Annotated in this window: 85 protein-coding genes and 3 pseudogenes; 48 read left to right on the top strand and 40 right to left on the bottom strand. The window is 70.9% G+C overall.

The window, feature by feature from the left end; all coding sequences use genetic code 11:
* Positions 1-115: 115 nt before the first annotated feature.
* Together pip and ACFYZJ_RS10005 are read left to right on the top strand one after the other, a co-directional pair.
* Positions 116-1,078, top strand: coding sequence for a prolyl aminopeptidase (pip, locus tag ACFYZJ_RS10000; RefSeq protein ID WP_388565034.1), 963 nt, complete (start codon positions 116-118; stop codon positions 1,076-1,078).
* Positions 1,079-1,203: 125 nt separating this feature from the next.
* A pseudogene (locus ACFYZJ_RS10005) lies at positions 1,204-1,533 on the top strand (NUDIX domain-containing protein); the annotation flags it as partial.
* A gap of 38 nt (positions 1,534-1,571) precedes the next feature.
* Here the strand turns inward: ACFYZJ_RS10005 and ACFYZJ_RS10010 are convergent.
* The 3 genes from ACFYZJ_RS10010 to ACFYZJ_RS10020 all read right to left on the bottom strand — a co-directional run bounded on the left by ACFYZJ_RS10010 (position 1,572) and on the right by ACFYZJ_RS10020 (position 4,224).
* Complete coding sequence (locus ACFYZJ_RS10010; RefSeq protein ID WP_388565037.1) at positions 1,572-2,366, bottom strand: polysaccharide deacetylase family protein; 795 nt, start codon at positions 2,364-2,366, stop codon at positions 1,572-1,574.
* A gap of 276 nt (positions 2,367-2,642) precedes the next feature.
* Positions 2,643-3,476: a DUF1206 domain-containing protein gene (locus tag ACFYZJ_RS10015; RefSeq protein ID WP_388565039.1), complete on the bottom strand. Its 834-nt coding sequence runs from the start codon at positions 3,474-3,476 to the stop codon at positions 2,643-2,645.
* A 418-nt stretch (positions 3,477-3,894) separates the two neighbouring features.
* Positions 3,895-4,224, bottom strand: a complete 330-nt coding sequence (locus tag ACFYZJ_RS10020; RefSeq protein ID WP_388565042.1) for an antibiotic biosynthesis monooxygenase family protein — start codon at positions 4,222-4,224, stop codon at positions 3,895-3,897.
* Between the two features lie 173 nt (positions 4,225-4,397).
* Between ACFYZJ_RS10020 and ACFYZJ_RS10025 the strand changes: the two genes are divergently transcribed.
* Both ACFYZJ_RS10025 and ACFYZJ_RS10030 read left to right on the top strand, forming a co-directional pair.
* Positions 4,398-5,126: a hypothetical protein gene (locus tag ACFYZJ_RS10025; protein WP_388565044.1), complete on the top strand. Its 729-nt coding sequence runs from the start codon at positions 4,398-4,400 to the stop codon at positions 5,124-5,126.
* A gap of 632 nt (positions 5,127-5,758) precedes the next feature.
* Positions 5,759-6,610, top strand: a complete 852-nt coding sequence (locus ACFYZJ_RS10030) for an NmrA/HSCARG family protein (RefSeq protein WP_388565046.1) — start codon at positions 5,759-5,761, stop codon at positions 6,608-6,610.
* Between the two features lie 102 nt (positions 6,611-6,712).
* On the opposite strand, the gene ACFYZJ_RS10035 is transcribed toward ACFYZJ_RS10030, so the two are convergent.
* Positions 6,713-7,552: a helix-turn-helix transcriptional regulator gene (locus ACFYZJ_RS10035; RefSeq protein WP_388565049.1), complete on the bottom strand. Its 840-nt coding sequence runs from the start codon at positions 7,550-7,552 to the stop codon at positions 6,713-6,715.
* A gap of 102 nt (positions 7,553-7,654) precedes the next feature.
* Here ACFYZJ_RS10035 and ACFYZJ_RS10040 point away from each other — a divergent pair, with 102 nt between their 5' ends.
* Positions 7,655-8,362, top strand: coding sequence for an SDR family NAD(P)-dependent oxidoreductase (locus ACFYZJ_RS10040; RefSeq protein ID WP_388565052.1), 708 nt, complete (start codon positions 7,655-7,657; stop codon positions 8,360-8,362).
* Between the two features lie 124 nt (positions 8,363-8,486).
* On the opposite strand, the gene ACFYZJ_RS10045 is transcribed toward ACFYZJ_RS10040, so the two are convergent.
* A complete protein-coding gene (locus tag ACFYZJ_RS10045; RefSeq protein WP_388565054.1) occupies positions 8,487-11,045 on the bottom strand; it encodes a DUF6185 family protein in 2,559 nt (852 codons plus the stop codon).
* A 254-nt stretch (positions 11,046-11,299) separates the two neighbouring features.
* On the opposite strand from ACFYZJ_RS10045, the gene ACFYZJ_RS10050 reads away from it, so the two are divergent.
* The gene (locus ACFYZJ_RS10050; protein ID WP_388565056.1) at positions 11,300-12,568 is read left to right on the top strand and encodes an MFS transporter; all 1,269 of its coding nucleotides are present in this window, start codon (positions 11,300-11,302) and stop codon (positions 12,566-12,568) included.
* A gap of 313 nt (positions 12,569-12,881) precedes the next feature.
* Positions 12,882-13,763 (top strand): LLM class F420-dependent oxidoreductase, encoded by an 882-nt coding sequence (locus ACFYZJ_RS10055; RefSeq protein WP_388565059.1) that lies wholly within the window; start codon positions 12,882-12,884, stop codon positions 13,761-13,763.
* A gap of 277 nt (positions 13,764-14,040) precedes the next feature.
* Here ACFYZJ_RS10055 and ACFYZJ_RS10060 read toward each other — a convergent pair whose 3' ends face one another.
* The 3 genes from ACFYZJ_RS10060 to ACFYZJ_RS10070 all read right to left on the bottom strand — a co-directional run bounded on the left by ACFYZJ_RS10060 (position 14,041) and on the right by ACFYZJ_RS10070 (position 16,632).
* Positions 14,041-15,015 carry a trypsin-like peptidase domain-containing protein gene (locus ACFYZJ_RS10060; RefSeq protein WP_388565062.1) on the bottom strand — a complete coding sequence of 325 codons (975 nt, stop codon included), beginning with the start codon at positions 15,013-15,015 and terminating at the stop codon, positions 14,041-14,043.
* Positions 15,016-15,167: 152 nt separating this feature from the next.
* A complete protein-coding gene (locus ACFYZJ_RS10065) occupies positions 15,168-15,857 on the bottom strand; it encodes a GAF and ANTAR domain-containing protein (RefSeq protein WP_388565065.1) in 690 nt (229 codons plus the stop codon).
* A 412-nt stretch (positions 15,858-16,269) separates the two neighbouring features.
* A complete protein-coding gene (locus ACFYZJ_RS10070; protein ID WP_388565068.1) occupies positions 16,270-16,632 on the bottom strand; it encodes an STAS domain-containing protein in 363 nt (120 codons plus the stop codon).
* Between the two features lie 169 nt (positions 16,633-16,801).
* Between ACFYZJ_RS10070 and ACFYZJ_RS10075 the strand changes: the two genes are divergently transcribed.
* The 9 genes and pseudogenes from ACFYZJ_RS10075 to ACFYZJ_RS10115 all read left to right on the top strand — a co-directional run bounded on the left by ACFYZJ_RS10075 (position 16,802) and on the right by ACFYZJ_RS10115 (position 22,151).
* Positions 16,802-17,281, top strand: coding sequence for an ATP-binding protein (locus tag ACFYZJ_RS10075; RefSeq protein WP_388565070.1), 480 nt, complete (start codon positions 16,802-16,804; stop codon positions 17,279-17,281).
* A gap of 164 nt (positions 17,282-17,445) precedes the next feature.
* A pseudogene (locus ACFYZJ_RS10080) lies at positions 17,446-18,290 on the top strand (MBL fold metallo-hydrolase).
* Between the two features lie 316 nt (positions 18,291-18,606).
* Entirely contained in the window at positions 18,607-18,771 is a 165-nt protein-coding gene (gene rpmG, locus ACFYZJ_RS10085) for a 50S ribosomal protein L33 (protein WP_388565073.1), read from the top strand.
* A 46-nt stretch (positions 18,772-18,817) separates the two neighbouring features.
* Positions 18,818-19,078, top strand: a complete 261-nt coding sequence (locus ACFYZJ_RS10090) for a type B 50S ribosomal protein L31 (RefSeq protein WP_388565076.1) — start codon at positions 18,818-18,820, stop codon at positions 19,076-19,078.
* Positions 19,079-19,121: 43 nt separating this feature from the next.
* Entirely contained in the window at positions 19,122-19,244 is a 123-nt protein-coding gene (gene ykgO / locus ACFYZJ_RS10095; RefSeq protein WP_028801377.1) for a type B 50S ribosomal protein L36, read from the top strand.
* Between the two features lie 225 nt (positions 19,245-19,469).
* Positions 19,470-20,012, top strand: coding sequence for a GNAT family N-acetyltransferase (locus ACFYZJ_RS10100; protein ID WP_388565079.1), 543 nt, complete (start codon positions 19,470-19,472; stop codon positions 20,010-20,012).
* A 442-nt stretch (positions 20,013-20,454) separates the two neighbouring features.
* A complete protein-coding gene (locus ACFYZJ_RS10105; protein WP_388565082.1) occupies positions 20,455-20,865 on the top strand; it encodes a hypothetical protein in 411 nt (136 codons plus the stop codon).
* 183 nt (positions 20,866-21,048) lie between these two features.
* Positions 21,049-21,531: a flavin reductase family protein gene (locus tag ACFYZJ_RS10110; RefSeq protein ID WP_388565085.1), complete on the top strand. Its 483-nt coding sequence runs from the start codon at positions 21,049-21,051 to the stop codon at positions 21,529-21,531.
* Positions 21,532-21,728: 197 nt separating this feature from the next.
* On the top strand, positions 21,729-22,151 hold the full coding sequence (locus tag ACFYZJ_RS10115) for an Hsp20/alpha crystallin family protein (RefSeq protein ID WP_388565088.1): 423 nt from the start codon (positions 21,729-21,731) through the stop codon (positions 22,149-22,151).
* A gap of 110 nt (positions 22,152-22,261) precedes the next feature.
* Here the strand turns inward: ACFYZJ_RS10115 and ACFYZJ_RS10120 are convergent, their stop codons facing one another.
* The gene (locus ACFYZJ_RS10120) at positions 22,262-22,945 is read right to left on the bottom strand and encodes a TetR/AcrR family transcriptional regulator C-terminal domain-containing protein (protein ID WP_388565091.1); all 684 of its coding nucleotides are present in this window, start codon (positions 22,943-22,945) and stop codon (positions 22,262-22,264) included.
* Here ACFYZJ_RS10120 and ACFYZJ_RS10125 point away from each other — a divergent pair.
* A complete protein-coding gene (locus tag ACFYZJ_RS10125; RefSeq protein ID WP_388565094.1) occupies positions 22,902-23,642 on the top strand; it encodes a serine hydrolase domain-containing protein in 741 nt (246 codons plus the stop codon). The genes ACFYZJ_RS10120 and ACFYZJ_RS10125 overlap by 44 nt on opposite strands.
* A gap of 131 nt (positions 23,643-23,773) precedes the next feature.
* Here ACFYZJ_RS10125 and ACFYZJ_RS10130 read toward each other — a convergent pair whose 3' ends face one another.
* Positions 23,774-24,241: a winged helix-turn-helix transcriptional regulator gene (locus ACFYZJ_RS10130; protein WP_388565096.1), complete on the bottom strand. Its 468-nt coding sequence runs from the start codon at positions 24,239-24,241 to the stop codon at positions 23,774-23,776.
* Between the two features lie 90 nt (positions 24,242-24,331).
* Between ACFYZJ_RS10130 and ACFYZJ_RS10135 the strand changes: the two genes are divergently transcribed.
* The 3 genes from ACFYZJ_RS10135 (at position 24,332) to ACFYZJ_RS10145 (ending at position 27,426) form a co-directional block, all read left to right on the top strand.
* On the top strand, positions 24,332-24,826 hold the full coding sequence (locus ACFYZJ_RS10135; protein ID WP_388565098.1) for a PaaI family thioesterase: 495 nt from the start codon (positions 24,332-24,334) through the stop codon (positions 24,824-24,826).
* Positions 24,827-25,017: 191 nt separating this feature from the next.
* Complete coding sequence (locus ACFYZJ_RS10140; protein ID WP_388565101.1) at positions 25,018-26,214, top strand: cytochrome P450; 1,197 nt, start codon at positions 25,018-25,020, stop codon at positions 26,212-26,214.
* A 543-nt stretch (positions 26,215-26,757) separates the two neighbouring features.
* Positions 26,758-27,426 carry a CAP domain-containing protein gene (locus tag ACFYZJ_RS10145; protein WP_388565104.1) on the top strand — a complete coding sequence of 223 codons (669 nt, stop codon included), beginning with the start codon at positions 26,758-26,760 and terminating at the stop codon, positions 27,424-27,426.
* Positions 27,427-27,887: 461 nt separating this feature from the next.
* On the opposite strand, the gene ACFYZJ_RS10150 is transcribed toward ACFYZJ_RS10145, so the two are convergent.
* The 4 genes from ACFYZJ_RS10150 to ACFYZJ_RS10165 form a co-directional block, all read right to left on the bottom strand.
* On the bottom strand, positions 27,888-28,418 hold the full coding sequence (locus tag ACFYZJ_RS10150) for a hypothetical protein (RefSeq protein WP_388565107.1): 531 nt from the start codon (positions 28,416-28,418) through the stop codon (positions 27,888-27,890).
* The gene (locus ACFYZJ_RS10155) at positions 28,415-28,684 is read right to left on the bottom strand and encodes a hypothetical protein (RefSeq protein WP_388565109.1); all 270 of its coding nucleotides are present in this window, start codon (positions 28,682-28,684) and stop codon (positions 28,415-28,417) included. Before ACFYZJ_RS10155 ends, ACFYZJ_RS10150 begins: the two co-directional genes overlap by 4 nt.
* A 405-nt stretch (positions 28,685-29,089) precedes the next feature.
* Complete coding sequence (locus tag ACFYZJ_RS10160) at positions 29,090-29,512, bottom strand: hypothetical protein (RefSeq protein ID WP_388565111.1); 423 nt, start codon at positions 29,510-29,512, stop codon at positions 29,090-29,092.
* Between the two features lie 456 nt (positions 29,513-29,968).
* Positions 29,969-30,613 carry a TetR/AcrR family transcriptional regulator C-terminal ligand-binding domain-containing protein gene (locus ACFYZJ_RS10165; protein WP_388565113.1) on the bottom strand — a complete coding sequence of 215 codons (645 nt, stop codon included), beginning with the start codon at positions 30,611-30,613 and terminating at the stop codon, positions 29,969-29,971.
* Between the two features lie 149 nt (positions 30,614-30,762).
* Between ACFYZJ_RS10165 and ACFYZJ_RS10170 the strand changes: the two genes are divergently transcribed.
* Together ACFYZJ_RS10170 and ACFYZJ_RS10175 are read left to right on the top strand one after the other, a co-directional pair.
* On the top strand, positions 30,763-31,812 hold the full coding sequence (locus ACFYZJ_RS10170; protein WP_388565575.1) for an aldo/keto reductase: 1,050 nt from the start codon (positions 30,763-30,765) through the stop codon (positions 31,810-31,812).
* Positions 31,813-32,021: 209 nt separating this feature from the next.
* Positions 32,022-32,822: an SAM-dependent methyltransferase gene (locus ACFYZJ_RS10175; RefSeq protein WP_388565115.1), complete on the top strand. Its 801-nt coding sequence runs from the start codon at positions 32,022-32,024 to the stop codon at positions 32,820-32,822.
* A gap of 43 nt (positions 32,823-32,865) precedes the next feature.
* Here ACFYZJ_RS10175 and ACFYZJ_RS10180 read toward each other — a convergent pair whose 3' ends face one another.
* Positions 32,866-33,144, bottom strand: coding sequence for a hypothetical protein (locus ACFYZJ_RS10180; protein ID WP_388565117.1), 279 nt, complete (start codon positions 33,142-33,144; stop codon positions 32,866-32,868).
* A 283-nt stretch (positions 33,145-33,427) separates the two neighbouring features.
* Here ACFYZJ_RS10180 and ACFYZJ_RS10185 point away from each other — a divergent pair.
* From ACFYZJ_RS10185 to ACFYZJ_RS10195, 3 genes and pseudogenes are all read left to right on the top strand, one after another.
* A pseudogene (locus tag ACFYZJ_RS10185) lies at positions 33,428-33,630 on the top strand (hypothetical protein); the annotation flags it as partial.
* Between the two features lie 64 nt (positions 33,631-33,694).
* The gene (locus ACFYZJ_RS10190; RefSeq protein ID WP_388565118.1) at positions 33,695-34,633 is read left to right on the top strand and encodes an aminoglycoside phosphotransferase family protein; all 939 of its coding nucleotides are present in this window, start codon (positions 33,695-33,697) and stop codon (positions 34,631-34,633) included.
* Between the two features lie 52 nt (positions 34,634-34,685).
* Positions 34,686-35,237 carry a GNAT family N-acetyltransferase gene (locus ACFYZJ_RS10195; protein WP_388565119.1) on the top strand — a complete coding sequence of 184 codons (552 nt, stop codon included), beginning with the start codon at positions 34,686-34,688 and terminating at the stop codon, positions 35,235-35,237.
* Positions 35,238-35,280: 43 nt separating this feature from the next.
* On the opposite strand, the gene ACFYZJ_RS10200 is transcribed toward ACFYZJ_RS10195, so the two are convergent.
* From ACFYZJ_RS10200 to ACFYZJ_RS10215, 4 genes are all read right to left on the bottom strand, one after another.
* Positions 35,281-37,671, bottom strand: a complete 2,391-nt coding sequence (locus ACFYZJ_RS10200; RefSeq protein WP_388565120.1) for an ATP-binding cassette domain-containing protein — start codon at positions 37,669-37,671, stop codon at positions 35,281-35,283.
* A gap of 682 nt (positions 37,672-38,353) precedes the next feature.
* Positions 38,354-38,932, bottom strand: a complete 579-nt coding sequence (gene folE, locus ACFYZJ_RS10205) for a GTP cyclohydrolase I FolE (protein ID WP_388565578.1) — start codon at positions 38,930-38,932, stop codon at positions 38,354-38,356.
* Positions 38,933-39,007: 75 nt separating this feature from the next.
* On the bottom strand, positions 39,008-39,340 hold the full coding sequence (locus ACFYZJ_RS10210; protein WP_388565121.1) for a hypothetical protein: 333 nt from the start codon (positions 39,338-39,340) through the stop codon (positions 39,008-39,010).
* Positions 39,337-39,465 carry a hypothetical protein gene (locus tag ACFYZJ_RS10215; RefSeq protein ID WP_388565123.1) on the bottom strand — a complete coding sequence of 43 codons (129 nt, stop codon included), beginning with the start codon at positions 39,463-39,465 and terminating at the stop codon, positions 39,337-39,339. The genes ACFYZJ_RS10210 and ACFYZJ_RS10215 overlap by 4 nt, the downstream gene beginning before the upstream one ends.
* Positions 39,466-39,706: 241 nt before the next feature.
* Between ACFYZJ_RS10215 and ACFYZJ_RS10220 the strand changes: the two genes are divergently transcribed.
* Positions 39,707-40,534: a ZIP family metal transporter gene (locus ACFYZJ_RS10220; RefSeq protein WP_388565124.1), complete on the top strand. Its 828-nt coding sequence runs from the start codon at positions 39,707-39,709 to the stop codon at positions 40,532-40,534.
* A 283-nt stretch (positions 40,535-40,817) separates the two neighbouring features.
* Positions 40,818-41,390: a hypothetical protein gene (locus tag ACFYZJ_RS10225; RefSeq protein WP_388565126.1), complete on the top strand. Its 573-nt coding sequence runs from the start codon at positions 40,818-40,820 to the stop codon at positions 41,388-41,390.
* 313 nt (positions 41,391-41,703) lie between these two features.
* On the opposite strand, the gene ACFYZJ_RS10230 is transcribed toward ACFYZJ_RS10225, so the two are convergent.
* Entirely contained in the window at positions 41,704-43,296 is a 1,593-nt protein-coding gene (locus ACFYZJ_RS10230; protein ID WP_388565127.1) for a glycerol-3-phosphate dehydrogenase/oxidase, read from the bottom strand.
* The gene (locus tag ACFYZJ_RS10235) at positions 43,293-43,892 is read right to left on the bottom strand and encodes a TetR/AcrR family transcriptional regulator (protein ID WP_388565129.1); all 600 of its coding nucleotides are present in this window, start codon (positions 43,890-43,892) and stop codon (positions 43,293-43,295) included. Before ACFYZJ_RS10235 ends, ACFYZJ_RS10230 begins: the two co-directional genes overlap by 4 nt.
* Before the next feature lie 110 nt (positions 43,893-44,002).
* Here ACFYZJ_RS10235 and ACFYZJ_RS10240 point away from each other — a divergent pair, with 110 nt between their 5' ends.
* The 7 genes from ACFYZJ_RS10240 to ACFYZJ_RS10270 all read left to right on the top strand — a co-directional run bounded on the left by ACFYZJ_RS10240 (position 44,003) and on the right by ACFYZJ_RS10270 (position 50,939).
* Complete coding sequence (locus ACFYZJ_RS10240) at positions 44,003-45,598, top strand: FAD-binding oxidoreductase (RefSeq protein ID WP_388565131.1); 1,596 nt, start codon at positions 44,003-44,005, stop codon at positions 45,596-45,598.
* Between the two features lie 59 nt (positions 45,599-45,657).
* Positions 45,658-46,536, top strand: coding sequence for a diacylglycerol/lipid kinase family protein (locus ACFYZJ_RS10245; RefSeq protein WP_388565134.1), 879 nt, complete (start codon positions 45,658-45,660; stop codon positions 46,534-46,536).
* A 461-nt stretch (positions 46,537-46,997) separates the two neighbouring features.
* Positions 46,998-47,732: a CBS domain-containing protein gene (locus tag ACFYZJ_RS10250; protein ID WP_388565136.1), complete on the top strand. Its 735-nt coding sequence runs from the start codon at positions 46,998-47,000 to the stop codon at positions 47,730-47,732.
* A 255-nt stretch (positions 47,733-47,987) separates the two neighbouring features.
* Positions 47,988-48,863, top strand: a complete 876-nt coding sequence (locus ACFYZJ_RS10255) for a universal stress protein (RefSeq protein WP_388565139.1) — start codon at positions 47,988-47,990, stop codon at positions 48,861-48,863.
* Between the two features lie 158 nt (positions 48,864-49,021).
* On the top strand, positions 49,022-49,240 hold the full coding sequence (locus tag ACFYZJ_RS10260; protein ID WP_388565142.1) for a hypothetical protein: 219 nt from the start codon (positions 49,022-49,024) through the stop codon (positions 49,238-49,240).
* 175 nt (positions 49,241-49,415) lie between these two features.
* Positions 49,416-50,519, top strand: coding sequence for a hypothetical protein (locus tag ACFYZJ_RS10265; protein WP_388565145.1), 1,104 nt, complete (start codon positions 49,416-49,418; stop codon positions 50,517-50,519).
* Between the two features lie 69 nt (positions 50,520-50,588).
* On the top strand, positions 50,589-50,939 hold the full coding sequence (locus tag ACFYZJ_RS10270; protein WP_388565147.1) for an SHOCT domain-containing protein: 351 nt from the start codon (positions 50,589-50,591) through the stop codon (positions 50,937-50,939).
* 61 nt (positions 50,940-51,000) lie between these two features.
* Here ACFYZJ_RS10270 and ACFYZJ_RS10275 read toward each other — a convergent pair whose 3' ends face one another.
* Entirely contained in the window at positions 51,001-53,253 is a 2,253-nt protein-coding gene (locus tag ACFYZJ_RS10275) for an FUSC family protein (RefSeq protein WP_388565149.1), read from the bottom strand.
* 204 nt (positions 53,254-53,457) lie between these two features.
* Between ACFYZJ_RS10275 and ACFYZJ_RS10280 the strand changes: the two genes are divergently transcribed.
* A complete protein-coding gene (locus ACFYZJ_RS10280; RefSeq protein ID WP_388565152.1) occupies positions 53,458-54,000 on the top strand; it encodes a molybdenum cofactor biosysynthesis protein in 543 nt (180 codons plus the stop codon).
* 134 nt (positions 54,001-54,134) lie between these two features.
* Here the strand turns inward: ACFYZJ_RS10280 and ACFYZJ_RS10285 are convergent, their stop codons facing one another.
* On the bottom strand, positions 54,135-55,751 hold the full coding sequence (locus tag ACFYZJ_RS10285; protein ID WP_388565155.1) for an ADP-ribosyltransferase domain-containing protein: 1,617 nt from the start codon (positions 55,749-55,751) through the stop codon (positions 54,135-54,137).
* A 188-nt stretch (positions 55,752-55,939) separates the two neighbouring features.
* Between ACFYZJ_RS10285 and ACFYZJ_RS10290 the strand changes: the two genes are divergently transcribed.
* Complete coding sequence (locus ACFYZJ_RS10290; RefSeq protein ID WP_388565158.1) at positions 55,940-56,617, top strand: macro domain-containing protein; 678 nt, start codon at positions 55,940-55,942, stop codon at positions 56,615-56,617.
* Between the two features lie 114 nt (positions 56,618-56,731).
* Here the strand turns inward: ACFYZJ_RS10290 and ACFYZJ_RS10295 are convergent, their stop codons facing one another.
* The 16 genes from ACFYZJ_RS10295 to ACFYZJ_RS10370 all read right to left on the bottom strand — a co-directional run bounded on the left by ACFYZJ_RS10295 (position 56,732) and on the right by ACFYZJ_RS10370 (position 77,991).
* Positions 56,732-56,935 (bottom strand): hypothetical protein, encoded by a 204-nt coding sequence (locus ACFYZJ_RS10295; protein WP_388565160.1) that lies wholly within the window; start codon positions 56,933-56,935, stop codon positions 56,732-56,734.
* 227 nt (positions 56,936-57,162) lie between these two features.
* Positions 57,163-58,344 carry a 3-deoxy-7-phosphoheptulonate synthase gene (locus ACFYZJ_RS10300; protein ID WP_388565163.1) on the bottom strand — a complete coding sequence of 394 codons (1,182 nt, stop codon included), beginning with the start codon at positions 58,342-58,344 and terminating at the stop codon, positions 57,163-57,165.
* A gap of 219 nt (positions 58,345-58,563) precedes the next feature.
* Positions 58,564-59,685: an acyl-CoA dehydrogenase gene (locus tag ACFYZJ_RS10305; RefSeq protein ID WP_388565166.1), complete on the bottom strand. Its 1,122-nt coding sequence runs from the start codon at positions 59,683-59,685 to the stop codon at positions 58,564-58,566.
* 77 nt (positions 59,686-59,762) lie between these two features.
* Positions 59,763-60,260, bottom strand: coding sequence for a GNAT family N-acetyltransferase (locus tag ACFYZJ_RS10310; protein ID WP_388565169.1), 498 nt, complete (start codon positions 60,258-60,260; stop codon positions 59,763-59,765).
* 26 nt (positions 60,261-60,286) lie between these two features.
* Positions 60,287-60,772, bottom strand: a complete 486-nt coding sequence (locus ACFYZJ_RS10315) for a flavin reductase family protein (protein ID WP_388565172.1) — start codon at positions 60,770-60,772, stop codon at positions 60,287-60,289.
* 50 nt (positions 60,773-60,822) lie between these two features.
* Positions 60,823-61,794 (bottom strand): acyl carrier protein, encoded by a 972-nt coding sequence (locus ACFYZJ_RS10320; protein ID WP_388565175.1) that lies wholly within the window; start codon positions 61,792-61,794, stop codon positions 60,823-60,825.
* Positions 61,791-63,131 carry a condensation domain-containing protein gene (locus ACFYZJ_RS10325; protein WP_388565178.1) on the bottom strand — a complete coding sequence of 447 codons (1,341 nt, stop codon included), beginning with the start codon at positions 63,129-63,131 and terminating at the stop codon, positions 61,791-61,793. Before ACFYZJ_RS10325 ends, ACFYZJ_RS10320 begins: the two co-directional genes overlap by 4 nt.
* Entirely contained in the window at positions 63,128-64,159 is a 1,032-nt protein-coding gene (locus ACFYZJ_RS10330; RefSeq protein ID WP_388565181.1) for a MupA/Atu3671 family FMN-dependent luciferase-like monooxygenase, read from the bottom strand. Before ACFYZJ_RS10330 ends, ACFYZJ_RS10325 begins: the two co-directional genes overlap by 4 nt.
* Before the next feature lie 3 nt (positions 64,160-64,162).
* Positions 64,163-68,878 carry a beta-ketoacyl synthase N-terminal-like domain-containing protein gene (locus ACFYZJ_RS10335; protein ID WP_388565183.1) on the bottom strand — a complete coding sequence of 1,572 codons (4,716 nt, stop codon included), beginning with the start codon at positions 68,876-68,878 and terminating at the stop codon, positions 64,163-64,165.
* A complete protein-coding gene (locus ACFYZJ_RS10340) occupies positions 68,871-70,838 on the bottom strand; it encodes a non-ribosomal peptide synthetase (protein WP_388565185.1) in 1,968 nt (655 codons plus the stop codon). Before ACFYZJ_RS10340 ends, ACFYZJ_RS10335 begins: the two co-directional genes overlap by 8 nt.
* The gene (locus ACFYZJ_RS10345; protein WP_388565187.1) at positions 70,835-71,896 is read right to left on the bottom strand and encodes an alcohol dehydrogenase catalytic domain-containing protein; all 1,062 of its coding nucleotides are present in this window, start codon (positions 71,894-71,896) and stop codon (positions 70,835-70,837) included. The genes ACFYZJ_RS10340 and ACFYZJ_RS10345 overlap by 4 nt, the downstream gene beginning before the upstream one ends.
* On the bottom strand, positions 71,893-73,134 hold the full coding sequence (locus ACFYZJ_RS10350) for a Coenzyme F420 hydrogenase/dehydrogenase, beta subunit C-terminal domain (RefSeq protein WP_388565189.1): 1,242 nt from the start codon (positions 73,132-73,134) through the stop codon (positions 71,893-71,895). Before ACFYZJ_RS10350 ends, ACFYZJ_RS10345 begins: the two co-directional genes overlap by 4 nt.
* Complete coding sequence (locus ACFYZJ_RS10355) at positions 73,131-74,414, bottom strand: aminotransferase class III-fold pyridoxal phosphate-dependent enzyme (protein ID WP_388565192.1); 1,284 nt, start codon at positions 74,412-74,414, stop codon at positions 73,131-73,133. The genes ACFYZJ_RS10350 and ACFYZJ_RS10355 overlap by 4 nt, the downstream gene beginning before the upstream one ends.
* The gene (locus tag ACFYZJ_RS10360) at positions 74,411-75,829 is read right to left on the bottom strand and encodes a 3-phosphoshikimate 1-carboxyvinyltransferase (protein WP_388565194.1); all 1,419 of its coding nucleotides are present in this window, start codon (positions 75,827-75,829) and stop codon (positions 74,411-74,413) included. The genes ACFYZJ_RS10355 and ACFYZJ_RS10360 overlap by 4 nt, the downstream gene beginning before the upstream one ends.
* Positions 75,830-75,965: 136 nt before the next feature.
* Positions 75,966-76,988, bottom strand: a complete 1,023-nt coding sequence (locus ACFYZJ_RS10365) for a ketoacyl-ACP synthase III family protein (RefSeq protein WP_388565196.1) — start codon at positions 76,986-76,988, stop codon at positions 75,966-75,968.
* Between the two features lie 211 nt (positions 76,989-77,199).
* A complete protein-coding gene (locus ACFYZJ_RS10370; RefSeq protein ID WP_388565200.1) occupies positions 77,200-77,991 on the bottom strand; it encodes a class II aldolase/adducin family protein in 792 nt (263 codons plus the stop codon).
* A gap of 544 nt (positions 77,992-78,535) precedes the next feature.
* Here ACFYZJ_RS10370 and ACFYZJ_RS10375 point away from each other — a divergent pair.
* The 12 genes from ACFYZJ_RS10375 (at position 78,536) to ACFYZJ_RS10430 (ending at position 91,007) form a co-directional block, all read left to right on the top strand.
* Complete coding sequence (locus ACFYZJ_RS10375) at positions 78,536-80,002, top strand: MFS transporter (RefSeq protein ID WP_388565202.1); 1,467 nt, start codon at positions 78,536-78,538, stop codon at positions 80,000-80,002.
* 487 nt (positions 80,003-80,489) lie between these two features.
* A complete protein-coding gene (locus ACFYZJ_RS10380) occupies positions 80,490-81,977 on the top strand; it encodes an AMP-binding protein (RefSeq protein WP_388565204.1) in 1,488 nt (495 codons plus the stop codon).
* Between the two features lie 129 nt (positions 81,978-82,106).
* Complete coding sequence (locus tag ACFYZJ_RS10385; protein ID WP_388565207.1) at positions 82,107-82,358, top strand: acyl carrier protein; 252 nt, start codon at positions 82,107-82,109, stop codon at positions 82,356-82,358.
* A 25-nt stretch (positions 82,359-82,383) separates the two neighbouring features.
* Complete coding sequence (locus ACFYZJ_RS10390; RefSeq protein ID WP_388565209.1) at positions 82,384-82,761, top strand: ectoine synthase; 378 nt, start codon at positions 82,384-82,386, stop codon at positions 82,759-82,761.
* 9 nt (positions 82,762-82,770) lie between these two features.
* Complete coding sequence (locus ACFYZJ_RS10395) at positions 82,771-83,937, top strand: acyl-CoA dehydrogenase family protein (protein WP_388565212.1); 1,167 nt, start codon at positions 82,771-82,773, stop codon at positions 83,935-83,937.
* A gap of 12 nt (positions 83,938-83,949) precedes the next feature.
* Positions 83,950-84,636 carry a transglutaminase family protein gene (locus ACFYZJ_RS10400; protein ID WP_388565215.1) on the top strand — a complete coding sequence of 229 codons (687 nt, stop codon included), beginning with the start codon at positions 83,950-83,952 and terminating at the stop codon, positions 84,634-84,636.
* A gap of 1 nt (position 84,637) precedes the next feature.
* Positions 84,638-86,005: a TrpB-like pyridoxal phosphate-dependent enzyme gene (locus ACFYZJ_RS10405; RefSeq protein ID WP_388565217.1), complete on the top strand. Its 1,368-nt coding sequence runs from the start codon at positions 84,638-84,640 to the stop codon at positions 86,003-86,005.
* The gene (locus ACFYZJ_RS10410; protein WP_388565219.1) at positions 86,002-87,360 is read left to right on the top strand and encodes an ATP-grasp domain-containing protein; all 1,359 of its coding nucleotides are present in this window, start codon (positions 86,002-86,004) and stop codon (positions 87,358-87,360) included. Before ACFYZJ_RS10405 ends, ACFYZJ_RS10410 begins: the two co-directional genes overlap by 4 nt.
* Positions 87,357-87,866 carry a hypothetical protein gene (locus ACFYZJ_RS10415; RefSeq protein ID WP_388565221.1) on the top strand — a complete coding sequence of 170 codons (510 nt, stop codon included), beginning with the start codon at positions 87,357-87,359 and terminating at the stop codon, positions 87,864-87,866. The genes ACFYZJ_RS10410 and ACFYZJ_RS10415 overlap by 4 nt, the downstream gene beginning before the upstream one ends.
* Before the next feature lie 5 nt (positions 87,867-87,871).
* Complete coding sequence (locus ACFYZJ_RS10420; protein WP_388565224.1) at positions 87,872-88,363, top strand: cobalamin-dependent protein; 492 nt, start codon at positions 87,872-87,874, stop codon at positions 88,361-88,363.
* Positions 88,360-89,766, top strand: a complete 1,407-nt coding sequence (locus ACFYZJ_RS10425; RefSeq protein ID WP_388565227.1) for a methylaspartate mutase — start codon at positions 88,360-88,362, stop codon at positions 89,764-89,766. The genes ACFYZJ_RS10420 and ACFYZJ_RS10425 overlap by 4 nt, the downstream gene beginning before the upstream one ends.
* Positions 89,763-91,007 (top strand): ATP-grasp domain-containing protein, encoded by a 1,245-nt coding sequence (locus ACFYZJ_RS10430; RefSeq protein ID WP_388565229.1) that lies wholly within the window; start codon positions 89,763-89,765, stop codon positions 91,005-91,007. The genes ACFYZJ_RS10425 and ACFYZJ_RS10430 overlap by 4 nt, the downstream gene beginning before the upstream one ends.
* Here the strand turns inward: ACFYZJ_RS10430 and ACFYZJ_RS10435 are convergent.
* Positions 90,989-91,623 (bottom strand): aminotransferase class I/II-fold pyridoxal phosphate-dependent enzyme (locus ACFYZJ_RS10435; protein ID WP_388565232.1); only part of this gene is annotated, 635 nt, incomplete at its 5' end. The genes ACFYZJ_RS10430 and ACFYZJ_RS10435 overlap by 19 nt on opposite strands.

Here is a 91,623-nt window from a genome sequence, read left to right on the forward strand (position 1 = left end):
CGAGCCGCACCGCACGCATCGGGGGACCCCACGCAAACCAGGGGGCGCGGACCGCCCGGTCACGGTGTGCGAAAAGGGGCAGCGAGGATGTCGGCGCGGGCCTTACCGTGCTGCGATGGGCCTGTATCCGGAGATCGAACCGTACGACCACGGCATGCTCGACGTCGGCGACGGCAACCGCGTCTACTGGGAAGTCTGCGGAAACCCGCGCGGCAAGCCCGCCGTCATGCTGCACGGCGGCCCCGGTTCGGGGTGCGGGGCGGGACACCGGCGCCACTTCGATCCGGCGGCGTACCGCATCGTGCTGCTCGACCAGCGCGGCTGCGGCCGTTCCACCCCGCACGCGAGCGCGTACGACACCGACATGAGCGTCAACACGACGGCCCACCTCATCGCCGACCTGGAGCGGCTGCGGCGGCACCTCGGGATCGAACGATGGCTGGTGTGGGGCGCGTCGTGGGGCTCGGTGCTCGGGCTCCGCTACGCGCAGACACACCCGCAGGCGGTATCGGAACTGGTCCTGACGGCGGTCGCGACGGGCTCGAACCGGGAAGTGAACCTGCTCACCAGGGGACTCGGGCGCATCTACCCGGACGCTTTCCGGCGATTCCTGGCCGCGCTGCCCGAGGAGGACCGCGAGGGCAACCTCGCGGCGGCCTGCAACCGGCTGATCGAGTCCCCGGACCCGGCGGTACGGTCCCGCGCGGCGCGGGCATGGACCGACTGGGAGACGGCGACGATCCCGGCGCCACCGCGATCGGTCGAGCGCTACGAGGACCCCGTGTTCCGCATGGGCTTCGCCAGGACGGTCACCCACTACTGGGGCAACGACCACTTCCTGGGCGACGGCAACGACGAGGGCGTCATCCTCCGCGACGCGATCCTCCTGAAGGGCATTCCCGGCACGCTGGTGCAGGGCAGCCTCGACTTCGGCAACCTGCTCGGCACGGCATGGCGGCTCCACCACGCATGGCCGGACAGCGAGCTCATCGTCGTGGACGACGTGGGCCACACGACCGGGGCACCGGCCATGGCGGACGCACTGGTGGCGGTGACGGACGCCCATGCACACCGCTGAACGTGCCGCACGCCGCCCCCGGTCGCGGACCTGACCGCTCCCCACCACCCCCTGCCTTCTGACGCCGGCCCGTGCGCCGGGAAGGACCGCACCGTGGACGCCGAACCCACGAACTCGGCAGCCTGGATCGCCTCGTCCGCGAGGTGGGGGAGGAGACCGGCTGCACCGTGCGGGAGGAGGACGTCGTACTGCTCGGCATGCTCCTGGACGACGTCGGGGGTGTGGTGAGGGCGACCGTGGCCGCCCTGGTCACCGCCTGGTCCGGCGAGCCCGCCGATCAGCCCGGGGAGCCGGTCGGCGACTGGCGGTGGTGGCCGCTCGACCGTCTCCCGAACGGCCTGTTCGTCCCGAGCGCCCAGTGCCTCACCGCATGGCGCCCCGAGATGCCGATCGACCATCCACCCGCCCGCTTCCACCCGCTGGGCTCCAACGGCACGCATGCGACGGGCGGTTGACAGGTCGCGCCTCGGACCTCGCGTCCGGTGGGCTGAGTTCAGCGCACGGGGAACCCGAAGGAGTATCCCCGCTGCTTCAGCCACGGGAGGATCTCGCGCAGGGCGGCCACGGTCTGGGAGCGGTCCCCGCCCGCGTCGTGGAAGAGGAGAGTGGGCCCGTTGTGGATCTCGCTCTTGACGGTGGCCACGATGGCGGCGGTCCCGGGACGTTCGAAGTCCTTGGAGTCGACGTTCCAGCCCAGCGGCCGCATTCCGTGGGAGGCGGCGAGGTGGCGGCTGTAGGGCGTGAAGGCGCCCCCCGGGGCCCGGTAGTACTGCGGCGGAACACCCCCCGACGCCTGAGTGATCGTCCGCTCGGCGCCCAGGATCTGCTGCGACTGGTAGGCCTCGGACTTCTTGTCCATGGCGGTGTCGTGGGAGACCGTGTGGTCACACAGCCGGTGCCCGGCCGCCACCACCGCCTTGACCAGATCCGGGTGCGCCTGGGCCTGCGTGCCCACCATGCAGAAGGTGGCCTTCACGCCGTTGTCCTGCAGCACTTTGAGCACCTGCGGCGTCCAGACGGGGTCCGGACCGTCGTCGATGGTGATGTTGACCCCGTGGGTGCCCCGGTCGGAGGCGTGGGCGATGTCCGCGGACACCGGCGTCTTCGCGGAACCCTGGGCCGGGGAGTTCGGCGCGGAGGAGTGCGCCCGGACGTCCGCTCGCGCGCCGGGCTCATCGGCGGGGCCGGCCTGCGCGGTCCACACCGAGGTGGCGGTCGCCACCGCCGTCACCCCGATCGCAGCCGCGAGCACCCGCCCGTGCCAACCCCGTCCGCCACGCCGCATCATGTCCGCCCCGCTCCTCGTCGTCTCTGTGGTCACGTGCACCCATCAGGACGGAAGAAGACCCTTACGGGATCCCTCTGTTACCGATCACGGACAATTCCGCGGGGATTTCACGACAGAGCGGCGGCGGCCCCCGGCGCGGACGGCTGATCGTGGTGACGGCCCGGCAACGAGCCGCCGGCCAAGGCAGAAGGATACGCGCAATGGCGGGAGTTGTCGGGCACCCCCTGCATCACGCCGGTGAACTGCCCTGCCTCCACGACGAGATGAGCGGCGCGCTCAGACCCGGCGCCAGCGCGCCAGCGCGAAGGAGAAGAGGCCGAACAGTACGACCCCGGCCGCGACGAGCACCAGCAGCCACGGACCGAACGGGGTGTCGGCGAACGATCGCAGTGTGTCGTCGAGTCCCTTGGCCCGGTCAGGCCGGTAATCGACCGCGGCGCGGAGCGCGAAGGCCCCCGCCGCGGCGAACACCAGTCCGCGCGCCGCGCCTCCGCCCACGCCGGCGACGTCCACCAGACGCCTCAGGCCCGGGGACATCTCGCCGAGCTTGAGATCGTCGTGGTATTTGCGCCTGACGGCCCGTACCCCGATCCAGACACCCGCCACGACGATCCCGACCGCGACGGCGCCCACGATCCACTGACCGGCGGGCATCCTCAGAGCCCTGGCCGTCACGTCCCTGGACTGCTCGTCGCTGGAGGTGCCCCCGGTGCCGGAACCGGTCGCGAACGACAGCACGGAGCAGGCGACGAAGGCGTAGAACGCGCACCGGACCAGCGCCGTCAGCCGCTTCGCCACCGTGCGGCCGTCCGGCCCGACGGAGCCGAACACCGCCTCGGACAACCGCCACACCGCCATGCCGGCGAGCCCGACGCCCAGCACCCACAGCAGTACGGCACCGAACGGCTCATCGGCGATCTCGGCGAGCGCACCACTGCGGTCCGCCTGTTGCCCGCCGTCGCCGAACGCGATCCGCAGTGCCAGTACACCGACCAGCACGTAGATCACCCCGCGCGCGGCCAGCCCCGCCCGGGCAGCGGCCCCCGTCAGCGAGCCGACCTCGCGCCCGGCCTGCATCCGGCGGGTATGGGCCATGGCACTCGTGTTCATCTCGACCTCCCCGAATCCGGGTGCCCCCACGCGGGGTTGACACACCGGACTCCCGCGCGTGCCGGTGAGGAGCGGCGGCTACGGAGGGGAGGGGAAGCGGGACCCGCGCACCTGGCGTACCCCGGACCAGGAAGGTGGCGGTGATGCGCTCGCTGTACTCGACGATCTCAGGGTGGGGGGGCGGCTTCCCCCAGGTGGGCTATGGCGTACCCGGTCATGGCGTCCTTCCCGGCGGCCTGGCTCGGTACGCCGACGATCGTGGCGTGCGCTCCGTGGCGGGGTCGATGACCTCAGCGGTGAGCGGCCCTGGCCGGCGGCGTGTATCTGCCACCCAGGACCGCTGCCCACCGGCTCCCGGTCAGCCGGCGGTTTCGCGCACGGAGCCGGGGTCCACGACCGCCGGCCCGTGACGACCGGCCTACTCGCTCTTGGGCGCCGCCTGCTGTACGACCTCGAAGGACCACAGCGTGGATCCGCTCGCCGCCGGCCTGGGGCGTTCGCCCCCTGCCGCGTCTCCGCCCTGGTGGGCCGCCTTCATGGGGCCCTCCATCCAGGCCTGGAAGGACTCCTCGTCCCGCCACCGGGTGTAGACCAGGTAGTTGTCGGTGCCGTCGACCGGCCTGAGGAGTTCGAACCACTCGAACCCGTCGGAGCTCTCCACGGTGCGGGCACGCGAGGCGAAGCGCTTCTCCAGCGTCTCCCGCTGCTCGGCGGGGACGGTCAGTACGTTGATCTTGACTACGCTCATGGTCCCATCCTGCCGCAGGGCGGCCCCCGGACGCCGAGCGGCTCGTCCGCTCGTGCGCAACGGGCGCGACCGAACGCGGCGAGTCCACGGCGCGCAGGTCCGCCAAGGACTTCTCCCGGCGCCTGGCGGGATGCCCCCGACCGCTCGTGTCCCGGTGACGTCACACTGGATTCGTGAACGAAGAGTCCAGGGCTCTGCACGAGCGACTTGCCCGGTTGGAAGAACTGCTCACCGAGGCCCGCCAGGTTCCGGCCTGGCGCCGGCCCACCCGTGACGAGTCACGCTGGGCCGTCAGCGGGGCGGTGCTCGCCGCGGTCGCTCTGCAACTCCTGCTCCCCGAGCGGCTGGCCTTTCGGCCGGAATGGCTGCTGCCCTCACTGGAACTGCTGTTGCTGGTCGTGCTGCTGTGCGCCTTCCGGATCCGAGCGGCGCTGGCCGCTTCGGTGCTCCGCGCGGGCGGGCTGACGCTGGCCGCCCTCGTCAGCGTCGCCAACGGCTGGTCGGCGGCGCAGCTGATCAGGGGGCTGGTGCGCGGCACCGAGGGCAGCGACGCCGGAGCACTGCTGATGACGGGGGCGAGCATCTGGTTGACCAACGTCATCGTCTTCGCCCTGTGGTACTGGGAGTGGGACAGGGGCGGACCGACGGCCCGCGCCGGCGGCCACCAAGAGTACCCGGACTTCCTCTTCCCCCAGATGCAGAGCGGGGGGCTGGCGCCGGCGGACTGGGAACCGGCGTTCGCCGACTACCTCTATGTGTCCTTCACCAACGCGACCGCCTTCAGCCCGACGGACACCATGCCCCTGTCCCGCTGGGCCAAGCTGCTGATGGCGTCACAGGCATCGATCTCGTTGCTGACCGTGGCGCTGGTGGTCGCACGGGCGGTGAACATCCTCAGGTGAGCGGCCGGATCGGACCGGGCCATCGCCGAAGGGGCCGAGGACCGCACCACCGACACCGTGCGGCGGGTCACCGGAGGTGAGCCGCGCGGCTTCCGCGCACACGTGGAGCGGACGGCGCGCCGGTCGGCCACCTCTCCGAGCGCGGTCGGCTGACGCGCTCGGGCGCACCCGCGCCCGTCGGCAGGCGGCCGGCCACGATCGCGGGTGAGAGAGGTCGGGGACGGGGCGCGAGAGGCCCCGGGGTGGGCGGTGTCTCGTACGAGGGATGCCGCCGGAAGGGACCCGTCGATGGTTCCGGGCCGGTGGAGAGCCGCCGGCGCCGAGGAAAAGGTAGGGACGAACGGCACGGGCACGTTGCCTGTCCGTGCACGAGGTATGACCTGTCCGCGTCCGCCGGGCCCGGGCACACCCTTCATCGCCGTCCGCGGCACCAGGATGTGCGTGACCGATGCCGACCACGTCACCCAGCACGGCCCGAACCTCCCCGCACCGCCTGTCCCACGCGCCTGTCCCACCGGGCGCTGCCTTCGAGGCACGGCGTGGGCTGAGCGTGTCGTCCGGGGTGGATGGATACCGTGGGGTCGGTCGCCAGTGATCAACTGCCGAGCGTTTCCCCGAGAAGGGAGTTCCCCATGGTCGACGAGCCGATCCTGGTGCTTGCGGCGACCGGTGGCCAGGGCAGGGCGGTGACCGAGGCCCTGCTCGCCCGAGGGGCCGGGGTCCGGGCCCTGGTGCGGGATCCCGCGCGCAGTGCCGCGAGGGAACTGGCCGACCAAGGCGCCGAAATCGTGGTGGGGTCCCTGAGCGATCGCGAGTCACTCGCCGCGGCCATGCGTGGGGTGGCCGCGGTGTTCGCGTTCACGACTCCCTTCGAGGCCGGCCCCGAGGCGGAGGTCGCCCAGGGGCGGGCGATCCTGGCCGCCTCGCACGAGCGGCGCGTGCCGCATCTCGTGTTCAGCTCGGTGGCCGGGGCCGACCAGGACAGCGGGGTGCCGCACTTCGAAAGCAAGGCACGCATCGAGGCCGAGCTGGTGTCGGGCGATGTGCCGTACACGATCCTCGGGCCGACCTACTTCTACGACAACGCGCTGGGCGGAGCCGAGGAGATCCTCGACGGTGTGCTCTACCTGCCGCTGCCCTCCGACCGGCCGTTGCAGCAGCTCGACCGCGCCGACCTCGGCGCCTTCGCGGCCGCGGTGCTCCTGAACCCCGGCCCGTACGCGGGGCACCGCATCGAGCTGGCCAGTGACGCCCCCACGCCCGCCGACATGGCGGCCGCGCTCGGGGCGGCCCTGGGACGCCAGGTCCGCCATGTGCGGGTGCCGCTGGCGGCGGTGGGCAATCCGGACATGCACGCGATGTGGACGTTCCTCAACGGGCCCGGCTACCGGATCGACATCCCCGCACTGCACGACGCCCATCCCGACATCCCCTGGACCGGCTTCACCGACTGGGCGGACCGCACGTTCGCGGACGCCCGCTGAGGGCACGCCTCACGCTCCGGCGCGGTGCTGAAGAGGGCGGGCTGTGCGCACCCACCCGCCGTCTGTGGGGCTTCCCAGCCGCGCTCCTCCTCACCGGGACCGCTATCCGGCGAGTGTCTGCGTGCCCAGCACCGTGAGCAGGGCGAGGCGCTCGGCGTCCTCGGTTCCCGGCTCGGCCGTGTAGACCATGATGCGCAGATCGCTGCCCGCCACGGTGAGCACGTCGCAATCCAGCGTCAGGGCGCCCACGCGCGGATGGTCGATGGTCTTGCGCGCAGCCTCATGACGGCCGACGGCGCCGGTGTCCCACAGCTCGGCGAACCGTCCGCTGTGCGTCCGCAGTTCCCCGATCAGCCGTCGTAGCCGCTCGTCGGCCGGATAGCGGGCGGCGGCCGCGCGCAGGTCCGCCACCAGTGCCGCCTCGAAGGCACGCCGTGACTCCGGGCTGTGCCGGGCCCGGGTGCCCGAGCCGACGAAGTGCCGCCACACGCTGTTGCGCTCGTTGCCCCGCCACCCCGACGGGTCGCCCATCAGGGCCGCGTACGGCGGGTTGGCCATCAGCAGCGTCCAGGTCGCGTCGTAGACCGCGACGGGCGTCCCGGTGAACCGGTCCACCATCCGCTGGACGCTCGGGGTGATGTAGGCGGGGACCGTGTCCGGGCCGGGCGGCGCCAGCCCCGCCAGCCGGAACAGGTGGGCCCGCTCGTCGCCCGACAACCGCAGGGCCCGGGCGAGGGCGTCGACGACCTGCGTCGACGGGTTGGAGGCGCGGCCCTGTTCGAGGCGGGTGACGTAGTCGACGGAGATGCCGGCCAGCATGGCCAGCTCCTCACGCCGCAGCCCCGCCGCGCGCCGCTGCCCGCCCGCGGGCAGCCCCGCGGCCTCGGGCGAGACCCGGTCGCGCCAGCGGCGCACCGCCCTGCCGAACTCCGCCGTCGCCATGTCGACCAGTGTGCCCCCGCGCCGCCCGCTGTGCCTGGTACCGGCAGTCCCAGGAACACGGGACGCCTGGCTGACCGCGCCGCCCGCGCGGAGGCTGGGGACATGACGACAACACTGATCACCGGGGCCAACAAGGGCCTGGGCCACGAAACCGCCCGCCGGCTGCTCGCCGCCGGCCACACCGTCTACGTCGGCAGCCGGGACGCCGAACGCGGACGCCGCGCCGCCGACCGGCTGGGCGCGCGCATGGTCCTCATCGACGTCACCGACGACGCGTCCGTCGCGGCGGCCGTCAAGTCCATCGAGGCCGACGGCGGACTGGACGTGCTCGTCAACAACGCGGGCATCGAGGAACGCGGCGAAGGCAACACCGTCACCGGTGCGGCGGGGACCACCGCGGATGTGATGCGTCGCCTGTTCGAGACCAACGTCTTCGGCCTGGTGCGCGTCACCCATGCGTTCCTGCCGCTGCTGGAGCGGTCCGCCGCACCGGTCGTGGTCAACGTCAGCAGCGGCCTGGCCTCGCTCACCCGCCTCGCCACCCCGGGCACGCCGGCGTACGCCTACCCCGGTGTCGCCTATCCGGCGTCGAAGGCCGCGGTCAACATGATCACCGTGCAGTACGCCAAGGCGTTCCCGAACATGCGGATAAACGCGGTGGAGCCCGGCTACACCGCGACGGACCTGAACGGCCGCACAGGTACGCAGACCGTCGAGGAGGGAGCCGAGATCATCGTCCGTATGGCCCAGGTGGGCCCGGACGGCCCGACAGGAGGCTACGTCGACGCCGCCGGACCACTGCCCTGGTGAGTGCCCGTCACCCTGCCGATGCCCACCGCCGGGCGGGCATGGCGAGGCGGGCCGGGGTCAGGTCCGGTGACGCGGCCGGTGCTGCGCCGTCGCCCCCCGGGCCCCTCGGGCGGTCGCCTGGCGTCTACGCACCGGACCCGCTCACGGGAGGGTTCGCTCCCTGCTCCGGCGGTCCGCCCGCGTCCGTGAAGAACTGCCAGAGAGTGAAAAGGGCGATGAGCTGGGCGAGCAGATAAGCCACCTGCAACGAGAAGTACCGCATGTGGTAGATGGACAGGAGCAGGCCGAGGCGGCTCTGCCAGTAATGCCGTTCACCACGGAAGGTCTCCAGGTCCAGGACAATGCCGGTGACCGTGAGCACGGTGAGCATGGCCACGGCGTACAGGGCCAGGTGGGTCTGGGGTTCCCGGGAGATCAGGTTGCCGATGGCGTCCAGGCCTACGGGAAGGGCGAAAGCGGCTGCGACAGGCAGGCTCCGCATGGGTCCGCGGCGTCCCGGAAGCCGACGCCAGAGCGCACCGAGCAGGAAGCCGGCCACGGCCCATGTCACTTCCCAGTAGAGACAGTCCATGAGTGTGTCGGGCAGGCCGAAGCCGTAGTACAGAGTAGACGTCAAGGCATCCCCTCTGAGCTGCTCGGCCCATACGATCAGCGCGCTCGCGGGCAGCCCGACGAATGCGGCGAGCCGGGCGGCCCGCCGGCCGTTCTCCCACCAAGTGTCGTGCGGTCCCAGAGCGAGCGCCGCATCGACGACCGAGACGTCGAGAGGTAGTTCGTCCGCCGCTCCGGTGGAGTTCCTCCAGCGATGGAGGCTGCGCAGCTCACGTTCACATGTCCGCCTGTCCATCGCCCCGTCGTCCGACTGCCCCTGATCGAGGCGGCGAAGCTTGGCATGTATCTCCCGGTATCTACGGGCTCGGTCGAGCAGTTGCTGCCGCTGCGATGAGATCGTCCTGCTCAAGGGTTCACCGGAACGCCGCAGTGGTCGTTCGAGCACTGCCGTGCCTCTGCACACGGTGAGGACAAGGCCGAAGGAGCCGAGGTTCACGAAGAACCACAGGCTGTTCGCAGCGTCGTTGCCGACATACACCCCAAGACTCAGTCCGACCATGACCGGGAAGAGGATGAGCATCCACAGCTTTTCGACCGGGCCGGGGTTCAGCGGTGAGGCCGCTGGGCTGTGGGCTCTGGCCCGAATGACAGCGAGGATCGCCAGTCCGCTGAACAGCCAGATGTAACCTGACCACCAGTCCCGGCTGTTGACGGCGAACCAGGCCAGTTCGTTGCGCAGCGCCTGTAGATGGTCGATGCCATAGTGGACGTTCGCGCGCTCACTCAGCCATGAGGCGCGTTGCCAGGCCCGCTCGCTGGTGTTCGCCACGCAGAGACCGATCACCGCCACGGTGAGAAGGACCGATGGCGCGGTCCACCGCAGGGACAGCTCGCGTGGCCGGGGCGGCACTTGGGAAGTGGCGGGCGGGACGGGGCGGATCAGTCCGGCGGAACCAGCAAGCCGCCAACCCAAGGCCGCGGATCCCATGAGGAGCAGGGCGAAGACACAGCCCGTGGCGGTGAACAGCCCCAACACGGCCTCGTCGTGAGCGTTTCGGGGTACGAAGGCGTCCGCGGTCAGTCCGAGGGCCTCGGGGCGCAGCGCCACCGTGAGGCCGGGCAGGGTGAGCGCGGCGCCGGCCAGCCACAGAGTGCGTCGCCGCGGGCGGCCCACGAGGAGGAGGATCCAGCCCAGGACGATGTTGTCGACAAGGGCGTAATGCGCCTGCCGGTTGGCCCATTCATCGCCGAAGAGCCGTTGCATCACGGTGTAGAACACGTTGTCGCCCGAGGTGAGCAGCATCACCACCACGGCGATCCATGCCCACAGCTCAGCCATGGTGACCCGGTCGGTCTCCTCCGGCGACAGCGGCCCGGCCGCTCTGGTCCTGCGGGCGGCGTAGAGCAGCATCGCCGCCACGAACCACGTCCACCCACTGATCTCGTCGGGCACGGAAAAGCGCAGGCGATCTCCCTGAGCGGCCCAGGAACGCTGCCAGGAAGGGTCCAGCCGCACCCGCACCGCCGGCATGTTCGCGCCCGGCCTCGGCTCCCACACCAACCCGGACTCGCCCTCGCCCCTCGTCGGACGGGGTTCGGCCGAGACGGCGCTGGAGGAGCCCGGCTCCACGGTGACGGACGACCATCGGACATGCTGCAAGGCCGGGGCCGGATTGAGCCGGATGCTCCAGTAGTCGTTGCCGATGTCGATGTCCCAGGGGCCGACCCAGGTGGTGCCCTGGTGGCCGGCCCAGGCGTAGGTGTCGACCTGGACTCTGGTGCCGTTCCTTTCCGACCTGATCTCCGGGCGATGGGACCGCCACTCGTCCCACCACTGGAACTGCGACTCCGGCCCTCTCATCAGGCAACGCATCGCCCGCCGGTACTGCTCGGAGTCCTCGCCCAGCAGCAGACCTGTGGCGTACCGCCACTCGGTGGGCACATGAACGGTCAGGCTGCTGACGATCTTGGTCTGCGTGCCCTTGTCGTCCTCCAGCCGCACGGAGGCGCTCGCCGCCCCGTGGGCCAGGCTCCGGCTCGCGCAGGCGTCGTCCGAGGCATGTGCCTGCAGGGGCGCGGCAAAGGCACCGAGCAGCACTGCGATGAGCACGGCCACGCAGGTTCGCAACACGCCTCCCCGGGTGCGTAGTTGACCCGACCCCATGATGGACGGAGATCCACTGCCCTGCAGGCGGATCCGACGGTGAGAGCAATCCTCTTGGCCGGACCCACTTCCGGTGCCCTCTCCCCGATCCGGTTCCGTCCCCGACGACAGGCGGCGGCCGTGGCGCCTTTGGTGCAATCGTGGCCGGTGTTTTGCTGCCCCACCGTTGCCCTGCTCCGCCGCCCGTGCCTAGCCTCACCTGCGGACCGCGGGAGGTCGTCATGCTGAAGACCGTCAGAGAGCAGGCAGCGGGGCTCACCAAGGACCAGCGCCATGCCTTCGTCGCCGCCTATCTGGGCTGGGCGATGGATGCGTTCGACTACTTCCTGGTGGTTCTCGTCTACAGCGAAATTGCCAAGGACTTCGACGTCTCCCTCACCGACATGGCCTTCCTCACCACCGTCACCCTGGTGATGCGCCCGGTCGGTGCCCTGCTGTTCGGTATGTGGGCCGACCGCCGCGGTCGCCGCGTCCCGCTCATGACCGATGTCGTCTTCTACTCGGTCGTCGGCTTCGCCTGCGCCTTCGCGCCGAACTACACCGTGCTGCTGGTGCTGCGCCTGCTGTACGGCATCGGAATGGGCGGCGAGTGGGGTCTGGGCGCGGCGCTGGCCATGGAGAAGATCCCGGCGCACCGGCGCGGCTTCTGGTCGGGACTGCTGCAGAGCGGGTACTCCCTGGGCTATCTGCTGGCCGCCGTCGCGTTCTTCGTCATCGAGCCCGCCTTCGGCTGGCGGGGACTGTTCGCCTTCAGCCTGCTGCCCGCACTGGTCGCGCTGTGGGTGCGTACCCGGGTCGAGGAGAGCGAGGTGTGGGCCAGGAGCGTCCGGCTCAACCGCACCCCCGCGTACCAGGTGTTCAAGAACCCGGCGGTGTTGCGGCGCTTCCTGTACCTCGTGGCGCTGATGACCGCCTTCAACTGGATGTCGCACGGCACCCAGGACATCTACCCGACCTTCGTCAAGAAGGGCCTGGGCCTGTCCGCGAACACCTCGATCGCCATCGCCGTGGTGTACAACATCGGCGCCATCCTCGGTGGTGTGCTGCTCGGCGCCTACTCCGAGCGACTGGGCCGCCGCCGTACGATCATGATCGCTGCGGCGGGCGGGCTGCTCGTCGTGCCGTTCTTCGTCCTGTCCACCAGCGTCGGCTGGCTGATGCTCTCCTCCTTCCTGATGCAGGTGTGCGTACAGGGTGCCTGGGGCGTCATCCCGGCGCACCTGACCGAGATGAGCCCGGACGCCATCCGGGGCTTCTACCCGGGCGTCACCTACCAACTCGGCAACCTGATCGCCGCCCTCAACCTGCCGATCCAGGAGTCCCTCGCCGGGCGACACGGCTATCCGGCGGCGATGGCATGGACCATCCTGCCGACCCTGGCCGTGGTCATCCTGCTGAGCGCGGTCGGCAAGGAGGCCAAGGGCATCCGGTTCGGCAGCACGGGCACGCAGGCCCCGGCCGACGCGGCGACCGACGCCGCACAGCCCTGACACCCATCCGCCCTGACACCCATCCGCCCTGACGCCCATCCGCCCTGACACCCATCCGCCCTGACACCCATCCAGCCTGACGCCCATCCGCCCTGACCCCCGTCCAGCCTGACGCCCATCCGCCCTGACCCCCATCCGCTCCGACCTTCACACTCGCGCGCCACCGTCATCGCCGCCGGGCGCGCCCCGAACTCACCTCGGGCGGCCACGCACGACCTGCCGACACACCCGATGGCCTTGACTTGGAGAACACTCGAAGATCTAGTGTCGCGAGGGTCGAGGACGTTACGGGTGACTGTGAACGGAGACGGACATGCACGTGGGCGTGCACATCAACCGGTTCGACCACCCCGAGGGCGGCGGCGCGCTGCGCGACGAGCTGGCCGCCGCAGGCGCCGCGGCGGAGGCGGCCGGCGTGAGCTGGCTGTCGGTCATGGACCACTACTTCCAGATGGAGTTCAACGGCGGAGCCGAGGCGCCGATGCTGGAGGCGTACACCACCCTCGGATACCTGGCCGCCCGGACCTCCACGGTGCAACTCGGCGCACTGGTCACCGGAGTCACGTACCGTCACCCCGGACTCCTCGCCAAGATCGCCACGACCCTCGACGTACTGTCCGGCGGCCGGGCCACGCTGGGGATCGGGGCCGCCTGGTACGACCGCGAGCACCACGGCCTGGGCGTGCCGTACCCGCCGCTGGCGGAACGGTTCGAGCGGCTCGAGGAAACGCTGCGGATCTGCCTGCAGATGTGGGATACGGAGAACAACGGACCGTTCGAGGGCCGATACCACCAGCTGTCCGAGACGCTGTGCGTGCCGCCGCCGGTGAGTTCTCCCCGCCCGGAGATCCTCATCGGCGGCGGGGGTGAGAAGAAGACGCTGCGGCTCGTCGCCCGCTACGCGGATGCCTGCAACCTGTTCGCCACGACGCCGGAAGAGGTCGCGCACAAGCTGGACGTGCTGCGCCGCCACTGCGACGACGTCGGCCGCGACCACGTCACCATCCGCAGGACGGTGACGTACTCGGGAACACCCGCCACCGAGGGCGACGTGGACGCCTTCACCAGGGACATCTCCGGCTACACCAAGCTCGGCATCGACACGGTGATCCTCGCGCCCCGCACGGGCGCCACCTCCCCGTGGATGGAGACCTTCGTGGCTCCCGCCGTGCGACGGCTGGCCGAGTTGGACTGAGGCGTCGGCGAGAAACCCGACACGGCGAGCCTCGACCACCAGGCCGGCGGGCCGTCGGCGGGCGGCACAGGCGGTGCTCGGGCGGAAGGTGCGGGACGGCGTGTGACCTCCCCAGGAACACGCCGCCCCGATCACCCTGCCGCCAGGGCGGCTACCCCTGGCGGTCGTGTTCATTCCTGTTCGCTCCGAAGAAGCGGCTCGTTCCGAAGAAGCGGCTCGTTCCGAAGAAGCGGCGCATCCTCGACGACAGTGGACAGGGGCGGCGACGCGCCCTCGTTCAGTTGTCGCCCGACCTCGCTTCCTGGTAGAGGCTCTGGACGCTCTCGCCGAAGGCGACGCTGTAGGAGGCGTCGGCGGTGTCACCGCCCTGCTCGTAGCCCCCGATGACTCCCATCACCGTGCCCGGGCTGTCGTCGGTGACCCACGGGCTGCCGCTGGTGCCGCCGGTCATGCCGGTGCAGTAGATCTCGTTCTGGGTGCTGCTGACCGAGGATATGTGGTTGGTGCAGGTCACCGGGTCCTGTGCCGTCTCCGGGTAGCCCGTGATGGTGACATGACCGCCCGTGCCGTGGTCGATGCCGAGGGTGTAGCCGCCGACCACCGACTGGATGGTGCGCCCGTCGAGCGGGGCTACCACGGCGAATGCCACATCGTCGTCCGGGCTGGAGTCGTCGGTCCACCGGGCGTCGACGACGATGCGTTGCAGATGCCACACGCCGTAGGGGGCGAGACCGTCGTGGTACGCCGGCACGAAGACGTCCGATGTGGAACCGAGGCAGTGCGCGGCCGTCACGATCAGGTTCTCGCCAGGGCTGTTCACCACGCTCGCCGTGCAGTGATGCGACCCGTTCAGGCCACCGTCGAACAACGCCCCCACCTGCGGGGGAAGCTGGGAAGCCGGAACCGTCCGTGAGACGCCCAGGGGAGCCGCCTGCTGAGACGGGGACGCGGTGGCGTGTGGCGAGGGTCGGGCCGGGGCGACCGACGGGGCCGGTGAGGCGGTCGGTGAGGGGGTCGCCTTCCGATCGGCGGTGGACGGCGGCCGCTGGCCCCCGCCGCCGGAATGCCGCGGTGAGGTCGCGGTCCGCCTGGCGTTCGCGGCGCTCAGGCCGAAGATCTTGCCGGCAGCCGTAGCGCCACCGGTGCACGCCACCAGGCATGCCACGACGCACCCCAGAACGAGCGCCGGTCTCCGATACCGGGCGCCTCCAGTGCGTCGCCTGCCACTGTCTGTCGCCCGCTGCATCGTCATGCGCTCGTCCCGCCTCCCCAGGGCCCTGTCGTCTGCCCTCTGGTACCCCCACCTGCCTCAGATGTGCAGGAGGATCGCGCCTCCCTGTGATGCCCGGATGGGAGACGGATGGGAATCGGATGAAGGTGCTGCGGGAGGGGACGTCCGACAGGTCAGGCAAGAGCGCCCTTCTCACAGATCAGCCGGGCGACCTCGCGCACTTTGATGTTCTTCTCCTGGGAGTAGCGGCGCAGCACATCGAACGCCTGGTCCTCGGTGAGGTGGTGGCTGCCCATGAGGATGCCCATGGCCTCGCCGATCGTGTGCCGCGTGGCGATCGCCTGCTCCAGCTGTGCGTGGGTGCGTGCGCTGGAGAAGGCGACCGCGGCGTGCGAGGCCAGCAGCCATCCGGCGGTCTCCCCGGCCTCGGTGAACGCGCCCGGCCGGCGGGAGTAGAGATCCAGCGCGCCGAGGTCCTCGTCCTCGGTGAACAGCAGGAAGCCCATGATGCTGCCGACCCCCAGCTCGGCCGCCCGCGGCGCGTAGCCGGGCCAGCGTGCATGCTCCTGGGTGAGGTCGGCGATGCGGAACACCCTCTCCCCGTCGCGGATGCGAGCTGCGTCGAAGCAGGGGCCTTCCCCGAGGCTTTCCTGGAGCTGGTCGCTGAGGAGGACCAGGTCCTCGGTGGGCGCCAGCGACTGCACCCGCCTGCCGTACAGCAGCAGGATTCCGGCCGCGTCGCACCCCGGCACCAGCTCGATGGCCGAGGCGGTGATCCGCTCCAGGGTGGCATCGACCGAGTCCTGGGCGAGCAGGTCACGTGCCATGGAGGCCATCTGCTGCGCGAACGTACGCCAGTCCATAGCGCCCTCCATGCTGTCGATGGCTTTCCGGCTCCCAGGCCGGCCGGGCCGCGGATCCGGGTCGCACAGCTCAGCGGCGAGTATCAGGTCCGGCAGCGCCCGCGTCACCCCTCGAGCCCTCCACCCTTCCTCTCGCCACCCTAGGACCTGTCTTCCGGATCAGCTCGGTGTCGCCGGGGTGCCGTATCCCCGTTGAGGCCCGGTGCGTGTCGCACCGTGTGATCCGGGGTGCCGCACCAGCACGCCACATCGCCACCATTCAGCGGGTGCGTCGAGCGCGCACCGGGCTGCGCGACGGTGACCCGGTGGACGACGACGGCATTCCCTGTTCGTGCACGTCGGCTCATGCCGTGGGTCCGCCGGCTCCGGGCCGATGGCCGCCGCAGCGCGACACCGTTCAGGTGGGTGCCTGTCACGCGTCCAGGGCGGCGCGGAGGGTGGGGTGGAAGTCGATGAGGGAGTCCAGACCGACCAGCTGCAGGACGCGCAGGACGGGTTGCTGAACGCCGACCAGCCGCAACCACCCGCGATCGCCGTGGGCCTGCCGGGCGGCGATGAGGACGGTGATGCCGCCGGAGTCCAGGAAGGTCACGCCGCTGAGGTCCGCGACGGTCCGCGGCGCGGTGGTGCCGGAGGGAGGCGTCAGGGCCTGGCGGAGAGCGCCGACGGTGTTGTGGTCGATCTCGCCTTTCACTGTGACCACGGTGACGCCGTCGACCAGAGCGCTGGTGATCGACAGGCGGTTCGGTTCTGCCAGTTCGTCGGTGTCCGTCACACGTCCCTCAACAACGCTCGGTGATCTTCAAGCCACTGCTTCCCAGGAGATGCTGCCCACGATGCTACGGGGGATGCTCCCGACGCCCCGCGACTTGGGTGCCGCAGGTCTGGACGGCGCGGGAGTGGGTATACGCGGGCGTGTGAACGGGGTAGCGAAGGTGATTCGGATGGAACCAGATGTCCTCGGGGAGGAACGGATAGCACCAGAGCGTGAGTATGTGCACGTCACGGCCGCCTTGGAGGGCGACGGCGCGTGCATCGCGGAGGCCCGTCATCTGGCGGCCGACTTCCTCGCCCGGGTGGAGGCCGTCCATGGGGTGCTCGTGCCGGAGCGGACGGTGGACCTGACGCAACTGGTGGTCAGCGAGCTGGTCACCAATGCCCGCAAGTACGCGCCCGGTCCGGTGCTGCTGGAGGTACGGATAGCCGACGGGGCGGTGGAGGTGGAGGTCTGGGACAGCGATCCGGTACTGCCGGTGGCCCGGGCGGCCGATCCCGGCCGGGTGGGGCAGCACGGCTTGGAGATCGTGATGGCCGTCGTGCAGGGGTTCGAGGCACGCCGGGAACCGGTCGGCAAGCGCATCACCGCCCGGATCGCCCTGCTGGACGAGCCGCTCGTCGACCTCACCGGACGCCGCGCCCGGTAAGGCTGATGCCGCCCCGGCCTCCCGGCGGGCCCGGCGGTGACACCGCGCGTTGCGGGACGCCGGGGAGGGGTGCTCGGCACGGACCGGCGACGGGGACAGGGGAGCACGGCAGGCAGCGATACGACGGACGGAACCGTGCCGCGATTCCGTCGGACGGGGCGGCCATGACCAAGGCCACTGATGATTCGGTCGAGATCCATTTCATCGGCAACGCAAGGTCCTGCTCCGCTACGGGGAGCTGACCCTCCTGACGGACCCCAACTTCCTGCACCGTGGCGAGTACGCCTACCTCGGGTACGGGCTGGTGAGCCGCCGCCTCACCGAGCCGGCCCTCGATGCCGCCGCACTGCCGCACCTGGATGCCGTGGTCCTCTCCCACCTCCACGGAGACCACTGGGACCGCAGGGCCCGACGGCACCTGGACCGTTCCCTGCCCGTCGTCACCACCCCGCACGCCGCGCGTCGGCTCAGGACCGTGCACGGGTTCCGCCGGGCGGGAGGACTGCGGACCTGGCAGAGCTGCACGCTCCGGCACGGTGACGACCAGGTGCGCGTCACCGCCCTGCCGGGACGGCACGCCGGCCACCCGGTGCTGCGCCGGCTCCTGCCGCCGGTGATGGGCAGCATGCTGGAGTTCGGTCCGGCGCGCGGCCCTGTCCGACTGCGGCTGTACGTGTCGGGGGACACGCTCCTGTTCGACGGGCTCGACGCCATCGCCCAGCGCTTCCCGGCCGCCGATCTCGCCGTGTTGCATCTCGGCGGCACCCTGCTGCCAGGTGGCTTCCTGGTGACCATGGACGGCGCCCAGGGAGCCGATCTGTCCCGGCGCCTCCAGCCCCGCCTGATCCTGCCCGTCCACTACGGCGACTACACGGTGATGCGCTCGCCGCTCGCGGACTTCCTCGCCGCCATCGCACAGGCGGGGCTGGGCGATCGGCTCGTCCGCTGCCGTCATGGACAGCGGGCGCGGGTGAGCGCCGCGAAGGACGAGGCCCCTGCCGTCTTCTGATCCGGCGTCGCTCAGCGGCCGGGCGGTGGCTGGATGGAGTCCTTCAGGCGCGCCGCCGCGAGTCCCTGCTCCTGGATGCGCTGGAGGAGAGTGCGGAACATCTCCGCCACCTGCCCGCGCGACGCTTGTTTCCTGTCGTCCCTTGAGCCGGGCCGGCGGGTGGAGCGCCGGTGATCGAGGCGCGGTGGGGGCGCCTGAGTGACGGGCCGAAGCAGGCGTGGGCCTGGCGGGAATGCGTGAGCGGCTCCCGTGGTTGGAGAAGGCAGCTGACATGCTCGGGCCAAACGTCCGGGGATGTGGGCGGAAGGAGGGCCTTATGGCACGCACCAGCGCGCGTCCCGTCGTCAGGCTGAAGTCGACGGCCGGGACCGGTGTCACCTACGTGACACGCAAGAACCGTCTCAACGACCCCGACCGGCTCGTCCTGCGCAAGTACGACCCGGTGGCCGGCCGACACGTCGAGTTCCGCGAGGAACGCTGAACCACGCCTCCGCCCCTGGGCGGTGAACCACAAGGAGGTACACACCATGAGGCGCGACATCCACCCCCACTCCCGCCCGGTCGTCTTCCGCGACCGCGCCGCGAACGCCTCGTTCCTCATCCGCTCGACCGCGCACTCGACCCGGACGACCGAGTGGGAGGACGGCCACGTCTACCCGCTGGTCGACGTGGAGATCTCGTCGGCCGGCCACCCGGTCTATACCGGCACCTCGCGCGTCGTGGACACAGCGGGTCGCGTCGAGCGCTTCGAGCGCCGCTACGGCCGCGCGGCGGCGGCCCGCCACTGACCGCCGTCCCCGTCCCGATCCCGAGCAGAAGAGGAGACCCGTCATGAAGGTGCGCAAGTCCCTGCGCTCGCTGAAGTCCAAGCCGGGGGCCCAGGTGGTTCGCCGGCGCGGCGTGACCTTCGTGATCAACAAGAAGGACCCGCGCTTCAAGGCCCGTCAGGGCTGACAGCCCGCAACGCAGAACACGATCGGCCCGGCCCGCACTTCGAGGGCCGGGCCGATTTCTGCCTCGCGTCCTCGCGTCCGGGAGGGCGGGGCGGGGGCCGCCGAACGACCGGCTCGCGACGGGCACCGGAACGGTGCGTAAAGGGAGCAGGCAAGCCCGAGGCTGTGGCAGGATGCGGCGATGATCTCTTCCTCGCCGATACCGCCCGTAGTTCCCGCAGGGAGGATGGCGCAGACGGAACAGCCCGTACTGGGGCTGTCCGGCGGGTGGGAACTGCGCCCCTGGTCCCTCAGCGATGCCGGCGCCTTGTTGATCGCCGACCAGGACCAGGCAATTCGGCAATGGAACCGCCTGTCGGTGAACTCGCTGGACGAAGCGCGTCGGAGGATCGAGCGCATGCACCAGCGGTGGCGAGCCGAGCTCAGTGCGATCTGGGCCGTCGCCCGGCCTGGCGGCGAGGCCCAGGGCCTGATCGGCTGGGGCGACATCGACCTGAAGGGTGGCAGTGCGGAGATCATCTACTGGCTCCTGCCCGCAGTACGCGGTGAGGGTGTCGCCGTGGCGGCGACAGTTCGTGTCAGCCGGTGGGCGCTGAACGAACTCGGCCTGCATCGCCTGCGGTTGTGCCACTCGGTCGCCAACCCGGCGTCCTGCCGAGTGGCGGACAAGGCCGGGTACTCCCTGGAAGGCACCATGCGCAGCGCGTTGCTGCACGCCGACGGATGGCACGACGAGCACCTGCATGCCCTGGTCCAAGGCGACATCTGATCCTGCGACAGGCTGTCAGGCCACCACCGCGGAAGCGGCGTGCACCGGCACGGTCGCAGGGCCGGCCCTGCTCGGACGGTGTCGAATCAGCGGGCCGTGGGTCCCCTGAACGCAGGCTCCCGGTCCGTTACGGACGGGGATGGGCCGAGCGGGGGAGTCGGAGCGGTGGGCCGGTCTGCGGTGTCCGCCGCTGCCCGTCGCTTTTCTGCTGACCAGAGTGCGGTGTCCGCGGTGGCGGATCTGCGACCCCGGTTCCCGCGCAGGTCGATGGCCCTTACAAGTGAGCGTTACGGATATGTCGGTGTTTTGTAACGCGAACGGTGTGGTTGATCCAGTGGCGGTGAGGGGCGCCACAGTGGCGGCCTCGGCATCCAGCCGGGATCTCGGACGCACACCGGCCCGACCGGGGCGGGTGTGCGCGAACGCCGGAAGGGGCAGCTTCATGTCTGTTTCTCGTACCGCTCTTCGGCTGATCGCCGCGTGTGTGGCATCGGGCGCTCTCATCGGAGCGGCCGCCCTGCCCGCCCTCGCCGACGGTGGCGGTCATGTCCGCGCCCAGGGGAGAACTCACGCACACAGTGACGTCCTCAGCACCGTCGCGGAGGACCACGACCGCGGCGGTCAGCGGCACCTGGATCGCAACCACGGCTGGTACCGCGACCGCGAGCACCGCCACAGCCACGACCACGGTCGCTTCGGCGGCCGGCACGGGGAACCGGGGCGGCACCACGGCTGGTACGGCGGCCGTCACCACGACCGTCGCTTCGGCGACTGGCTCCGTGACCGGAGCCGGCACCACGGCTGGTACGGCGAGCGGCAGCGGCACCACGGCCACTACTCCCACCGCGGCTAGGACGTGACGCCGCCTGGGCCCGCCGGCTCGGTGGACGACCCGGTCCCCGGCTGTCGGGGAGGCGGGCCCAGGCGGGGGGACCGCGACCGGGACGACCCGGTGAGTCGAGGGAAAAGAGGGGCACCCGTGCGATGACCTGCGTACGGTGACCTGGCGCCGGGCAGCGGACGGGAGTGAGGGGACATGACGGACGTCGACACGTTCATGAGCCGGCTGAACCCTGAGATGTGCGTCGTCACGGCGGCAGCGGGCCAGGAGCGGTCCGGTTGTCTGGTCGGATTCTCCTCGCAGTGCTCCATCCGGCCCGTGCGGTTCGTGGTGTGGCTGTCCAAGGTCAACCACACCTACGGGGTGGCCCACGGCGCGGAATGCCTCGCCGTCCACCTGCTGACCGGCGACCAGCACAAGCTGGCAGCCTTGTTCGGCGGGGAGACGGGCGACCAGGTCGACAAGTTCTCGCATGTGCGCTGGACGCGGGGGTACGGCGGGGCGGTCGTCCTGGAGGACGCGGCGGCCTGGTTCGTCGGCACCGTCGAGCGACGCGTCGACGGGGGCGATCACGTCGGCTTCGTCCTCGAACCCGTACAGAGCGGCCGACGGATCGACGGCCCCTTGCTGCGGCTCGATGACGCCCTCGACATCAGTCCCGGCCACCCGGTGGACTAGCCAGGGCCTCTCGCCGACCCGCTCCGACTGCCGGCCGACCACTCCAAGGTCGCGGCCTCCAAGGTCGCCGCCCCCGCTGTACCGTCCCGCCGGAGAAAAAGTTGAGCGAGCAGGTGTCAACTTTCCGGCAAGTGCGGTATATCGGAAGTGGAGAAGCAGAAGGAAACAGCAGGAGTACGCACCAAGGAGGGATGCAGATGCTGATGCGGACGGATCCCTTCCGCGAGTTCGACCGGCTCGCCGAACGGCTGTGGGGGACGGCCGCCCGCCCTGCCGGTATGCCGATGGACGCCTGGCGCGAGGGTGACACGTTCTGCGTGGAGCTGGATCTGCCGGGCGTGCCCCCGGAGTCGATCGACCTCGACGTCGAGCGCAACGTCCTGACCGTGAAGGCCGAGCGCAAGCCGGCGTACGGCGAGGACAGTGAAACGGTGATCACCGAGCGGCCTGCGGGGACGTTCAGCCGGCAGCTGTTCCTCGGCGAGACCCTGGACACCGAGCGGATCGACGCCTCCTACGAGGCAGGTGTCCTGAAGCTGCGGATCCCGGTCGCCGACCAGGCCAAGCCCCGGAAGATCGCCGTCAGTGGTGGTGGTGAACGCAAGGAGCTCCGGAGCTGATCCGGGGCGGACTCCCTTCGTCGGTCACAGCGGCAGGGCTCGGGCGACAAGCCCGGGCCCTGCCGTCATCCGCGGGTCCGGTCCGGCGTGTCACGTTTGCTGGGTGAGGGTCATTCGCCCTGGCCCGCGGCCAGGCGGGCCTCGAAGCCGTCGAGGATGGACCGAAGACCGAATTCGAAGCTGTTGTCTGGGGCCGCGGCGTAGTCCGACGTTGCGGGGGTGCCGAGGCGCTCACGCAGTCTCGGGAACCGCATGGCGATGTCGGTGGCCCGTGCCATGGCCTGGGACAGTTGCTGCTCGGGATCCTTGCCGTTCTTGCCCAGCCGCCGGTTCAGCGAGATCTGTGCGGCGGGCCCGAGGGTGCTGCCGAGTACGAAGAGGCAGACCGTGGCGGCTGCCCGGTCCGCGTCCGCGGCGGCGAAGCCCGCCTTCTCGAAGACGGCGAGGCTGTGGTCGTCGAAGCGGGCCTTGCCGGGGCCGTAGAGGAGATGACTGCCGAAGGCCTGCCCGAGCCACGGGTGCCGGGTGAGCATCGCGTGCAGGGCGGTGGCCAGGGTGGCGGCGGCCGTCCGCCAGTCGGTGGTGTCGAGATCGGGCAGCTCGACCTCGTTCCAGATCGCGTCGCCGGCCAGCCGGACCAGATCGTCCTTGGTCTTGATGTGCCAGTAGATGGCCGTGGCGGCGGAGCCGAGCCGATGTCCCAGGCTGCGCATGTTGAGACCGTCCAGACCCTCGGAGTCCAGGAGTTCGATGGCGGCACGGACGATCTGGTCTTCGGTCAGCGTGTCTCGCAAACCCGGCGGGGGGCTCGTCTCCTCGGTGAGTGACCTGTTGCGCTGGGCCCGGTTCCACCTCGGCGGCGGAGACGGCGTACTGCCCACCGAGGCGCTGCACCGCATGCGGCGGCAGACGGTCGCTCTGCGTGGCACCAGCCTCGGTGACGCCTTCGGTGTCGGCTGGTTCCTGCGCGACATCGACGGGGTCCGCACGGTCGGCCACGGCGGGTCGGGCAATGGGCAGTTCGCCGAACTGCTCCTCGTGCCCGAACGGAACTTCGCCGTCACCTCCCTCGCCAATGCGGGTCCCGCAGGACATCTGTTCAACCAGGCTGTCGTCCGCTGGGCGCTGGAGCACTGCCTCGGCACGGTGGAACGTGATCCGGAGTCCGTTCCGCACGACGAGGCACGGGCACGGGAGGTCGCGGGCCGCTACGAGATCGACGTGATGAATCTCGACATCGCCACCGACGGCTCCCGGCTCACGCTCGCGGTCGGGATCAAGCCGGAGATCCGCGCGGCCTCGGCGGCCGACATGCCCCCGGACCACCCGTCGGCCGCCATCGGCTTCCTGCCCGGCGACGGCGACGAGTACATCGTCACCGAAGGCGGCCTGAAGGGGCAGCGCGGCTTCTTCACCCGCGACGGCAGTGGCTCGGTCGTGGGCGTCGACCTGGCCGGCAGGCTCTTCGGCAGGGTCACGGAAGCACCCTGACGGCACGGGGGCGGGGTCCGTTCCCTCAGTCCGGTCGACCGCGTTCCACCAGCCCAGCCCAGCCCAGCCCAGCCCAGCCCAGCCCAGTCGCCGTGTCGCGGCACTAGGTTCTCGGCTCGACCGAGGACAGCTCAGGTCGACGCGCGCGCTGAGGCGCCGGGCCGTGTGCAGGCCTGGCGCGGGTCGAGAGGCCCGTGATCGCCTGCGCACACGACGACGGCTTCCACCCGTTCGCCGCAGTCCCGGTGGTGGACCTCCAGGGGTGGTCCCTCCGGGTCCGCCGTGTAACGGTCGCCCCATTGTTTGAGTGCGATCATCACGGGCCACAGATCCCAGCCCTTGCGTGTGAGCCGGTATTCATGGCGGGTGCGGTGGCCCGGCTCGCGGTACGGGACGGTCTCCAGGATCCCGGCCGCGACCATTTTGCGCAGCCGGTCCGACAGCACCGCGTCGGACAGTCCCACGTGGCGGCGGAAGTCGTCGAAGCGGTGCACGCCGTTCATGGCGTCGCGCAGGACCAGCAGCGACCACTTCTCGCCGATCACGTCCAGGGTGCGCTGCACCGTGCAGTTCTCGGTGCTGGTCTCCAGCCAGGTCATACGGCCATCGTAGGCTGACTTCGGTATTGACAGCCAGGAATGGTGCTGGCTAGCTTCCGATTCAGAAGTCAGCGCGGGAAGGGAACGCCCATGACGAGGTCACGCACGTTCGAGTGGGAGGACCCGGGCGTCTCCGCGGCCGCCGTCGGGCGGGAAACTGGTCTGGATTTCCTGCGCGGCGTCCTCAGCGGGCGTCTGCCGGCCGCCCCCATCGCCGCGACGCTCGGCTTCACGCTGGAGGAGGTCGAGTTCGGCCGTGCCGTCTTCGCTCTGGAACCGGGGGAGGAGCACTACAACCCGATCGGCAGCGTCCATGGCGGCGTGTACGCCACCCTGCTGGACTCGGCCGCCGGTTGTGCCGTGCAGTCCGTCCTCCCGGCAGGTACGGGATACACGTCGCTCGATCTGAATCTGAAATTCCTGCGTCCGATGACCGTCGACACCGGTAAGGTCCGCGCCGTCGGCACCGTCCTCAACCACGGCCGCCGTACCGCCCTGGCCCAGGCGCAGCTGTTCGACTCCGAGGACCGCCTGCTCGCCCACGCCACCAGCAGCTGCATGCTCTTTCCCGTGCCTGAGAGGTAATCACTCCGAGGCGATCGCGGAGGTCCCGGCCGCGCCGACCGGGCGGCCGGAGCTGTATGCGTATGGCTTGGCCCGGGCGGACCCGTCACCCTGATGGCGGGAACCCCAGCTGCCCGTTCCCTGCCGTCCGGCGGCGGTGCCGGTACGTTGCCCGGCCGGACGTCCGTCCCTGCCAGTGAGGTGGTACCTCCATGAGCATCGTTGACCTCGCCGCGCTCGGCGAGTCCTTCACCCGCGACCCCTACACCGTCTATGCCCGCTTACGGGCCCAGGGTCCGGTGCACCGCATCCGGATGCCGGAAGGGGGCGCGGAGGCCTGGCTCGTCGTCGGATACGAGGCCGGGCGCGCCGCGCTGGCGGACTCCAGGCTCTCCAAGGACTGGGGCAAAGCGTCCCCCTCGCTGCCGCTGGGGGCCGTCTCGTCCGGCCCTCATATGCTCAGGGCCGACCCGCCGGACCACACCCGGCTGCGCAGACTGGTCGCCCGCCAGTTCACCGCGCGCCGGGTGGAGGAACTCGCGCCGCGCATCCAGAAGACCACCGACGTGCTCCTGGATCGGATGCTCGCCGCCCCCGACGGACGCGCCGACCTCGTCGAGGCGCTGTCCTTCCCGCTGCCCATCTCCGTCATCTGCGAACTCCTCGGCGTCCCGGATCTGGACCGCGACTCCTTCAGGAGGTGGTCGAACGACGCGCTCGGCGCCACCGACCCCCGGGAGCGCGAGGCCGCGGCGACCTCGATGGCGCGCTACCTGGCCGAGTTGGTGGGGGACAAGCGGCAGCGGCCCGGCGACGACCTCATGAGCGCGTTGATCCACGGCTCGGACGAGGACGGCGACCGGCTGACCCACGAGGAGCTGCTCGGCATGGCCTGGCTCCTGCTCGTCGCCGGCCACGAGACCACCGTGAACCTCATCTCCAACGGCGTCCTCGCCCTCCTCACCCATCCGGAGCAGCTGGCCGCCCTGCGCGCCGACCCGTCCCTCATCGACTCCGCGGTCGAGGAGATGCTGCGCTACGACGGCCCGGTGGAGACCCCCACGTACCGCTTCACCACCGAGCCGGTGACGATCGGCGGCACAGCCATCCCCGGAGAAGGCGAACTCGTCCTCGTCGCCATGGCCGACGCCAACCGTGACCCCGCGCGCTTCCCCTCACCCGACCGCTTCGACATCTCCCGTGACGCCCGCGGCCATGTGGCGTTCGGCCACGGTATCCACTACTGCCTAGGGGCGCCGCCGGCTCGCTCGGAGGCACGCATCGCCATCAGGACGCTGCTGGAACGCTGTGCCGACCTGGCCCTGGACATCCATCCCGCAGCGATCACCTGGCGCCCGGGCATGATGATCCGCGGTCCGCGAAGCCTTCCCGTCCGGTTCGCCCGGTAGCCCGCGGCAGGCGCAGTGGATTCCCCGGCCCCGGGGTGGCCGACCGGTTGGTCGCCCCGAGGCCGCCGGTGTGACTCTTGTCATGGCCGACCTCTTTCCTACGGCGATGCCTAGTAGCTCACCGCCTTCTTCCCATTTGGTGTTCATGCGCCGCCAAGCGGACATTCTTCGCCGAGGAGGTGCGGGTCCGCCGATCATTGCTCCATCGCGCGTTTCCCTTAATCACCGGCTTTTCTGACGGAGTCACAGAGAACAAAGAACGATGTGAGCGGGATTTAACGTCCCTGCCGATGTCTGGCAAGAGTCGCGTTTTCCTCCGAAAGAGCCTAGTACTCGGCACTCATTGCCCTTGTTGCTCCGCCTTCCGAGAATGACCGGGCCGCAGGGCGTCCCGGCGTCTTCTGTGCCGGCTCCCGCGCTGGTGGCCGGGGTTGGTGCTGTGTGCAGTGCACACCGCGTGGTTTCCGCACGTGGAATTGTCATGCGCAGCAAATGCCGGGGTGCCTGCGACAAGCGATGCCAATACCTAGTGAGGACGGTCGCGTGAGCAAGCACCGCAGGACATTGCACCACCGGAAGGCAGTCATAGCCGCCGTCGCCATCGCCGCCGTGGGCGTCCCGTCCGTCGCCATGGCGTGCGGGAATTCCTACGACGGACGGCCGGGCATACACCGTTCCCACCATCACTGGCGCAAGAGTTCGCACAAAGCCGTGCACTGGCAGGGGGCGATGGCGACGCGGACTCCGGCTCCCCGGGCCAAGCCGAGCCCTTCGGCGACCACCGCCCCCGCCACCCGTCCCACGGCCTCCAGCGCCCCGGCGTCGAGCGCTCCCAGCTCCGCCACGGCACGCGTCGTCGCACTCGTCAACAGCGAGCGCGCGCAGGCCGGTTGCGCACCGCTGTCCGTCAACTCGAAGCTGGCGAAGGCAGCTCAGGAACACAGCGCCGACATGGCCGCCCACCGGAACATGTCCCACACCGGCTCCGACGGCTCGTCCCCGGGTGACCGGATCACCGCCGCCGGATATTCCTGGAGTTCGTACGGCGAGAACATCGCCTACGGTTACAGCACCCCGGAGAGTGTGATGGCGGCCTGGATGGCCAGCCCGGGGCACAAGCGGAACATCCTCGACTGCGGATTCAAGGAGATCGGTGTGGGGCTCGCGCAGCCCGGCTCCTACTGGACGCAGGACTTCGGCACCGCCCGCTGACACGGTGGCCCCCAGGCGCCCCGGCGGCTCGCCGTCGCGCGCCTGTGGGCCGGTGACAAAGGGCCGCTCGGGAAGCTGCGTTCCTGTGAGTACCGGCTGAGGGCTCAGTGACCGGGGTCCTGGCGTCCGGGCCATGGACATCAGTCACAGCAGAGGAAGAGCATGGCGGGGCATCGCGTCGGCAGTGCTGCTTCTGGCGGCGGGAGCCCTCACGGGCGGGGTTCCCGCCGCCGGGGGAGGGAAGCACGGACCGAGGCGCCCGTGGCCCCTCACCGCCTGCTCCGGCCCGCATGTGGTCGCCTCTGTCGTCACCGCCACCTCCCGGCCCTCCGGAAGTGGCTTTCGAAACATGGCAGCGGCCGGGCGGCGAACCGGGCGTATCGCTGCTGGGTTTGCGGGAGATGAGTTCTCGGGGGCCGGGGTTCGTCCCTGGGTGACAGGGCGGCCCAGGCCCGAGGTGATCAGGACCGGGCGCCTGTCCTGCCTGTGCCGGGGGCGGTGTCCGGCGATGGCTGCGGCATCGACTGCAACCGCAGCAGCAGCCGTACGCGCTGGAACAGGAAGGCCGCCACCGGGAGTTCGACGAAGACGGCGAGTGCGGCGGACGTCCAGACGGCGGATGTGCCCAGGGCGAGTGAGACATCGAACCATGCGTCGCACACCAGAAGGACGGCGCTCGCCAGAGCAGGTAGCACCACGGCCCGGTGGCGGCGTATTCCGAGGACCGCTGTCGCTCCCAGTGCCGTGAGGAGCAGGAGGTCGAAGCCGACCCAGGTCGTGCGCCATTCGTGGACACGGTACTCGGACGGCAGCGTCACTCCCAGGATCACCGTCCAGGGAACCAGGCCCAGTGCCGACACCGCGAGCAACTCGAGCGTATGCCGTCGGCGCCGCTCCGGCAGAGCATCCCGGCCCGCGCGGGTCGGCCGCTCCCGTCTGGAGACGTCTTCGCGGGGGACGGCCGGCGGCGGGTTCTCCGTGGTCTGGCTCATCGGTGCGTGACTTCCTCGGCGACGACGGGCGAAGGCGCGGGGTACCGGGTTGCGAGCCGCCGAGTGGTGAGCCAGCCGAGTACGGCAAGGAACACGCCGAACAGAGCCTCTGCAAGGTGCTGACTGATCAGCATCACGGCGGCAGCGGTGTCCAGGCCGACGGCGAGAAGGATGATCGCGGCGCGCAGCCGGGCTCGACGCGGTGCGGTGGCTGCCACCGGACGGCCGGGCCGACCGCGGAAGACGGCCGATGCGATGTGGCTCATCCCGGCCACCTGTCCCGCCCCTTGGGGTCTTCGTCCATGACAGCCTCCGGAGAGCCGAGGGATACCGGGGACAACCGGAGACATGACTCCCGCTATTCCGTCCGAGGTACCCCAGGGGTGCCCTTCATGGCGTGATGTGCGGCACAGGGAGTGCGCGGCGCAGTCGGGTCGGGGATGAAGCGCGGGGCTCAACCTTCGAGTCCGGGGGCGGCGGGTCACGCACCCGCACCGTCCGCTCGGCCCTCATCGGTCGCCTGGGTTGCGAACCGCCGAAGCCGCTCGTCCCAACGACCACGACCCGACGACGGCGACCCGACGACGGCGACTCCGGTGACCCGACGACAGGGGTCCGGCGACTCCGGCCGGGTCCGCGGCCCCGGCCGACCGGGGCCGCGGGTATGCCGCTCAGAACCGGAGCAGGCTCACGCCCTTCAGGGAGCCGCCGCTCGGACGCGGGTACCAGGCGTCGACGTGGTGCCCCTTGGGGCACGCCTTGCGGGATGCCTGCGTCAGCGTCCCGCCGCCGCGCAGTTTCCACTCGACGTAGAAGGCGACGCACTTGCCGTCGGCCTTCCGGTCGTAGACCTGGGCGGAGACGCCGTCGGAGCAGACCGTGTAGTAAGCCTCGCCCCAGCCCTCGTCGTAGCGCCGCGTCGAGGAGCACGACATGGGGGCGACCGAGTTCGGAACGGACGTGGTGGCCAGGGCGCCGGTTCGAGTGCTCCCGGTGGCCGTTCCGCTCGCGGCCGAGCCGATGCCGGCGGGGACGACGGCGAGGCCGGTGGCCAGGACGGCGGCGGCGAGGCCGCTGACGACGTGCTTGCGCATGCTGTTCTCCTTGCGAGAAGGGTCGGTTGGTGCGCCGTGGCCCGGGCCGGGGCCCGGGTGTCGGCCGGGTCCGCCAAGCCGGACCGCGGGGCCGAAGGAGGCCGCCGGGCGCCCGCCCCGCTGCGCACGGAGGGCGGGCGCCCGGCCGTCCGGCTGGTGACCTCGGCCGCCAGGCGTCCGGATACGGCTCCCGGCAGACCGTGCGGCCGGCGCACGGCAACAGTGACCCAGGCGACGGCGGCGGTCAGCCTTTCGCCGCCGGTTGGTCTGCCCACGGGACGAGGGACGGCATGACCTGCGGCGATGTGGACGCCGCTGATACCACGGCGGGACGGGCGGTGGCGACGGGCCGAGCCGACGGCACCGCAGGGCGCCCCCAGGGGCCGGCGGTTCGACGGCTGGGCAGGTCGCGGTCATGCCGGCGGCGCCGGACTGCCTGGCGCGTCCGGCAGGCGCTCACCTCGGCTGCGGGAATTCCTCGCCGCCGGCGCGCACCGGAACGTACGCTCCCGCGCGCGCGGCGGTGGCGGCGGCCTCGGCGGCACGGTCGGCGGCGGCTTCGTCGAGTGGATCGCCGCTGATCAGAAGGCGGTAGTAGAGGGGCGCGGAGACGGCGCGCACCACCTCCCGGGCGTCGGTACCCGCGGGCACCTCCCCGCGGGCGACGGCCTGCTCGACGCAGGGCGCCCACTCCGCGATCCGGGCGGCGTAGAAGCGGTGCAGCGCCTCGGCGGCCTTCGCGTCGCAGGCGGCCCCGGTGATCAGCGCCTTGAACAAGGGCCCCTGTCGAGGGTCCGTCAGTGTCCGCTGCACCAGCCTCGCGTTGGCTTTCAGATCGCCGAGCAGCGAACCGGTCTCGGTGCGCGGCACGGACTGCTCCGCCATGTCCAGCAGGAGGTCGGCCACCAGGCCGGTGACCGTGCCCCAGCGGCGGTAGACGGTCGTCTTGCCCACACCGGCGCGGCGGGCGACGTCCGTCAGGTCCAGGCGGGCGAAGCCGAGTTGGGTCAGGGCGTCCTCGGTCGCCCGCAGCACCGCTTCCCGCACGCGGGCCGTGCGCCCTCCCGGGCGTACGGTTCCCGGTTCGGCACCACCAGGCATAACGGGACTCCTGTTCCATTAATGAGGCCACCCTGCTACCGTCGGACTCGAGCAGCTAACGGAACTATAGACCCGTTAGTGCCGCCATGGCGATGTTGTGGAGGGGATCCGACTTGGACGGTGACATGGAGTGCCGGTTGGACGGCGACATGGGGTACCGGCGGCTGGGCGCATCCGGGCTGATGGTGCCGGCGCTGAGCTTCGGGGCGGGCACCTTCGGCGGCCAGGGTCCGCTCTTCGGTGCCTGGGGCACCGTAGACGCACAACAGGCGCGTCGGCTGGTGGACATCTGCCTGGAGGCCGGTGTCACGATGTTCGACACCGCCGACGTCTACTCCGCCGGCGCGTCCGAAGAGGTGCTGGGGCAGGCGATCAAGGGCCGTCGGGACCGGGTGATCGTCTCGACCAAGACCGGTCTTCCCCTGGGCGACGGCCCCCTCGACGCGGGCACCTCCCGCGCCCGCCTGATCACCGCCTGCGAAGCCGCGCTGCGCAGGCTGGGCACCGACCACATCGATATCTTCCAGCTCCACGCCTTCGACGCGGGGACACCGGTCGAGGAGGTACTGGACGCACTGGACTCCCTGGTGCGGGCGGGGAAGGTCCGCTACACCGGCATCTCCAACTTCTCCGGCTGGCAGACGATGAAGTCCCTGGCGGTCGCGGAGAAGTACGGCCATCCGCGCTATGTCGCCCATCAGGTCTACTACTCGCTCATCGGGCGCGACTACGAGTGGGAACTCATGCCGCTGGCTCTCGACCAGGGCCTCGGCGCGATCGTCTGGAGCCCGCTCGGCTGGGGCCGGCTCACCGGGCGGATCCGCCGCGGGGCACCGCTGCCGCCGGACAGCCGACTGCACCGTACCGCTGACTACGGTCCGCCGGTCGCCGACGAGGACCTCTACCGTGTCGTCGACGCGCTGGAGGAGATCGCGGAGGAGACCGGCAAGGCTGTGCCGCAGATCGCCATCAACTGGCTGCTGCAGCGGCCGACGGTGGCCACCGTCCTCATCGGCGCCCGCGACGAGCACCAACTGCGCCAGAACCTGGGCGCGGTCGGCTGGTCCCTCACCTCCGAGCAGATGGAGCGACTGGACGCGGCGAGCCACCGGACCGCGCCGTACCCGTACTTCCCCTACGAACGCCAGGAGGGCTTCGCCCGGCTCAACCCGCCGGTGACGGTCCGAGGGCACGGCTGACGCACCCGGGGCGGTCACACCACCGCAGGCCTGCGGCAAGGAGTGCCGGCGGGCTGGTGGCAGCGACCGAAGCAGGGACCGGCCGGGCGGCACAGCCCCTGGCCGGGCAGCGACGACACAACTTCGCTGCCGAGCAGAGGAGTTGGTATGGGAAGCTGTCATCGACCGTTCGCAAGGTGGGCCGGGCGGTCGCCGAGAGGAGTGCAGCGTTGGGACAGGACGGCTTCCGCGCCGAGCAGATCGACACCAGCAGGCCGCACCCTGCCCGGATCTACGACTATCTGTTGGGCGGCAAGGACAACTACGAGGTGGACCAGGAGGCCGGCGACGAGCTCGTCGCGGCGGCGCCCGAGGTGCACATCGGCGTGCGTGCCAACCGCGCCTTCCTGCGGCGCGCCGTCCGTCACGTCGTCAGCAGCGGTGTCCGCCAGATCCTGGACGTCGGCACCGGGCTGCCCACCTCCCCGAACGTGCACGAGATCGCCCAGGAGCTGGCGCCGGACGTGCGCGTCGCGTACGTCGACAACGATCCGATCGTGAAGGCGCACGCCGACGCGCTGCTCAGCAGCTCCGGTACGACCAGCATCGTGCTCGCCGACCTGCGCGACCCGCGGACCGTCGTGGACCATCCCGACGTCCGTCAGATCATCGACTTCGACGAACCGGTCGCTCTGCTCCTCGTCGCCGTCCTCCACTTCCTCGCCGACGCGGAGAAGCCCCAGCAGGTCGTCGCCACCCTGCGCGACGCGCTACCGGCCGGCAGCTTCCTGGTGCTGTCACACGCCACGGGAGACTTCGCCGACCGCAGCGGGGCGCAGGCCGTGTACAACAGGGCCACCGCCACGCTGAACCTGCGGTCCCACACCGAGGTCGAGCGGTTCTTCGACGGCTTCGAACTGGTCGAGCCCGGTCTGGTGCAGGTGCCGTTCTGGCGCCCGGACACCCCGCCGCCGGCACGATCCGGCGAGATCGGTTTGTACGGGGGCGTGGCCCGCAGCATCGGCCGCTGATAAAACGATTCCTTGAACTGGCCTTCAAGTGGAGACGGAGACCTCAGGCCGGCTCCGGAGGAAAGATGGCATCGCTGAGATCGCCGTCGACATCGCCTCCGACCGTAACGTTGTTGGTCTGGTTGATGGTTACGCTCGTGTTTCCGTCGCCGACCTGACAAGTGATCTGCTCGGCCAGATCGAAATCGACCGCGTTGGTCAGTTCGGGATCTGCGTCGGCCTCTGAGCATGCGCTGGCTGGTGGGGCGCCACCAAGCAGGGCGACGGCTGTGACGGCCGTTGCTACTCCGAGTTTCAGGTAATGGCGCACGCTGGCCTCCAAGGTCTTGACCTTCCGGCTGACAGATTGATCAACGTGAAGTATGACCGAACCGATGCTTGGTTATTGACGGGCATTCAGGTGAAGTTCATACAATCTGCCTTATTGCGGGACTGCGGGGCACTGCTGACCTGAGGGGGCATCAGCCGGAGAAACGTCACGGTGAAGCCATGCCGGTCGCCTTTTCCCGGTCCGCGGCCGCACCGGTCTCCGGCCCGGAGGGCTCGCGCCCCCTTCGATGACTGTGTTCTCATCCGTGAACAGAAGTCATCGGATGGCACGCACCGCCGTACCTTCCTGGCTGTGCGGCGGCTCGGTGAAGAAAGGCCTCGGCCGGGTCACGGAGATCGGCTTCAACGCTCTTCGCAACCGGCTCGGCATCAGCATGACCAACACGCAGCAGTACGCCGAAGCACACCGGCCGTCCGGCCGGCACGGACAACTACTTGCACGCTTGGGACGACCCTCACGCACGCGGACAACCCCAACCGACCGTCACCGACCGCGGTTTCGCTGTTGGCCCCCGCGTCGCGCAGACGCATAAGGTTTCCGAATGATCGAGGTACCGGAAGCGTTCGCGCGGACCACGGTGGAGCGTGAAGGAGAGCCGGGAGCGGCATGGCTCGCCGAACTGCCCGAGATCGTGGATGAGTTGCTGCGGCGTTGGGGATGCGGGCTGGACGGCGAGGTCATGCACGGGGGTGTCGGGATCATCGTCCCCGTGCGACGGGAGGACGGCGCGACAGCAGTGGTGAAGGTGTCGTTTCCCCATCCCGGCAACGTGCATGAGCCGGATGCGTTCGTGGCCTGGGGCGGACGCGGCGCTGTCCAACTGCACGAGCGCTACGACGAACGGTTGGCGATGCTGCTCGAGCGGGTCCACACGTCGACCCTGGCGGAGGTCGACGACAACGATGAGGTGGTGACGGTCGCGGGGCGGATCAGTCGCCGCCTGGCCGTTCCCGCGCCGCCCGGCCTGCCCCGGCTGCGGGAGCAGGCCGATGCCTGGGAGGAGCAGCTGCGCAAGGATGCCGCGGAGCTGGATCATGATGTGCCGCGTCATGTCGTGGACGCCGCTGTGGAGACCGCCCGAGATCTGGGTCGTGCCCAGCCGGAAGTCCTCATTCACGGCGACCTCCACGCCAGGAACATCCTGCGGGGGGACCGTGAGCCCTGGCTGGCCGTCGACCCCAAGGGATACGCGGGGGACCCCGCTTACGACGGCGGTACGCTGCTCAAGTCGCGCGCCCTGGCGCTCCTCCAAGCGGGCGACCTGCGTCAGGCCGTCCACCGCGTCCTGGACATCTTCGCCGAGGCCGCGGAAGTCGATCACACGCGCGTTCGGCGCTGGGCCCAGTTCCATGCCGTTCAAGCCGCGTTCTGGGGCCGACGTCATGGATTTCGGATGGCTCGCAGCGGACCACGACGAGACTGGCTCACCGAATTCGTCGACCACCTGGCAGAGTTGCTGACGGAACCCGCGCAGCTGTGATCCGGCCCCGGAATGCCTTGCGGCCACCCCCGGAGGTCTCCATGATCGACTCATGAGCCCGCACTCGGTGACCCTGGCCAAGATCGCTGCGGAGGACTGGACGGCGATTCACTCCTGGGCGTGTCTGGAGGAGGCATGCCGCTATCAGCCCTGGGGGCCGAACACGGAGGACCAGACGCGGCACTTCGTGGAACTCGCCGTCAGAGCCTGGTCGGTCAGCCCTCAGTCCCGGTATCCATATGTCGCCCGCTTTGGGCGGGATGTCGTGGGCATGGGTGAACTGCACGTTCGCAGTCGCATCCAGCGTCAGGGCGAGATCTCCTACATCGTGCATCCGCGAGTCTGGCGCCAGGGCATCGGTACCGAGATCGGACGGCAGTTGCTGGCGCATGGCTTCGGCGAGTTGGGGCTCCACCGGCTCTACGCAACCTGCGACCCGCGGAATCTCGGCTCCGCACGGGTGCTGACCAAGCTCGGCATGACGCACGAAGGGCGTCTTCGCCACACCCAACTGATTCGCGACGGTTGGCGGGACTCTCTCCTTTTCAGCATCCTCGAAGACGAATGGGGCCCGGCCGCGCGGAGCACGTCCGCGCTCCGGTGATCGGCCGGGCCGCCCCCTTCTCACGGTGCCCGCGAGCGCCCGCTCAGGTGCCGACGTAGGCCGCGAGGTGCTCGCCGGTGAGGGTGGAGCGGGCGTCGACGAGATCAGCGGGTGTGCCCTCGAAGACGATCAGACCGCCGTCGTGTCCGGCGCCGGGGCCCAGGTCGATGATCCAGTCGGCGTGCGCCATGACCGCTTGGTGGTGCTCGACGACGATGACCGACTTGCCGGAGTCGACGAGTCGGTCGAGCAGGCCGAGCAACTGCTCGACATCGGCCAGATGCAGGCCGGCGGTCGGCTCGTCGAGGACGTAGACGCCGCCCTTCTCAGCCATGTGGGTGGCCAGCTTGAGCCGTTGCCGCTCGCCACCCGACAGCGTGGTGAGGGGCTGGCCGAGGGTGAGGTAGCCGAGCCCGACGTCCGCGAGCCGGCCGAGTATCGCGTGCGCGGCCGGCGTGCGCGCCTCGCCCGCGGCGAAGAACTCCTCGGCCTCGGTCACCGACATCGCGAGCACCTCGCTGATGTCGCGGCCTCCCAGGTGGTACTCCAGCACCGATGCCTGGAATCGCTTCCCCTCGCACTCCTCACAGGTGATGGCGACACCGGCCATCATCGCCAGGTCGGTGTAGATGACGCCGGCGCCGTTGCAGGTGGGGCAGGCGCCCTCGGAGTTGGCGCTGAACAAGGCCGGCTTCACGCCGTTTGCTTTGGCGAACGCCTTGCGGATCGGGTCGAGGAGTCCCGTGTACGTCGCGGGGTTGCTCCGCCTGGAGCCGCGGATCGGGCCCTGGTCGATCGACACCACACCCGCGCCGGCGGGGATCGACCCGTGGACGAGGGAGCTCTTGCCGGAGCCGGCGACGCCGGTGACGACCACCAGCACCCCGAGGGGGATGTCGACGTCGACGCCCCGCAGGTTGTGTGTCGTCGCGCCGCGGATCTGCAAAGTGCCGGTGGGCTTGCGCACCGTGTCCTTGAGCGCGGCCCGGTCGTCGAAGTGACGGCCCGTGACGGTACCGCCCGCACGCAGGCCCTCGACGGTGCCCTCGAAGCAGACGGAGCCGCCCGCCGCACCGGCGCCGGGCCCGAGGTCGACGACGTGGTCGGCGATCGCGATCACCTCCGGCTTGTGCTCCACGACGAGTACCGTGTTGCCCTTGTCCCGCAGCCGCAGCAGCAGGTTGTTCATCCGCTGGATGTCATGCGGGTGCAGGCCCGTGGTGGGCTCGTCGAAGACGTAGGTGACGTCGGTGAGTGAGGAGCCGAGGTGGCGGATCATCTTGACACGTTGTGCCTCGCCACCCGACAGCGTGCCCGACGGCCGGTCGAGCGAGAGATAGCCGAGCCCGATCTCCGCGAACGAGTCGAGCGTGTGCTGCAGCTTCCCGAGCAGCGGGGCCACCGACGGCTCGTCCAGACCGCGGACCCACTCCGCGAGGTCGGTGATCTGCATCGCGCAGGCGTCGGCGATGCTGATCCCCTTGATCTTCGACGACCTGGCCGCCTCGCTCAGCCGGGTGCCGCCGCAGTCGGGGCAGGCGGTGAAGGTGACCGCCCGGTCCACGAAGGCGCGGATGTGCGGCTGCATGCCCTCCCGGTCCTTGGCGAGCATGGACTTCTGGATCCGCGGGATCAGACCCTCGTAGGTCATGTTGATGCCCGCGATCTTCATGCGGGTCGGCTCCCGGTGGAGGAAGTCGTGCAGCTCCTTCTCGGTGTACTTGCTGATGGGCTTGTCCGGGTCGAACAGGCCCGACTCGGTGTAGAGCCGGTAGTTCCAGCCGCCCGACTTGTAGCCGGGGATGGTCAGTGCGCCCTCGTTGAGTGACTTGGAGTCGTCGTAGAGCTGGGTGAGGTCGAGGTCGGTGACCGTGCCCCGGCCTTCGCAGCGCGGGCACATGCCGCCGGTGATGCTGAAGCTGCGGCGCTCCTTCACCGTCTGTCCGGCCCGCTCCACGGTGACCGCACCCGCTCCGCTGATCGAGGCCACGTTGAAGGAGAACGCCTGCGGCGAGCCGATGTGCGGCTGCCCGAGCCGGCTGAAGAGAATGCGCAGCATGGCGTTGGCGTCGGTCGCGGTGCCGACCGTGGAGCGGGGGTCGGCACCCATTCGCTGCTGGTCGACGATGATCGCGGTGGTCAGCCCGTCGAGTACGTCGACCTCGGGCCGGGCCGGCGTCGGCATGAAACCCTGCACAAAGGCGCTGTAGGTCTCGTTGATCAGTCGCTGCGATTCCGCGGCGATCGTGTCGAATACCAGTGAGCTCTTGCCCGAACCGGAGACGCCGGTGAACACCGTCAGCCGGCGCTTCGGGATCTCCACGCTGACGTCCTTGAGGTTGTTCTCGCGCGCGCCGTGCACGCGGATCAGGTCGTGGCTGTCTGCAACGTGCGGCGCGGGCGACTGCGTGTCCGTCCTCGTGGCCATGCTCATGGTCTCTCCATCTGTCGGGCGGGCCGCCTTCGCGGTCTCCGTGGCTGCGCCTGGCTGGACGAAACCGGCTTCGAGCGTAATGTCTGGCTCTCCTTCGCCGGCGCGTTCGCGACAACAGTCCGCTGCCTGCCTGCCTGCCTGCCTGATCGGCGGTGCCGACTGGGCCCGCGGCACCATGTCCCTGAGGAAGGCCAGGGAGGTGCCCGGCGCGTCATCAGGGGAGGTCCGGTGAAGGGCGGCGAACACGAACGTCACTCTAGGTTCCCCTCGGCCACCGGCGCTTCTCGAATCCTGATCGGTCCGGGCGTGCTCGGCTTCCCGCAGTGGAGGGCGACCCGCGCCTGCCCGAGGTCGAGACGCGACGGCCCCGCTGCGGGCGCGTGCGGAGGTCCTGCTGCCCGTCCCGCCCAGCCGGCCGGCGGCACGGTGGGAGCGCCGGCCGGGCCGGCCGAGGCAGCGTTCACGGCCGAGCAGCGCCGCCGGCAGGGATCGCGCGGAAGGGGCGGCTGCTCCGAGGTTTGCCACGGCCGGTCGTGCCACACTGCAGCAAAATCGGCTGACGACGCTCGCGCCGAGCCCTCGAAGGAGCCGGCCACCGTCAACCGTGACGCCGGGTGATCCCGCGGCGCGCGGCCCTGCGCAGGGGGCGAGGCTCCTACCGGCGGCTGTCCCTCTGCCGGGACTACGAGGTCACCCCGGTCAGGGCGAGGAATTCGCTCCGGGAGTGGGCGTCGGAACGCAGCAGCCCGAGCAGGGATGAGGTCATGGTGCTGGAGCCGGTGGCCTGGACGCCGCGCAGGGTCATGCAGGTGTGCTCGGCCTCGATCACCACAGCGACGCCCTCGGGTTCCAGATGGGTCCGCAGCCAGTCGGCGACCTGCTTGGTGAGGCGTTCCTGGACCTGCGGGCGGCAGGCGAAGTGCTCGACGACACGGGCCAGTTGGGACAGGCCCGGAATCCGGCCGCCGGGCAGGTAGCCCACGTGGGCGGTACCGACGAACGGCAGCAGATGGTGCTCGCACACGGACCTGACGGGGATGCGGCGCGCCAGGACAAGTTCGTCGTAGCCCTCGTCGTTGGGGAAGGTGGTCAGGTCGAAGGGGCGGGGGCTGAACAACTCGGCGTACGCGCGGGCCATCCGGCCTCGTGTGTCGCGCAGGCTCTCCGAAGCGGTGGAGACACCGAGGGCCTCGAGGAACAGACCGGCCGCCTCTTCCGCGGCCGCCAGGTCGATACCGCCGGGCTCGTGGACCACCCGCAGGGCGCGCCCTGCGGGTGCCGGGCCGTCCTCGTCGTGTGTATGCGGGAGGTGGCGTGGGGCACGAGATCGGTCATGTCAGCTGCCGCCGATACCGAGGGCGGTGAGCAGGACCACGACGAGGGTGACCACGGCGAACAGGCCGTGTGCCAGCACCACCGGCAGCGGGAAGTGCCGTTCGGCAGGGACCGCTCCCTCGGCTCCCTGAGCGGTTGCCGCGGCTGGTGGGGGCGCAGCCGTGGCACGGTCGCGGTGGACGGGGATCCAGCGGGCCAGCATAACGAACCCCAGCAGGCCGACCGGCAGGAGCAGGCCGAAGGCGGTCCAGGTCAGGGCGCTCTTGTCGGCCACCACATGGATGATCCACACCACCAGCCCGATCGCGGCCAGGGCGAAATGCCCCAAGATCACCGGCGCGGGCAGGCGGCCGGCGCCGGACTGCTGCTGTGCGACTCCGCGTGTTGGATCCAGGTGCCGAGCATGTAGAGGCCGCCGAGGGCGGTGAGCACCCAAGCGATGAGGGCGGCGATGTCCATGGGGAACTCCCGGATGGTGAAGTTGACAAGGAGACCGGGGGACCGGTCGGCGCGCGGCGCGGACCGGTCCCACCGGGACGCCCGTTTTCCGTGAGTCCCGCCGGAGAACGCAAGCAGGCCTGCCGCATCACTGGGTAATGACCTCGTCAAGCTTCTCCCGGTCGAGGCGCCCAGAGTTGTTAGGTAAGCCTTCCCTGGCTTAGGTTCGGCGCGTCCCCGCACGTCAGACCGGAGCATCCTCATGTCCAGCGCGAACATCGCCCTGCTCGGCGCGATCGCAGGCTTCACCATCTACCTCGGCCTCCCGATCGGCCGCCTGCGTACGCCCACACCCCGTCTCAAGGCGGGCCTGAACGCCGTGGCCATCGGCATCCTCACCTTCCTCGTGTGGGATGTGCTGACCCACGCCTGGGAGCCGGTCGACGAGGCGCTGGGCAAGCACGCGTGGGGCACGGTCGCTTCCGGGGGCGGCACCCTGGCCGCGGGCCTGACGATCGGACTCGCCGGACTCGTGCACTACGACGCCCGGATCACCCGCCGCCGAAGCGCAGCCGCACGCCCCGCGGGGCCCGGTGCCGCCGCCACCACCGAACTGGCGCCGAAGGCCCGCAGTCAGGCCGGCTCCCTCGCGCTGATGATCGCCACCGGCATCGGTCTGCACAACTTCGCCGAGGGCCTGGCCATCGGCAACTCCGCCGCCAAGGGTGAGCTCTCCCTCGCCCTGCTGCTGATCATCGGATTCGGCCTGCACAACGCCACCGAGGGCTTCGGCATCGTCGCCCCCCTGGCCGCCGAGGGTGAACGCCCCTCCTGGCTCACCCTGGTGTGGCTCGGCCTGATCGGCGGGGGTCCCACTTTCCTGGGCACGCTGGCCGGTCAGCACCTGGTCGACGACACCCTGTCGATCGCCTTCCTCGGCCTCGCCGCCGGGTCGATCCTCTACGTGGTCATCGAACTGCTGGCCGTCGCCCGCAGGACCGGACTCAAGACACTCACCACCTGGTGCATCCTGCTGGGTCTTCTCCTCGGCTTCGCCACGGACGCCGTCGTCACGGCCGCCGGCGCGTGAACCACTGACGGTGCACCCGGCGTCCAGGTCATGCGGCTGGGCCTTCCCTGTCGTCCGGGCGCGCAGCGGCGGCCCCGATCGGGGGTCGTTGTCCCGGGAGGGCGGCCGCCGCCGTTCCGCCGAACAGGTCCGCGACACAGGTACCCGTTATCGACCGCCTCATCAGGCACGATGCGGCGATGGCGGGAACACGGCCAATACGGTGGGTGATCAATCGGTTGCACAGGGCCATGGGTTCTTTCAGGGTGGGCTGAAGATCCGACGTTCACCGAAAGGAACACCCATGTTTGGTCTGTCCACACGGCGTACCGCGTGCACCGCTGTCTGCGTTGCCTTCCTGGTCGGTGTCGCCGGCCCGGTCGCAGTGGCGGCCGACTCGGCCCGCGAGCGCAGCCATGCGGCATCCCCCCATGCACCCCTCGCTGACGCGGACGCGCTGCTGGCACAGCTCAACAGTCTTCGCGACCCCCGGCTCGCTCCGGTCGCCGACCTGGCGACCGCCGTACTGGAGGCCGACAACGGCCGGCTGCCCGCCGCCAGGGCCGAAAGACTCGGCGGCGCCGCGCAGGACGCCCTCGCCGAGCTCCGGTCTGTGGCCGCTGACCCGGAAAGCGATGCACTGGCCGCCTTGCAGAAGGCGATCGACGACCTCGTGCGGGCGATCGGCTCCGGCGACGCCGGCCAGGTGTCTGCGGCGGTCAGCGCCTTCGTGACCGCCCTGAACAACTACATCGACGCGGTGTTGAACGGCAGCGGTCTGCCCACGCCGACCCCGACCCCCACGCCGACTCCGACGCCCACCCCGACTCCGACTCCGACGCCCACCGCGACCCCCACGTCGACGCCGGCCTCGTAGGACATCACGTTCCCGACGCGCTGACGGACAGCGTGCCCCCGGTATCGTGAGGTGCCGTTCCGCCTGAGGCCCGTCATCGCGTTCGGCTCTGTTCGCTCCAGCCGTTGTGCCGCCCTCCAGGGTCGGCGCAACGGCTTTTTCCACCGGCCGAGCGCCAGGGCCGGGGGCCGCGGTCGCCGACGCCTCGCCGCGCAGGTACGGCGGCAGATTCGCGCACCGCATGCGGTGCACACGCGGTTGGACGCGGAAGTGCGGCGGCCGTGCCGCGACGGCGCCCGCTCCCTCGTCCGGCCGGGCGCGTCCCGACGGCTCGTCAGTCGCCGACCCCGCACCGGCCGAGAACTTCCCGCGCGGCCTCCAGGGCGAGGGCCCGGTCGTCGGGAACCAGCCCGATGCGGGTGCGGCGGTCGAGGAGGTCGGCGACATCGAGGGCCCCTTCGTGGTGCACGGCCCACAGCAGTTCGGCGCGGGTCACCGGATGCCCGTCCAGGACGGGCCGGGCGAGCCAGGGGTCGGCCGTGGCCGGCGCGTGCACGGCCGGCGCCTCGGTGCCGTAGCGGTTGATCAGGCGCCGCGGCGCGCGGAGGGCTCCGAGCACTCGGGGCGGCGCCGCGCCGATCAGGGGGAGGGCGCTGGTGGGGGAGGGGCCCGCGGACAGCCCGTGGGTGGCGACAGCGGCGTCGACCGCGTCCTCGGCCATACGGCGATAGGTGGTCAGCTTGCCGCCGACCACGGTGACCACACCCTCCTGCGAGGTGAGCACGGCGTGGCGGCGGGAGATGTCCGCGGTGCTCGGCGCCGCGCCGGAGTCCGCGGTGCTGTCCAGCAGCGGCCGCAGCCCCGCGAACGCGCCCACCACGTCGTCGCGGTGGACGGGGATGTCCAGCGCGGAGCCCAGTACGTCCAGCAGGAACCCGATGTCGGTCTCCGGCACGTCGGGCACGTCCGGGACATCACCTTCCACGGGTTCGTCGGTGAGTCCGACGTAGACCCGGCCGTCGCCCTGCGGCAGGACGAGGACGAACCGATTGGTCTCCCCGGGGACAGGAATGTGCAGGCCGGCCGGCAGCAGGCCCAGGTGGTTGGCGCGCAGGACGAGGTGGGTGCCGCGCGAGGGCCGGATGCGGACCCCGTCCACCAGGCCGCCCGCCCAGACGCCGGACGCGTTGATCACCGCGCGGGCACGGACCTGGCCTTCCTCGCCGGTGAGTTCGTCGCGTATCCGGGCACCGGACGCGGTCAGTTCCAGCACGCGCACCCGGGTGAGGATCCGTGCGCCTCGTGCCGCCGCCGTACGCGCGATCGCGGTGACCAGGCGGGCGTCGTCGGTCACCCGGCCGTCCCAGGACAACAGTCCGCCGCGGAGCCCGGAGCCGCGCAGCGCGGGAGCCAGGTGACGGGTTTCCGCGGCGGAGAGCCTGCGCGGTGCGGGCAGTGTCGCCCGGGCCGTGCGTGCCGCCAGACGCAGCCCGTCGCCGGCGCGGAACCCGGCCCAGGCCAACGCGGCCTGGCCGCGGGAGACCAGCGGGGTGAGGGGCAGCACGAACGGCTGGGCCCGCACGAGGTGCGGAGCGGTGCGCTCCATCAGGACCCCGCGTTCGCGGGCGCTCTCGTGAGCGACGTCGAACTGGGCGGAGGCGAGGTAGCGCAGTCCGCCGTGGATGAGCTTGGAGCTCCAGCGGGAGGTGCCGAAGGCCAGGTCGTGGGTGTCGACGGCGGCCACCGTCAGCCCGCGGGCGGCGGCGTCCAGGGCGGCCCCGGCACCGGTCGCCCCGAGGCCGACCACCAGGACGTCCACGGGCGCGCCGCCGACGGTCCGCTCCAGTTCTCGCAGGCGGCGGCCCGCGGTCAGGGACGAGCCGGGCACCGGTCGTCCCGAGGACGCCGTACTGCTGCTGGAGCTCATGGTGTGAGGGTCCTCTCGAGAATGGTCCGCAGTTCCGCGTAGAAGGCGTCCGCGCTCAGCTCGGCATCGTCCTCCTCGGTCATGGTGCGCAGCGACAAGGTGAAGGACTGGGCGACCAACAGCAGGGACCTGGCTTGCCGTTCGGGGTGGCCGGGGCGTACCGACCCGTCCGCGTGACCCTCCCGGAGGGCGTCGGCGAGCAGTCCCAGGAGGGCTTCCTGGCTGGCTCCCCGCCGATCCAGCACGTAGGGGATGAGCAGCTCGGGGTCGACGTCGACGATCTTGCGGAAGAGCGGATGGCTCCGGAAGGCGTCCACGCCGCCCACGAGCCCGTCCACGATCCGCCTGCGCGCGGTCGTCCCCGGCTTCCGCTCCGGCATCGCGCCGGTGGCCGCCTGGATCCACTCACGGGTCATCAAGTCGCCCACCAGCGACCGCACATCGGGCCAGCGGCGGTACAGCGTCATCCGGGAGACACCCGCACGGCGGGCCACGTCGGTCAGGGTGGTGCGCCGGACGCCGACGGCCAGGACACAGTCGCGGACCGCGTCGAGCACCGGATCACCGGCCGAGGCGTTGTGACGAATAGGCGTCATGTGTCACAGTGTAACTCGGTCGTCCGAGGGACGGCACTCTTCCGCGACCGCACCGCCGCGACGACCGACTCGCGACGACGCCGTCGCGCCGACCGGTGAGGACAAGCGCCATGGACATGCTCTGGAGCGGCTGGGGTGACCCGGCCAGGGCGACGCCGCTGCCCGACTCGGTGATCGCGCTGTTGCGTGACCTGCTCGGGGTCGAACCGCGCAGCACCGAGCCGGTCGCCCTGGGGGAGATCGCCGTACCCGAGCCGCATCTCGACCCGGCCGCGCGCCGCGCGCTGCTCACAGCCGTCGGCGGTGGAGAGCACCTGCGCACCGACGCCGAGTCCCGTGTCCGGCACACCCGCGGCAAGTCCACCCCGGATCTGCTGCGCATCCGCGAGGGCGACATGAGCGATGTCCCCGCGGCCGTGGTCCTCCCGGTGAACCACGACGAAGTCCTCGCGGTACTGGCCGCGTGCGCCACCCACGACCTGGCCCTCGTCCCGTTCGGCGGCGGCACCTCCGTCGTCGGCGGACTCGCCCCCGAGCGGACGCGTCCCATCGTGGCGCTGGACCTGCGCCGCATGGACGCCCTGCTCGACCTCGACCCGGTCTCCCGCACGGCCACCCTGCAACCAGGTCTGCGCGCCCCGCACGCCGAGGCCCTCCTGGCCGGGCACGGTTTCACGCTCGGCCACTTCCCGCAGTCCTACGAGTGGGCGACGATCGGCGGATTCGCCGCGGCCCGCTCCAGCGGTCAGGCCTCCGCCGGGTACGGCCGCTTCGACGACATGGTCCTCGGCCTCACCCTCGCCACCCCGTCCGGCACCCTGGAGGCGGGCCGCGCCCCGCGCTCGGCGGCGGGGCCCGACCTGCGCCAGCTGATCCTCGGCTCGGAGGGGGCGTTCGGCGTGATCACCTCGGTGACCGTCCGGATCCGTCCCCTTCCCGACACCCGCGTCTACGAAGGATGGCGCTTCGACTCCTTCGAGGCGGGCGCCACCGCCCTGCGGCGCCTCGCCCAGGACGGGCCGAGGCCGACCGTACTGCGCCTGTCCGACGAGACCGAGACGCTCGTCGGCCTCGCCCAGCCCGATGCCATCGGCTCCTCCGGTCTGCCACAGAACGCCGGATGCCTGGCCATCACCGGCTACGAGGGCACCGAGGAGGACACCGCGCACCGTCGGGAACGGGCCGCGACCGTCCTGCGCGACGCCGGCGGCACCTGCCTGGGCCGGGAGCCGGGAGAGCGCTGGGCCCACGGCCGCTACTCGGCACCCTATCTGCGGGACGCGCTCCTGGACGCCGGGGCGTTCGCCGAGACACTCGAGACCGCCGCCTTCTGGTCCCGCCTCCCCGGGCTGTACGCCGCCGTCCGTGACGCGCTCACCGGCACGCTCACCGAGTCCGGCACGCCACCGCTGGTGATGTGCCACATCTCCCACGTCTACGAGAACGGCGCTTCCCTGTACTTCACCGTGGTCTCCGCGCAGGGCAACGACCCCCTGGCGCACTGGGCAGCCGCCAAACGCGCCGCCAACGAGGCGATCCTGTCGGCCGGCGGCACCATCAGCCACCACCACGGCGTGGGCACGGACCACCGCGACTGGTACGTCCGGGAGGCCGGTCCGCTCGGCATCGGCGCCCTGCAGGCCGTCAAACGACGGCTGGACCCCACTGGTCTGCTCAATCCCGGCGTCCTCCTGCCCGCCGACTGAGCCGGCCGCCCTACCCCCGACCCCGTCCATGAGCCGTCAGGCGCCCTGGAGGCACACCGATGCGACAGTTCACCGCCATCGTCAACCCCACCGCCGGCGGATCCGCCGGAGTCCCGGTACTGCTCCAGGTGGCTCGGCTGCTGAGGGAGGCCGGGGCCGAGCTGGAGACCGAGTACAGCCGCAGCCTGGCCCACGCCCAGGAGCTGGCCCGGGACGCCGGCCGGCGGCACCGGGTCGTCCTGGCGGTCGGCGGTGACGGCATCAGCGGCGCCGTGGGCGGGGCCCTCAGCGGCACCGGCACGCTCTTCGGGCTGGTCCCGGCGGGCCGGGGCAACGACTTCGCCCGAGCGCTCGGCCTGCCCACCGATCCGGAGGCGCTGGCCCGGGTGCTGCTGCACGGCGATCCCCGCTCCGTCGACACCATCGAAGTGCACTCCGCCCACGGCCGCGGTGTCGTCCTCGGCAGCGTCTACGCAGGTGTCGACGCCCTCGCCAACCGCCACGCCAACCGCTCGGCACTGTTCAAGGGCGCCGCCTCCTACTACGCGGGTGGACTGCGGGCCGTCGCCACCTGGCGCCCGGCCGCCTACCAGGTGACCGTCGACGGCGAGCGACTCGCGCACCGCGGCTACACCGTCGTCGCCGCCAACTCCGCCTACTACGGCTCCGGCCGCATCATCGCCCCCGGCGCCCGCCTCGACGACGGACTGCTGGAGGTGGTGATGATCCGCGAGGCGCCACGCCGGCTCTTCTTCACCCTGATGAAGGAGCTCAGGTCCGGGGCCCACGTCCACCGGCCGGAAGTGCGGATCGTCCGGGGAAGAGAGGTCCGCATCGAGGCCGACCGTGAGGTGCCGTACGGCGCCGACGGGGAGGTCGACGCCGTCCTTCCCGTCACGGCCCGGGTGCTGCCCGGGGCCCTCGCCGTGCTCTGCTAGGCGTCCCGACCGTCGTTCGACAGTCGGTGGTTTCCAGCCACCCTCGTCGCCGACCCTCGAGGTCACCGACGGCGGGGCGACGCTGAGCGGCAGCGCGCAGTGCACGAGTCTGCTTCCCGTCACTGCACGGCTGTGTGAAGCGTCGACGAACGCCGGCCGGATCGCGGTCCGATTTCCGGGCCGTCCGGCCCTCGTCCCGCCCCGGTCAGCCCATGTGATCGCCGTGACGATCGCCGGATGCTCGAGGTGTCGAGAGGCTTGAGGAGACCGCGATGACGGACGACACGCTCGACCCACCCCTGGTGGACGCCCTGCTCAACGGACAGTACGACCGTGGGCGTCCGACCCGTGGAACCGGATGATCACGAGCGGTTGCGGGGTTGCGTGCGTCTGCTGCCCCGCCGGCCCCAGGACCCGTATCCGCGCCGACTCCGCCGAGGGGGGAACAGGAGGGAAGGGACATGAAGCACAACAAGGTCGGCTCCGTGATGACCACGGATGTCGTCAGCGCCGAGTACCGCACTCCGTTCAAGGAAGTCGCGCGGCTCCTCGCGGACCGCCGCATCAGCGGACTGCCCGTCGTGGACGACGACGACAAGGTCATCGGCGTCGTCTCCGAGACCGACCTGGTGACCAGGCAGTCGGAAGCCCTCGGCACGGACGGAACCAGGCGTCGCTTCCGGTTCGCCGCCGGGCGCACGCCCGGGGCTCGCAGACAGGCCGCCAGGTCCCGGGCCTTCACCGCCGGTCAGCTCATGACCGCACCGCCGGTGACCGTGCACGCCGAGGAGACCATCGCCGAAGCAGCCCGGACCATGGTGCAGCACCACGTGGAGCGGCTGCCCGTACTGGACGAGGAGGACCGGCTCGTCGGCATCGTCACCCGCCGGGACCTGCTCCAGGTCTTCCTGCGGCCCGACGCGGAGATCCGCGGCGAAGTGATCGAGGAAGTCCTGGTCGGCACGCTGCGGCTGGCACCCACGGCCGTCGACGTCTTCGTGGTCGAAGGGGTGGTCACCCTCACCGGTCGGTTGGCACGCAGGAGCGAGACGGAGATCGCCGTCTCCATGACCAAGCAGATCGACGGAGTGGTCGCGGTGATCGACCAGCTCACCTACCGCTTCGACGACTCCCGCCTGTCGCCCGGCGAGTGGTCACCGCGCGGCCTCGCCCACGACAGGCAGCGCGACCTCTGAGCGGAGGTGACGGCCCATGGCCGCACAGGCACCGCCGCAACATCTCCGGGGGCGAGATCGATCCGCCACCTGGCCTCGGGCTCGCGGTGACCACCGCCCGGGCAATGTGAGCTGTGGATCCGTATCGATCCTCTCAGCGTCACGGGGCGCAGGATCACCGTGTGAACGTGTGAAGACGACTGACAGATGTGATCGTGGAGTGGGAGCGGGCCGCTCCACGGCTCCGGAGCACCACGGAAGGTGGTGGGAAAGCTGATGGAGCTTCCGCTGGTCGTCGGCATCGACGGATCGGAGTCCAGCCTGACGGCGGTCGAGTGGGCGACGGATGAGGCCGCCCGGCACGGTCTACCGCTGCGGCTGGTGTACGCCTCTCTGTGGGAACGCTACGAAGGTGTCGTGCCGTCGAGCGGCCGTGGACGCCCGTCCGAGCAGGTGTTGGCGGAGAACATCGTCCGAGCCGCGGCGGTGCGCGCACGGCGACGGAACCCGGAGGTGAAGGTATCCGGAGACGTACTGCCGGAGGATCCGGTGTCGGCTCTGCTGCGCGAGGGCAACAACGCCTTCGCGCTGGTGACCGGATCCCGCGGCCGCGGCGAGTTGAAGGGGCTGCTCCTCGGCTCGGTCAGCCTGGCTGTCGCCGCGCGGGCGCACTGCCCGGTGATCGTGGTGCGCGGTGACACCGCCGGTCTGACGGGTGCGCACGACCGCGTCCTGCTCGGGGCCGGGGACCCCAAAATGACCGACGAGGCGCTGCGCTTCGCCTGCCGTGAGGCCGAGGTACGGGGGTGTGTCCTCGATGTCGTACGTGCCTGGCGCCATCCGACGGGGGCGACCAAGGACCACCTCGTGTCTGCGGAAGAGCCGACGCGCGAGACCGAGCAGCGGGCCTCCGACCCGCTCGACGGCCTGATCAGTGATGCGATGACGGACCACCCGGAGGTGCGAGTGCGCCCCGCCACGGTCGAAGGACCTGCCCAGACCGTGCTGCTCAGGCGCTCGGCCGCCGCAGACCTCGTCGTCATCGGGGCTCGGCGCAGGCAGGGCCACTCCGGTCTTCAACTCGGTCGGGTGGGCCACAGGCTCCTGCACCACGCCGACTGCCCGGTCGCCGTGGTCCCGCAGCGGACCTGACACGGACTCCCGCTCCTTCGCCGGCGCGTGGTCGCTCCGTGGGCCAGGGTTCCGGCGCGAGCCCGGTGCCGGTGCCGGTGCCGACACCGCCCCCGACACGGTCTGGCCGGGCTGCCGCACCCGCACCTCCGCATCCGCATCGGCCTGGCCGGCAGGCCGTGCCCGAGCCCCGGCGGCTGGAACTCATCGAGCGCACCGGGCTGGACGACGGCGAACTCCAGTGCCGGGAGGAGGTCTCCCGCGCGCTCCACGTGCCGTTCCACGAGGACGTGATCAGCCGGCTCCAGGGCCACGGCAACCTCATCGACGTCCGGCTGCCGGACCGCGCGGTCTGCATCCGGCCGGGAGAGACCTGTCGGCTGCCTCTTCCGGAGTGACGGCACGGTCTCTGCGACGGAGTCGCCCAGTTGGGCGGGTACGTGCACCATGGGAAATGGTCGGGGTGTGCAGTCCTCCGCCGACGCGCCCCGGCTCTCGGCCGCGAGCCCGTGTGCATCGTAAGATGCGCGATCTTCCGCCCGGAGGTGAACGAGAGGCTGTAGGGGAGTGACCATGAGACTTTCGTTTCTGGAACCTCTGTACAAGCGGCCTGGTCCCTTCGCGTCCGTCTATCTGGACACCTCCCGCGACACCGCGAGGGAGGATCCGGACGCCGCCGTGGAACTGCGGTGGCGGCATCTGCGGGACGCCCTGATGTCAGAGGGAGCGGATCCGGACTCCATCACCGCGGTGGCGCGCATGGTGGGCTGCGACACGGATGTCCCCGGCGCCCACGGGCAGGCCGTGTTCACGGCACACGGCCGGCTCGCCCTGCTGGACGAGCTGCCCGTCCCACCGGCACGGGACACGGCGCACTTCGGGACGCTGCCGGACACCATGCCGTTGATCGTCCAGCGCGCACCCGCCATCCGGTACCTGGCGATCCACGTCCGCTACGGCGGCCGTCACTCCACGGGCGCCACCGGCACCGTGCGCATCGACGCGGAGGCGGGCATCTGGCCCCTGACCAAGGTCACGCCCGGGTACCGCCTGCACGAGGAGATCCCCGTGGCCGACTGGCTGTACGCCGCCGACGTGATCGGGCGGGAACTGGAAGGCCACGCGCGGCGCGTCGAGGCGGAAGCCGTGGTCGTCGCGGGAGACGTCTGGGCGCGCGGCATCCTCGTCAACCGGCTTCCCGCCTCCCTGCGCGGCCAGGTCACCACGGTCGAAGGCGCCGGCGAGTCCCAGCCCGGGCGGGCACTGCTCGAGCACCGGCTCGAAAGCCTTTTCAGCGGGCGCATGGCCGCGCACGACCGGGCCCTGCTGGATGCCTTCCTCGCGCAGCAGGCCCGCGACGGAGCGGCGGCGGAGGGTCTCTCCGCCGCCGTGTCAGCCCTGCAACGCGGCCGTGTCAAGGCCCTGTTCCTCAACAACCACCCCGAGTCGACGCTGCGTCTGTGGGTCGGTCCGCAACCCCGCCACATCGCCCTCACCGAACAGGAACTGCGCTCCTACGGCGTAGAGGACGTCCGCGAGGAGCGAGCCGACGCCGCTCTGACCCGTGCCCTGGTCGGCACGAGGTCCGAACTGGTCGTGGTGCCCGAGCAGCAGCTTCGGCTACGCGAGGGCGTGGGCGCACTGCTGCGCTACGCCGACCCTTCATCCCTCCCATGAAGTGACTGCGGTGGAGTGGACAGTGGCTGGTGGGCCGTTCAGCCCCCGGACGGGGTCATGGTGCCCCTTGTGTCGACGCCGCTCCGCGCGATCCTGAACGTATCGACGGTCGACCGGCCCAGGAAGGTGCCCAAGAAGGTGATCGGCGTGATGTGGTACGGCGGCTGGGGCTGGGGCGGCTGGCTCCTCATGACCTTGATCATGATTTTGTTCTGGGGACTGCTGATCGCCGGGGTCATGGCCCTCACCCACTACCTCACCGGCTCCCGCCGCGGCCACCAGCCCGGCCCGCGCCCCTCCGAGGAGAGCGGATGGGGCAGCAGGCGGGCGGAGGATCTGCTCGCGGAGCGCTTCGCCCGTGGGGAGATCGACGAAGACGAGTACAAACGCCGTCTCACGGTGTTGCGGGAGCATCGGTGACCGCGTCCGACAGGGACGCCACCGCCACCGCGTCACCCGGTGCCTTCCCGAAGACACCACGTCATGGCTTTCGGGAGGCCACCGGCACACCCAGTGGGCGGGCGAGGCCGACCACCGCCTCGTCCAGCCGCTGCAGATGCCGCAGTACCCGGTCGGTGATCCGGCCGTACCGCGGTGTGCCGGCCACGTCGCGCTCCAGCAGGGAGGCGATGCTCGGACCGGTCCGGACCTCGTCGGTGGCGTGTTCGTCCGCCACATGAGCACTGATGGCCGCGATGTTGCCCGTGATGCGCTCGCACGCCCGGCGCAGCCGCGGATCCGCCGCGATCGAGGGATGCGTGGCCAGGAGCTCGGCGGTCGCGGCCAGGGAACGCGCGTGGTAGGCGCATGTCTCCAGGAGCGCGACGACGTACTGGGCCGTGTTCCGCCGCGCCCGCAGCGGTGTGATCGGGTGGGTCAGCGGCTGCGTGGCCGCCCGCAGGTCGCCGAGGGCCTGGTCCAGGTCGCGCGCCTTGTCGAGCAGATCGACCGCGGGCCCGCCGCTGAGCTGGTCGACGGCGGCGTCGGTGACGGCGGCGAGCCGGTCCAGCACGGTGACGAGTAGCTCGTTCGTCCGGCGGTCCGTGCGCACGGGTAGCACCAGGGCCGCCGCGATGATCCCGCAGGCCGCGCCGAGCGCTGTCTCCTCCACGCGCAGTACCAGCACCGACAGGCTGTAGGTGTGCAGCAGCGTGTAGAGCAGGCCCAGCGCCGCGGTCACGAAGAACGACATCAACGTGTACGACAGCGGGGCGGTGTAGAACATCGCGAAGACGAACAGCAGCACCAGCGCCAGCGCCGTCCACGCGTTGTGTCCGACCAGCCCCGCCAGGACGATGCCGGCCACGACGCCGAGGACGGTGCCGACCAGCCGGCGGTAGCCCTTGACCAGGATCTCGCCCGTCGACGAGGTGTTGATGAAGACGATCCAGCAGGTCAGCACCGCCCAGTACCAGCGCTGGCTGGAGAGGAACTCGCCGCCGACGATGGCCAGGGCCGAGCCCACGGAAACCTGTGCGGCGGCACGCGTCGTGGGCCGCCGCAGCCCCCGCTGCTCCTGCTCCGCCTCGGGCTCGCCCTCCTGGGCGCCCTCGATGGCGGCGTTCTCGGCGTCCAGCTCCTCCCTCGAGCGCGTCGTGGCGGGAGTGTCGTCGGACTCGTCCTGCGGTCCCTCCAACGCGACCCTGAGCCCCAGCACCGCCCGCGCGGCCTCGCCGATGCCCCGGAAGACGTCCTGCACGTCTCTCGACGCCGGCGGCAGGTTCTCCTCGTCCCGGTAGCCGAGCAGCCGGTTGCGCAGATGGGCCACTCCCGTGCCGCCGCGCTGCCCGACGGGCCGCAGCACGAGCAGGCGGAGCGTCTCCAGGTCGCGCCGGAGCGTGTCGAGCGCCTCGTCCCGCACCGGAAGGTGGCCGCCCGACGGCACGGGTGCGCCGGGCAGGTGCAGGGTGAGTGTGTCCGCCCGCTCGGCACTGCGGGCGTTCAGCAGCAGCAGCCCGAGCCGCTCGGCGGCGATCTCGGCGTCCGCGATCCGGCGCTGCAGTAGCTGTGCCACGGCCTTGTCCGGCGTCCCGTCATCCAGCCGGCCCTGAATCATCATCGCCGTCTCGTGCAGCCGCGCCGACCCCTCACGCACGTCCTCCAGAGCCTTGTCCACCTCGTCGGGACCCGCGTCCAAGAGTCCCAGGTGCGCCGACACCAGCTGGGCGAGGCGCACGCGGAACGCCTCGCGCAGCCGTTGCAGGATGCCCGCGGGCGTCTCGTACACGACCACGAACCGCACGAACGCGCTGCAGGCGAACGCGAGTGCGATGACGCCGTACAGGCCCGGCAGCGTCGAGACGGTGGCGCCAACGAACAACGACAGGAAGTAGACCTGGAAGCCGACCAGTCCCAGTGCGGTGCCCCGGTCACCGAACCGGCGGCTGTAGACCGCACAGAAGATAAGGACGACGAAGAACACGTCCCCGGCCACGACGCGCGCATTCAGCAGCGCCCCCAGCGACACGGACACCAGCGCCACCAGCAGACCCAGAGCGAGCGTGACCGCCTGCTGCCCACGCTGCTTCTCCCGGATGGCGAAGGTGGCCACCATGGCGGCGATCGCACCGGCCACCAGATGCGCCACCGGGGCGCGCACCACGGCGAGCACGGCCAGCGTCAGAGCGATGGCGCCCGCCGTCCGCGAGCCGGCGGCGAGTCTGAGCAGCCCAGGATCCGACGCGGTGATGCGATCCCGCAGCCGCGCCGCGACCTGCCGTCCCACTGCCTTCACGCCGCCGTGCTCTCCCCGCTCCTGCTGGTGATCCGCTTCCCCAGCATGGCACGCAGGACCCCGTTCAGCCGATCCGCCTTCGGCCGGACGACCACCCGCCGCTCGGTGACCGGCCGTTCCGTAGAAGCGTCTTCGTCGTGCTTCGTCCACGCACGGTTTCCACCCCGTCCCCGGGACCGTCGTGTGCTCGGTAGGCTCGGTGACGTGGAGCAGGTGGAGATCGTTCAGCTTCTGGTCTCGCCCGTGCATCGCTTCGAGGGCCGCGCACGCGACGGTGTCCCCGAGCTGCCGCGGGAGGAACTGGTTGCCATGGCGCAGGTACGCAAGGGGCTCGGGATCGTGGGGGACCGGTACTTCAACCGTCCGGCCCATCGCAATGCCTCGGTCACCCTCATGGCGGCCGAGCGCATGCCGCGGGCGGTCTCCGAGGACATGGATCTGCGCCTGACCCGACGCAATGTCCTGCTGCGCGGCGTGGACATCGACGCGTACATCGGCGAGACGGTCTTCCTGGACTCCGGCAGCGGACCCGTGGTCCTGGTGGTGCACAGCGCGGCCAGACCGTGCGCGTGGATGGACAGCACCATCGGGCCGGGGGCGCAGCGGGCGCTGCGCGGTGGCGGGGGCGTCCGCTGCCGGCCGGTGTCCGACGGGATCCTGACCGTGGGGCCGGCCACGTTCGGGGTGTGCCGGGACTCCGGCGAGGACCGACTGCCTGTCCGCCAGAGCTGGACACCGCCTTCGTGACCGTCTGACCACGGCAGTGAGTTCTCGTTACTCGCGGTCCCGGGTGGGCGTCGACCGGGCCGCTCGGTCCGTACGGCCCGCCCGTCGGGCCGGCCGCCGCCCCACCGGGGGCGGTGCCCGGCGCCGGCGTTTGGTCAGGACACCAGGGGCTGCTCGTCCAGCTCCGTCAGCTTCACGGTGCACAGGCCGCCGCGCTCGACCTTGACATCCGTCACCTTCAGTTGGGTGCCCGGCAGGATGATGAACTCCTCCTCGCCGGTGAACGCGGAGAAGTCGCGGATGCCCACGGCCCGGGCGGGCACCACCTCGAACAGCGTCCGCTTGCCACGGCTGCCGAGGAACGCCTTCGCCACGCCGAGCTGGGACGTGCATGAGGACACGCCCCACCAGGTCACGGTCCGACCGAGCGGGTACTGCGCGCGCAGGTCCAGCGACACCCCCCGCCACAACGGCTCGGTTCGGACGGGGAGTTGCGACACCGCCGAGAACAGCAGGCGGAGATACGGCAGGTAGGGCACGAGCCTGGCCCGGTCCGGGGAGCGCAGGGTGGCGTTGATCTCCCGGTAGAAGGCGGACTCGCAGGTGTAGAGGAAGAGGGCGGCGATCGCTTCGGCCGTCAGGCCGTCGGACGCTTCGTCCGCCCGCCGCTTGCCGAACTCGTGCGACCGGTCGACGTGCCGGCCCAGCCCGGGCAGCAGCGCGGCCACCGGGGCGACGGCATCGCGGAACTCCATGAGCGGGGTGTCGAACACGCCCGTGATCGCGGGAAGGACAAGCCCCTCGTCCTTCACGCCGGAGAGCCGGTCCAGGTACAGCTGGTGCAGCTCCATGGTGGACGCGATGAACGCGCCCATGCGGTCGGCGACGTCGCCGTCGGCTCCGCCGGTCTGCGCCGCGAGCTTGTTCCAGCCGGTGCTGGGCAGCCAGTCGATCTCGTCGACGCCCAGCGATGCGAGGGCCGCGTTCACCATCCCGAAGTGGTCGCCGTCGCAGAAGATGTCGCCCTGCGCTGCGGGGTTGGCGTGGTCGATGTGCCGGACCTCGACCTCGGGGTACTTCTTCTGGAGCTGGAGAACGACCTTCTTCAGACTGCGCGCGTGCGCCCCCCACCAGGCGAAGACGACTGCGCGGTCCTCCTCGTCGGCGCTCTGCTTCGCCTTGAGGATCTCCTCGACGATCCGCTCGGCGACCGGCCGCCAGAACCCGGTGTGGCGGTCGGTTCCGATCGCCCCGTCGCTGCTGGCCGTCAGCGCCGCGTTCAGCAGCAGGACGCCCTGCGTGAGCATCGCCTGGAACCACTCCGGCGGCTGGACGGTGTCCCGCTTCTTCAACAGCGCCCGAATGTCGGCTATAGGGGTCTTCTTGGCAATGCCGTACTTCCACATCGCCGCCGCCTTGATGATGCAGCGGATGCTGACCACTCTGCCGAACTGGCTGTCCTTCCAGTCGTGGAAGGTGTTGTCGAACATGGCGATGCCGGTGGCGCTCTCCGGCCGCGGGTACGGGTTCTGGCCGAAGATGACGACCTTCCACTTGTGCGGCGCGTTGGGCTTGAGCGCCTGGAAGGTCAGTTCGCGGACGGGGACCACCTCAGGGCTGCGGCCCGGGCCGATGAACGCGGCCGCGTCCGGCTGCGCCTCGATGACCGGCTTCAGCAGTGGAAGCCAGGGTTCACCGCCGCCCTCGAACAGCTCCGCGAGGACCAGCGGGTCGTTGGGGTCGGGCGTGGCAGGGGTGTGGGCAGCGCTCATGGTGGAAGGACTCCGAATGGTCGAACCGTGCTGGTGGAAGGCCTGGTCGGCGAAGTGCCCATGAGGATATGTCAGCCCACCGACAGCGCCCGTCCGTTGGTGCGGGCGCGGGGCCGGGCGGCTGCTCTGTCAGTGGGGCGCGGTAGCGTCCCGATCAGTTGAGTGACCGTTCCCGATCGGAGTGAACCATGACCGTAGACCGCGTGCAGTCGCCTCTCAGGGTCGTGCTGACCGACATCAACACCGCGGTGGTGGAGGCGTGGCGGGCGGCCTTCGCCGACACCCCTGAGATCGAGATCCGCAAGGGGTCGATCCTCGACGAGGACGTCGACGCCTGGGTCAGCCCCACCAACTCCCGGGGGCGGATGGACGGCGGGGTCGACGCCGTCATCAAGCGGCATCTCGGCGCGGGCATCCAGCTGCGGGTGCAGAAGGCGATCCGCAGTCAGTTCGCGGGAACGCTCCCGGTGGGCAGCGCGGTGTGCGTTCCGTCAGGGGCGGTCAAGCCGAGGTTCCTGATCTCGACGCCGACGATGGAGACGTCCTCGCAGAACGTCAGGGAGACCTTGAACGTGGCCCTGGCCTGCGCCGCCGCCTTCCAGGGGATCCACCAGCAGAACAACAGGGCACCGGGCAGCATCCGCTCGGTGGCGCTGGTCGGCATGGGCGCCCAGACCGGCCGAGTGCCGGCGCGGGTGTGCGCCAACCTGATGTGGACGGGCTACACCCTCTTCAACGACCACTCCTTCGAGGACTACGACGACCTGCGCAGCACGATCGTCGCGCAGCTCGACGACATCGAGAGCGCGCCCGCGGACAAGCGGGTCCGCATAGCGCCGCCCGGGCGCGCCACCTCGCGCCGCTGACGAGGCACTCGGCTGCTTGCCCTGCATGCCGCGACAGGGGCCGTGCGGAGAGCGCGTCCTCAAGCCGTGATGAGCTGGGCGGCATACGTCCATGTGGGCCCGTGACCGAGGAGATCAGGCGTTGCGCGGCTGCGGTGTGGTCTGGGATGTCGTGCTGTTGTCGTCCTCTTCATCGGTGTGGGGCTGGCAGGTGAAGCACAGCTCGTGGCGCCCCTGGGTGATCACGGTTCCCCAGCCGCTGCAGGTTTCGCATCCGAAGGCTGAAGTCGCGTCGGCGCGGGGGTTCGGTGCGGGAGCGGCGTTCGCTCCGTGGGTCATGCGTTTCTCCTGGCGTGCGGGCTGTCGCGGTGGTGCGCGCATGGATAATGCGCGATGCCCACTTTATACCGGTTCGAGTCCGGTTGCGCCCGTTTTCGCATTTTTTGTGACTGTTTTCGTTGGCGGGGGGCTGTCCTGTCACTCTGCAACCACTGCGCTACGCTGAGTAGCTGGGTCTGGGTCGAGCTCCGCGATCGTCACCTGGGTGCCGGAAGCCGCCCGGCCCGCTACAGCGACCGCAGCAGTGACGTGAAGGCCTCCACCGCTTCCGCTGCCTGCTCCGGGTTCAAGCGGGGATCGCAGGGCGACCGGTACCGCGGGAACTCGGCTGTCGCGACATCGGCAGGGGTCCAGACGCACTCGGTGACCGGCTCCGGCGTCATCTCCAGGTGCAGTCCCCCCGGCCACTGGCGCTGCCGGCACAGGATCCGCACGAAGGACTCGATTTCGTCGACGATCGTGCGAACGGAACGGGTCTTCAGGTGTTGACCGTGGCGGATGGTGTTTCCGTGCATGGGATCGCTCAACCAGACCACCGGTACCCGGCTCGCCGCGACCGCCTCGACGACCGGAGGGAGCAACTGGTCGATGCGGTCGGCACCCATGCGCACGATGAAGGTCAGCCGTCCCGGGCTGCGGTCGGGGTTGAGGATCGTGGCCAGCTCGGCGACCTCCTCGGCAGCGGCGCTGGGCCCGATCTTCACCCCCACGGGGTTGCGGACCGAACGCGCGAGGGCGATGTGCCGTCCATTCAGCCGCCTCGTGCGGTCACCGATCCAGCCGAAGTGCGTGGACGAGGAGTACCTGCCGCCCCCGTCGTCGCGTATCAACGGAAGTTCATAGGGGAAGAGCAGCAGTTCGTGCGAGACATGGGCGCGCTCGGCCGGAGCGTGCTCCGCCCAGTCCTCGCGCACCGCGGCAAGCGTCTTGGCCGCGCAGTCGTATGCAGTGAGCAGCCGTAACGGATCGGGGGTGCGGGCCCGCGCGTCCGCCGCGACGTCATTGACCGCGTCGCCCCGGTACACCGGCAACAGCTCGTCGTTCTCCGACCGTTCGTGCGTGGCCGACCTCGGCTTGGCGTACTGCCCGGCCATCCTCCCCAGAGTGACGACCGGCGTGTTCAGTTCCGTCGTGATGAGCGAGCTCAGTTCCCGTAACTGGTCCAGTCTGCGACGCACCGCGGCCGCCGTGGCATCTGCGAACAGCTCGGCGCAGTCGCCCCCTTGCAGAACCACCGCCTCGCGGGCCGCCACCTTGGCCATCCGGTCGGCCAGTTGGTCGATCTCTTCGGGGGTGACCAGGGCGGGGCGTGCCTGCAGGGCCTTCCGGACCTCTGCCAGAAGCTCCGGATCCGGCCATTCCGGCTGCTGCGCGGTCACCTGCTCCGTCGTTGGTTTCAGAGTGGTCATGACATGGTTCTCCTGTGGTCGGGCCGAAAGAATCCAGGAGGCTCAGGAGAACCTGAAGTAACCACGGGAACTCATGTCAGCGACGCGGTCGCACGACACCATGAAGGCGCTTCAGGCTTCCCCCGTGGCGATCTCTCGGCAGAGTCACTCGCAAGCATTCGCTTCGGCTCGGCTCGGCGCGGCGGCTGGACGGCGGCCGGCGTGGTCCCGGGACACCGTTCACACCAGGGTGAGACCACCCCCGTTCAGCCAGTCGTCCATGCGCTCCCGCATCGCGCTCTCCGCCGGCGGGTGGAAGGCCAGGGCACGGCTCGCCGCCAGAAGGTCGACGTTGTCGCCGCTGGTGACGAACGACATTCCCCCGAGAAGCTCCAGGACGCGGTCGGTGGCCTCCGCGATGGCGCGCTGCGCCGTGTACCTGACCAGGAGCATCCGGCCGAGGAGCATCTCGTCGTGGGGCCCGCTGTCGACCTCGCGGGCCAGTGCCTCCACGGCCGCCGACGCCGTCTCCAGCGGGCCCAAGGCGGCCAGGCGGTCGACGGCGGCTCCGCGTCCCTCGAGGAAGAGCCGCTCGACCTGACCGGTGGCGATGCCCAGGTAGGCGGCGGTGATGAGCGGAAGGAACAACAGCATGAGGGAGTTGAGGCGCGGCAGGCTCCGCTCCGGATCACCCAGCGGCACGATCCTGTGGTCCGGCACGTGCACCCGGTTCAGCAGCACGGCATCGGTCTGCGCGGCGCGCAGGACCCGGTTCGCCCAGAGCGGCTCCCAGGTGAGCCCCGGTGCGTCCGCCGGGACCATCACGATCAGCAGCTGACCCGCATAGGGCGAGCCCTGCGGCCCGGGCGCCAGCAAGGTCAGCAGACCCATGGAACGGACCAGGGAGCAGGGGCGTTTGGTACCCGAGATGAGCAGCCCGCCCTCGCCCGGGGACACTTCGATGCCGGGCGCGAACAGCTGCTTGCCGGAGCGTCCCTCGGCACCGCAGGACGCCACGAGATGACGCTGCGAGACGATGTCTCCGAGGACGTCGTCGGCCTCACCGCCGTCCAGCACCTGCGCCAGCCAGGCGACCTTGTAGTGGTGCATGGTGGTCGCGACGGCCAGCGAGGGGGCCCGGCTGCCGACCGCTCGCTGGAGGCGTACCCCTTCCAGACAGCTCAGGCCCTTGCCCCCGAAGCGCGACGGGATCAGGAGATTGCCGCCTCCTGCCTTGCGGAACTCCTCGATGACCTGGGAATCGGGATCCTCGGCGGCCGCCTGGCCCAGCTTGGCCAGCCAGTCGTCGAACCCGGGCAGCGTCCGGTCCAGTACCGCTCTCTCCGCGGCGAGAATGTTCATTGCCTGTCTCTTCCTCTCAGTTCCTCTCGGTGAACCGGCGGACGGTGCGACCGGGGCCGCGGTTGAGGCGGTCGCCGTCACAAGGCGTACGAGAACCTGATGCGGTCCTCACCCGGGCCGTCCCAGTCCTTCCAGACCGGCAGCTCCGTCGCCGCGTCCCCGGAGCTCGCCTCCTCGTCCAGCGGGACGGGCCGGAAACCCACCGACAGATGGAAGCGCTGGGACCGGGTGTTCACGGGCGAGACCACGGCGGTGACGGTCCGGCAGTCACGCTCGCCGGCGAGGGCGAAGAACCGCTCGTACAGGGCTCTGCCGAGCCCGGACCGCCGGTGCTCCGGGGAGACCGCGATGAAGTGCGTGTGGGCTTCCCCCGGCTCCGAGGGCGAGACGATGCCGACCAGGAATCCGACGGTCTCTCCGCTCCCACCGACCGCCGCCAGGCTGGTCGCGTGGAAGTGGCGCAGGAAGAGCCGCGGGAGCATGTGGAAGATCGGTCGCCCCCACCAGTCGTCGACTCGGCGGATCAGTCCGGGGTAGTCGCTCTCGCGGAGTTCACGGATACGTACGGCCGTCACCAGCTTTTCCTTCCTGGAGTGTGTCCTCACGCGTGCGGGTCATCACTCCGGCGGGTCCGCAGGGCGTGGAACTCGCCGTCCGCGAAGAGCAGTTGCGGTGCCTGGTCCCGCGACGCGCAGTCCGTGACCGAGCCGATGACGATGGTGTGGTCTCCCGCATCGATGAGTTGCACCGTCCGACAGGTGAAATGGCCGATCGTACCGGCAATCCGTATGCCACCGGTCGACGGGGCCTCCGCCGTGTCGACCTCGGTGAAACTGTCCTCTCCGGTCGGCCGGTCCCGGTTCGCGAACCAGCGGGCCAGATCGGCTTGTTCCGCGGCGAGCACGTTGACGACGAAGCCGCCCGAGACCTCGATGAGTTTCCTGATCCGGGCGCTCTGCTGCACGGAGAAGGACACCAGGGGAGGGGAGAGCGACAGCGTGGTGAAGGAGTTCACCGTCATGCCGTGGACGTCCTTTCCCCGCCCGCTGGTCACCACGGTGACCCCGGTGGGTAGACGGCGTGCCACAGCGCGCAGCCTGGTCGCCGTGACCGACTGCTCGTCCGCGAGGTAGGCGTTCAGGAGGATCCCTCCCTGTGCGGTGGAAGCGGGCGCGCGCCGACGAGTACGGCCGCCAGGTGCGAGATTCCCGCGCCGAGCAGGACGAGCGTCTCCGGGTCCCGCCCGGCCGCGTCGGCGGGCTTCGGCTCGCCGAGCCGGTCCGCCAGGTTGATCAGCGGGTCACTGCCCTGGCAGTGCGCGATGCGACCCACCCCGTCCAGGACGATCCGCTCACTGTCGAATCCGACGTCGGTCAGATACATCCGCATCACGTCGCGGGCGAAGTTGCTCGGCAGCACGACCGTCTCGGCCGGCCGCACGGGATGCCGCGCGGACAGCCGGGCGAACAGTTCACGGTAGGCGGTGATACGGGAGAGCAGTTGCCGCTGCGGCGGTACGCTGCCGCGCTCCTGCCCGGCGGTGGCATGGTGCGCCATGGCCAGCACCGGCAGACCCGGTGCGTCGGCCGACACCAGCACGCAGGCCGCTCCGTCGCTGGCGATGGCCGCGCCGCCGGCCACGATGCGGTCCCCGCCGGTGGACAGGTCGGCCAGGTCACCGCTGACCACCATGACGTGGCGGGCGGTGCCGTCGCGGACCAGGGATGCCGCCGTGCCCACGGCGACCATGGCCGTCGCGCAGTCCAGCATGCCGACGGTGGCCACCGTCGCGCCGGTCATACCGGTCTCCTCCAGGAGCTCGGCGACGTCCCGGTGGGCGGTGCGGTCGTGCGGCAGGGAGTCGGTGACCAGCAGCACCGTGTCGATCTCGCTGCCCGATACCTGCGACTCGGCCAGGCAGCGCTGGACACAGGCGGCCATCAGCTCCACCACCGGCGCCTCCGACCAACGGTAGGTGACGAACCCCGCGGCGGGTGAGGTCAGATCGGCGGCGGTCGCGGGCGCGGCGAGCAGCTCCGGCAGCTCGCAGACGGGTTCGGCGTGTTCCCCGAGTTCATACGCCGGAGCGCACAGGCGTGGTGTGATCACCGGCCGGCCTCCTCGGCGGCCGCTTCGGCGAGGGCCGTGAACCGCTCGGCCAGGCGGTGCACGGTGGCCGCGTCGTGGAGATCGGTGTCGTACTCCAGCCAGCCCGACGCTCCGTCCGCGTCGGGGTAGACGGCGAGTGTCAGGTCGTAGCGGGCCACGCCCTTGTCCAGGTCCGCGGTGGTCACCTCGGCCCCCTGGATGGTCCGGGTGGCCTCGCCGAGGTTGTCGAAGACGAAGACCACGTCGAACAGCGGATGGGTGCCCGGCACCCGGCGCGGGGCCTCGATCAGCTCGCCGGGGTACGCGGAGTGCCGCAGCCCTGACCGGGTGACCGCGTTGACGGCCCGGACCCGGGAGGCGTGTGTGCCGTCACCGGGATCGCGCAGCCGTACCGGAAGGACGTTGAGGAGGTACCCGACGGACTGCTCGGTGCCCGGCCGGTCCCGGCCGGCGACGAACGTGCCCAGCAGCACGTCCTGCGACGCGCCCCATTCGGCGATCGCCGCCCAGGCGACGGCGAGCCATGCCGCGTAGGTGGAGGCGGCGGCCTGCCGGGCGGACGCGGCGAGCCCTCGGGCGACGGCTCCCGGAAGGGCGAAGGCGACCCGGCCTCCGGGGCGCCGCGAGGGCGCCCTTCGGGGCCGGTCGGTGGGCAACGGCGGGGGCGCGTCGGCGACTTCGCCGGCCCAGTGCTCGCCGGCCGCCCGCCCGGCGGCACTCGCCACCCAGGCGGCCTGTTCGTGGGCGAACCGGCTGAAGGGCAGCGCCGCCGGCGGGGCGCTGCCGTCCTCGCGGGCGAGTTCGTCCAGCAGGAGCTCGAAGGACCACGCGTCGAAGACCAGGTTGTGCACGACCACCAGCACCCACGCCTCCTCGGGCGAGGCGCCCTCGGCCAGGACCACCCGCAGCAGCGGGCCGCGTGCCAGATCGAACGGCTCGTGCGCCAGCTCCTTCGCCGCCGCATGGGCCTGCGCCTCGTCGGCGAACCGGGTGCGGGTCAGCGCCGGTGGCAGCCGCGGGTGCACCACCGGGCGGACGCCGTCGTCCGTCGCCTCGAAGGTGGTGCGCAGCGCTTCATGGGTGTCGGCGAAACCACGTACACGGTCCGCCAGCACATCGAGATCGACCCGTGCGCCCGTCAGGTGCACGGCCTGACAGACCACGTCGACGGGCCGGCCCCCCGTGTCGTGGTGGGCCTGCCACAGCCGCAGCTGGCCAGGGGTCAGCCGTTCCTGGGGACGCCGCTGCTGCCGGACCTTGGCGAGCAGGCGGGCGCGCGCCTCGGGGGTCAGGGCCGCGAGCCGGGTGGCGAGGTCGGCGGGCAGGGACGACGTCATGCGTAGCGCCTCCGGAGCTCGTTGAGCTGGCCGAGGCTCTGCACGACGAGGCTCTCGTCGACGCCGAAGTCGATCAGGCAGGCGATCTCGGTGACCCCCATGCCCTTGAACCGGTCGACCACGGCCACGCAGGAGTCGGGGGTACCGAGCAGCGCGCCCTTCTCGAAGTACTTGTCGAAGGCGAACTTGATCAGCTGCTCCTGGTCGCCCTCCGACATGTCGCGGACCCCGGCCCCCGGTGCCAGGTTCTTCTTCTGCGAGTCGATGACGGTGAGGAACGAGCGCAGGTACTCGGTGAACGGCGGCCAGACGATGTCGCGCACCTCGTCGAGGTCGGTGCCGATGAAGGTGTGCAGCATCAGCGTGACCTTCGCGTCCTCCGGGTCGTGCCCGTAGGCGTCGAGGGTCTTGTAGTAGAGGGCGAGTTTCTCCTCCAACTCCTCGTTGGTCATGTCGATGAGGCCGGTCAGCACGTTGCAGCCGAGGCGGCCGGCCGTCTCGAAGGTGTCCGCGCTCTTGGTGCAGGTGAGCCAGATCGGAAGCTCGGGCTGGACCGGCTGGGGGTGAAGCTCGATCTCGACATGGTTGCCGAGGCCGTCCTGGACCGAGACCGGGGCGCCCTCCCAGAGTTCGCGGATCGTTTCCACGGCCTCGAAGGTGCGGCGCCGCCGGTCCTCCCAGCCGGACGGGTTGATGCTGAAGTCGACCGGGCTGAAGCCGGTGGCCAGCGCGAGTCCGGCGCGTCCCTGGGAGAGGTTGTCCACCACCGCCCATTCCTCGGCCACCCTGATCGGGCTGTGCAGCGGCAGGATGACGCTGCCGGCCCGGATCTGCAGTCGCTGCGTCGCCGTGGCCAGGGCGGCTCCGAGGACGGACGGGTTGGGGTACAGGCCGCCGAAGCGGTGGAAGTGCCGTTCGGGCGTCCAGATCGCGGTGAAGCCGTTCTCGTCGGCGTACTTGGCGGCGTCGAAGACGAACCGGTACTTGTTCTTCTCGTCGCCGGAGAAGAAGATCAGGCTGAAGTCCACAAGTCAGCGCTCCTCGTGCTGGGATTCCTGGGCCTCATCGGCGAGCAGCCGTTCGGCGTCCTCCGGGGCGAGCGCCGCGAGCTCCGCCGCGAGCGCCTCGATCTCGTCGCTGTCACCGGCCTGACCGGCCTGACCGCTCTGCTCGGCCTCCTCGCGGGCGTCCAGCCGCTGCTGGACGAGTCCGGCGAGGGCGACGGGCGTCGCCTCGACGAGTACGTCGGCCAGCGGCACCTCGACGGAGTACAACTCACGGACGTTCGACAGCAGCCGCACGATGAGCAGCGAGTCACCGCCGAACTCGAAGATGTCGCCGTCCGCCGGCATCTCCGTGTCGCCCAGCGCGTCCCGGACCATCCGGAGCACCTGCTCGGTCAGGTCCGTGGTGCCGCCGGTGCCGAGCCCCTCGGTGATCGCTGTGGTACCGGCCGACGGCTGGACGAGCCGCTCGTCGCGCACCCACTGGTCCAGCCGGTGGCCGATGTCCCAGGTGGAGACCGCCACATGGGAGACGTCACGCAGGGTCAGCAGCCGTCGGATGGCCTCCAGTCCCTCGTCGGGCTGGATCGCCTTGTCGTCCATGCTCCGGCCGATCGCGGAGATCGCCCGCTTCTCGTCCTGGTGGTGCTGCCAGACGTCCCACGCGGCGCTGATCCACACGGTGCGGTCCAGGCCGCGGTTGGCGCGTTCGGCGGCGGCGTCCATGAAGTGGTTCGCCGCGCCGTAGGCCAGCAGCCGCAGGCCGCCGAGGACCCCGGCGAGCGAGGACAGCATCAGGCAGAAGTCGACCGGGCGGTCCGCGAGGACCTTCTCGAGGGCGATCTGGCCGTGCGCCTTGGGCACGAAGTGCCACTGGCACTGCTCCACGCTCGCGCTGGTGACGGCGCGGTCCCACCGCTCGCCGGGCAGGCCCGCGGCGTGGATGACGCCGTGCAGCGCGCCGAAGTGCTCCTCGACCCGCTCCACCGCGGCCCCCAACGCGTCGGCGTCGGCCACGTCCGCGTGCACCAGGAAAGGCTCGGCGCCCAGGGCCTCCAGCTCCCTGAGCCGGGTGATCCGCAGTGCGGTCTCGTCATCGGCCTCATGGCTGCTCAGCCACGCGTCCCAGGTGTCGCGCTCCGGCAGCGCCTCCCGGGTGAGGAGCGCCAGGCGTGCCCGTGTCTCGTCGTGCAGCCATCGGGCGATGGTGGAGCCGATCTCGCCGAGACCCCCGGTGATGAGGTACACGCCCTCCTCCCGCAGCCGTGAGCGCGCGTCGGCGGACCAGTCGGCGCGCACGGGCTCCAGGTCGGCGATCCAGCGGCCGGCCCCCCGGAGGGTGACCGCGAGCTCCGGGCGCCGCACGGTGGCGAGTTCGGCGGCGAGGGTACGCAGTGACCGCTCGTCGACGACCGCGGGAAGGTCGAAGTGGCGTGCGCCGATGTTGCCGTGCTCCTGACCGATGACACGGGCGGCGACCGAGAGCGAGACCAGCTCGGCCGCGGGTTCGGGTTCGGCGGGGCTGACCGCGTAGGCTCCCGCGCTGATCAGGTCGAGCTGCACGGGCCGGGTGACATTGTGTTCGCTGAGGGCCTTCACCAGGGCGATGAGGCTGTAGAGCCCGTTGCGCTGGGCCTGCTCGAAGCGTTGAATGCCGCGCTCGGCGGGCAGGGCCGCAGTGGACCAGGCGTGCACCACCCGTCCGGGCAGCCGGTCCTCGGCGAGCAGCTCGCCGACCAGTCGGCTGTGGTCCTCCTCGGAATCGGGCCGCACCGTGAAGGCGGACCCGTCGCGAGCGTACTCCTCGCCCGCGACGACCGTGAGCACCTCACCGGTGAAGGCGAGGCCGGCCAGGCGGGCGGCGGTGCCGCCGGCGTCGGCGAAGAGCAGGACGGGATCGGCGAGCTGTGCCGGTTCGGTGTCGAGCGTGCCGACGGCCGGTCGCCACACAGGGGTGGAGAACCACTCGTCCAGCGGCAGTTTGCGCACCGCCGAGGTGCCGCTGCCGGTGAGGACACCCGAACCTGGCTCGATCCAGTAACGGGTGCCTTCGAACGGGTAGGTGGGCAGCGGTGCCTTGCGGCGCCCGCGTCCCGCGTAGTAGCCCGGCCAGTCGGGCGTCAGCCCCACCGCCCACAGCCGCCCCAACGCGGCGTTGACCGCGGTGACATCGGCGTCCGGGTCCTTGCCGCGGGCCGCCGAGGTGACGACCGGGACACCGGTCTCCCGATCCGGGTGACGGCGGGTGAAGGTCGCCAGCGTGTGGCCCGGACCCACCTCCACGAAGACCTGGTTGCCCTCGGCCAGCACGGTCGCCACGCCGTCCGCGAAACGTACGGTGTCCCGCAGGTGCGCGCCCCAGTACGCCGGGTCGGTCGCCTCCTCGTCGCGGATCCAGGTGCCCGACCTGTTGGAGACGAACGGGATCCTCGGGCGGTGCAGCTCGACCTGGCGCACGAGTTCGGTCAGCGGTTCCACGGCCGCGTCCATCATCGCGGAGTGGAAGGCGTGGGAGGTGGCGACCTTGCGGTGCGGGACGCCGTCGGCGGTGAGCTTGGCGGTCAGCGCCCGCATCGTCTCCCGGGTGCCGGCGACGGTGCAGACCGCGGGCTCGTTCACGGCCGCCAGATCGACTCCCTCGGCCATGTAGGAGGCCAGCTCCTCCGGGCTGGTCATGACGGCCGTCATGACACCGGCGGGCAGTTCCTCCACCAGGCGGCCCCGCTCGGCGACCACCCGCAGCGCATCGGGCAGCGCGAACACGCCTGCCAGGGTGGCCGCGACGTACTCGCCGATGCTGTGGCCGATGAGCGAGGAGGGCTGGATGCCCCACGCCATCCACTGCCGGGCCAGCGCGAACTCCGTGGCGAACAGGGCGGGCTGGATCAGGCGGGTGCGGTTGAGGTCGTGCGGCTCGCCCTCGTACCCCCGCAGCCGCGGGTACAGCGCGTCCCTGAGGTCGAACCCGAGGTGGGGCCGCAGCAGCTCGGCGCACTCGTCCAGCGTGCTGCGGAACACCGGAAGGTGCTCGTACCAGCCCTGGCCCATGGCGGGGTACTGGGCGCCCTGGCCGGGCAGCAGGAAGGTGACCGGACGCACGGCGGGCTGGCCGGAGTCACGGTAGACCAACCGCGGGTCGGCGGTGCGCAGGGCGCGTACCGCGCTCGCCCGGTCCGGCGCGGTGACCACGGCCCGGTAGTCGAAGGTGTGGCGGGTGGTGGCCTGGGTGTAGGCGGCGTCGTCCAGGGCGATGTCGCCGAGCGCATCCGGTGCGGCGGGGTCCGGGGCGGTGGCCTCCAGATGGTCGGCCAGCGCGTGGCACGCCTTCTCCAGCGCGGCCGGCGACTTGGCGGAGACCGGCAGCACCACGACCGGCGGAGCGGGGGCGGCCGTGGGAGAGGCCGGCACCGCGGGTGCCTCCTCCAGCACCACGTGCGCGGTGGTACCGCCCATCCCGGTCGAGGTGACGGCGCAGCGCAGCGGTCCCTCGCCGGCCTGCCACGGCTCCACGGCCGTGGCCACGCGGAAGCGTCCCGCGTCGGCCTGGCACTCCGGGTTCCACTCGGTGAAGTGCGGTGTCGGCACGAGCGTGCGGTGGTGCAGCATCAGGACGCACTTGATGAGTCCGGCGATGCCGGCGGCCGTGCTCAGATGCCCGATGTTGGCCTTGACCGATCCCACGGTGAGCGGCCCGGCGCGGTCCGCGCCGTACGCCTGGGCGACGGCGGTCAGCTCGATCGGGTCTCCCATTCGGGTGCCGGTGCCGTGTGCCTCCAGGTAGCTCACGGTGGCGGGGTCGACCTCCGCGACACCGAGGGCCTCGGCGAGTACGGCGGCCTGGCCGGTGACGCCCGGCGCGGTGTAGCCGGCGCGGTCGTTGCCGTCGTTGCCCACGGCCGAGCCGCGCAGCACGGCCCAGACGGTGTCGCCCTCGGCCAGTGCGTCCTCCAGCCGCTTGAGCACCACCATGCCCACGCCGTTGCCGAAGATCGTGCCGTCCGCCCCGGCGTCGAAGGGCCGCACGACACCGCTCGCCGAGGTGATGCCGTCGGTCTCGTGCAGGTACCCGGCCTCCTGCGGGAAACGGATTGCCACACCGCCGGCGAGCGCCACATCGCACTCCTGCGCGAGCAGGCTCTGCATCGCGAGGTGCACCGCCACCAGGGACGTGGAGCAGGCGGTCTGCACGGCGATGCTCGGCCCCATGACCTTGAGGTGGTAGGAGGCCCGCGTCGTCAGGTAGTTGGAGTCGTTGCCCATCAGCGTGGCCATGTCCTGCTGCATGCGGTGCAGCGAGCCGTTGTACCCGGCCTCGCCGGTCAGCACGTTGTTCAGCAGGTAGGTGCTGTGCAGCGACCCGCCGAAGACGCCTATGCGGCCCTGGTACACCTCCGAGTCATGGCCGCTGTGTTCCAGCGCCGCCCAGGCCGATTGCAGGAAGAGGCGCAGCTGCGGGTCCATCCGTTCGGCTTCCCGCGCGCTGAGGAAGAAGAACGACGCGTCGAACTTGTCGACGTCGTCGAGCACCGCGGCCCTGCGGACGTACCGGGGGTGCGCGAGCATCTCCTCCGGCACGCCGGCGGCGCGCAGTCGTTCCTCGTCGAGGTCCGAGATGTGATCGGTCCCCGCGAGCAGGTTGCGCCAGTACTCATGGTGGTCACGGGCGCCCGGGAAGCGGCAGTCCAGACCGACGACGGCGATCCGTCCGGCCGCGGAGGCATCTTCCTGAAGTCGTTCAGTCACGTACGTCTCCTGAGGCGGTGTTCCAGCCGTCACCCGAGAGCGGGACGATGGCGGTGTTCGGATTACGGGTCAGAGCGCGGACCGCGGACCGGCGGGCCGCGTGTGCGGCACGGCGGCGCGCTCCTCGGGCCGTTCCTTCCGGCGGTTCTCCGCCACCGCCGTCGGCCCGTGACGTCGGTGAGGTGTCGAGCAAGCGGGCCAGCGAGCGAATGGTCGGTGCCCGGTACAGATCCGTCATCCGCAGCGAGGGGGCCAGGGTGCGGGTGAGCCGCTCGTGTACGGCGACCATCCGCAGCGACGTCCCGCCCAGGTCGTAGAAGTTGTCGTCCAGGCCGGGCCGCGCGACCCCCAGCACCTCGCGCCACGCCGCGACGATGGTCTCCTCCACCGTGCCGCCGCCGCGGGTGTCCCGGGCCGCGGTGTCGTGCCGGGCGGCGGCCGGCGGATCGGGCAACGCGGCGCGGTCGATCTTGTGGTTGGGCGTCAGCGGCAGCTCGTCCAGCGGGACGTAGGCGGTCGGTACCGCGTGGTCGGGCAGCGTGCCGCGCAACTGTGAACGCAGCGCGGTGGGTTCGATCCGCGCCCCGTCCCGGCCCACCACATAGGCCGCCAGCTGCCGCTCGCCCAGCCCGTCGGTGAACGGCATCACCACCGCCTCCCGGATCTGGGGAAGCTGCTTGAGCGCGCTTTCCACCTCGCCGGTCTCCACCCGGATGCCCGAGATCTTCACCTGGAAGTCACGGCGCCCGATGAGCAGCAGCGTTCCGTCGTCCAGCCGGCGCGCGAGGTCGCCGGTGCGGTAGGTCCGGCCGTCCGGGGCAGCGCCGGGCGCGAGGTAGCGGCTGGCCACGACGATCTCGCCTTCCCCGGCGCCCACGACGGTGCGCCCCTGAGCGTCCTCCAGACGGACGATGGTCTCGGGCACCGGGTCGCCGAGGGGGAAGACCCCGGTGGGCGGCTGGTAGCTGAGGTCGGCCACCCGCAACAGGGCGCACGAACACTCGGTGGACCCGTACGCCCCGGCGACCTGGCAGCCCGCGTCGAAGTACGTGCGGCACGCCTCCAGGTCGGCCAGGTGCAGGGTGTCCCCGCCGAGGGCGAGCATGCGCAGCGCGGGAAGCCGGATTCCCCGGGTCTCCATGGCACGTACGAGCGCCCGGAAGACGGGAAGCGTCGAGTGGTACACGGTGAGGCGCTCGGCCGCCATCCACTCCAACAGACCGGTGATGCCGAGTGACTTGAGGTCCACCGGATACAGCGCCGCGCCGTTCAGCAGCGCGGAGAAGGTGTCCTGGACCGCCGAGTCCCAGCTGTAGGCGGACTGCAGGGACAGCCGGTCCAGCGGCCCGATCCCCAGCCCGTCGGTCCAGGCCCTGGTGTGGTGCAGCACGTTGCGGTGCAGCTGCGCCACCGCCTTGGGCCGGCCGGTGGAGCCCGAGGTGTACAGCACGTACGCCTCGCCCTCCGCAGCGGCGCGTACGGCGGTCTCGTCGCCCTGGGGAAGCCGCCGCACCAGCTCCGCGTAGTCCAGCACCGGGCAGCCGTCACCGGCCAGCCGTTCGGCCGCCGGCGCGTGTTCGGCGACGGTGATCAGCGCGCGGATGCCCGCATGACCCGCCATGAAGGCGAGGCGCTGCTGCGGGTACGCGGCGTCGAGCGGCACATAGGAGAGCCCGGCGCGCAGGACACCGAGCAGTGCCGCGATCATCTCCGCTCCGTGCGAGAAGAGCAGACCCACGCGCTCCCCGGGGCGCAGTCCCCTGGCCACGAGAGCCGCGCAGACACGGGCGGACCGCTCTTCGGTCTCCCGATAGGTCCAGCGGACCCCGGGGGTGACCACGGCCTCGCGGGCGGGGTGTACGGCGGCCACTTCCAGGAAGCGGTGGGCCAGGCTCCGTGCCGCGTCGGCCGTGGGGAAGGGCCGGTGATCGGTTCGGGTGCTGCTGCCCGCGTTCGTCATGACCGGGTCTCCTCCTGATGTCCGTACGCGAAGACCACGGCGGGATGCGCGGGGCGTTCCCGGAGTTCGGCGTACGCCTCTTGGGCGCGCTCCAGCGGGAGGCGCGACAGGCCCATCCGGTCGGGGCGGACGGCTCCTTCGCCGATCAGGTCCAGGGCTCGTTGCAGGTTCTGGGTGACGGTGCCCTCGCCTTCGGGCGGAGTGACGTCGGTGAGTCCTCGCGCGTAGTCGGGGTCGCGGTAGCCGGCACCGCAGCGGGCCGCATAACGGATGTCCAGATTGCCCAGTTCGACGCTGAACTCGACGTGCGCGGAGAAGCGGCCGACCCCGATCAGCCGTGACCGGCCGGGTGCGCGCCCCGCCCATCGGGAGGCGGCCGCCACGGTGTCGCTCGCCTCCCCGGTGCCGCACAGGAAGACACAACGGCCATCCGGGGGAGGGGGAGTCGTCTCGTCCGCGAAGAACTCCCGCGTCCCGGTCAGCGCGCCCAGTCCGAGCGCTTCGGCGGTCCGGACCCGTTCGGGCCGCAGGTCCAGCACGGTGACCCGGTGCCCGCGGGCGGCGACGATCTGGCCGACCAGCAGTCCGACCATGCCGGCGCCGACCACCGCGGCCTCGTCCCCGGGCCGCAGGACGGCCCGGTCCACGGCGTGGACGGCGGTCGCCGCCAGGTTCGCCACCACCGCGTCCGCCAGATCCATTCCGCCGGGGACGCGTCGGCACAGCCGGTACGGCACCGTGACCACATCGCCGTGGACGGCCTCGCCCCAGCTCATCGCGATCACCCGGTCGCCCACCGCGAACCCGGTCGCCCCGGGGCCGACGGCGTCCACCACACCGGCCGAGCAGTAGCCGAGCGGGAAGTCCTGCCCCGTACCCGCGAAGCGGTCCAGGTAGTGCAGTTCGGTGCCGGGGCTGACCAGGCTGTAGGCCGCCCGGACCCGCAGCTCGCCCCGGCCCGGCGGGCCGACGCGCACCTGCTCGGTGCGCGGCAGGGGGCGACCGCCCGCCAGGAGCCGGCGCGAGGTCAGGTGGGGGTGGTCGGCGACGGAGGTCATTCGTCCTCCCCGCGTTCCCATGCCCGGTCCGTCGTCCCGTCGGGAGCCGCGATCCACCGTTCGTCGGGGACGATCTCCAGCTCCTCGCGATGGCCGGGTATCGGTCCGGCCGGGATGGGCCCGCCGGATCGTTCGTAGGACGCCCGCCGATTGCGTTTGCGCTCCAGCCCCAGGTTGAGGCCCTTCAGTTCCACCGGGCTGACGGCGAGGAAGCCCTGCGCGCCGGCCCCCGCCACCGCCTCGGCCCCGGCCTTGGTGCGCACGAACACCCTGCCGTGCTTGGCCCGTTCACCGTCGCCCGCGCTGGCGGCGAAGATGTTCGGGTCGCCGTCGCTGACGCTCACGTCGGCCAGCCCCGACATCCAGTCCCCGCAGGACAGACAGCGATGTGTCTTGTTCCCGGCGAAGTCCCGCACCGCCTGCCAGAACGCGACCCGGTGGTCCTTGCCGTCATCGGTGCGCACGGAGATCTCACCCGGGTAGGCGCCCTCGCGGTAGCGCAGGCGGACCACCGACTCGACGGGCACCTCGGCCCGCCCCTCTATCACCGCGCGGGTTCCTTCGGGACGGGTGTTGGACGAGCAGGCGGGCTCCATCATGAGCACGACCTGGTCCCGCGCCCACCGTCCCGCCTCGGTGTCCATGGCCTGGAGCTTGCGCATCGCCTGGATGTGGCAGGCGACTCCGGTCAGTGCCACCTTCGCTTCGGGATGCTCGAGCATGGTCTCGCGTAACGCCCCCAAGTAGGGGGCGAGTTGATAGGTGGACTGGGTCGTCTCGATCAGGTCGCCGGGATCGCGCACGATCACCGGTGCGGCACGCCACGGTTCGTCGGGGTCGCGGCCCATCGCCAGCACCACGTCGACGTCCAGTACCACCATGGCCGCCTGGAGCAGCGCCGTCAGGCTGCCCCCGCTCGCGGACGCCTCGAAGACCTCGGCGTCCAACGCGTGGCCCGCGAGGACCTCCGAGAAGATGCCGGTCCACCGCTCCTCGGCGTCGCGGCCCCGGCCGAACAGCCGCTCCTCGGACTGCCGGGTGGCGGGATCGGCACCCGGGCACACCGCGAGGCAGTCGCCGCACGTGCCGCAGTCGGACTCGGTCCAGGCCGGCTCGGTCAGCACCGGCTCCAGGCCGTCGAAGCCGATGACACCGGCTGGGCAGGCCAGCTGGCAGGCCCCGCACACGGTGCACAGATCGGGCTCGAGGACGTCATGTACCAGCTGTTCGAAGCTCATATCGGGGTGGCCTCCGAGCCGTCCGCCTGGGCCACGGCCGCGGCCAGGCTGTCCATCAGGAACCGGTAGTCCCGTTCCTCCAGGAGCGCCGGCGGGACGATCTTCACCGTGGCGCCCTCCGGCCCGCCGCCGAACAGCAGGAGCCGGGCGGCCAGCGCCGCGCTCCGGACGGCCTGGGAGAGCGCCGGGTCGTACGTCCCGTCCCGTACGCAGTCGAAGGCCGCCAGGGCTCCCGCCGTTCGTACCGCGGTCATCCACGGGAAGCGGGCCGCCAGCTTCCCCAGGTCGGTGCCCAGCCGGTCGCCCAGCGACCTCGCGCGGCCGGGCACGTCCTGCTCGACGATCGTGTCCAGCACCGCCGAGGCGGCGGCGCAGCTGAGCGGGCTGCCGGAGAAGGTGGACGTCTGCACGCCGGCCGGGAGGGCGTTGACCACGTCCCGCTCGCCCACGACGGCGCTGACGGGAAACCCGTTGCCCAGGGTCTTGCCCACCAGCGTCAGATCAGGAGTCTCCGCCATCAACTCGGCGGTGAACAGGCGGCCCGCACGCCCGAGTCCGGTGTAGATCTCGTCCAGTACCAGCAGGGCACCCCTGGCGTGGGCCGCTCGGGCGATCTCGTCCAGCAGTGGGGGCGGAACGATCAGGAGGCCCTCGGTGACCTGGATCGGCTCCAGCACGACCGCGGCGGTACCGCCGAACCGGTCGGCGGTGTCCAGCGCCTCGGTCAGTCCCGCCAGTGCGGCGGTGATGCCGTCGGGATCATCGTGGCGCGGCGTGCGCGGGTCGGGCAGCGACGCGGTGACCACCGACCCGGACGGCAGGGCGCTGTACTTCTTGAACTCCGCACGCCAGGTCAGCCCCAGCGCACCGGCGGTCTTGCCGTGGTACGCGTGGGTGAAGCCGACCACCGCCCGGTGACCGGTGGCCGCCCGGGCGATCTTCAACGCGGTCTCGACCGCCTCCGCCCCGGTCACCGCCGGCAGCACGGCAGGCGTCCGGTACGGCGAGAGCTCGCCCAGTCGCCGCACCATGCCGGTCCGCGCCTGCGAACCCAACTTGCATCCGGTGTGCACGAGTTGGTTCAGCTGGGTCGCGGCGGCCGCGACCACCGCGGGGTGCTGGTGGCCCAGCGTCGCCGCGCCGCTGCCCGACGTACCGTCGAACCAGGCGGAGCCGTCCTCGTCGTACAGCCATGGGCCGTCGCCGGCCCGGAAGGCGGGCCCCAGTACCGTACCGGTCGACACTGCCTCTTCCGCGGCTGTTGCCTGCGCGTTGTTCATGTCCTGGGAACCTCGGTGATCGTGGCGCCTACGGCACGCTGTGCGTCGGCGAAGCCGGGGAATGACGTACGGTGGCAGGCACCGCCGAGGACGGTGGTGCGTCCGGGCAGGCTCACGGCCAGGGTGGCGGCCGCCATGGCGATGCGGTGGTCCTCGAAGGCGGGCACCGGACCGCCGGTCAGCGGTGCTCCGCCCATCACCTTCAGACCGTCCCCCGCCACCTCGACGTGCGCACCGAAGGCCGCGGCCATCCGTGCCGTCGTGGTCAGGCGGTCGGTCTCCTTGAACCGCAGCTCCTCGGCGCAGCCGATCCATGAGGTGCCGGGCAGCCGGGCGGCGACGACGGCGAGCAGCGGCACCTCGTCGATCAGGGCGTGGAGGGTGGCCGGGTCGTCGACCCGCACGGCGTGGACGTCCCGCAGACCGCCGCGGACGACGATCGTGCCGACCCGCTCGCCGCTGGAGGCGACCCGCTCGTCCTGGTAGGAGATGGCCGCACCCGCCTGGCGCAGCACCTCGAAGAAGCCGAGGCGGGTGGGGTTGAGACAGACATCCGGCACCCTGAGTTCGCCCGCGTCGCCCCACAGCAGTTGCGCGGCGACGGGATACGCGGCGAGCGACGGGTCGGCGGGCACATCGATGACCTCGGGCACGGTGTACGGACTTCCGTCGTACCGGACGGCGCCCGGCGCCGGCGTCAGCCGGGCACCGAAGGCGGCGAGCATGCGCTCGGTGTGGTCCCGGGAACGCACCGGATGACGCACATCGGCCGGCAGGCCGGCGGCGACCGCGGCGAGGAGCACTCCGGAGCGCGCCTGCGCACTGCCCACGGTCAGCTCCACCGTTTCGGAGCGGTGCACCGTGCCGCGGACCAGCACCGGCAGCCGACCGGGCTCCCCCAGGTACTCGATGTCCGCACCCAGGTGGTTGAGCGGGGTGACGAGCCAGTCCATGGGCCGGTGCCGCAACACGTCGTCCCCGTCCACGACGGCGGCTCGGCCGTTCCCGGCGAGCACTCCGATCAGCAGCCGGGCGGCGGCACTGGAACCGCCGGTGTCCAGGTAGGGGACGTCGTCCGGCCAGTCGGCGACGTCCGGATGGGTGCGCACCGGCTGGGGGACGACCGTGCCGTTCCGCTCCACCACGAGGGTGCCGTCCTCGACGACCGTCTGTGCTCCCAGGGCGTGCATCGCGGGCAGCAAAGCGCGGACCGCGCCGCCGGTGTTGACGTTGCGGATGGTGAGCCGGGAGGGAGCACCCGGGAGCAGGGCGGCCAGCAGAGCGCGATGACTCACCGACTTGTCACCCGGCACCTCGACGGTGAGCGACGCAGTGGCGGGGTGACGTCGGCCGCCGTCCACCACCAGGTCGGCCGACGTCGTCAGGGGCTTGTCGTAGTCCGGTAACTCGTGCACGAGAACACTCCAACGGTGGTTGGCCGTCCGGGTCGGTGGGGGACCGGGGCGGTCGGCGGGCGGGCGGGGTCACCGACGGTCCGCCGGGAGCCCGGCGTGCAGGGCGGTGGGTGTGCTGGTGCCCCAGCCGGGGGCACTAGCGGATCCAGGACGGCAGGCCCACGACATCGAGCACCGCGGCGCTCCAGGTGAACCCGATGCCCATGCCCACGATCAGGACGAGGTCTCCCTCGTGCAGCTCGCCGGCACCGAGCAGGTGGTCGAGGGCGATGAACTGGTCGCTGTTGGAGAGGTGTCCCATGCGACGGCCGTACGTCCACGTCGTGCGCTCCACCGGGATGCCCAGTGGCGCCAGGTACATCTCGTCGAGGAGCTTGTGTCCCAGATTGGAGACGATCACGCGGGCGACGTCGCCCAGTTGGGCACCGGCCTCGGCCAGTGCTTCGCCCACCACGCCCACGACCTGTTCACCGCACCGTCTGCGTGCCTCGGCCGCCGTGAAGTTCCGCAGGAAGGACCGTTTGCGAGGGGCGATGTCGATGGTTCCGCGCCCGCGTGCGGACGGCGCCAGTGGCTCGTCGCCGCGGTGCATCTCCTCCAGCGTCGGGTCGGTTCCGGTGGCCAGGCTCCTGATCCGCGCGAACCCCTGCCGACGGGACACCACGACGGCCGCTGCGCCGTCTCCGAACACCATCCCCTTGTTGGACCGGAACCGGTCGAAGTCGCCGTCGAAGCGATCCGCGCAGGTGACCATGACGGCGTTGTTCCCGGGCAGTTGGAGATGGCCGCGGGCGAGGTCAAGCGCGGCGAGGCCACCGTTGCAGCCCTGTCGGACCTCGATCGCGGGCGCGGAGTTCCCTACGGCGTATCGCTCGACGTACGACGGTGAGGCCCAGAGCTCGGGCCCCTGCCGGTAGATGGTGGCGTGCAGCAGCAGGCTGATGTCGGCCGGCTGGTGGCCCGAGCGGGCCAGCGCCTGCCGGCCGGCCGTGACCGCCATTTCCGGAGCCGAGAGCCGGGACTCGACGGCCACCGACTCGATTCGGTCGTCGGCGTCCCAGTCCGGGTCGTATCGGCCGGCGGCGACCGCCTCGGACACCGGTGAAACCGCCGGCAGATAGCTGCCGATCGCGTCAAGATAGACGTCGCCTGCCCGCATGCTTGGAGATCCCCCTGGACGAATCCGTTCTCAGTGGCCATGACTGATCACTGAGCGTGTGGTCTGCGCGCCGACGTTCCGGTCATGCCGGAGGCACGGGCCGGGGCGAAGGAGAGCGAAGAGATGTCGGCCGGTTCGCCGGCTGCGAAGCGGGCAGGACACGTCGACGTCGTCGGCCTGGCGGCGCGTGGGTACCGCTGCCGCGTGGTCGTCAGTCGAACATGTCGAGTTCGGTCCGGACCATCTGGTCCCGCAGTGGCTGGAAGTTGATCCACGCCATGTCGTCGTTGCCGATCTGCTTCCTGGCCGCCGTGGCGGTCTCGTGGTCGATGTGGACCACGTCGCCGGCGGCCTTCGCCAGGAGTTGCGCCTGGCAGGAGCGCTCCATGGTGATGAACCACCATGCGGCGGCCTCGACGGAACGGCCGACGGTCAGCAGGCCGTGGTTGCGCAGGATCACGGCCTTGTGGCTGCCCAGGGCCTCGGCGATGCGCTTGCCCTCTTCCAGGTCGGTGACCACACCGTTGTAGTCGTCGTAGAGCGCGTGGTCCTCGTAGAACGCGCAGACGTCCTGGGTGAGAGGCTCCAGCTGCTCGCCCAGGGCCGAGAGGGCCTTGCCGTACAGGGAGTGGCTGTGGGCCGCCGCGACGACCTCGGGGCGGGCCCGGTGGATCTGCGAGTGGATGGCGAAGGCGGCCTCGTTGACATGGTAGCGGCCGTCGACCACTTCACCTCGGTCGTTGACGAGAACCAGGTCGCTGATGCGAATGTGCTTGAAGGACATCCCGTACGGATTCACCCAGAAGTGATCCGTGTGTTCGGGATCCCGGGCCGTGATATGCCCGGCCGTGCCTTCCTCGAAGCCGAACTTGCCGAACAGGCGAAAGGCGATGACCAAGCTCTCCTGGCGGTGCCGCCGTTCCTGTACCGGATTTTCGAAGGTCTGCGGCCACCGGAAGTCGAGCTGATCCCGGGGTATGGGCTTGAGGTCGGCAAGACTCATTCTTGTCCCCCGCTTTGAATGAATTAGGTGGAGTGACTCGGTTCACACACCAGAGTCTTCAGCTCCGCACGCGGCAACCAGGGTGCAGCGATTGCCTCGTGAAAGTGTTCCCATACCCGCTGGCGCCTGTCAATGCCTTGATCCATTTCCACGGCTGCCTTGGATCACCACGGCCCGTGCGACGTGCGACAAGTCCGGGCCGAGCTCTATGGCCCACGCGCCGCCGCACAGTTGACGCCAGGACGGCCAGAAATGGACCAGGCAGGTCCGGGTGGTGGCTGTTAGGCTCCCCGGGGCGTCCGAGCGGGTTTTCCCCGGCGCCGCAGGCAATTCACACGTTCTACGGTGCCGGCGATGACCCGGCCCTCGGCCCCGAGGGCCCTCCTCCCTTCGCCTCCGGCGCGGTTGACCGCGCGCCGCGGGACTTCGGGAGCGGGGCGGTGTGTCGACGCAGGCACCGGATGCCGACAGGGGGCTGAATCAGCAGTGTTGACAGCATGACGCCGCGGTTGACCGAACCGGGCGGCAACTGTGCGGTGATCGCGTGACCGGCACGAGCGCGCCTGGGCGGACCATGCTGCCGGAGGCCACCGCGAACCGCTCGGTCTGGCGCTCCCGGGCCGCGCTGGGCACCATTCTGCTGGGCCCCTACCTGGCGATGCTCGACCTGTTCATCGTCAACATCGCGGCGCCGTCGATCGAGACACAGTTGCACGCGAGCTTCGCCGACGTCCAACTGGTCATCAGCGGATACACGGTGGCCTTCGCGATGGTCCTGGTGACCGGCGGGCGGCTCGGCGACATGGCGGGCCGCCGCCGGATGTTCGTGATCGGCACGGCGTGCTTCGCGCTCACCTCGACCGCCTGTGCGCTCGCGCCGTCCGTCGGAGTCCTCATCGCGATGCGGGTGCTCCAGGGACTGAGCGCGGCGCTGATGCTGCCCCAGGTACTGGCGCTCATCCAGACCCTCTACCCGCCGGCCGAGCAGAGACGGATCCTCGGCTTCTACGGCGCCGCCATGAGCTGCGGATCGATCAGCGGCCAAGTACTCGGCGGGCTGTTGATCCACCTCGACGTGGCCGGTCTGCAATGGCGGGCGATCTTCGTCGTCAACCTGCCGTTCGCCCTGGTCGCCCTGGTCGGCGCCGTCCTCCTGCCGAGCGGCGCCGGTGCCGGCCGGCGCGCACCCGTGCGCTTCGACCCCGTGGGGACGCTGCTGCTGTCGGGTGCGGTTCCGCTGTTGCTGTGCCCGCTGGTCTTCGGCGCGCAGTACGGCTGGCCGGTGTGGGTGTGGCCGGCGCTGGGCTGCTCGGCCCTGGTGTTCGCGCTGTTCTTCCGGTGGGAGTCGGGCCTGTCCGGTGACGGGTCGGCCGCGCTGCTGCCGATGCGGCTCTTCCGGCTCCCCGGGTTCGCGGGCGGACTGCCCACCGTGATCGCCTTCTACTGCGGTCAGACCGGGTTCTACCTGGTGCTCGCCTTCTACCTGCAGGATGGGATCCGCCTGTCGCCACTCACGGCCGGCATCGACTTCCTCCCCCTGGGGGTGGTCTTCGCGACGGCGTCCTTGCTGTCCCGTGCGCTGGTCGACCGATTCGGACACAGGGTGCTGCTCGGCGGCGTAGCCACCATCGTGGCCGGGCTGTTGCTGATCCTGCTCGGTGTCGGCGACGGCAGCCATCTCGGCCAGGCCCTGCGGATGCAGCCGGGGCTGGTGCTCTGCGGACTCGGCCAAGGGCTCGTGCTGCCTTCGCTGCTCGGCATCAGCCTGCGGGGCGTACCCGCCGACCAGGTCGGTGCCGCGTCCGGAGCGGTACTGATGACCTCTCAGGTCGCCGGGGCGCTGGGAGTGGCCGGGGTGGGTGCGGTCTTCCGCTCCGCCCTGGGCAGCCAGGCGTACGCATCGGCCTTCGAGGCCGGTGTCATCGCACTGGTCGTGATCGAGGTGGCGAGCTTCCTGCTGCTGGCACGGCTCGGCCGCAGGACCCGGGGCGGCGTCGCACCGGCACGCTGACCCGTCATGCGGCGACGGCCGCCAAACCCTCGAATTCAAAAGAACCGGTAAATTAAGATGTTGACGAAGGGATTACCTCGTTGCCGGGGGTGAGGATCAAGTGAAATCCCGCGCGCCGGACGTCCGAAAAGTTCGAGCCATCTTGGCCCGCGATGCGCTGTTGTCGATGCTGGGGCAATGTGCTGTTCGCGTCCAACCGGTCGGCCTTCTCCGGTTCTTGACGCTGGTCAGCACGGGGATTGAGGAATACTGGCCGGATCCCGCGATAAATCTGGATCACCGCCGGGGATACTGAGGTATCGTTCCGGGTGACCAGAACATCGCTCCGCCGAACGGTCCCTGGAGGCGGTACCGGTCCTACCCGGAAAAGGTGAGGGACCTCCGATTCTTGCCGCGGTGGCCGGTTCCTGCCGCGGCCCGGAATCGAGTGACATTGCAACTCGGCAGGTGTGACGGTGGGCCGAGTTTCCAAACGGGGGTGTGATACATGTCCAAGCTGCTGGCCGACCATATCCTTGGTCACTCCATACGTACTCCGCGGGCTCCGGCACTGTTATGCGGCGGCGCCACGGTCACCTATGCCGAGCTGGCCGGCCTGGTCCGGCGAGCCATCCCCGATCCGGGCACCCTGGAGGTCGCGGCCGCCCCCATCGGACTGCGGGCCACCAAGACACCGGCCTCGATCGCCACGGTCATCGCCGCTCACACCGTCGGCCGGCCGGTGTTCCTGCCGTCGCCCGAACTCGGCGGCGACGCCCTGGCCGAGTTGTCCCGGCGGGCCGGATGCGCCGTTCCCCCGGCGGAGGCCGACGGCGCGGCGAGCGATCATTCCGGCGCACCGGTGCCCGGCCCCGGCCCGGCTGCCGGTCTCCCGGCGGACACCAGTTTCCTTCTCACCACCTCGGGGTCGACCGGCCTGCCCAAGCTCGTGCCGCTCGGTGGCGGCGCGGTGGACCGGTTCACCGCCTGGGCGGCCGAGCGGTTCGGGATCGGACCGGGCACCCGGGTCCTCAGTTTCGCGCCCCTGAACTTCGACCTGAGCCTGCTGGACGTCTGGGCCACCCTCCGACGAGGAGGCTGCGTGGTCCTCGTCGACCCGGAACGGGCCGCCAACCCCCGCTACCTGGCGTCGCTGCTCTCCGACACCCGGCCCCATGTGGTCCAGGCCGTGCCCATGTTCTTCCGGCTGCTCGCCGAGGGCGCCGGCCCCGGGGATGGTTTCGCCGGAGTCCGGCACGTCCTGCTGACGGGCGACCACGCCTCCCGCACGCTGCGCCGAAGGGTCGCCGAGATGTTCCCCGACGCGCGCTTCCACAACGTCTACGGGTGCACGGAGACCAACGACAGCATGCTGTACTCGTGCACCGGCGAGGAAGTCGCCGAGCGCGAGGTGCTGCCGCTGGGGCGGCCGCTGCCGGGCGTGCGGGTGTCGCTGCGGGACGGGGAGGACACCGTGGACGGCCCCGGTGTCGGCGAACTTGTCGTCTCGACGCCGTTCCAGGCCGACGGCTACCTCGGCCAGGAGGCGGAAGGAGGAAGGTTTTTCCGCACCCATTCGGGCGCCGATGCCCGCACCTGGTTCCGCACCGGTGATCTGGTGCGCCGCTCACCCGACGGAGAGCTGACCCTGGTCGGCCGGACCGACTTCCAGGTCAAGGTCGCCGGGGTACGCATCAACCCGGAAGAGGTCGAGCGGGTCATCCTGAGCCACCGGATGGTGCGCGACGCCGCGGTCGTCGCGGTGCCCGATCCCCTGGCCGGAACACGTCTGTGCGCGCTCGTACGGCCGCACCCCGGCACTTCCCTCACCGCGTTGAAGCTGCTGGCGCACTGCTCCGCCCGGCTGGTGCGGCCGGCCCTGCCCACCGTACGCGTGACGCAGGACCCACTGCCGGTCGGCCCGACGGGAAAGCCGGACCGAAGCCGTATCCGGGACGCCTTCAGCAGCGCCCCCGGAACCCGCCCGACGCCCTGACCGGTGCCGGACCGCGACGGGTCCCGGACATCGGACCGTATCCGAGCCCGGTGTCCCGCCCCCCGTTCATCCCTGTCATCCACCTCGTGTCCCCCACGCATGCCGCTCGCCCACCCCGGAGGTTTCCGTATGAGTCTTGAGCGCGAGATCGCCGAACACATCCTGTCGACGTATCTGCCCGGTACCAGCGTTGACGAGCTGGACCCGTCCCTGGACCTCTTCGAGAGCGGCGTGGTGAGCAGCCTGCAGCTGCTCGAGCTCATCGAATGGCTCCGCAGCCGCTACGGAATTCCCGTCGAGGAGCTGGAGATGTCTCCGCGTTCGTTCCGCTCCGTGGCGGCGATACGGGAGTTCGTGGAAAACGCCCAGAAGGTTTCCTGATCAAAGTTAGGCGGACAAAGCGGAGATGATAATCAAGAAGAAGGACGAAGTGAAGACGGTCGACTGGGGAAATGGTCTCAGCTACCGCTTCCTTCTGGCGGACGACCGGATGGGGTTCACCTTCTGCCACACCGTGGTCCGGGCCGGCACCAAGTCCCGGCTGGAGTACCGCAGGCATCTGGAGGCCTGCTACTGCATCGCGGGCCAGGGCTGGGTCTCCACGGCCGACGGCGCCACCACACACGAACTGCGTCCGGGCGTTCTCTACGCGCTCGACGACCACGACCCGCACTTCCTGATCGCCGCACCGGACGCCGACATGGAGCTGATCAGCGTCTTCAACCCGCCGCTCCAGGGCGATGAGCGGCACACCCTGGACGACACCGCGTTCTCGCAGTACTGAGAGGGAGCCGTGAACCGGTGGAGCGATGAGCAGAAGTCGTTACGGGCGGCAGCGCAGCAGGCCGGCGAGATCGCCGGCGCCGATCACCTGGAGCGCGACGCCGCCGGCGACTTCGCCTGGGACGGCTGGGCGCGACTGCGCGACATCGGCCTGTTCGGAGCACCGTTCGATGCCGAGTGGGACGGGCTGGGGCTGGACCTGCCGACCACCATGTACGTCCTCGAGGGGCTGGGGTACGGGTGCCGCGACGCCGGCCTGACCTTCTCGGCCGTCTCGCACATCGTCAGTACCGGCGTTCCCCTGCACCGATTCGGGTCGCCGGACCTGAAGAAGCGCTACCTGCCCGGCGTCTGCGCCGGCTCGCTGATCGGGGCGCACGCGATCACGGAGCCGGAAGGCGGATCCGACGTTCTCGGCATGCGCACCACGGCGGTGGCTGACGGCGACGGATTCGTCCTCAAGGGCAGCAAGTCGTTCGTGACCAACGGGCCGATCGCCGACCTGGTCGTCGTGTACGCCCGCACGGGAGCGGCGGGCGCCCTGGACGGGATCACCGCGTTCCTCGTGCCGAAGGAAACCCGCGGCTTCGCCGTCGGAAAACCGACCGGCAAGATGGGACTGCGGACCTCGCCCACCTCCGAGGTGTTCCTCGACGACGTCCGGGTGCCCCGCTCACACGTACTGGGGGCGATCGGTTCGGGATTCCTCGTCCTGGACGAGGTGATGAAGTGGGAGATCCTGTGCGGCTTCGCCGGGACCCTCGGTGAGATGCAGCACCGGCTGGAACGCTGCGTCGAACAGGCCCGCAGCCGGATCCAGTTCGGTGTGAACATCGGCTCGAACCAGTCCGTCTCGCACCGGATCGTCGATATGCGGGTGGACGTCGAGACCTCCCGGAAGTGGCTGTACGACACCGCGGAGAAACTGGCCGCCAAGCAGGGGGTGGCCACCGACCTGGCCATCACCAAACTCGTGGTGAGCGAGGCGAACGTACGGTCCGCACTGGCCGCGGTGCAGATTTTCGGAGCCGCCGGTTACAGCACGGAATTCGGCATCGAGAAAGAACTGCGGAACGCGGTCTCCGGCACCATCTACTCGGGCACCTCGGAAATGCAACGGCAGCGCCTGGCCTCGTTCATGGGCCTGCACAGAGCCTCGGCGGCACACGGTGGTTAGAGGAGTGGACACATGACGGAGAGCCGAGAAGCGACCCTGAGGCCGACGGAGTTCCTCGACCACCGGTCGCCGGTGGTCCGCGCGTTCGTCGCCGACGCCCTCGCGGGAACCGGTGCGGGCACCGACGTGGACAAGGCGGTGGCGCTGTACTACGCGGTCCGGGACGGCATCCGCTACGACGTCTACGAAGCCGACATGTCCCGCCGGGGACTGACGGCCAGCGGCGTCATCGAGCGGGGCTCCGGATTCTGCGTCCACAAGTCCATCGTGTACGCGGCCGCGCTGCGCGCCGTGGGCATCCCGAGCCGGCTCGTGTACGCGGACGTCCGCAACCACCTCGCCTCGCCGCGACTGCGCGACCTGATGGGCGGCGACGTCTTCCGCTTCCACAGCCTCACGTCGGTCCGCGTCGACGGAACCTGGATCAAGGCGACACCGGTCTTCAACAAACTGCTCTGCAGGCTCTACGGCATCAAGCCGCTCGACTTCGACGGCCGCACGGACAGCCTGTACCACCCCTACGACGAGCAAGGGCGACGGCACATGGAATTCCTCGCCCAGCGCGGCGAGTTCGACGACTTCCCCTATTCCCTGGTCACCGACGGCATCAGGCAGGCGCATCCGCTGTTCTTCGCGAGCACGGATCGGACGGCTGCCGGTTCGCTCGTCGCGGAGGCCGCCTCAGCGGAGGAATCCTGACATGCGAAGGACGAAGTTCTCCCTGTCCGAGGACGAGACGCCGACCCACTGGTACAACATCGCCGCGGACCTGCCGGGGCCGCCGCCGGCGCCACCGCTGAACCCGCGGACCGGCAAGCCCCTGACTCGCGACGAGATGGCGCACACCATGCCGGAGCCGCTGATCGAGCAGGAGACCGGCACGGCCCGCACCTACGAGATTCCCGAGCCCGTACGGCAGTTGTACGCGCAGTGGCGGCCCTCCCCGATGTACCGGGCGCACCGCCTGGAACAGGCCCTGGACACGCCCGCGCGCATCTACTACAAGTACGAAGGGGTCGCCCCGACCGGCAGCCACAAACCCAACACCGGCATCCCGCAGGCCTACTACAACAAACGTGCCGGCAAGACGGGCCTGGTCACCGAGACAGGAGCCGGCCAGTGGGGCAGCGCGACCGCGCTCAGCGCCTCCTACTTCGGCATGAGCGCCAAGATCTTCATGGTCAAGGTGAGCTACCGGCAGAAGCCCTACCGCAGGGCGCTGATGGAGACATACGGAGCCGTCTGCGTCCCGAGCCCCAGCCCCGAGACGGCGGTCGGCCGGGCCGTGCTCGCCGATGACCCGGACTGTCCCGGCAGCCTGGGCATCGCCACCTCCGAGGCGCTGGAGGCGTTCGCCCAGGATCCCTCGCTCGGCTACGTCCTCGGCAGCGCGGCCAACCACGTCCTGCTGCACCAGACGGTGATCGGCCAGGAGGCCATCCGGCAGATGGAACTGGCCGACGACTACCCCGATGTCGTGATCGGCTGTGCCGGCGGCGGCAGCAATCTGGCCGGCCTCTCCTTCCCGTTCCTCGGTGCCATGCTCCGCGGCGGCAGGGCGGTACGGGTGATCGCGGTGGAACCGGCGGCCTGCCCCACCCTCACCAAGGGATCGATCGTCTACGACTACGCCGACACCGGCAGGCTCGGCCCCCTGTTCCGCATGCATTCGCTGGGGCACGGGTTCGTGCCGCCGGCGGTGCACGCGGGCGGGCTGCGCGCCCACGGGATCGGTCCGCTCATCAGCCGCGCGGTGGAGGAGCAGCTGATCGAACCCGTCGCGGTCGGTCAGGTCGGCTGCCTGGAGGCGGGTGTCCGGTTCGCCCGCACCGAGGGCATCCTGCCGGCGCCCGAGTCGACGCACGCCGTCCGCGTCGCCATCGACGAGGCGCTCAGGTGCCGCGAGGAGGGCACCCCCCGGACCATTCTGTTCGGTCTGTCCGGGCACGGCCACTTCGACCTCGCCGCCTACGACGCGTACTTCGCCGGCGAACTCGCCGACGCCGCGGCCAGTGACGAGATGCTGGCCCGGGCCGCGGCGACCATCCCGGAGGTGGCCCCCGTATGAGCGAGCGGCGCACTGTGGACCGGGCTGCGACCGCGGCCGGGCAGGCGCTCTCCGCGAGGGCCGGGACGACGGCTGTCGTGGACGCCCACGGCATAGGCGCCTTCCTGCCCGCCGCCCTGGCCCGGCACGGAGTGGACACCGTGCACGTGTGCTCCGACACCCCGGACCTGCAGATGGCCGGTCGTGCGCAAGGCGACTTCGCCGTGGAGATACGGCACCGCGGTGATGTGGCGGCCACGGCTCGCGCGCTGCGGGAACACGGGGTCGGCTTCGTCATCGCCGGCACCGAATCGGGCGTCCTGCTCGCCGACCGGCTCTCCGCCGAACTCGGCACCCCCGGCAACGGCATGTCCCGGCCGGCGGCCAGGCGCGACAAGTACGAGATGGCGGCGGCGGTGCGGGAGGCCGGCCTCGCCACCGCCTCCTGCATCGCCACTTCGTCCCCCGAGGAACTGACGCGGTGGGCCCGGGACCGCGACGACTGGCCGGTGGTGCTGAAGCCGCGCGCCAGCGCCGGCACCGACAACGTCCGCTTCTGTCGCTCGGAGGAGGAGCTGCGTGCGGCGTTCGCGGCCGTGACCGCTGCCACCGACCGCTACGGCGGGAGCAACGCCACGGTCGTCGCGCAGGAATTCCTGCGCGGCGACGAGTACTTCGTCAACACCGTCAGCCGCGGCGGAGCCCACCACATGGTGGAGGTCTGGCGGTACCACAAGAGTCCCGTCGACGGCGACCGTCCGATGTACGACTACGAGGAGCCGGTCCCGCCCGACGACCCGGCCGTCCGCACCGTCGTGCCGTACGTCCTGTCCGTCCTGGACGCTCTGGAGATCCGCAACGGGGCGGCCCACACCGAGGTGGTCCTCACCGCGCGAGGCCCCGTCCTGGTCGAGTGCGCCGCGCGGGCCGGCGGATCCCACGCCCCCGCCGTGGTCTCCGCGTTCCTCGGAACCGACCAACTCGACTGCATGGCACGGGCGATCGCGCACCCCGAGGACCTGGCCGAGGGCCGGCTGCCCCGCTACCGGCCCAGGTCCCATCTGCGCTACGTCACCCTCATCAACCCGTACGAGCAAGCGGTGCTGTCCAAGGAGCACCTGGCCGCGGTGCGCGCCCTCGGCTCCTTCGTCGACCTGGTCCTCACCCTTCCCGAGGGCGCGCCCCTGCCCCGTACCGTCGACCTCTTCACCTCACCCGGTTACCTGTACCTCGCCTCCGCCGACGCCGCCACGGTCGAGGCGGACTACCGACGACTGCGCGACCTGGAGCGGAACGGCCTGTACGAGGTGGCCGTGAGCGGCCGGCCCGCTTCGCTCCCGGAACGCGACACACAGAAAGGCACCCGCATCCCATGACTCAGATCCTGCCCCACCTCGACGGTCTGGCCGACTACCCGGCGGACTGGATCCACCGGGCCAAGCGGATCTTCCCGGGCGAACCCCTGCTCCTGCCGGGCGCGTGCCTGAAGTGGTACGACATCCGCGCAGAGGGGCTGGACGCCACCCCCGAGGTCAGCGCCGAGGCGCGCGACTTCCTCCGGGAGGAGGCAGCGGCCGGACGGCTGGAGTTCCGTCAGGAACTCGGGTTCGTGCTGCTGCACCGGGACGGCGGCAAGTACTTCATGCTCGTCTGCGTCTGGCGGGACAAGAACGAGATGTGGCAGGGCCTGTACTACAAGGACGACGCCGGCTTCCTGCCCTACCCCCCGAAGCCCGGGTTCCTGCGGCCCACACAGAGCATCGAGGAACTCGACGCCACGGCCCACGAGCGGCGCGGCTGGTCCCGCTATCTGCGTTCGGCCCGGGACGCCGCGGCGAAGCAGGCGTACCTGGACGACCTGTGCACCGGCGAGCTGGTCTAGTTCCCATGCCGACGCCACTGGAGGATCTGGTGCAGACATCGCGGACCGGTGTCGACGGCGGCCGCCGGGTGGTCATCCTCGGAGTGGCCGCCAGCGACTCCCATGTCGTGGCCAACCAGCTCATCGCCCGCTTCCTGAGCGACCTCGGCTTCCACGTGGTCAACCTGGGAGCCTGCACCTCCGTCGAGGAGTTCGCCGACGCCTGTGCGGAACACCCGGACGCGGAGGCCGTCCTCATCGGCAGCCTCAACGGTCACGCCTGGGAGGATCTGCGCGAACTGCCGGAGGCCAAGCGGTCGGGACGCATCACCTGCCCGGTCGTGCTGGGCGGGAACCTGTCGGTGGGCAGTCGGAAGGACCCCTCGGCGCACGCCCGGCTGTACGCGTGCGGTGTGGACCGCATCGTGGCGGACCCCACCAGTCTGCCGGCCGTCCTGGACGAACTGCGGGCCGCACGGGCCGTCGGCGCACGGATCGGGTACCCGGCCGCCTCATGAGCCGGCCGTCTCACCTCACCGGTGCGCGGCCCCCGGGACCGGGCCACGGCACCGGCGGGCCGGGCGGCCTGCCCGGCCTGCGGGAGTCTGTCGCCTACATCACCTCGCTGGGCAAACCCACCGTGGCCCAGGTGCTCCGGGAGACCCGCGCCCGAGGGCGCGTGGGCATCCAGCCCCGGTGCGGGGTGGGCGGCCACACGGAGATGAAGGCGCTGCTGGTCGCCCTGGAGCAGGAGGCCGAACCGGACATCCTCAGCGTGACCATCGACTCCCACACCCGGTTGCAGCGCTTCGAACAGGCCGCGCGCACCCTGGCCGCGCGGCCCGGGGACCTCAACGGCTATCCGCTCGTCACCCACGGCTGGCGCCACGGCCGGGAGCTGAACGAGGCCGTCGCGGCACCGCTCGAGGTGCGGCACGGCTCGCCGGACCCCCGGATCCTGTTCGACGTCGCCCTCGCCAGCGGCATCACGTCGTTCGAGGGCGGCGGGATCTCCTACAACCTGCCCTATGCGAAGGCGGTGCCGCTGACCGAGTCGCTCGCCGCCTGGGAAGCCGTCGACCGCCGCTGCGGAGAACTGGCCGACGCGGGTGTCGTGGTCGACCGGGAACTCTTCGGCACCCTCACGGCCGTCCTGGTGCCCCCGTCGGTGAGCCTGGCCGTGAGCGTGCTGGAGGCGGTGCTCGCCGCCCGCGCGGGAGTGCGGTGCATCTCGATCGCCTATCCCCAGGGCGGGCACCTGGCCCAGGACGTGGCCGCGCTGGAGGCCGTCCCGGACCTGGCCGAGCGGTACCTGCCCGGAGACATCGACGTCCACCCCGTCCTGCACCAGTTCATGGGCGTGTTCCCCCGGCGGCGGCGCGACGCGGAGGACCTGATCCTCTACGGCGCCCTCGTGGCCCGCCTCGGCGGCGCCTCCAAGGTGGTCACGAAGACCCATCAGGAGGCGGCCGGCATCCCGAGCACGCGCGCGAACATCGAGGGGCTGCGGCTGGCCGACCGCTGCAACTCCCCGCTGCTCGACTTCCTCTCCGCGGACCGGGAACAGGTGCGGCGGGAGCACGCCTGGATCGTCCAGGAGGTCGCCGAAATCGTGGAACCCGTCCTGGAACACAGGGACGTGGCTTCCGCCATCGCCGAGGCCTTCGAGCGGGGCACCCTGGACATCCCGTTCAGCGCCAGCCGCTACGCACGCTCCCGGATCGTCCCCAGGCGGGATCCCGAAGGCGCCGTCCGCTACCTCTCCGCCGGCGGCCTTCCGCTGTCGGACCGCACACTGGCCCGCCACCGGGACCTCCTGCGGCTGCCCGCCCACTCCGGTCCGCCGACCGCGTCGCTGTTCGCCGGACTGACCGCCGACATCCACTACTTCCCGAACTTGTTCGACGAGGAGTCCTCGTGACCAGACCGAACCGCATCCTCCTCGTGGGAGGCCCGGGTTACCAGCTCCAGAAGGCCAAGGACCTCGGTCTGGACGTGGTGTACGTCCAGACCGAGCAGGACTTCAGTCCCGAGTACCGGGACCTGGTCGACGACGTCGTCCTCACCGACTACACCGACTGGCCGACGCTGCGCCCCCTGGTCGAGAAGGCGTACGAGAAGTGGGGCTTCACGGCGGCCGTCTCACTGACCGAGCCCGGCCTCGACCCGGTGGCCCGCGTCAACGATCTGCTGGGGCTCGGGGGAACACCGTACGAGGTGAGCCATCGGTTCACCGACAAGTGGCTGATGCGCCGCCGCCTCGCCGAGACACCGTCGAGCGGCCTGCGTCCGGTCGCCGCGGAGCTGGTGGACGGCCAGGACAGCCTCGTGCGGTTCGGCGAGACACACGGCTACCCCTTCGTGGTCAAGCCCACGGGCGGCACCGCCAGCTTCGGCGTGACGGTGGTGCAGGACCGCGCCGGAACCGAACCGGCCTGGCACCACGTGCAGCACCTGCGCGACGGCTCGGGGCATCCGCTGATCGGCGCCTATGAGATCGACCGGTTCGTCATGGAGGAGTACGTCGAGGGACCGCTGTACAGCGCCGAGGCGTTCAGCTTCGGCGGCCGGCATGTGGTGCTGGCCGTCACCGAGGCGATCACGGAGAAGCGGAACCATGTCCACGTCGGGCACGCCATACCGGCCCGGCTCGCCACCGACGTCGAAGAGGCCGTCGCCGACACGGCGGTGCGGTTCCTCGACGCCATGGGATTCCGGGACGGCTCGACGCACACGGAGATCATTCTCGGCCCGGACGGCCCGGTGATCTGCGAGTCCCAGAACCGGGTCGGTGGCGCGTTGCTGACCGACATGATCCAGGACGTCTACGGCCACGACCCGATGTCCATGGCGATCGGCTGGCCGATGGGCCTGGTGGAACCGCTGCCGGACCGGCCGGAGCGGCGCGGTGCCGCGGCCAGCTGGCTGCTGCTGGCCGACGAGGGACGGGTGGAGCGCATCGAGGGCCTGGACGAGATCCGGGCGGCTCCGGACACCGTGGCGGTCGACCTGTGGGTGGGGCCCGGCGACCAGGTGCGGCCGTTCGCCGGCCAGTGGGACGGCCTGGGGCACATCGCCGTCCGGGGTCCCGACACGGACACCGCCGTCGCCCGGGCCCGTGCTGCCGCCGGCCGGCTCAGGATTCACACGCGACCCGCGTGACCGTCCTCCGGCCCCGCTCCGGCACCCGGGAGCAGGCCGCCCACAGCGGCGACGGCGGCGGTGAGGGCGTCATCGCCGAGGTTGCCGAAGCCGAGGACGAGTTGCGCCGGTGCGGTGTGCCCCGAGGCGCGGCAGGCGCTCATCCCGTACCGGCCGACGGAGCGTTGCAGGGCCCCGGCCACGACGGCCCGCTCGTCGGCCGCCGCACTGAGGTGGGCGACCAGATGGAAGCCCGCCGCCGCCCCCGTCACCCTGACCCCCGGCGCATGCCGGGCGAGCGCCGCGACCAAGGTGGCACGCCGGGCCGCGTACCGGGCGCGCATCCGGCGCAGGTGCCGGTCGTAACGCCCGGACTCGATCAGCCGCGCCAGGGCGAGCTGGTCCAGGATGGGCGAGCCGCGGTCGCTGAGGTGCTTGTGCTCCGCGACGAGCGGAACGATCGCCGACGGGCACACCAGCCGGCCGATCCGCAGCGCCGGGGCGAGGGACTTGCTCACGGTGCCGGTCGCGATCACCCGGTCCGGGGCGAGGGACTTGCTCACGGTGCCGGTCGCGATCACCCGGTCCGGGGCGAGGGACTTGCTCACGGTGCCGGTCGCGATCACCCGGTCCGGGG

The sequence above is a fragment of the Streptomyces sp. NPDC001848 genome (assembly GCF_042891915.1).
In the GTDB taxonomy this organism is placed as follows: Bacteria; Actinomycetota; Actinomycetes; order Streptomycetales; family Streptomycetaceae; genus Streptomyces.

Excerpts from the sequence above, each read along its gene's own strand:
- ACFYZJ_RS10055 (WP_388565059.1), top strand. The coding sequence starts at position 12,882 with ATGCACGTGGGCGTGCACATCAACCGGTTCGACCACCCCGAGGGCGGC.
- pip (WP_388565034.1), top strand. The coding sequence starts at position 116 with ATGGGCCTGTATCCGGAGATCGAACCGTACGACCACGGCATGCTCGAC.
- ACFYZJ_RS10195 (WP_388565119.1), top strand. The coding sequence starts at position 34,686 with ATGAGCCCGCACTCGGTGACCCTGGCCAAGATCGCTGCGGAGGACTGG.
- rpmG (WP_388565073.1), top strand. The coding sequence starts at position 18,607 with ATGGCACGCACCAGCGCGCGTCCCGTCGTCAGGCTGAAGTCGACGGCC.
- ACFYZJ_RS10415 (WP_388565221.1), top strand. The coding sequence starts at position 87,357 with ATGACTCAGATCCTGCCCCACCTCGACGGTCTGGCCGACTACCCGGCG.
- ACFYZJ_RS10050 (WP_388565056.1), top strand. The coding sequence starts at position 11,300 with ATGCTGAAGACCGTCAGAGAGCAGGCAGCGGGGCTCACCAAGGACCAG.
- ACFYZJ_RS10220 (WP_388565124.1), top strand. The coding sequence starts at position 39,707 with ATGTCCAGCGCGAACATCGCCCTGCTCGGCGCGATCGCAGGCTTCACC.
- ACFYZJ_RS10340 (WP_388565185.1), bottom strand. The coding sequence starts at position 70,838 with ATGACGAACGCGGGCAGCAGCACCCGAACCGATCACCGGCCCTTCCCC.
- ACFYZJ_RS10165 (WP_388565113.1), bottom strand. The coding sequence starts at position 30,613 with ATGCCTGGTGGTGCCGAACCGGGAACCGTACGCCCGGGAGGGCGCACG.
- ACFYZJ_RS10010 (WP_388565037.1), bottom strand. The coding sequence starts at position 2,366 with ATGATGCGGCGTGGCGGACGGGGTTGGCACGGGCGGGTGCTCGCGGCT.
- ACFYZJ_RS10230 (WP_388565127.1), bottom strand. The coding sequence starts at position 43,296 with ATGAGCTCCAGCAGCAGTACGGCGTCCTCGGGACGACCGGTGCCCGGC.
- ACFYZJ_RS10365 (WP_388565196.1), bottom strand. The coding sequence starts at position 76,988 with ATGCGGGCAGGCGACGTCTATCTTGACGCGATCGGCAGCTATCTGCCG.
- ACFYZJ_RS10150 (WP_388565107.1), bottom strand. The coding sequence starts at position 28,418 with ATGAGCCAGACCACGGAGAACCCGCCGCCGGCCGTCCCCCGCGAAGAC.
- ACFYZJ_RS10130 (WP_388565096.1), bottom strand. The coding sequence starts at position 24,241 with ATGACCTGGCTGGAGACCAGCACCGAGAACTGCACGGTGCAGCGCACC.
- ACFYZJ_RS10190 (WP_388565118.1), top strand. The coding sequence starts at position 33,695 with ATGATCGAGGTACCGGAAGCGTTCGCGCGGACCACGGTGGAGCGTGAA.
- ACFYZJ_RS10370 (WP_388565200.1), bottom strand. The coding sequence starts at position 77,991 with ATGAGTCTTGCCGACCTCAAGCCCATACCCCGGGATCAGCTCGACTTC.
- ACFYZJ_RS10015 (WP_388565039.1), bottom strand. The coding sequence starts at position 3,476 with ATGAACACGAGTGCCATGGCCCATACCCGCCGGATGCAGGCCGGGCGC.
- ACFYZJ_RS10380 (WP_388565204.1), top strand. The coding sequence starts at position 80,490 with ATGTCCAAGCTGCTGGCCGACCATATCCTTGGTCACTCCATACGTACT.
- ACFYZJ_RS10235 (WP_388565129.1), bottom strand. The coding sequence starts at position 43,892 with ATGACGCCTATTCGTCACAACGCCTCGGCCGGTGATCCGGTGCTCGAC.
- ACFYZJ_RS10295 (WP_388565160.1), bottom strand. The coding sequence starts at position 56,935 with ATGACCCACGGAGCGAACGCCGCTCCCGCACCGAACCCCCGCGCCGAC.
- ACFYZJ_RS10425 (WP_388565227.1), top strand. The coding sequence starts at position 88,360 with ATGAGCCGGCCGTCTCACCTCACCGGTGCGCGGCCCCCGGGACCGGGC.
- ACFYZJ_RS10160 (WP_388565111.1), bottom strand. The coding sequence starts at position 29,512 with ATGCGCAAGCACGTCGTCAGCGGCCTCGCCGCCGCCGTCCTGGCCACC.
- ACFYZJ_RS10105 (WP_388565082.1), top strand. The coding sequence starts at position 20,455 with ATGTCTGTTTCTCGTACCGCTCTTCGGCTGATCGCCGCGTGTGTGGCA.
- ACFYZJ_RS10300 (WP_388565163.1), bottom strand. The coding sequence starts at position 58,344 with ATGACCACTCTGAAACCAACGACGGAGCAGGTGACCGCGCAGCAGCCG.
- ACFYZJ_RS10040 (WP_388565052.1), top strand. The coding sequence starts at position 7,655 with ATGACGACAACACTGATCACCGGGGCCAACAAGGGCCTGGGCCACGAA.
- ACFYZJ_RS10350 (WP_388565189.1), bottom strand. The coding sequence starts at position 73,134 with ATGAGCTTCGAACAGCTGGTACATGACGTCCTCGAGCCCGATCTGTGC.
- ACFYZJ_RS10030 (WP_388565046.1), top strand. The coding sequence starts at position 5,759 with ATGGTCGACGAGCCGATCCTGGTGCTTGCGGCGACCGGTGGCCAGGGC.
- ACFYZJ_RS10265 (WP_388565145.1), top strand. The coding sequence starts at position 49,416 with ATGAGACTTTCGTTTCTGGAACCTCTGTACAAGCGGCCTGGTCCCTTC.
- ACFYZJ_RS10345 (WP_388565187.1), bottom strand. The coding sequence starts at position 71,896 with ATGACCTCCGTCGCCGACCACCCCCACCTGACCTCGCGCCGGCTCCTG.
- ACFYZJ_RS10405 (WP_388565217.1), top strand. The coding sequence starts at position 84,638 with ATGCGAAGGACGAAGTTCTCCCTGTCCGAGGACGAGACGCCGACCCAC.
- ACFYZJ_RS10035 (WP_388565049.1), bottom strand. The coding sequence starts at position 7,552 with ATGGCGACGGCGGAGTTCGGCAGGGCGGTGCGCCGCTGGCGCGACCGG.
- ACFYZJ_RS10285 (WP_388565155.1), bottom strand. The coding sequence starts at position 55,751 with ATGAGCGCTGCCCACACCCCTGCCACGCCCGACCCCAACGACCCGCTG.
- ACFYZJ_RS10385 (WP_388565207.1), top strand. The coding sequence starts at position 82,107 with ATGAGTCTTGAGCGCGAGATCGCCGAACACATCCTGTCGACGTATCTG.
- ACFYZJ_RS10325 (WP_388565178.1), bottom strand. The coding sequence starts at position 63,131 with ATGACGTCGTCCCTGCCCGCCGACCTCGCCACCCGGCTCGCGGCCCTG.
- ACFYZJ_RS10110 (WP_388565085.1), top strand. The coding sequence starts at position 21,049 with ATGACGGACGTCGACACGTTCATGAGCCGGCTGAACCCTGAGATGTGC.
- ACFYZJ_RS10100 (WP_388565079.1), top strand. The coding sequence starts at position 19,470 with ATGGCGCAGACGGAACAGCCCGTACTGGGGCTGTCCGGCGGGTGGGAA.
- ACFYZJ_RS10090 (WP_388565076.1), top strand. The coding sequence starts at position 18,818 with ATGAGGCGCGACATCCACCCCCACTCCCGCCCGGTCGTCTTCCGCGAC.
- ACFYZJ_RS10390 (WP_388565209.1), top strand. The coding sequence starts at position 82,384 with ATGATAATCAAGAAGAAGGACGAAGTGAAGACGGTCGACTGGGGAAAT.
- ACFYZJ_RS10140 (WP_388565101.1), top strand. The coding sequence starts at position 25,018 with ATGAGCATCGTTGACCTCGCCGCGCTCGGCGAGTCCTTCACCCGCGAC.
- ACFYZJ_RS10215 (WP_388565123.1), bottom strand. The coding sequence starts at position 39,465 with ATGGACATCGCCGCCCTCATCGCTTGGGTGCTCACCGCCCTCGGCGGC.
- ACFYZJ_RS10200 (WP_388565120.1), bottom strand. The coding sequence starts at position 37,671 with ATGAGCATGGCCACGAGGACGGACACGCAGTCGCCCGCGCCGCACGTT.
- ACFYZJ_RS10255 (WP_388565139.1), top strand. The coding sequence starts at position 47,988 with ATGGAGCTTCCGCTGGTCGTCGGCATCGACGGATCGGAGTCCAGCCTG.
- ACFYZJ_RS10170 (WP_388565575.1), top strand. The coding sequence starts at position 30,763 with ATGGGGTACCGGCGGCTGGGCGCATCCGGGCTGATGGTGCCGGCGCTG.
- ACFYZJ_RS10065 (WP_388565065.1), bottom strand. The coding sequence starts at position 15,857 with ATGGACTGGCGTACGTTCGCGCAGCAGATGGCCTCCATGGCACGTGAC.
- ACFYZJ_RS10250 (WP_388565136.1), top strand. The coding sequence starts at position 46,998 with ATGAAGCACAACAAGGTCGGCTCCGTGATGACCACGGATGTCGTCAGC.
- ACFYZJ_RS10355 (WP_388565192.1), bottom strand. The coding sequence starts at position 74,414 with ATGAACAACGCGCAGGCAACAGCCGCGGAAGAGGCAGTGTCGACCGGT.
- ACFYZJ_RS10240 (WP_388565131.1), top strand. The coding sequence starts at position 44,003 with ATGGACATGCTCTGGAGCGGCTGGGGTGACCCGGCCAGGGCGACGCCG.
- ACFYZJ_RS10135 (WP_388565098.1), top strand. The coding sequence starts at position 24,332 with ATGACGAGGTCACGCACGTTCGAGTGGGAGGACCCGGGCGTCTCCGCG.
- ACFYZJ_RS10410 (WP_388565219.1), top strand. The coding sequence starts at position 86,002 with ATGAGCGAGCGGCGCACTGTGGACCGGGCTGCGACCGCGGCCGGGCAG.
- ACFYZJ_RS10290 (WP_388565158.1), top strand. The coding sequence starts at position 55,940 with ATGACCGTAGACCGCGTGCAGTCGCCTCTCAGGGTCGTGCTGACCGAC.
- ACFYZJ_RS10060 (WP_388565062.1), bottom strand. The coding sequence starts at position 15,015 with ATGACGATGCAGCGGGCGACAGACAGTGGCAGGCGACGCACTGGAGGC.
- ACFYZJ_RS10155 (WP_388565109.1), bottom strand. The coding sequence starts at position 28,684 with ATGAGCCACATCGCATCGGCCGTCTTCCGCGGTCGGCCCGGCCGTCCG.
- ACFYZJ_RS10245 (WP_388565134.1), top strand. The coding sequence starts at position 45,658 with ATGCGACAGTTCACCGCCATCGTCAACCCCACCGCCGGCGGATCCGCC.
- ACFYZJ_RS10420 (WP_388565224.1), top strand. The coding sequence starts at position 87,872 with ATGCCGACGCCACTGGAGGATCTGGTGCAGACATCGCGGACCGGTGTC.
- ACFYZJ_RS10075 (WP_388565070.1), top strand. The coding sequence starts at position 16,802 with ATGGAACCAGATGTCCTCGGGGAGGAACGGATAGCACCAGAGCGTGAG.
- ACFYZJ_RS10020 (WP_388565042.1), bottom strand. The coding sequence starts at position 4,224 with ATGAGCGTAGTCAAGATCAACGTACTGACCGTCCCCGCCGAGCAGCGG.
- ACFYZJ_RS10305 (WP_388565166.1), bottom strand. The coding sequence starts at position 59,685 with ATGAACATTCTCGCCGCGGAGAGAGCGGTACTGGACCGGACGCTGCCC.
- ACFYZJ_RS10115 (WP_388565088.1), top strand. The coding sequence starts at position 21,729 with ATGCTGATGCGGACGGATCCCTTCCGCGAGTTCGACCGGCTCGCCGAA.
- ykgO (WP_028801377.1), top strand. The coding sequence starts at position 19,122 with ATGAAGGTGCGCAAGTCCCTGCGCTCGCTGAAGTCCAAGCCGGGGGCC.
- ACFYZJ_RS10400 (WP_388565215.1), top strand. The coding sequence starts at position 83,950 with ATGACGGAGAGCCGAGAAGCGACCCTGAGGCCGACGGAGTTCCTCGAC.
- ACFYZJ_RS10225 (WP_388565126.1), top strand. The coding sequence starts at position 40,818 with ATGTTTGGTCTGTCCACACGGCGTACCGCGTGCACCGCTGTCTGCGTT.
- ACFYZJ_RS10125 (WP_388565094.1), top strand. The coding sequence starts at position 22,902 with ATGGCGGCACGGACGATCTGGTCTTCGGTCAGCGTGTCTCGCAAACCC.